Source organism: Caulobacter sp. DWR3-1-2 (assembly GCF_049896225.1).
GTDB lineage: Bacteria > Pseudomonadota > Alphaproteobacteria > Caulobacterales > Caulobacteraceae > Caulobacter.
The window spans coordinates 172,516-275,544 of sequence record NZ_JAFCTW010000006.1; the positions used below are offsets into that span (position 1 = coordinate 172,516).

At 67.7% G+C, this 103,029-nt stretch carries 99 protein-coding genes, 4 pseudogenes and 1 riboswitch (1 of these 104 only partly in view); of the genes and pseudogenes, 46 read left to right on the top strand and 57 right to left on the bottom strand.

Annotated features, from left to right (window positions below):
- The 3 genes from ACP696_RS11130 to ACP696_RS11140 all read right to left on the bottom strand — a co-directional run.
- On the bottom strand, window positions 1-429 hold the 5' portion of the coding sequence (locus ACP696_RS11130) for a TadE/TadG family type IV pilus assembly protein (protein WP_426009833.1). 150 nt of this gene lie to the left of the window's left edge; the window shows 429 of its 579 coding nt (coding positions 1-429); it begins with the start codon at window positions 427-429; its stop codon lies off the left edge, out of view.
- Window positions 420-995, bottom strand: coding sequence for a TadE/TadG family type IV pilus assembly protein (locus ACP696_RS11135; RefSeq protein ID WP_426009832.1), 576 nt, complete (start codon window positions 993-995; stop codon window positions 420-422). Before ACP696_RS11135 ends, ACP696_RS11130 begins: the two co-directional genes overlap by 10 nt.
- 116 nt (window positions 996-1,111) lie before the next feature.
- Complete coding sequence (locus ACP696_RS11140; RefSeq protein ID WP_426009830.1) at window positions 1,112-1,516, bottom strand: pilus assembly protein N-terminal domain-containing protein; 405 nt, start codon at window positions 1,514-1,516, stop codon at window positions 1,112-1,114.
- Between the two features lie 310 nt (window positions 1,517-1,826).
- Between ACP696_RS11140 and ACP696_RS11145 the strand changes: the two genes are divergently transcribed.
- The 10 genes from ACP696_RS11145 to ACP696_RS11190 all read left to right on the top strand — a co-directional run bounded on the left by ACP696_RS11145 (window position 1,827) and on the right by ACP696_RS11190 (window position 11,922).
- Window positions 1,827-2,009, top strand: coding sequence for a Flp family type IVb pilin (locus tag ACP696_RS11145; RefSeq protein ID WP_426009828.1), 183 nt, complete (start codon window positions 1,827-1,829; stop codon window positions 2,007-2,009).
- Between the two features lie 185 nt (window positions 2,010-2,194).
- On the top strand, window positions 2,195-2,710 hold the full coding sequence (locus tag ACP696_RS11150; protein WP_426011261.1) for an A24 family peptidase: 516 nt from the start codon (window positions 2,195-2,197) through the stop codon (window positions 2,708-2,710).
- 193 nt (window positions 2,711-2,903) lie between these two features.
- Window positions 2,904-3,791 carry a Flp pilus assembly protein CpaB gene (gene cpaB, locus ACP696_RS11155; RefSeq protein WP_426009827.1) on the top strand — a complete coding sequence of 296 codons (888 nt, stop codon included), beginning with the start codon at window positions 2,904-2,906 and terminating at the stop codon, window positions 3,789-3,791.
- Window positions 3,788-5,431, top strand: a complete 1,644-nt coding sequence (locus tag ACP696_RS11160; protein ID WP_426043785.1) for a type II and III secretion system protein family protein — start codon at window positions 3,788-3,790, stop codon at window positions 5,429-5,431. Before cpaB ends, ACP696_RS11160 begins: the two co-directional genes overlap by 4 nt.
- Before the next feature lie 10 nt (window positions 5,432-5,441).
- Window positions 5,442-6,161 (top strand): CpaD family pilus assembly protein, encoded by a 720-nt coding sequence (locus tag ACP696_RS11165; protein ID WP_426043786.1) that lies wholly within the window; start codon window positions 5,442-5,444, stop codon window positions 6,159-6,161.
- Window positions 6,161-7,732 (top strand): AAA family ATPase, encoded by a 1,572-nt coding sequence (locus ACP696_RS11170; protein WP_426009822.1) that lies wholly within the window; start codon window positions 6,161-6,163, stop codon window positions 7,730-7,732. Before ACP696_RS11165 ends, ACP696_RS11170 begins: the two co-directional genes overlap by 1 nt.
- Before the next feature lie 3 nt (window positions 7,733-7,735).
- Window positions 7,736-9,250 carry a CpaF family protein gene (locus ACP696_RS11175; RefSeq protein ID WP_426009821.1) on the top strand — a complete coding sequence of 505 codons (1,515 nt, stop codon included), beginning with the start codon at window positions 7,736-7,738 and terminating at the stop codon, window positions 9,248-9,250.
- Window positions 9,251-9,255: 5 nt separating this feature from the next.
- Complete coding sequence (locus ACP696_RS11180; protein ID WP_426009819.1) at window positions 9,256-10,233, top strand: type II secretion system F family protein; 978 nt, start codon at window positions 9,256-9,258, stop codon at window positions 10,231-10,233.
- An 11-nt stretch (window positions 10,234-10,244) separates the two neighbouring features.
- Window positions 10,245-11,228, top strand: a complete 984-nt coding sequence (locus tag ACP696_RS11185; RefSeq protein ID WP_426009818.1) for a type II secretion system F family protein — start codon at window positions 10,245-10,247, stop codon at window positions 11,226-11,228.
- A gap of 139 nt (window positions 11,229-11,367) precedes the next feature.
- Window positions 11,368-11,922, top strand: coding sequence for a hypothetical protein (locus ACP696_RS11190; protein WP_426009816.1), 555 nt, complete (start codon window positions 11,368-11,370; stop codon window positions 11,920-11,922).
- Between the two features lie 55 nt (window positions 11,923-11,977).
- On the opposite strand, the gene ACP696_RS11195 is transcribed toward ACP696_RS11190, so the two are convergent.
- The 6 genes from ACP696_RS11195 to ACP696_RS11220 all read right to left on the bottom strand — a co-directional run bounded on the left by ACP696_RS11195 (window position 11,978) and on the right by ACP696_RS11220 (window position 17,701).
- Window positions 11,978-12,739, bottom strand: coding sequence for an ABC transporter permease (locus ACP696_RS11195; protein WP_426009814.1), 762 nt, complete (start codon window positions 12,737-12,739; stop codon window positions 11,978-11,980).
- Window positions 12,736-13,659 (bottom strand): ABC transporter ATP-binding protein, encoded by a 924-nt coding sequence (locus tag ACP696_RS11200; protein WP_426009813.1) that lies wholly within the window; start codon window positions 13,657-13,659, stop codon window positions 12,736-12,738. Before ACP696_RS11200 ends, ACP696_RS11195 begins: the two co-directional genes overlap by 4 nt.
- 137 nt (window positions 13,660-13,796) lie before the next feature.
- Complete coding sequence (locus ACP696_RS11205) at window positions 13,797-14,228, bottom strand: hypothetical protein (protein WP_426009812.1); 432 nt, start codon at window positions 14,226-14,228, stop codon at window positions 13,797-13,799.
- Window positions 14,228-15,247 carry a phosphotransferase family protein gene (locus ACP696_RS11210; protein WP_426009811.1) on the bottom strand — a complete coding sequence of 340 codons (1,020 nt, stop codon included), beginning with the start codon at window positions 15,245-15,247 and terminating at the stop codon, window positions 14,228-14,230. Before ACP696_RS11210 ends, ACP696_RS11205 begins: the two co-directional genes overlap by 1 nt.
- Entirely contained in the window at window positions 15,244-16,359 is a 1,116-nt protein-coding gene (locus tag ACP696_RS11215) for a hypothetical protein (protein WP_426009809.1), read from the bottom strand. Before ACP696_RS11215 ends, ACP696_RS11210 begins: the two co-directional genes overlap by 4 nt.
- A gap of 4 nt (window positions 16,360-16,363) precedes the next feature.
- Window positions 16,364-17,701 carry a cytochrome P450 gene (locus ACP696_RS11220; RefSeq protein WP_426009808.1) on the bottom strand — a complete coding sequence of 446 codons (1,338 nt, stop codon included), beginning with the start codon at window positions 17,699-17,701 and terminating at the stop codon, window positions 16,364-16,366.
- A 145-nt stretch (window positions 17,702-17,846) separates the two neighbouring features.
- Between ACP696_RS11220 and ACP696_RS11225 the strand changes: the two genes are divergently transcribed.
- Window positions 17,847-18,464 carry a TetR/AcrR family transcriptional regulator gene (locus ACP696_RS11225; protein WP_426009806.1) on the top strand — a complete coding sequence of 206 codons (618 nt, stop codon included), beginning with the start codon at window positions 17,847-17,849 and terminating at the stop codon, window positions 18,462-18,464.
- Here the strand turns inward: ACP696_RS11225 and ACP696_RS11230 are convergent.
- The 3 genes from ACP696_RS11230 to ftrA all read right to left on the bottom strand — a co-directional run bounded on the left by ACP696_RS11230 (window position 18,461) and on the right by ftrA (window position 21,877).
- Window positions 18,461-19,639, bottom strand: a complete 1,179-nt coding sequence (locus tag ACP696_RS11230) for a Gfo/Idh/MocA family protein (protein WP_426009804.1) — start codon at window positions 19,637-19,639, stop codon at window positions 18,461-18,463. The two genes, ACP696_RS11225 and ACP696_RS11230, sit on opposite strands and share 4 nt — an antisense overlap.
- Before the next feature lie 32 nt (window positions 19,640-19,671).
- Entirely contained in the window at window positions 19,672-20,586 is a 915-nt protein-coding gene (locus tag ACP696_RS11235) for a VOC family protein (protein ID WP_426009802.1), read from the bottom strand.
- A 313-nt stretch (window positions 20,587-20,899) separates the two neighbouring features.
- On the bottom strand, window positions 20,900-21,877 hold the full coding sequence (ftrA, locus tag ACP696_RS11240) for a transcriptional regulator FtrA (protein WP_426043787.1): 978 nt from the start codon (window positions 21,875-21,877) through the stop codon (window positions 20,900-20,902).
- 86 nt (window positions 21,878-21,963) lie between these two features.
- On the opposite strand from ftrA, the gene ACP696_RS11245 reads away from it, so the two are divergent.
- Window positions 21,964-22,386 (top strand): rhodanese-like domain-containing protein, encoded by a 423-nt coding sequence (locus ACP696_RS11245; RefSeq protein ID WP_426043788.1) that lies wholly within the window; start codon window positions 21,964-21,966, stop codon window positions 22,384-22,386.
- Window positions 22,387-22,514: 128 nt separating this feature from the next.
- On the opposite strand, the gene rnhA is transcribed toward ACP696_RS11245, so the two are convergent.
- Together rnhA and thrB are read right to left on the bottom strand one after the other, a co-directional pair.
- Complete coding sequence (gene rnhA, locus ACP696_RS11250; RefSeq protein WP_426009797.1) at window positions 22,515-22,970, bottom strand: ribonuclease HI; 456 nt, start codon at window positions 22,968-22,970, stop codon at window positions 22,515-22,517.
- The gene (gene thrB, locus ACP696_RS11255) at window positions 22,967-23,929 is read right to left on the bottom strand and encodes a homoserine kinase (protein ID WP_426009796.1); all 963 of its coding nucleotides are present in this window, start codon (window positions 23,927-23,929) and stop codon (window positions 22,967-22,969) included. The genes rnhA and thrB overlap by 4 nt, the downstream gene beginning before the upstream one ends.
- A gap of 82 nt (window positions 23,930-24,011) precedes the next feature.
- Between thrB and ACP696_RS11260 the strand changes: the two genes are divergently transcribed.
- Entirely contained in the window at window positions 24,012-24,275 is a 264-nt protein-coding gene (locus tag ACP696_RS11260; protein ID WP_426009795.1) for a hypothetical protein, read from the top strand.
- Window positions 24,276-24,667: 392 nt separating this feature from the next.
- Here the strand turns inward: ACP696_RS11260 and ispH are convergent, their stop codons facing one another.
- Window positions 24,668-25,639, bottom strand: a complete 972-nt coding sequence (ispH, locus tag ACP696_RS11265; RefSeq protein WP_426009793.1) for a 4-hydroxy-3-methylbut-2-enyl diphosphate reductase — start codon at window positions 25,637-25,639, stop codon at window positions 24,668-24,670.
- Window positions 25,640-25,777: 138 nt separating this feature from the next.
- Here ispH and ACP696_RS11270 point away from each other — a divergent pair, with 138 nt between their 5' ends.
- Together ACP696_RS11270 and ACP696_RS11275 are read left to right on the top strand one after the other, a co-directional pair.
- Window positions 25,778-26,491 carry a Tat pathway signal sequence domain protein gene (locus ACP696_RS11270; RefSeq protein ID WP_426043789.1) on the top strand — a complete coding sequence of 238 codons (714 nt, stop codon included), beginning with the start codon at window positions 25,778-25,780 and terminating at the stop codon, window positions 26,489-26,491.
- Entirely contained in the window at window positions 26,488-28,320 is a 1,833-nt protein-coding gene (locus ACP696_RS11275; RefSeq protein WP_426043790.1) for an arginine--tRNA ligase, read from the top strand. The genes ACP696_RS11270 and ACP696_RS11275 overlap by 4 nt, the downstream gene beginning before the upstream one ends.
- A gap of 3 nt (window positions 28,321-28,323) precedes the next feature.
- Here ACP696_RS11275 and ACP696_RS11280 read toward each other — a convergent pair.
- A pseudogene (locus tag ACP696_RS11280) lies at window positions 28,324-28,473 on the bottom strand (ORF6N domain-containing protein); the annotation flags it as partial.
- 102 nt (window positions 28,474-28,575) lie between these two features.
- Window positions 28,576-28,667, top strand: a riboswitch (glycine riboswitch).
- Window positions 28,668-28,835: 168 nt separating this feature from the next.
- On the opposite strand from ACP696_RS11280, the gene gcvT reads away from it, so the two are divergent.
- The 6 genes from gcvT (at window position 28,836) to ACP696_RS11310 (ending at window position 34,339) form a co-directional block, all read left to right on the top strand.
- Window positions 28,836-29,948, top strand: coding sequence for a glycine cleavage system aminomethyltransferase GcvT (gcvT, locus tag ACP696_RS11285; protein WP_426043791.1), 1,113 nt, complete (start codon window positions 28,836-28,838; stop codon window positions 29,946-29,948).
- A 15-nt stretch (window positions 29,949-29,963) separates the two neighbouring features.
- Window positions 29,964-30,329, top strand: a complete 366-nt coding sequence (gene gcvH / locus ACP696_RS11290) for a glycine cleavage system protein GcvH (protein WP_426009788.1) — start codon at window positions 29,964-29,966, stop codon at window positions 30,327-30,329.
- An 84-nt stretch (window positions 30,330-30,413) separates the two neighbouring features.
- Window positions 30,414-31,760, top strand: a complete 1,347-nt coding sequence (gene gcvPA, locus ACP696_RS11295; RefSeq protein ID WP_426009786.1) for an aminomethyl-transferring glycine dehydrogenase subunit GcvPA — start codon at window positions 30,414-30,416, stop codon at window positions 31,758-31,760.
- Window positions 31,757-33,334 carry an aminomethyl-transferring glycine dehydrogenase subunit GcvPB gene (gcvPB, locus tag ACP696_RS11300; protein WP_426009784.1) on the top strand — a complete coding sequence of 526 codons (1,578 nt, stop codon included), beginning with the start codon at window positions 31,757-31,759 and terminating at the stop codon, window positions 33,332-33,334. The genes gcvPA and gcvPB overlap by 4 nt, the downstream gene beginning before the upstream one ends.
- A gap of 133 nt (window positions 33,335-33,467) precedes the next feature.
- Window positions 33,468-33,899, top strand: coding sequence for a hypothetical protein (locus tag ACP696_RS11305; protein WP_426030483.1), 432 nt, complete (start codon window positions 33,468-33,470; stop codon window positions 33,897-33,899).
- Window positions 33,896-34,339 (top strand): hypothetical protein, encoded by a 444-nt coding sequence (locus tag ACP696_RS11310; protein ID WP_426043792.1) that lies wholly within the window; start codon window positions 33,896-33,898, stop codon window positions 34,337-34,339. Before ACP696_RS11305 ends, ACP696_RS11310 begins: the two co-directional genes overlap by 4 nt.
- 213 nt (window positions 34,340-34,552) lie before the next feature.
- Here ACP696_RS11310 and ACP696_RS11315 read toward each other — a convergent pair whose 3' ends face one another.
- The 5 genes from ACP696_RS11315 to ACP696_RS11335 form a co-directional block, all read right to left on the bottom strand.
- Window positions 34,553-35,068, bottom strand: a complete 516-nt coding sequence (locus tag ACP696_RS11315) for a F0F1 ATP synthase subunit B (RefSeq protein ID WP_426043793.1) — start codon at window positions 35,066-35,068, stop codon at window positions 34,553-34,555.
- Complete coding sequence (locus ACP696_RS11320) at window positions 35,068-35,667, bottom strand: hypothetical protein (protein ID WP_426043794.1); 600 nt, start codon at window positions 35,665-35,667, stop codon at window positions 35,068-35,070. The genes ACP696_RS11315 and ACP696_RS11320 overlap by 1 nt, the downstream gene beginning before the upstream one ends.
- Window positions 35,668-35,736: 69 nt before the next feature.
- Window positions 35,737-35,967 carry a F0F1 ATP synthase subunit C gene (locus ACP696_RS11325; RefSeq protein WP_426043795.1) on the bottom strand — a complete coding sequence of 77 codons (231 nt, stop codon included), beginning with the start codon at window positions 35,965-35,967 and terminating at the stop codon, window positions 35,737-35,739.
- A 58-nt stretch (window positions 35,968-36,025) separates the two neighbouring features.
- The gene (locus ACP696_RS11330; protein ID WP_426043796.1) at window positions 36,026-36,802 is read right to left on the bottom strand and encodes a F0F1 ATP synthase subunit A; all 777 of its coding nucleotides are present in this window, start codon (window positions 36,800-36,802) and stop codon (window positions 36,026-36,028) included.
- Window positions 36,803-36,816: 14 nt separating this feature from the next.
- Complete coding sequence (locus ACP696_RS11335) at window positions 36,817-37,167, bottom strand: AtpZ/AtpI family protein (RefSeq protein ID WP_426009774.1); 351 nt, start codon at window positions 37,165-37,167, stop codon at window positions 36,817-36,819.
- Window positions 37,168-37,630: 463 nt separating this feature from the next.
- Between ACP696_RS11335 and ACP696_RS11340 the strand changes: the two genes are divergently transcribed.
- The 3 genes from ACP696_RS11340 (at window position 37,631) to ACP696_RS11350 (ending at window position 40,883) form a co-directional block, all read left to right on the top strand.
- Window positions 37,631-39,592, top strand: a complete 1,962-nt coding sequence (locus ACP696_RS11340) for a hypothetical protein (protein ID WP_426009772.1) — start codon at window positions 37,631-37,633, stop codon at window positions 39,590-39,592.
- A 102-nt stretch (window positions 39,593-39,694) separates the two neighbouring features.
- Entirely contained in the window at window positions 39,695-40,024 is a 330-nt protein-coding gene (locus tag ACP696_RS11345; protein WP_426009770.1) for a DUF6481 family protein, read from the top strand.
- Between the two features lie 67 nt (window positions 40,025-40,091).
- On the top strand, window positions 40,092-40,883 hold the full coding sequence (locus tag ACP696_RS11350; protein WP_426043797.1) for a TSUP family transporter: 792 nt from the start codon (window positions 40,092-40,094) through the stop codon (window positions 40,881-40,883).
- A gap of 105 nt (window positions 40,884-40,988) precedes the next feature.
- On the opposite strand, the gene smc is transcribed toward ACP696_RS11350, so the two are convergent.
- From smc to ACP696_RS11370, 4 genes are all read right to left on the bottom strand, one after another.
- Window positions 40,989-44,435 (bottom strand): chromosome segregation protein SMC, encoded by a 3,447-nt coding sequence (gene smc, locus ACP696_RS11355; protein WP_426043798.1) that lies wholly within the window; start codon window positions 44,433-44,435, stop codon window positions 40,989-40,991.
- Between the two features lie 16 nt (window positions 44,436-44,451).
- Window positions 44,452-45,105 (bottom strand): DsbA family protein, encoded by a 654-nt coding sequence (locus ACP696_RS11360; RefSeq protein ID WP_426030474.1) that lies wholly within the window; start codon window positions 45,103-45,105, stop codon window positions 44,452-44,454.
- A complete protein-coding gene (locus ACP696_RS11365) occupies window positions 45,102-45,734 on the bottom strand; it encodes a DsbA family protein (RefSeq protein ID WP_426009765.1) in 633 nt (210 codons plus the stop codon). Before ACP696_RS11365 ends, ACP696_RS11360 begins: the two co-directional genes overlap by 4 nt.
- 127 nt (window positions 45,735-45,861) lie before the next feature.
- On the bottom strand, window positions 45,862-46,404 hold the full coding sequence (locus tag ACP696_RS11370; RefSeq protein ID WP_426043799.1) for a DUF721 domain-containing protein: 543 nt from the start codon (window positions 46,402-46,404) through the stop codon (window positions 45,862-45,864).
- A 53-nt stretch (window positions 46,405-46,457) separates the two neighbouring features.
- On the opposite strand from ACP696_RS11370, the gene mutY reads away from it, so the two are divergent.
- On the top strand, window positions 46,458-47,510 hold the full coding sequence (gene mutY, locus ACP696_RS11375; RefSeq protein WP_426043800.1) for an A/G-specific adenine glycosylase: 1,053 nt from the start codon (window positions 46,458-46,460) through the stop codon (window positions 47,508-47,510).
- Window positions 47,511-47,542: 32 nt separating this feature from the next.
- On the opposite strand, the gene ACP696_RS11380 is transcribed toward mutY, so the two are convergent.
- Window positions 47,543-48,619 (bottom strand): site-specific DNA-methyltransferase, encoded by a 1,077-nt coding sequence (locus tag ACP696_RS11380; RefSeq protein WP_426009758.1) that lies wholly within the window; start codon window positions 48,617-48,619, stop codon window positions 47,543-47,545.
- A gap of 202 nt (window positions 48,620-48,821) precedes the next feature.
- On the opposite strand from ACP696_RS11380, the gene ACP696_RS11385 reads away from it, so the two are divergent.
- Window positions 48,822-49,427, top strand: a complete 606-nt coding sequence (locus ACP696_RS11385) for a dihydrofolate reductase family protein (RefSeq protein ID WP_426009756.1) — start codon at window positions 48,822-48,824, stop codon at window positions 49,425-49,427.
- On the opposite strand, the gene ACP696_RS11390 is transcribed toward ACP696_RS11385, so the two are convergent.
- From ACP696_RS11390 to ACP696_RS11405, 4 genes are all read right to left on the bottom strand, one after another.
- Entirely contained in the window at window positions 49,424-50,071 is a 648-nt protein-coding gene (locus ACP696_RS11390) for a ribonuclease HII (RefSeq protein ID WP_426011260.1), read from the bottom strand. The two genes, ACP696_RS11385 and ACP696_RS11390, sit on opposite strands and share 4 nt — an antisense overlap.
- Window positions 50,072-50,178: 107 nt before the next feature.
- Entirely contained in the window at window positions 50,179-50,688 is a 510-nt protein-coding gene (locus tag ACP696_RS11395; RefSeq protein WP_426009754.1) for a hypothetical protein, read from the bottom strand.
- Between the two features lie 34 nt (window positions 50,689-50,722).
- Window positions 50,723-51,310, bottom strand: coding sequence for a DNA-3-methyladenine glycosylase I (locus ACP696_RS11400; protein WP_426009752.1), 588 nt, complete (start codon window positions 51,308-51,310; stop codon window positions 50,723-50,725).
- Between the two features lie 134 nt (window positions 51,311-51,444).
- Window positions 51,445-52,332 (bottom strand): YgfZ/GcvT domain-containing protein, encoded by an 888-nt coding sequence (locus tag ACP696_RS11405; RefSeq protein WP_426009750.1) that lies wholly within the window; start codon window positions 52,330-52,332, stop codon window positions 51,445-51,447.
- Window positions 52,333-52,441: 109 nt separating this feature from the next.
- Between ACP696_RS11405 and ACP696_RS11410 the strand changes: the two genes are divergently transcribed.
- The 4 genes and pseudogenes from ACP696_RS11410 to ACP696_RS11425 all read left to right on the top strand — a co-directional run bounded on the left by ACP696_RS11410 (window position 52,442) and on the right by ACP696_RS11425 (window position 58,295).
- Window positions 52,442-53,614 (top strand): glycosyltransferase family 9 protein, encoded by a 1,173-nt coding sequence (locus ACP696_RS11410; RefSeq protein ID WP_426009749.1) that lies wholly within the window; start codon window positions 52,442-52,444, stop codon window positions 53,612-53,614.
- A 167-nt stretch (window positions 53,615-53,781) separates the two neighbouring features.
- Window positions 53,782-54,749: pseudogene (locus tag ACP696_RS11415) on the top strand (amidohydrolase family protein); the annotation flags it as partial.
- A 73-nt stretch (window positions 54,750-54,822) separates the two neighbouring features.
- Window positions 54,823-56,619: a feruloyl-CoA synthase gene (locus tag ACP696_RS11420; RefSeq protein ID WP_426009747.1), complete on the top strand. Its 1,797-nt coding sequence runs from the start codon at window positions 54,823-54,825 to the stop codon at window positions 56,617-56,619.
- A gap of 134 nt (window positions 56,620-56,753) precedes the next feature.
- A complete protein-coding gene (locus ACP696_RS11425; protein ID WP_426009745.1) occupies window positions 56,754-58,295 on the top strand; it encodes an acetolactate synthase large subunit in 1,542 nt (513 codons plus the stop codon).
- A gap of 123 nt (window positions 58,296-58,418) precedes the next feature.
- Here ACP696_RS11425 and ACP696_RS11430 read toward each other — a convergent pair whose 3' ends face one another.
- The 3 genes from ACP696_RS11430 to ACP696_RS11440 all read right to left on the bottom strand — a co-directional run bounded on the left by ACP696_RS11430 (window position 58,419) and on the right by ACP696_RS11440 (window position 61,151).
- A complete protein-coding gene (locus ACP696_RS11430; protein ID WP_426009744.1) occupies window positions 58,419-59,762 on the bottom strand; it encodes an ATP-binding protein in 1,344 nt (447 codons plus the stop codon).
- A gap of 160 nt (window positions 59,763-59,922) precedes the next feature.
- Window positions 59,923-60,624, bottom strand: coding sequence for a response regulator (locus tag ACP696_RS11435; protein WP_426009742.1), 702 nt, complete (start codon window positions 60,622-60,624; stop codon window positions 59,923-59,925).
- Window positions 60,621-61,151: a MarR family winged helix-turn-helix transcriptional regulator gene (locus tag ACP696_RS11440; RefSeq protein ID WP_426009740.1), complete on the bottom strand. Its 531-nt coding sequence runs from the start codon at window positions 61,149-61,151 to the stop codon at window positions 60,621-60,623. Before ACP696_RS11440 ends, ACP696_RS11435 begins: the two co-directional genes overlap by 4 nt.
- A gap of 80 nt (window positions 61,152-61,231) precedes the next feature.
- Between ACP696_RS11440 and ACP696_RS11445 the strand changes: the two genes are divergently transcribed.
- Window positions 61,232-62,119, top strand: coding sequence for a branched-chain amino acid aminotransferase (locus ACP696_RS11445; RefSeq protein WP_426009738.1), 888 nt, complete (start codon window positions 61,232-61,234; stop codon window positions 62,117-62,119).
- Between the two features lie 35 nt (window positions 62,120-62,154).
- Here the strand turns inward: ACP696_RS11445 and ACP696_RS11450 are convergent, their stop codons facing one another.
- The 6 genes from ACP696_RS11450 to ACP696_RS11475 all read right to left on the bottom strand — a co-directional run bounded on the left by ACP696_RS11450 (window position 62,155) and on the right by ACP696_RS11475 (window position 65,975).
- Window positions 62,155-63,222: a tetratricopeptide repeat protein gene (locus tag ACP696_RS11450; RefSeq protein WP_426009736.1), complete on the bottom strand. Its 1,068-nt coding sequence runs from the start codon at window positions 63,220-63,222 to the stop codon at window positions 62,155-62,157.
- 137 nt (window positions 63,223-63,359) lie between these two features.
- Window positions 63,360-63,761, bottom strand: a complete 402-nt coding sequence (locus ACP696_RS11455) for a DUF4870 family protein (protein ID WP_426009733.1) — start codon at window positions 63,759-63,761, stop codon at window positions 63,360-63,362.
- Window positions 63,762-63,763: 2 nt separating this feature from the next.
- Entirely contained in the window at window positions 63,764-64,129 is a 366-nt protein-coding gene (locus ACP696_RS11460) for a DUF4870 family protein (protein WP_426009731.1), read from the bottom strand.
- Between the two features lie 94 nt (window positions 64,130-64,223).
- A complete protein-coding gene (locus tag ACP696_RS11465) occupies window positions 64,224-64,787 on the bottom strand; it encodes a hypothetical protein (RefSeq protein ID WP_426009728.1) in 564 nt (187 codons plus the stop codon).
- Window positions 64,784-65,182: a dihydroneopterin aldolase gene (folB, locus tag ACP696_RS11470; protein ID WP_426011259.1), complete on the bottom strand. Its 399-nt coding sequence runs from the start codon at window positions 65,180-65,182 to the stop codon at window positions 64,784-64,786. Before folB ends, ACP696_RS11465 begins: the two co-directional genes overlap by 4 nt.
- A 25-nt stretch (window positions 65,183-65,207) precedes the next feature.
- Window positions 65,208-65,975 (bottom strand): SDR family oxidoreductase, encoded by a 768-nt coding sequence (locus ACP696_RS11475; protein ID WP_426009726.1) that lies wholly within the window; start codon window positions 65,973-65,975, stop codon window positions 65,208-65,210.
- A gap of 343 nt (window positions 65,976-66,318) precedes the next feature.
- On the opposite strand from ACP696_RS11475, the gene ACP696_RS11480 reads away from it, so the two are divergent.
- The 3 genes from ACP696_RS11480 (at window position 66,319) to ACP696_RS11490 (ending at window position 70,375) form a co-directional block, all read left to right on the top strand.
- The gene (locus ACP696_RS11480; protein ID WP_426009723.1) at window positions 66,319-66,789 is read left to right on the top strand and encodes an NUDIX domain-containing protein; all 471 of its coding nucleotides are present in this window, start codon (window positions 66,319-66,321) and stop codon (window positions 66,787-66,789) included.
- A gap of 109 nt (window positions 66,790-66,898) precedes the next feature.
- The gene (locus ACP696_RS11485) at window positions 66,899-68,338 is read left to right on the top strand and encodes an aldehyde dehydrogenase family protein (RefSeq protein WP_426009721.1); all 1,440 of its coding nucleotides are present in this window, start codon (window positions 66,899-66,901) and stop codon (window positions 68,336-68,338) included.
- Window positions 68,339-68,512: 174 nt separating this feature from the next.
- Complete coding sequence (locus tag ACP696_RS11490) at window positions 68,513-70,375, top strand: AMP-binding protein (RefSeq protein ID WP_426030452.1); 1,863 nt, start codon at window positions 68,513-68,515, stop codon at window positions 70,373-70,375.
- Between the two features lie 58 nt (window positions 70,376-70,433).
- Here the strand turns inward: ACP696_RS11490 and ACP696_RS11495 are convergent, their stop codons facing one another.
- Both ACP696_RS11495 and ACP696_RS11500 read right to left on the bottom strand, forming a co-directional pair.
- Window positions 70,434-72,881 carry a M20/M25/M40 family metallo-hydrolase gene (locus ACP696_RS11495; RefSeq protein WP_426043801.1) on the bottom strand — a complete coding sequence of 816 codons (2,448 nt, stop codon included), beginning with the start codon at window positions 72,879-72,881 and terminating at the stop codon, window positions 70,434-70,436.
- A gap of 162 nt (window positions 72,882-73,043) precedes the next feature.
- Window positions 73,044-75,560, bottom strand: coding sequence for a TonB-dependent receptor (locus ACP696_RS11500; protein ID WP_426009714.1), 2,517 nt, complete (start codon window positions 75,558-75,560; stop codon window positions 73,044-73,046).
- A gap of 266 nt (window positions 75,561-75,826) precedes the next feature.
- Here ACP696_RS11500 and ACP696_RS11505 point away from each other — a divergent pair, with 266 nt between their 5' ends.
- A complete protein-coding gene (locus ACP696_RS11505) occupies window positions 75,827-77,251 on the top strand; it encodes a protein adenylyltransferase SelO (RefSeq protein ID WP_426009712.1) in 1,425 nt (474 codons plus the stop codon).
- 125 nt (window positions 77,252-77,376) lie between these two features.
- Window positions 77,377-77,502 carry a hypothetical protein gene (locus ACP696_RS11510; protein ID WP_426009709.1) on the top strand — a complete coding sequence of 42 codons (126 nt, stop codon included), beginning with the start codon at window positions 77,377-77,379 and terminating at the stop codon, window positions 77,500-77,502.
- 159 nt (window positions 77,503-77,661) lie between these two features.
- On the opposite strand, the gene ACP696_RS11515 is transcribed toward ACP696_RS11510, so the two are convergent.
- The gene (locus ACP696_RS11515) at window positions 77,662-78,570 is read right to left on the bottom strand and encodes a LysR family transcriptional regulator (RefSeq protein ID WP_426009706.1); all 909 of its coding nucleotides are present in this window, start codon (window positions 78,568-78,570) and stop codon (window positions 77,662-77,664) included.
- Window positions 78,571-78,829: 259 nt separating this feature from the next.
- Here ACP696_RS11515 and ACP696_RS11520 point away from each other — a divergent pair, with 259 nt between their 5' ends.
- Window positions 78,830-79,528, top strand: a complete 699-nt coding sequence (locus ACP696_RS11520) for a pirin family protein (protein WP_426009703.1) — start codon at window positions 78,830-78,832, stop codon at window positions 79,526-79,528.
- Between the two features lie 63 nt (window positions 79,529-79,591).
- Window positions 79,592-80,191, top strand: coding sequence for an NAD(P)H:quinone oxidoreductase (wrbA, locus tag ACP696_RS11525; RefSeq protein WP_426043802.1), 600 nt, complete (start codon window positions 79,592-79,594; stop codon window positions 80,189-80,191).
- A gap of 378 nt (window positions 80,192-80,569) precedes the next feature.
- Here the strand turns inward: wrbA and ACP696_RS11530 are convergent.
- Window positions 80,570-80,728 (bottom strand): annotated as a pseudogene (locus ACP696_RS11530) (aldehyde dehydrogenase family protein); the annotation flags it as partial.
- Between the two features lie 453 nt (window positions 80,729-81,181).
- On the opposite strand from ACP696_RS11530, the gene ACP696_RS11535 reads away from it, so the two are divergent.
- Window positions 81,182-82,315 (top strand): cell wall hydrolase, encoded by a 1,134-nt coding sequence (locus tag ACP696_RS11535; protein WP_426009699.1) that lies wholly within the window; start codon window positions 81,182-81,184, stop codon window positions 82,313-82,315.
- Here ACP696_RS11535 and ACP696_RS11540 read toward each other — a convergent pair.
- Window positions 82,275-83,084, bottom strand: a complete 810-nt coding sequence (locus ACP696_RS11540; protein ID WP_426009696.1) for an SDR family oxidoreductase — start codon at window positions 83,082-83,084, stop codon at window positions 82,275-82,277. The two genes, ACP696_RS11535 and ACP696_RS11540, sit on opposite strands and share 41 nt — an antisense overlap.
- A 107-nt stretch (window positions 83,085-83,191) precedes the next feature.
- Window positions 83,192-83,380 carry a YegP family protein gene (locus tag ACP696_RS11545; protein WP_426009693.1) on the bottom strand — a complete coding sequence of 63 codons (189 nt, stop codon included), beginning with the start codon at window positions 83,378-83,380 and terminating at the stop codon, window positions 83,192-83,194.
- Window positions 83,381-83,521: 141 nt separating this feature from the next.
- Between ACP696_RS11545 and ACP696_RS11550 the strand changes: the two genes are divergently transcribed.
- Window positions 83,522-84,085, top strand: a complete 564-nt coding sequence (locus ACP696_RS11550; protein WP_426043803.1) for a DUF1003 domain-containing protein — start codon at window positions 83,522-83,524, stop codon at window positions 84,083-84,085.
- Window positions 84,086-84,201: 116 nt separating this feature from the next.
- Here ACP696_RS11550 and ACP696_RS11555 read toward each other — a convergent pair whose 3' ends face one another.
- Both ACP696_RS11555 and ACP696_RS11560 read right to left on the bottom strand, forming a co-directional pair.
- A complete protein-coding gene (locus ACP696_RS11555) occupies window positions 84,202-84,849 on the bottom strand; it encodes an outer membrane protein (protein WP_426030436.1) in 648 nt (215 codons plus the stop codon).
- A 113-nt stretch (window positions 84,850-84,962) separates the two neighbouring features.
- The gene (locus ACP696_RS11560) at window positions 84,963-85,928 is read right to left on the bottom strand and encodes a GlxA family transcriptional regulator (protein WP_426043804.1); all 966 of its coding nucleotides are present in this window, start codon (window positions 85,926-85,928) and stop codon (window positions 84,963-84,965) included.
- Between the two features lie 79 nt (window positions 85,929-86,007).
- On the opposite strand from ACP696_RS11560, the gene ACP696_RS11565 reads away from it, so the two are divergent.
- On the top strand, window positions 86,008-86,721 hold the full coding sequence (locus ACP696_RS11565) for a DJ-1/PfpI family protein (RefSeq protein ID WP_426043805.1): 714 nt from the start codon (window positions 86,008-86,010) through the stop codon (window positions 86,719-86,721).
- Window positions 86,722-86,762: 41 nt separating this feature from the next.
- Here ACP696_RS11565 and ACP696_RS11570 read toward each other — a convergent pair whose 3' ends face one another.
- Together ACP696_RS11570 and ygiD are read right to left on the bottom strand one after the other, a co-directional pair.
- Window positions 86,763-88,133, bottom strand: a complete 1,371-nt coding sequence (locus ACP696_RS11570) for a S41 family peptidase (protein ID WP_426030430.1) — start codon at window positions 88,131-88,133, stop codon at window positions 86,763-86,765.
- A 185-nt stretch (window positions 88,134-88,318) separates the two neighbouring features.
- Window positions 88,319-89,092, bottom strand: coding sequence for a 4,5-DOPA dioxygenase extradiol (gene ygiD, locus ACP696_RS11575; RefSeq protein ID WP_426043806.1), 774 nt, complete (start codon window positions 89,090-89,092; stop codon window positions 88,319-88,321).
- A gap of 176 nt (window positions 89,093-89,268) precedes the next feature.
- Here ygiD and ACP696_RS11580 point away from each other — a divergent pair, with 176 nt between their 5' ends.
- Window positions 89,269-90,444, top strand: a complete 1,176-nt coding sequence (locus tag ACP696_RS11580; protein WP_426030426.1) for an acyltransferase family protein — start codon at window positions 89,269-89,271, stop codon at window positions 90,442-90,444.
- Window positions 90,445-90,450: 6 nt separating this feature from the next.
- On the opposite strand, the gene ACP696_RS11585 is transcribed toward ACP696_RS11580, so the two are convergent.
- From ACP696_RS11585 to nadA, 6 genes are all read right to left on the bottom strand, one after another.
- Complete coding sequence (locus ACP696_RS11585) at window positions 90,451-90,843, bottom strand: hypothetical protein (protein WP_426043807.1); 393 nt, start codon at window positions 90,841-90,843, stop codon at window positions 90,451-90,453.
- Entirely contained in the window at window positions 90,840-91,433 is a 594-nt protein-coding gene (locus ACP696_RS11590; protein ID WP_426009667.1) for a response regulator, read from the bottom strand. The genes ACP696_RS11585 and ACP696_RS11590 overlap by 4 nt, the downstream gene beginning before the upstream one ends.
- A 184-nt stretch (window positions 91,434-91,617) precedes the next feature.
- Complete coding sequence (nadC, locus tag ACP696_RS11595) at window positions 91,618-92,469, bottom strand: carboxylating nicotinate-nucleotide diphosphorylase (protein WP_426043808.1); 852 nt, start codon at window positions 92,467-92,469, stop codon at window positions 91,618-91,620.
- Entirely contained in the window at window positions 92,466-93,062 is a 597-nt protein-coding gene (locus tag ACP696_RS11600) for a Uma2 family endonuclease (RefSeq protein ID WP_426009661.1), read from the bottom strand. The genes nadC and ACP696_RS11600 overlap by 4 nt, the downstream gene beginning before the upstream one ends.
- A gap of 29 nt (window positions 93,063-93,091) precedes the next feature.
- Window positions 93,092-94,612, bottom strand: a complete 1,521-nt coding sequence (locus tag ACP696_RS11605) for an L-aspartate oxidase (RefSeq protein ID WP_426043809.1) — start codon at window positions 94,610-94,612, stop codon at window positions 93,092-93,094.
- Window positions 94,613-94,757: 145 nt separating this feature from the next.
- A complete protein-coding gene (gene nadA, locus ACP696_RS11610; protein ID WP_426009655.1) occupies window positions 94,758-95,843 on the bottom strand; it encodes a quinolinate synthase NadA in 1,086 nt (361 codons plus the stop codon).
- Between the two features lie 453 nt (window positions 95,844-96,296).
- On the opposite strand from nadA, the gene ACP696_RS11615 reads away from it, so the two are divergent.
- On the top strand, window positions 96,297-96,626 hold the full coding sequence (locus ACP696_RS11615) for a hypothetical protein (protein WP_426043810.1): 330 nt from the start codon (window positions 96,297-96,299) through the stop codon (window positions 96,624-96,626).
- 43 nt (window positions 96,627-96,669) lie between these two features.
- On the opposite strand, the gene ACP696_RS11620 is transcribed toward ACP696_RS11615, so the two are convergent.
- A complete protein-coding gene (locus ACP696_RS11620) occupies window positions 96,670-99,000 on the bottom strand; it encodes a PAS domain-containing protein (RefSeq protein WP_426043811.1) in 2,331 nt (776 codons plus the stop codon).
- Window positions 99,001-99,150: 150 nt separating this feature from the next.
- Between ACP696_RS11620 and ACP696_RS11625 the strand changes: the two genes are divergently transcribed.
- From ACP696_RS11625 to ACP696_RS11635, 3 genes are all read left to right on the top strand, one after another.
- Window positions 99,151-99,630, top strand: a complete 480-nt coding sequence (locus tag ACP696_RS11625; protein ID WP_426009647.1) for a Dps family protein — start codon at window positions 99,151-99,153, stop codon at window positions 99,628-99,630.
- Between the two features lie 190 nt (window positions 99,631-99,820).
- The gene (locus ACP696_RS11630; protein WP_426009644.1) at window positions 99,821-100,882 is read left to right on the top strand and encodes a cell wall hydrolase; all 1,062 of its coding nucleotides are present in this window, start codon (window positions 99,821-99,823) and stop codon (window positions 100,880-100,882) included.
- Window positions 100,883-101,202: 320 nt separating this feature from the next.
- On the top strand, window positions 101,203-101,364 hold the full coding sequence (locus ACP696_RS11635; RefSeq protein ID WP_426043812.1) for a hypothetical protein: 162 nt from the start codon (window positions 101,203-101,205) through the stop codon (window positions 101,362-101,364).
- On the opposite strand, the pseudogene ACP696_RS11640 reads toward ACP696_RS11635, so the two are convergent.
- Window positions 101,361-102,941 (bottom strand): annotated as a pseudogene (locus ACP696_RS11640) (efflux transporter outer membrane subunit). The gene ACP696_RS11635 and the pseudogene ACP696_RS11640 sit on opposite strands and share 4 nt — an antisense overlap.
- Window positions 102,942-103,029: the final 88 nt, after the last annotated feature.

Here is a 103,029-nt window from a genome sequence, read left to right on the forward strand (position 1 = left end):
CACGCTGTCGGGAATATCGGTGAGCACCGTGCCCTTGGTCGGGCAGTTTACCGGGGCGTTGTAAGGCTCTGACCAGTCCACGGTGTCCTTGCCCTTGGTGTCGGACAGGACGCTGACCAGGCACATGCGCAGCGAGGTTGACGGAAACGGAGCTATCAGCACGCCGCCGACCTTGAAGACGTCGGTGCGCCGCGCGTCGGTCAGCTGGGTGTCGCGCGCCACGATGTCGCCGATCGACGATGCGACGAGGATGAGGCGACGCTGGGCCAGCATCGCCTCGGTCAGTTCGGCCATGCCGCAATAGAACAGCAGCAGCACGGGCGCGATGAAGGCGAACTCCACCGCCGAGGCGCCGCGACGGTCACGCCAGAAGGCGGTGAGGTTGGGGCGAGCGCGGGGCCGGGACGGGGGCTGGTTCACTACGGGCATTTGACGCTCGCGGCTGGGGTGTCCGAATAAGGCTCGTTGGTGAAGACCGCCGAATAGGTCACCATGCGATCGCCAGGATCGCCGGCTACGGCGTCTTGCAGCAGAGGGGTCATGATCGGCCATTTGTAATAGGCGCGCACCAGCACGATCGAGCCGGGGCCGCCCGGATCCCAGCAGGTCTTGGCCAGGTTGGGCGCCGTGGCGGCGCCCGTGGCGCCGAAGGACGGCAGGGCGCGAACATCCACGTGGAGCGCCGAGGCGCAGCCCGAGCCGAGCCACGACATCTGCTCGCACACCTGCGCCTTGAAGGTCGCGGCGGTGCCGCCGGTGGACTGAAGTTCCCCGGTCCGGATCGTGCGGTCCATGTTGCTGAGGCCGGCTTCCAGGGTCAGGGACACCATGAAGGTGACGCCCAGTTCCAGGATGGCGAACACCAGCACCAGGAAAGGAATGGACACAAAGGCGAACTCGACCGCTGTCGCGCCGTCATGAGCCCGCGCGAAGCGGCGCAGCAGGCCCTTGGGGGCGCGCGGGGCAGGGCGGCTTTTTCGGTCGTGATCGGCCATGATGGCGTCCGCGTCAGCGCCTTCTCATCAGGAGAGGCGCGACACTCTAGGCTCGGCGTCCCTAATCACTGGTTTAGGGACCTGAAAAGGACTCAAGCGCGCCCGCGCGTGTATCCTTACGGGTGAGCGGGGGCGGCGGCGTCGCCCAACTTGGAGCAGCGGTCGCCGCAGGCATAGATCGACGCCACCACGCCGCGCTGGACGATGACGGCCTCGCTGGAGGCTTCGGTGACCATCACCTGGCGGTCGGCAAGGGTGTGGCCGCCGGCGTCGAAAGCCAGGAGGGTGGTCGCGCCCGGCTTCTTGCCCATCACCACCAGGGTGCGGTCGTTGACCAAGCTGACATCGGCCACCTGGGGATCGCCGACCACGATGTCGCGCACCGGACCCGACAGGGTGATGCGGACGGCTTCGCCGTCGCCGATCGACAAGGTTCGGGATTGTCCGGCCAGGGGCTGGGCGCTGGCGACGCCCGCCAGCAGGCTGAGACAGACGCAAAAGGCGAGGGGTAGGCGGCGCATGGTCATTCTTTCCAGGATGGTGCGATCTCTAAAATGGTCCGGAATGGTCAATAAAGACCTAAGAACAGTACTTCCGTAATCTTCCCGATATTCCAGAAACCGTTGCCGGATAAGGAGTTTTCGCCCTCGCGGATATCGTATAGTTAAGAGTTGATAATGGTAAACCTAAATAAACCATCAGAAATATCTGGGAAACTATCTGATGTTTACTGACTATTAAGCGGGGTGCGGCAAATTGATCGTGTTTTCAGGGGTTAGCAAGTCGACACGGCTTGGAGAGCCCAGATCCTTACTGACCAGGAGAACCACCATGTCGAAGTTTGTCACCCGCTTTGTCGCCGATGAATCCGGCGCGACCGCCATCGAATACGGCCTGATCGTTGCTCTGATCGCCGTCGTCATCGCCAGCGTCGTCACCTCGCTCGGCGGCACCCTGAAGGCCACCTTCACCAAGATGAACACCACGGTGACCTCGGCCAACGCCGCGAAGTAAGACGCGTCTCTCGAAAAAAGAGGGCCTCGGCGGAAACGCCGGGGCCCTTTTTTCATGTCCGCGACCCAGGTCGGCGGCCACCTCGCCCGACGAAAGCGTGGGGCGGAAACCATTGCTTCACGGGATCGGGGCAGATTGTCGTTTGATCGAGCGTTCCAGAACACCGGATGACACAGGCCGCCGCCATGCAAACCTTCCAGTTCGCCCTGTTGCTGATCTTTCCCGCCCTGGTCGTCGTGGCCGCGCTGAAGGACGCCACCAGCTTCACCATTCCCAACTGGATTTCGCTGGCCCTGATCGTGGCCTTCGCGCCGGCGGCGTTCGCCAGCGGCGCGTCCCTGGCGACTATCGGCCTGTGCGCGGCGGCGGGAGTCGCGGCGCTGGCGGCCGGCATGGGAATGTTCGCGGCCGGCTGGATCGGCGGCGGCGACGCCAAGCTGTTCGCGGCCGCCACCCTGTGGCTGGGCTGGCCCGCAGCGCTGCCCTTCATGCTGATCACCGGCATGGCCGGCGGGGTGCTGACCCTGGGCCTGCTGAGCCTGCGCTCGGGCTGGTTCGAACCGGTGCTGGCCGGCAGCCCGCCCTGGGTGCGCAAGCTGGGCGCGCAGGGCGGCGACATTCCCTATGGCGTGGCCATAGCGGTGGGCGCCCTGGTGACCTTCCCGCAGGGCGCGCTTGCCCAGGCCGTGGGCGCAGGATGATCCGACGGCCAGATCCGCCCCGCGTCAGCCTGTCGCGCCGCCCGTCGGGCCTTTCGACCCTCCCCCTTTAGTCGCTGTTAACCATGGCCGCGCGAGCATGGAGCGTGGCCAGAAAGGCCGTTCGACGATTCGTGCGTGATCGCCTGAAGGCGGCTCGCCCCGACCTGTACCCCCGTCGCCAGAGCCGCCTCGCATGAATCCTCTTCGCGTCATGATCGTTCTGATCGCCGCCGTGTCGGCCATCGGCCTGGCCGTGGTCCTGCAGAAGGCGATGGGCGGCAAGAAGGACGTCGCGCCCGTGGCCCAGGCCGCGCCGACGCTGGACCGCGCCATGACCCAGGTGCTGGTGGCCAAGCGCGACCTGGCGATCGGTGACCGCCTGACCGCCGCCGACGTCACCTGGCAGGCCTGGCCGACCGGAGCCATCAACGCCGCCTTCATCACCAACGGCGCGGCCCCGCCGCCCGTGACCAAGGTTTCCGACAAGGCCGCCAAGGCCATGGACACCGTGGCCCAGGGCATGATCGGCGGCGTCACGCCCGAAAAGGCCATCGAGGGCGCGATCGTGCGCGACCCGATCCTGGCCGGCGAACCCATCACCCCCCGCAAGATCGTGCGCGGCGGCGAAGGCGGCTACCTCTCGGTGGTCCTGTCGCCCGGCAAGCGGGCCATGTCGGTGCCGATCACCTCCGAGACTGCGGTCGCCGGTTTTGTCCTGCCGGGCGACCGGGTGGACGTCCTGCAGATCCGCGACGCCCGCAGCACGGGCGAGGGCGGCGCCAGCGGCAAGCAGACGATCGCCGAAACTGTTCTCCAGAACGTCCGCGTGCTCGCCCTCGACCAGAGCACGACGGCCGAGAAGGACGCCAAGACCATCGTGGCCTCCACCGCCACCCTCGAGGTCGGCCCGTTCGACGCCGAGGCCCTGACCAAGGCCAAGGCCGCCGGTCCAGTCACCCTGGTCCTGCGCGCCTATACCGACCTGGGCGGTCCCTCCGGGATCGCCGCCCGCTCCGAAGAGTCGAACGTCGTCCGCATCAATCGCGGCGGCGAGACCTCCAACATCTCGGTCCGCCCATGATCCGCCGGTTCCTCTCCGCCTCCCTCGTCGCCGCCCTGGCCCTGGGGCCGGTAACCACGGCCCTTGCCGACGGCCCGGTGGGCGGCACCCACACCTACCGGACTCCCGTCCGCGCCGCGCCGTCGGCTCCGATCATGACGCCGCCCGCCGACCGGGTGCTGCGCATCGACCTCACCGCCGGACCAGGCAGCCAGAACCTGACCTTGCCCCGGGGCAAGTCGGCGATCGTCGAACTGCCGGTCGATGTGCGCGACATGCTGGTGACCAATCCGCTGGTGGCCGACGCCGTGCTGCGCAGCCCGCGCCGCATCTATGTGCTGGGCATGACCGAGGGCACGACCGACGCGGTATTCTTCGACGCCGCCGGCCGCCGGATCCTGGCGCTGAACATCACCATCAGCCAGGACGCCGGCGCGCTCGAAGCCACCCTGCGCCGCGTGCTGCCCGCCGCCGACATCCGCGTCGAGCCGATCCGCGACAGCGTGATCCTGACCGGCATGGTCGCCAACGCCAGCGAGGCGAGCATGGCCTCGCAGATCGCGACCCAGTTCGTGGCCAAGCCCGAAAACGTGCTGAACATGCTGACCATCGCCGGCAAGGACCAGGTGATGCTCAAGGTCCGCATCGTCGAGGTGCAGCGCAACATCATCAAGCAGCTGGGTTTCAACGCCAATGCGCTGCTCGGCCAGTTGGGCCAGACCCAGTACAGCATGGGCTTTTCGCCGACCTACGGCGTTAATGGCGGCCTGATGGGCGGTCTGACCGGCGGCTACAGCGCCGACACCACCAAGACGCCGGTGATCAGCCGCGACACCCTGGTGACCACGCCGGTCTTCGACGCGGCGACGGGCCTGTATCACAATGAATATTCCTACAAGCCCTACGACTTTGTGGACAAAAACGACCCACTGTCGTCGATCAAAAACTTGGTCGGCGACACCGGCCTGAATAAGGCCGCGGCCATGATCCAGGCGTTCGAGCGCGTGGGCCTGGTGCGCACCATGGCCGAGCCCAACCTGACCGTCGTGTCGGGCGAGGCCGGCAAGTTCCTGGTCGGCGGCGAGTTTCCCGTGCCAACCGGGCAGGACACCACCGGCAAGGTGACCATCGAGTTCAAACCCTATGGCGTGGGCCTGGGCTATACCCCGATCGTGCTGTCGGGCGGCCGCATCTCGCTGAAGCTGTCCACCGAGGTCTCGGAGCTCAGCAGCCTGGGCGCCTACACCCTGACCTCGACCAACGGCAACGCGGCGCTTGTGGTGCCGGGCCTGACCGTGCGCCGGGCCGAGACCACGGTCGAACTGCCCTCGGGCGGTTCGCTGATGATCGCCGGCCTGCTGCAACAGCAGACCAAGCAGAACATCGACGCCCTGCCGGGCATGACCAACCTGCCGATCCTCGGCTCGTTGTTCCGCTCGCGCGACTATCTGAACGGTGAGACCGAACTGGTGATCATCGTCACCCCCTACATCGTCGATCCAACCAAGCCCCAGAACCTGCAGACCCCGGCCGACGGCCTGCAGACGGCGAGTGACATGAGCACGGTCCTGCTGGGCCGGCTCAACAAGGTGGTCAAGGCGCCGGCCGGCGCCAATGCGGGGCGCGCCTATCAGGGCCCCGTCGGCTATGTGATCGAGTGAGAACGCGGACATGACGCGACCCCATCTTCATCGGCTAACGCCTCCGACGCTCGGCAATCTCGCCGCGACTGGCCTGGTCCTGGCGCTGCTAAGCGCCTGCGCCGCGCCGGGCGACAAGCCTGACCTGGCGCAGGCCCCGCGCACCGACACCGAGCAGTGGGCCAGCCGCGTGCAGGTCGAGTCCCGGCCCGACGAGGTGCTGTTGGTCCCTCACGCCGACGGCCTGTCGCCCAACCAGGCCCTGGCCGTCGATGGACTGTTGGCCCGCTGGCGCGAGGCCGAGGGCCGCGAAATCGTGGTCAGCGCCCCGGTGGGCGGTCCAGACTCTGGCGTCGCCGGTAACATGGCCTTCGCCGCTCGCCAGCGGCTGGTAGCGATGGGCGCCCCCGCGACTGCGGTGCGTATCGTCGGCTACGACGCCGGCGCGACGCCAGGCGCGCCGCTGAAGGTCGGGTTCCTGCGCTATCACGCCTCGGTTCCGCAATGCGGCGAATGGAACAACGTCACCGCCACCAAGGACAACAAGCCCTACGAGAACTTCGGCTGCGCCGTGACAGCCAACATGGCGGCCCAGTTGGCCAATCCCGAGGACCTGCTGCGGCCGCGCGACAGCACGCCGGCCAGCGCCCAGCGCCGGGACGACGTGTTCGGCAAGTATCGCAAGGGCGAGGTCACCTCGTCGGCCAAGGACGACCAGGCCACCGGCGTCGTTTCGAAAGCGGTCAACTGATGACCTCGCGCGACGATCCTTTCGACCTGGGCTTCGAGGCCGACGACGAGTTCGCCGCGCCGGGCGCCGACCCCTGGCGCGTCGCGCCGGCCCCGCGTTCGACCAGCGACGACCCGTTCGCCGACTTCCCGCCAGCCCGCCCTGGCACAAGCGCGAGCGCGAGCGAGCCCGCGGCCTCGCCGTTCCTCGACCTGCCGCCGCCCGCCGCGCCCAACACGCCCGCCGCCCCGGCGGCGTCGCCCGTCGCCCTCGCCGAGCCGATCGCGGAGTCCAGCCCACCGCCGATCGCCCCCCCGGCCATGCCCACGCCCGCGCCGTCCCTGACCGCCCGCGATCTGGCCCACGAGGTCGTCGCCGTGACCGAGGCCGACATGGGCGAGGCGGCCGTGCCGCGCATCACCATCCACGCCTTCTGCGCCCGCCCCGAGACCGCCGCCCTGGTGGAGGCCGCCTCGGCCGACCGCCGCATGGCTCGCGCCTCGACCATCGCCCATCCCGGCGGACTGGAAGCGGCCGTCGACTATTATCAGAACCAGTCCACGCCCTCGCTGGTGCTGGTCGAGAGCCTGGACGCCGCGCCACGCATGCTGGCCCTGCTCGATGGCCTGGCCCAGGTTTGCGACCCGGGCACCAAGGTCGTGGTGATCGGCCAGACCAACGACATCGCTCTGTATCGCGAGCTGATGCGCCGCGGGGTCAGCGAATATCTGACCCAGCCGCAGGGGCCGCTGCAGATCATCCGGGCGGTGTCCAACCTGTATGCCGACCCGTCCGCGCCCTTCGTCGGCCGGCAGATCGCCTTCGTCGGCGCCAAGGGCGGCGTCGGGTCCTCGACCCTGGCCCACAACTTCGCCTGGTCGATGGCCGAGCGCATGCAGGCCGCCACGGTGCTGGTCGATCTGGACCTGCCGTTCGGCACCGCCGGGCTGGACTTCAATCAGGACCCGTTGCAGGGCGTCATCGACGCCCTGGGCCAGCCCGACCGCCTGGACGCCGTGCTGATGGACCGGATGATGGTTCGCTGCGGCGACCGTCTGTCGCTGTTCGCCGCGCCGGCCACCCTGGACCAGGACTACGAGATCAGCGCCGACGTCTTCGAGGAGGTCACCCAGAAAATCCGCAGCGCCGCGCCCTTCGTGGCGCTGGACCTGCCGCACAGCTGGTCGGCCTGGACCCGCCGGGTGCTGATCGCCAGCGACGACCTGGTGGTGGTGGCCACGCCTGATCTCGCCAGCCTGCGCAACGCCAAGAACATCATCGACCTGGTCCGCCAGGCCCGCCCTAATGACGCCCCGCCGCGCCTGGTGCTCAACCAGGTCGGCGTGCCAGGCCGTCCCGAAATCCCGGTCAAGGATTTCGGCGAGGCCCTGGGCCTGACGCCGTCGCTGGTTCTGCCCTTCGACCCCAAGTCGTTCGGCCTGGCCGCCAACAATGGTCAGATGGTGGGCGAGGTGGCCCCGAAGTCCAAGGCCGCCGAGGGCATCGATCATCTGGCGCGCCTCATCAGCCGCCGCGAGCCGCCGGTGGCCCAGAAGGCCTCCGTGCTCTCCGGCCTGTTCAAGAAGAAGTAGGGCATGTTCGGCAAGCGCGACCAAGCCGCCGTTCGGGAAGATCACGCGCCGCCGCCGCCCGTCTCGGCGGACGGACCGGCCATCGCCACGCGCCCCCAGCGCGTCGAGCCGATCGTCATCGAGGAACGCGTCCACGCGCCGACGCCCGCGCCGGCCAAGGCCGCTGGCCCCAAGGCGACAAACGGCTTGGAACAGCTTCGCGCCGCCCAGGGCGCGCCGCCCACCACCCAGGTGGTCCGCGAGCAGAGCGACTATTACCACGCCACCAAGACCACGATCTTCAACGCCCTGCTCAACACCATCGACCTGAGCCAGCTGGCGCAGCTGGACCTGAAGGCGGCGGCCGAAGAGATCCGCGACATCGTCGCCGAGCTGGTGGCGATCAAGAATGTCTCGATGTCGGTCTCCGAGCAGGAGCACCTGGTCCAGGACATCATCAACGACGTCCTCGGCTATGGCCCGCTGGAGCCCCTGCTGGCCCGCGACGACATCGCCGACATCATGGTCAATGGCGCCCACCGGGTGTTCATCGAGGTCGGCGGCAAGGTCCAGCTGACCAATGTGCGCTTCCGCGACAACATGCAGCTGATGAACATCTGCCAGCGGATCGTCAGCCAGGTCGGCCGCCGGGTCGACGAGAGCAGCCCGATCTGCGACGCCCGCCTGCCCGACGGCAGCCGCGTCAACGTCATCGCGCCCCCGCTTGCGCTGGATGGTCCCACCCTGACCATCCGGAAGTTCAAGAAGGACAAGCTGACGATGAAGAACCTGGTCGACTACGCGTCGATCAGCCCGGAAGGGGCGCGGGTTCTGGGCGTCATCGGCGCCTGTCGCTGCAACATCGTCATCTCGGGCGGTACGGGCTCGGGCAAGACGACCCTGCTCAACACCCTGACCGCCTTCATCGACCCGACCGAGCGGGTGGTGACCTGCGAGGACGCCGCCGAGCTGCAGCTACAGCAGCCGCACGTGGTGCGCCTGGAAACCCGGCCGCCCAACCTGGAAGGCTCGGGCGCGGTGACCATGCGCGACCTGGTCAAGAACTGTCTGCGGATGCGTCCCGAGCGGATCATCGTCGGCGAAGTCCGCGGACCGGAAGCGTTCGACCTGCTGCAGGCCATGAACACCGGCCACGACGGCTCGATGGGCACGCTGCACGCCAACAGCCCGCGCGAGGCGATCAGCCGGATCGAGAGCATGATCACCATGGGCGGCTACGGCCTGCCGTCGAAGACCATCAAGGAGATGATCGTCGGCTCGATCGACGTCATCGTCCAGGCCGCCCGCCTGCGCGACGGCTCGCGCCGCATCACCCACATCACCGAGGTGGTTGGTCTTGAAGGCGACGTGATCGTCACCCAGGACCTGTTCGTCTACGAGATCAGCGGCGAGGACGCCGACGGCAACGTCATCGGCAAGCACCGCTCCACAGGTATCGGCAGGCCCCGCTTCTGGGACCGCGCCCGCTATTACGGCCTGGAGCGCGAGCTGGCCGAAGCCCTCGACGCGGCGGAGTAGGGCCGATGCTGTTCATCCTGGCCGGCGTTCTGGGCTTCATCACCATCGCGGGCCTTGGCTTCGTGTTCGCCGGCGGCGACAACAGCTCAGCCAAGGCCGTCAAGCGCGCCCAGATCATCGCCGGTGGCGAGCGGCAGACGGCCGCAGCCCGCGCCAAGGTCATGGCCAACACGCCCGAGGCGCGCCGCAGGGCGATCCTCAAGACGCTGAAGGAACAGGACCAGCAAAAGAAGAAGGCGTCGCTGAGCATAGCGGCCCGTCTGCGCGCTGCGGGTCTGGGCGACAATCCGCGCAATTTCTACATCATCAGCGGCGTGGTTGGCCTGTTCGCCGGCCTGACCTTGATCCTGCTTCGCCAGATGCCCCTGATCGCCCTGGGCGCCGCCTTCGCCGCCGGCTTTGGCCTGCCGCGCTGGGTGCTCGGCACGATGGGCAAGATGCGGACCAAGAAGTTCACCGGGGCTTTTCCCGACGCCATCGACATCATCGTGCGCGGCATCAAGTCCGGCTTGCCCGTCCATGACTGCCTGAAGGTCATCGGCAAGGAATGCACCGAGCCCCTGGCCGGCGAGTTCCGCGCCCTGACCGAGAATGTCGGCATGGGCATGAGCATGGATCAGGCGCTGGAGCGCATGCACGAGCGCATGCCGACCAACGAGCTGCGGTTCTTCACCATCGTGCTGGCGATCCAGTCCAAGACCGGCGGCAACCTGGCCGAGGCCCTGGGCAATCTGTCGACCGTGCTGCGGGCGCGAAAGCTGATGGGCGAAAAGATCAAGGCCCTGTCGGCCGAAGCCGTGGCCTCGGCCGTGATCATCGGCTGCCTGCCGCCCGGTGTGGTGGCCCTGATCTCGATTACGGCGCCCAGCTACATGGCCCCGATGTTCACTGACCCGCGCGGGCATCTGATGCTGCTGGTGGCGGGCGTGGTGATGGCCATCGGCATCTTGGTGATGCGCAAGATGATCAATTTCAAGTTCTAGGGGAGGCCACCATGATCGAGATGCTGACCAACCCCTCGAATATCCTGAGCGCGTTCATCGCGATCGTGGTGTTCGCCACCGTCGTCACCCTGACTGCGCCGATGCTCAGCAACAACGGCCTCGAGAGCCGACTGAAGTCGGTGGCCAATCGCCGCGAGGAGCTGCGCCGCCGTTCGCGCGAGGCCCTGTCCCAGAAGGGCGGCGGCTCCACCCTGCGTCACACCGACGAGGGCATGTACAAGAACGTCGTCGACCGCCTGCAGCTGTCGCGGCTGCTGGAAGACCCCAAGGTTGTCGACAAGCTGGCCCAGGCCGGCTTTCGCGGCCCAAAGCCGGTCTCGACCTTCTACTTCTTCCGCTTCGTGATGCCGTTCGCCTTCGCGGTGGTGACGGCCTTCTATCTCTATGTGATCAACGATTTCGACCTGCTGCCGGTCCAGAAGATCGCCGCCTGTTTCGCCGCCCTGACGGCGGGTTACTACGCCCCCAACCTCTACATCCAGAACATCGCCCAGAAGCGCCGCGAATCGATCGTGGGGGCCTTTCCGGACGCGCTCGACCTGATGCTGATCTGCGTCGAAAGCGGGATGTCCATCGAGGCGGCCATCGCCAAGGTCGGCTCGGAGGTCGGCGGCGCCTCGATCGAGCTGGCCGAGGAACTGGGCCTGCTGACTGCCGAGCTCAGCTATCTGCCCGAACGGCGCCTGGCCTATGAGGGCCTGGCGCGGCGGACCAATCACCCGGGCATCCGCTCGGTGGTCACGGCGATGATCCAGGCCGAGCGCTACGGCACCCCGCTGGGCACCGCCCTGCGCGTGATGGCCAAGGAAAACCGCGACCTGCGGCTTTCGGCGGCCGAGAAGAAGGCCTCGGCCTTGCCGGCCAAGCTGACCGTGCCGATGATCCTGTTCTTCCTGCCCGTGCTGTTCATCGTGATCATGGGCCCCGCAGCGATGAACATCATGGACGCCATGGCCAAGAGCAAGGTCAGCTAGAGCATTTTTCGAGCGAAGTGGTTCCGGTTCGCATGAAGAAAAATGTGTTAAAACAGAAGATTAGAGCTCGCGGCATGACGCAGTCAGGTCGGGAAATGCTCTAGCCGAGCGGGCGTCTCTTCTCCCCCTGCAGGAGAAGGTGGCGGCGAAGCCGTCGGATGAGCAACGGTGTTCAGCTGACGTCTTGCGGGTCCCAGGTCTAGCCTGTTCGCAGCAAGGCGATGAGGATGCCGAGCATGCGGCGGGCGACGGCGATGATGGCGACCTTGGGGCTTTTTCCGGCGGCGACGGGTCAGCGGGTGATGGTGGTCGGGATCGACGGGTCGGTGCTGACGGTGCGGTGACGATGCGTGGGTTGCGGACCTGGACACTCGGGGCGCTGATGATGACTGGCCTTTGTATGCCGATGCTGACAAGGGCGGATAACAGTCAGTTAGATCCTCGTCTTCGGATCATCTCCGTCCGCGAGATCGATCCTGAAATGGGGTCGTTTATCACCACGCCTGGCGTCGACTGCACCAAGTCGGCGAACGCCAATATTCTAAACTCGCAGACTTCGTTGAACCGGTCGCGAGCGATGGAGCAGATTGCTGCATACCGCAGGCTGAACCGTTCGATGGTGCTACATCATCCCAAGGAATTTCTAGGGATTTGCGTTGCCACCAATGCATTGCAAGACGGCGCCTTGAAGTAGTCGGGCGCGCCTGGGGACACGCACATGTGCGTGTCCCCATTCGGTTTCCGGCCCCTTACGTCTTCAGCCGGTACCCCGTCTTGAACACCCACCACACCGCCGCCAGGCAGACGCCCATGAAGCACAGGGTCGCGCCGAAGCTGACGCCCACGCCGATGTCCGACACGCCGTAGAAGCTCCAGCGGAAGCCGCTGACCAGATAGACCACCGGGTTGAACAGGGTGATCTTCTGCCAGATCGGGGGCAGCATGCTGATCGAATAGAAGCTGCCGCCCAGGAAGGTCAGGGGGGTGACGACCAGGGCCGGAACGATCTGCAGCTTCTGGAAGTCGTCGGCCCAGACCCCGATCACAAAGCCGAACAGGCTGAAGGTGATGGCGGTCAGGATCAGGAATCCCAGCATCCAGAACGGGTGAAGGATCTCGTAGGGCACGAAGATCCGCGCCGTGGCCAGGATCAGCAAACCGAGGCACACCGACTTGGTCGCCGCCGCCCCGACATAGCCGGTGACGGTCTCGATCCACGACACCGGGGCCGACAGCAGCTCATAGATCGTGCCCGCCCATTTTGGCATGTAGATGCCGAACGAGGCGTTGGAGATGCTTTCGCCCAGCAGCGACAGCATGATCAGGCCGGGCACGATGAAGGCCGCGTAGCTGACCCCGTCGATGGCCTGCATCCGCGAGCCGATCGCCGAGCCGAACACCACGAAATACAGCGAGGTCGAAAGCACCGGCGAGATCACGCTCTGGGCCAGGGTGCGGAACCAGCGGGCCATCTCGAAGCGGTAGATGGACTTGACGGCGTGAATGTTCATTGGCCGTCCCTCACCAGGCTGACGAAGATGTCTTCCAGCGAGCTCTGGCTGGTGTGCAGGTCCTTGAAGTCGACGCCCTCCTCGGAGAGGCGGCGCAGCAGGCCGGCGATGCCGGTCTCCTCGGCCTGGGCGTCGAAGGTGTAGATCAGCTCGTGGCCGTCGGCCGCCAGCTCCAGGGCGTAGTCCGACAGCTTGGCGGGGAGGGCCTCCAGCGGGCTTTGCAACTGAAGCGTCAGCTGCTTCTTGCCCAGCTTGCGCATCAGCACATTCTTGTCCTCGACCAGGATGATCTCGCCCTTGCTGATCACCCCGATCCGGTCGGCCATCTCCTCGGCCTCCTCGATATAATGAGTGGTCAGGATGATGGTGACGCCGCTCTCGCGCAGCTTTCTCACCATCACCCACATGTCGCGCCGCAGTTCGACGTCGACCCCGGCGGTGGGCTCGTCGAGGAACAGGATGGTCGGCTCGTGGCTCAGGGCTTTGGCGATCATCACCCGCCGCTTCATGCCGCCCGACAGCGTCATGATCTTGGCGTCCTTCTTGTCCCACAGAGACAGGTCGCGCAGCACCTTCTCGATATGGGCGTCGTTGGGCGCCTTGCCGAACAGGCCCCGGCTGAACCGGGTGGTGGCCCAGACGGTCTCGAAGGCGTCGGTGTTCAACTCCTGCGGCACCAGGCCGATCTTGGCGCGGGCCGCGCGATAGTCCTTCACCACGTCGTGGCCGTCGGCCAGCACCGTGCCGGTGCTGGGATTGACGATGCCGCAGATGATGCTGATCAGTGTGGTCTTGCCGGCCCCGTTGGGTCCGAGCAGGGCGAAGATCTCGCCCTGGCGAATCTCGAGATCGATGGTCTTCAGGGCCTGATGCCCCGACTTGTAGGTCTTGGTCAGACCGGAAACGGATATGATTGGCATGAGGCCCCTGGGCTGCGGCCGTCCCGCCCTGGAACCTGGACCGCCCGAGCCAGATGGGGCAGGGCGGGCAGCTTGGCTAGAGCTCATGGGGGATATGAGCGGAAGTTTCTTCTCCCCCGCATGGCAAGGCGGTGGCTCTATCGGGCCGGCAAGGGCGGCAGGTCCAGCCTCCGGCGCTCGGCCATCTCGCCGTACAGCGCCACGATCGTCCGATGCCGCGCCAGGTCGCCGGCGTTCTCCACCGCCTCGTGCAGGGCGATCAGGCCCCGGCGCAGCGCGGCGTTGGCGCGGTCGAGGGCTTCCAACGAAGGGTCGACGGGGCCGATCGCCGCGACTTCGGCATATTGGACGCCATAGACCTCACCGGCCTCGGCCAGCACCGCCGCGATGGCGTTATTTTCCCAGACCCTGGCCTGGGTTCCCCGCTCGACCTCCTGGGCGGCCAGCAGCGACAGCAAGGCGATCACCCCGACCCGGCCGGTCATGAACTCGCCCTGGGACTCGGGCGGGGCGGGGATCGCCAGGCACATGAAATTGCCGCGCAGGATGTCGGGCAGGGCGGGGGTCATCAGAAGCCCTCCAATGCGGCCAGCCGCTCGGCCAGGATCAGGTCATGGCGCCGGGCGGTGTACCAGCCGGAAATGGCCAGGATCGGATCGACGAAGCCGCCGTCGCTATACTCCTTGGCCGCCGAGGTCCAGATCGCCTGGCCCTTGACGGCGTTGAACAACGACCACCAGGCCAGGGCGGCGGGATCGACCGTCAGCCCGCTTGCCGCTTCCCACAGGGCGATCGCCTCGGCCTGCGAGATCAGCCCGCTGACCCGCGTCTCGTCGAAGTGGTTCCAAAGCGGGTCGAAGGCCCAGCCCAGATCCTCGATCGGGTCGCCTAGATGGGCCATCTCCCAGTCGAGGATCGCCAGGATCTGACCCGCCCCGTCGTGCATGAAGTTGCCGGTCCGGTAATCGCCATGGACGATGGTGATCCGCTGGGCCGGTGGCGGCGGATTGCGGCGCAGGTGGCGGATTGCGGCGCGGACGATTGGCTGCGGATGCTGCTCGTCGGCCTCGATGACGGTGGACCACTGGTCGAGCGCGATGCGCCAACAATCCTCGGACGCCGGCAGTTCGGCCGCCTCGCGGATCGGCGCGTTTTCGTGATCCAGCGCGGCCAGTTTGCCCAGGGTGGTGAAGAACTGCTCGCCCAGCCCCTTGGCGTGAGCGCCATAGGGATCTCCGGCGAAGGGCGAGGCGACGATGCCCCCGTCGATCCGCTCCATCAGGAAGAACGGCCGCTCCAACACGCCGCCATCCTCTTCCAGGACGATCGCCTCGGGAACGGGCACATGGCCGTGGACGGTGCGGTAGGCCAGGAACTCCAGCCGCCGGTCGGTGTCGATCAGGCTGCCGGTCGGATCGCGGCGCAGGATCAGGCCGCGCGTGGCGCCGCCCGTCTCCCCAGCAATTTGGGCGTCCAGCCGGTAGGTCTCGCGGCTGGCCCCGCCGGGGATGCGCGACAGGTTCGTCACCGTGGTCGGGGCGCCCCACAGGTCGGTGAGGTAGGTTTCCAACTGGTCAGCCAGGCTCATGGAGCCATGTCCAGGATGCTCTTGAACCCCGATGGCGCGTGCGGTCCCAGCGCCAACTGTTCGAACACGCCGCGCCCGACCCGGGTGGCGCCATCGGCGCTGGTGTAGGTCACTTTCGAAAGGGCCTGGACGTGCAGGTGATAGGGCAGGGCGCGGTCCAGATCGGCCAGCACGAAGTCCTCGCGCTCGATCTTCAGCTTGCCGTGGTTCAGGCCGTGGCCCCAGACGGGATGGCCATAGCCCAGGCCCAGCATGAAGAACTCGGCCAGCGGCTCGATCGTGACTTCGCCGCCGCCCTCGAGTTTCAGCGTGCCACGCGCTGCATGTCGCGAGCCGGATCGCCAGTCGACATCGTAACCCACCGCGTGGAAGTCGAGCGCCTCGCCGCGTCCCGACCTCAGGGGCGCCCAGACCGCCCGGCGGTTCCAGGGGCGGCCGAGCTCGTCGTCATTGGTGTGGAAGAACAGGTCGCCGTCGGGAAAGACGCATGGCGTCCACAGCCAGAAGAACTGCGGTGGGACGGCCGGGGCCAGCTCCTGCGGATCGCGGGCGCCGATCGGCCGCACGCCCCACGAGCGATCGCGAGTACCGACGAAGCCGTCCAGGTCATGCCGCTGGCCATCCACCTCGATCCAGCCGCTATAGCGGCCGTTCTGGGTCAGGCGGGTATAGTCCAGCAGGGTGCGCGGCCCGATCCGGCGCGTGAAGCGCGGTTCCTCGATCGGGAACGAGCGACCCTCGAAGGTGAGCTCGGCCCGCACGCCCTGGTCCGGCGCCTCGACGCTGATCCGCAGGCGGCGCAGCGGCTCCAGCACCTGGATGGTGATCGGACCGACGTTGAGGTCCATCCGCTCCATCTCCAGCCAGCGGCTGGCGTGCAGGTTCACCTGCCGGCCGTCCTTCATCCAGCAGAAGGCGGCGTCGGCGATGTTGAGGTGCGGATAGACCCCGAAGGCGGCGGCGAAGAAGCTGTCGCCGTCGCCCCCCTCCCCACTATTGGCCGCCTCATAGCCGTTGAAGAAATACCGGTCGTAGAAATTGCGGTCCGTCCCCGCAAAGGCCACCGGCTCGGCCGTCTGGTGGATCGGGTAGTCGTCGCCCCGGGTCAGCATGACCCTAGGCCCGCCCGCCCGGCGTGAAGGCGACCTCCAGCTTGCTGATGGCGTGGACGAAGTTGTTGGGGGCGATGGTCATCTCGCCGGTGGCGTGGATGTCGGGGAAGCGGGCCAGGATCTGGCGGTAGGCCTCTTCCAGCTGGATCTGCGCCACCCGCTTGCCGATGCAGGTGTGGGGGCCGTAGCCGAAGGCGATGTGCTTGTCGGCGTTGGGCCGGGTGATGTCGAGCCGGTCAGGATCGGGGAACACCGTCTCGTCGCGGTTGGCCGCGCCGTAGTACATCACCACCTTCTCGCCCTCGCGGATGGTTTGGCCGGCGATCTCGGCGTCCCGCGTCGCCGTGCGGCGCATGTAGATCACCGGGCTGACCATGCGGATAAATTCATTCACCGCCCCACCCATCAGCGACGGGTCGGCGATTAGCCGGGCCTTCTGATCCGGAAACTCGGTCAGCAGCTTCATCGCCCCCGACAGGGTGTTGCGGGTGGTGTCGTTGCCGGCGAAGACGATCAGCAGCCACGAGCCGTCCAGATACTCATCGCTCAGCAACTGGCCATCGACCTGAGCGCGGGCGATGGCGCTCATCAGGTCCTGCTGCGGATCCAGCCGGCGCTTGTGAAGCATGGTGCGGCCGTAGTCGAACATCTCCTCGACATTGATGTTGAAGTCCTGGACGAACTGCATCAGCTCCAAGGTCGGGGTGATCGGGGCGGTGGCCTGTTTCAGCGCCAGGTCTTGGGCCATCTCCAGATAGTGCATCCACTTGAGGAACTTGCCGCGGTCCTCAGCCGGCACACCGAGGATCTCGCACAGGGTGAACAGCGGCAGGTGCGACGAGAAGTTTTCAACCAGGTCGCAGCGACCCAAGGGCGCCATCTTGTCCAGCAGCCGGCCGACCTCGGCCCGCACCGCCTCGGTGACGCCTCGCAGATAGGAGGGGGTGAAATAGGGCATGTGCTCGCGGCGCAGCTGCAGGTGCTCTGGCGCGTCGAGATTGATCATGGTGTCCATCGAGGCGCGATAGAGCAGGGCGTGGCGCTTCTGCGGGTCGCCGTGCGCCATCAGTATGCCGCCCTTGCGCGACGAGAAGGTGGTCGGGTCGCCGTTGACCGCCATGACGTCGGCATGGCGGGTGATCGCCCAGAAACCGGGGCCGCCATAGGGCTCGGCGTGCCACATCACCGGGGCCTGGGCCCGCATCCGGGCGTAGTCGCCGTAAGGCTGGCCCTGGGTGAACTGGGCGATGTCCGACAGATCGACGCCGTCCAGAATGGGGAAGATCGTGGGCGCGCCGGGTCCGGCTATGCCGTCGGTCGCGGTCTCGCTGACAAGCTGCATGGCCTGCGTTCCTTCCCATCTGGACCCGCGAACTGCGCCGCGTGGCTAAGCGCGAAGTAGTTCAGACGACAGGTGTCGTGTCAATCGACTGGCGTTGTGAAGGAGGGCGTGGCACATCTGTTGGAGCAAACAGCGGAGAACCGATTTGGCGCGAACGGCGACGGAGCGGATGGGCGGCGGTCTGCGCGAAGCCCAACGCCTGCTGACTCGCGAGCGGCTAGTCGACGCCGCCGTCGCCCTGTTCGGGCAGCGTGGCTTCCGAGCCGTGACCATTGAGCAGATCGCCGTGGCGGCCGGCGCCAATCGCGCCACCTTCTATCTGCATTTCCGCAGCAAGGAGGACGTCGCCAACGCCATCGGCGAGCGTCTGGCGCCCAACATCCAGGTCACCTTCGCGGCCCTCGACGCCCTGGTCGATCCCAGTGTCTCGCAGGTCCGCGCTTGGCTGGCGGCCGGCATGACCGATCAGACCGAGGAGCGCCGCAACCTGCTGGCCGTCGCCACTGAGGCCAATGTCGCCGATCCCGACCTGGCCGATGACTATCTGCGTTTCATCAACCTGTTCATCGACAGCATGCCGAATTATCTGGCGCGGTTCTCCGACCTCGAACGCCCGGCGGCGCGGATGCGACTGCTGATGCAGATGGTCCAGCTGGAACGGTTGTCCTACGTGATGGTCGTGCAGCGCGCCTCGGCCCCGCTCGACCCGCTGCTCGACGTCATGGCCGAGAGCTGGTGGCGGTTGCTGCGCGGCATTTTTTAGGCGCTTCGCGGCAAGTCGACCACCACCGCCGGGTCATAGGCGCGCCGGTAGCCCCAGTCCGTCGCGATCGTCGCCCCGTCCCGGGCGACGGAGTCCAGGATCGCCTTCATCAGCTTCATGTCCTGCAGCCCTTCCTCGCCCGGCGAGACCATGGGCGCCTTGCCGCGCACGACATCGGCCATCCAGTCCATCTCGCGCGCGAACTGGTCGTTCGGCGGCAGGCTCAGCGGCGGCTGGGCCTGGCCGCCCTGGACGACGGTCAGGCGATTGCCGCCGTAGAAGGCGGCCGGATCGGCTACCAGGCGACCGCGTTCGCAGATCACTTCATAGCCCATGGTCGGGGCGTAGTTGAACGAGGTCGAGCCGTTGGCGATCACCCCTGAAGGGAAGCGGAACTGCCAGTCGATCAGGTCCTCGGTCGTCTTGAAGCGCGGATCGGTCCTGTCGGTCTGGGCCCAGGCGCGGACCGACACCGGCTCTTCGTTCAGTAGATAGCGCGCGGCGTTGACGCCATAGATCCCCATGTCGGCCAAGGCCCCGCCGCCGGACATCAGCCCGTCCAGCCGCCACGCGTCGGACGGCTCGGCCAGGTCGGCCTGCCGGCCCATGGTGGTGTTCACCAGCCGGGTCTTGCCCAGCGACCGGTCGCGCAGGCGGCGCATGATGTCCAGGTTCAGCGGCTCATAGTGGCATCGATAGGCGATCATCAGCTGGCGCTTGGCGGCCTTGGCGGCGGCGATCATCGCCTCGGCGTCGGCGACGCTGGTGGCCATCGGCTTTTCGCAGAGCACGTGCTTGCCGGCCTTGAAGGCGCGGATCGTGTGGTCGGCGTGCAGGGCATTGGGCAGAACGATGTAGACGACCTGGATGCGCGGATCCTTGGCCATGCGGTCGTAGTCGTCATAGCCATAGACGGCGTCGGCCGGCAGGCCGTTCTCGGCGGCGACGCGCCGGGCCTTGTCGGGATGACCGCTGACCACGGCCGCGAGCTTGGCGCCCTTCGCGACCTTGAGGCCCGGAATGATCTGGCCCAGGGACAGCTTGCCCAGGCCGACAACGGCGAAGCCGACCTTATCGGCGTCAGGCGTCGCGATCGCGGGGGCTTTCGCGGCCGCCAGCGCCGTCGAGGCGCCGACCACGCCGATCAGGCCGCGCCTGGAAATACGGTTCGACATCGGGGTCTCCTCGGGCTTCAAAACGGGGTCGGCTAATATTGCGGATCGGTCGCCGTGAACGGCGAGCAGCAAGGCTTGCCCACAGCGTGGAATTCCATCAACTCGGCGCGCGTGCCGTCCGGGTCGAGCAGGTTCAGCTGCCACTTGGCGTCGCGGCCAATCTTGGGCAGACCGTCCTGGCCCGCCAGCCGATCGCCGTTCCACAACAGGGTGTAGGCCAGGCGCGTGTCCTCCACGCCCAACGAGAAGTGGTCGAGCACGCCCTGGGTGGCCTGGCTCATGCCGGGCGGAGCGCCCCGGCCCTCGGGCGGGCTGACGATCATGTATTCCAGCCAGTCCGTACCATCCGGGACCTGCAGCGAGACCCAGCTCTGCGCATCGTCCGTCATACCGCCGAACCAGTAGGGCCGGAATCCCATGATCTGGCGGTAGAAGGCGTCCTGGCGCGCGCGGTCGTGGATGATGAAGCCCACATGGATGATCCGGCTGGACAGCGGATTGACCGGTATGGCGGGCGGCGTAGCCGGAGGCTGGGTGAACTGAAGCTTCACGCCTTCGGGGTCGACGATGTCGAACCACCGACCGCCGTCATTGCCTGTTTCGACGCGCGCGGGAACGGCCACGCCGCGTGACGCCAGATAGGTTCGCAAGGCCTCGGCGTCGGGCGTGTTGAAGGCGGCGTGGTCCAACCGGTTGGTCGAGGGCGCGCCCGGTGGCAGGGGCAGCACCTCGATGAATTGCATCGGGCTGAAATAGTAGCGCGCGCCGTTCGGGTTCTCCGGGTTGGGCCCTTTCACGCCGCCAAGGTCGTGGACGTAGAACGCCTCGCTCTTGGCCGGGTCGGCCGCGTAGACCGCCAGGTGCGACACCGAGACGATCGGCGGGCGCGCGGGGGCCGCGGCGTGGGCGTGGCCGCAGCCGGCCAGCATCATCAAGGCGAAAGCCATTGCCCGTTTCATCGCGTCGCTCCCCACTCCGCTCTCGATCGGCGAGTTGTCGGGTCGCAGGATAGCGAGGACTGTTAGCGTTACCAGAACAATGTTCGTCGCGCGGGCAGAGTCCCGGAACGCGAACAGCGTCCGCGCCTGGGGGAGAGGCGCGGACGCTGCTTTACTGGACGCTGGGGCCGGCGGGGGGGGCCGGGTTGTCCGCGTCGGAATATAAATTGGGGGGCGAACGGGGCTTTGCAACGGCGTGACCAAGGTCATTTCGCGGCAAGATCGTTACAGGCGTGCGACCGTGTTTCCCGCGACGGTGGTGTTATCCGGCGAACCGCGCACGATAGGCCTGGGGCGTGGTCGCCAAGGACTTGCGAAAGTGGTGGCGCAAGGCCGCCGCGCCGAAGCCCACGGACTGGGCGATCTGTTCGACGCCTGCCGGGCTGGTCTCAAGCAGGTCGCGGGCCCGAGCCAGGCGCTCGGCCAGCAACCAGCGGGCTGGGGTCGTGCCGGTGGCGGCCTCGAAGCGACGCAGAAAGGTGCGAGGGCTCATGCCGGCCGCGTCGGCCAGGGCCTTGACCGTGTGCTCGCCAGCCAGGTCGGCGCGCATCCGCTCCAGGGCGGGACCCAGGCGCGCGCCCTCGTGGACGATCGGCACCGGTCGCTGGATGAACTGTGCCTGGCCGCCATCACGGTGGGGCGGCACGACCAGCCGCCGCGCCACGGTGTTGGCCGCCTCGGGACCATGGTCTCGGCGGATCAGGTGCAGGCCGAGATCCAGGCCGGCGGCGCTGCCGGCTGAGGTCAACACGTCGCCAGCGTCGACATAGAGCACGTCGGGCTGCACATCGATGTCGGGATAGAGGGTCCGCAGCCGATCCACATAGCGCCAGTGGGTAGTGGCCCGCTTCCCGGCCAGCAATCCCGCCGCCGCCAGCACGAAGACACCCGAGCAGATCGACATCACCCGCGCGCCTCGCCGATGGGCGACCTGCAGCGCATCGATAAGATCCTGAGGGACCGGTGCGTCAGCCCCGCGCCAGCCAGGGGCGATGATCGTGCCGGCCTGCTCGACCAACTCCAGTCCGCCATCGGCGACCACCTGCACCCCACCCAGACCTCGCAGGGGACCGCCCTCGATGGCGGCGGTCGCGAACTGGTACCAGTCCGGCCCCATCTCCGGCCGGGGCAGGCCAAACAGCTCGACCGTCACCCCGAACTCGAAGGTGCACAGGCCGTCATAGGCCAAGGCGACGACCCGACGATTGGCGGGTCCGAGTCTCTGCAACGATTTTGGCATGATTTTTACGGACTATGGCAATCATGACATCTAACGCCCCGCGCCCTGGAGAGGCAAGTCTCCTGTCGCCAACAGAGGAGGCCGCCATGAGCTTTGTGTCCGACATCCCCGCCGCGCCGTCGCAAGAGGCCGTGACCCACTTTGCCCGCCGCCTGGCCCTGGAAACCGACTGCGCCGATGTCGACGCTTCGATGAAGGCTAGAGAGGTGGACTTCGTCCTGCTGCACGTGGTCGGAACGCCGCAGGCCTATGCCCTTCGTCATGTGCCCGGCGCCCTGCATCTGCGCCACGGCGAGATCAGCGCCGAGCGAATGGCGGCCTGGCCAGCCGACACCCTGTTCGTGGTCTATTGCGCCGGCCCCCATTGCAACGGCGCTGACCGCGCGGCGCTGAAGCTGGCCGCCCTGGGCCGTCCGGTGAAGCTGATGATCGGCGGGGTGGCCGGTTGGGAGGATGAAGGCTTGCCTTTCGCGACAGGCCCTGAGCCGGGCGCGTTCGTCCCGGCCTGATGGCTTTGGGCCGTCCGGTCAGGCGCCGGTCTGGGAGTCGGGAGGCTGGTCAGCGCCACGGCGACCATCAAGGTCGGCTGGGCCAGCAGCTTAGCGATGATGGAAGTTGGGTCGTGAAGCGTTATGGCCTAACGGACGCTTTGCTCGCCCAGGGTCTTCAGCATTCCGAGACGCGCCAGCACGTCAGCGCGCTCGTTGTGAACGTGGCCGGCATGGCCCTTGACCCAACGCCAGTCAACGTCGTGACGGGCCCGGGCGGCGTCGAGGCGTTGCCACAGATCGACGTTCTTGACCGGGCTCTTGTCGGCGGTCTTCCAGCCCTTGGCCTTCCAGCCGTGGATCCACTGGGTGACGCCCTTCATCACATACTGGCTATCAGTATGCAGCTCGGCCTTGGTGGGCTTGTTGAGCGCCTCCAGGGCCTGGATCGCGCCCATCAGCTCCATGCGGTTGTTGGTGGTCGCCAGGTCGCCGCCGCACAGCTCCTTTTTCTTGTCGCCGTACATGAGCAAGGCGCCCCAGCCGCCCGGGCCGGGATTCCCGCGACAGGCGCCGTCGGTATAGATGATCAGCTTGGGCGTCATGCGCCGGCTCCGAACAGGCTGAGTCCCTCGCGGTGAACCGCCAGCTTGCGCTCGTATTCCAGCGGGTCCTTCGGCTTGACCAGCGCCCCGGCCGGGGTCGCGCCCCAGTCGGCCAGGCGGGTCAGGAAGAAACGCATGGCCGCGCCGCGCGCCAGGATCGGGATCGCCTCGCGCTCGGCCGGGCTCAGCGGACGCCGGCGCTCATAGCCGGCGATCAGGGCGCGGGCGGCGGTGATGTTGAAGCTGCCGTCGGCCTCGAAACACCAGGCGTTGAGCGTCACCGCCACGTCATAGGCGAAAGCGTCGTCGCAGGCGAAATAGAAGTCGATGGCGGCGGCGAACTTGCCGTCGGGTTTGAAGAACACGTTGTCGGGGAAATAGTCGGCATGGATCACCCCTGACGGCAGGCCGCGAGGCCAGGCCAAGGCCAGCTGCGCCAAATCCTGGTCGATGGTCTTGGCCAGGCCCGGCTTCAGGCCCTCGGCGTCCTGGCGGTGTTTGGCGAACAATGGCCCCCAGTGGGGCTGGCCCAGGTCATTGGCGCGGCGGGCTGGATAGCCCTCGCCGGCCAGATGCAGCCAGGCCAGGCCCTCGCCGGCCTCGCGGCAGTGGGCGATGGTCGGGCGGCGGGCCGACAGGCCCGGCAGGAACTCGACCAGGGCGGCGGGCTTGCCGCGGATGGCCTTCAGGGTCGCGCCCGCGCGGTCGGCGATCGGCTTGGCGCTGGGATAGCCATGCTCGGCCAGCCAGGTCAGCAGGTCGAGGAAGTAGGGCAGGTCCTCAGGCTTGGCCCGCCGCTCATAGACCGTGAGAATGAACCGGCCGGTCGTGGTCTCAAGCAGGAAGTTGGAATTTTCCACCCCCTCGGCGATGCCCTTGAACGCCACGGCCTGCCCCAGGTCGTAGTCGCCCAGGAAGACGGCGAGTTCGTCGTCGGTAATGTCGGTGTAGACGGCCATGGCGCGGGGATGGGGGAGCGGGCGCTGGCGGTCAAGAGGGGCATGGGAATTGTGCTAGGATGGCGGTGGAAGGAGACGATCGATGACTGGTGAACCAGACGGCGATGAGCCGGTGGTCTCGAAGGATCAAGATCAGTTCGGGCGGACGCCCGGGGCGCTTGCCGATGAACGGTTCGCGCGCGGAGAAGCCTCTATAAGCCGCTACCAGACGACTTTCGAAGCGCCTGCGAAGCAGGACGGCGCAGCCGATTTGGAAATCACCCGCCAGATCGAGTTGGGCGGCGAGATCATGGATGAGTACGATGAAACGTTCAGCGCTCTGGCTAAGCCATCTTGGCCAGCCTGATGTTGGGCGGCTAACCATGGAACACGTGGATCAGGCCTTAGCTTTACCAGTCCCAGGGTCCTCCTGCGGGCGATGGCGGCCAGAAGATGTTGATCACTACCCAACCCGCTGCAAACAGCCCGGAGGTCATAGCCAATAGATAGAGCTTTCTAGAACCCCGACGTAAAGCCAGCAGGGCAAGAAGCCAGACTGGGAATGAAATAGTCGCCACCCACATAGCGATGGCAAAGGGTCGCTCGGCCCGAAACAGGAGCGAGGCGAACGTCAGGCCTCCTACCACCCGCCACAGGCGATCAAAACCGCTGGCGCCAACAAGACCATCAGGGATTTGCGAGTGAGGGACTCATGGTTCATGGGTCATTCTTTCGCGCAGATCGAACGTCGCCAGCGGCCTAGCTCGTCAGCAGCCTCGGCAGCTTGAAGATCACCGTCTCGCGGGCCTCGATCAGTTCCTCGATCGTCACGTCATAGCGCGTGGCGATGGCGTCGAGAACGCCTTGCACCAGGTCTTCCGGAGCCGAGGCGCCAGCGGTGACGCCGACCCGCTCCACGCCCTCGAACCAGCTCCAGTCGATGCCGCGCGCGTCATCGAGCAGCCGGGCGTCGCGGGCGCCGGCCCGCTTGCCGACCTCCATCAGCCGCACCGAGTTGGAAGAGTTCTTTGAGCCGACGACCAGGATCAGCTCGGAGACCTCGGCCAGCATCTTCACCGCCTCCTGGCGGTTGGTGGTGGCGTAGCAGATGTCTTCCTTGTGCGGCGCGGCGATGCCGGGGAAGCGTTCTTTCAGCAGATTGACCATCTCGGCGGTGTCATCGACCGACAGGGTGGTCTGGGTCAGGAAGGCCACGTTGCCGGCGTTCTTTGGGATCCAACTGCGGGCGCCGTCGATATCCTCGATCAGGGTGACCGTACCCTCCGGAAGTTGGCCCATGGTGCCAACGACCTCGGGGTGACCTGCGTGGCCAATCAGCACGATCTCGCGCCCAGCGTCGAAATGCTTCTGGGCCTCGACATGGACCTTGGAGACCAGCGGGCAGGTGGCGTCCAGATAGACCATCTCGCGCGCCTTGGCCGCGGCCGGCACGGTCTTGGGCACGCCGTGGGCCGAGAACACCACCGGGCGGTCCTCGGGAACCTCGTCCAGCTCCTCGACGAACACCGCGCCCAGGGCTTTCAGCCGGTCGACGACGTGACGGTTGTGGACGATCTCGTGGCGCACATAGACCGGCGCGCCGAACTTCTCGATCGTCCGCTCGACGATCTGGATCGCCCGATCAACCCCCGCGCAGAAGCCGCGCGGACTGGCCAGAACAACGCTGAGCGAGCGGCGGCCGAGGGGCGGAATGGGCGAATGGGCGTTCATGGCCGCGAACCTAAGGGTTCCACGTCGCGCGCGCTAGCGTCGCCGGCGCATTGCGACGTCACGCATATGCCTTTATCAGGCTCCATGACGCCGACGGGGAATTCCCGAACAGGCTCTTCATCTCGAACCGGACGTTTCATGCGCCCCACGCTCTCCGTCGCCCTCAGCGCCTTGATGGCCCTCTCGATCGCCGCCACCGCGACGAGCGTCCACGCGCAGCAACGTGGCGGCGGTCGCAACGCCGACGGCGGGTCCGGTGACGAAGAACAGGCCGGCAAGAAGAAGAAGCGTGACGACGAGTGGAACCAGCCCAAGGCGCCGCTCGCCCAGCTGCGTAACGCCGGCCCGTGCCCCTATGCGAAGGTGCTGTACGACGCCAGCCGCTATGTCGAGTTCAAGGACGCCAAGGAATCGGCGGCCCAAAGCTCCTATACGGGCGAGATCCAGGGCCTGTCCTCGGGCTGCGCCTACAAGAGCAATGACCCCATCAAGATGCAGGTCGAAATCCTGTTCGAGCTGGGGCGCGGCCCGCAGGCGACGGACACCCACAAGACCTATCGCTATTGGGTGGCGGTGACCGAGCGCAACAAGGACGTCCTGGCCAAGGAATATTTCGACCTGCCGGTGACCTTCCCGCAGGGCCAGGATCGCGTCTATGCCAGCGAGACCCTGAAGACCATCACCATTCCGCGCGCCGACGAAAAGGTCAGCGGCGGCAATTTTGAAGTGCTGATCGGCTTCGACGTGACCCCCGAAATGGCCGCCTTCAACCGTGACGGCAAGCGCTTCCGCGTCAATGCCGGCCAGACCCAGCAAGCCCTGACCCAGCCCGGAAACGTCACCAAGCCATGAGTGATTTGAAGCGGTCCCTGAGCGAGGCGGCCGCGGCCGCCTTCCAGGCCGCCGGACTGTCCCCCGACTTCGGTCGCGTCACCGCGTCCGATCGCCCCGACCTGGCCGATTTCCAGTGCAATGGCGCTCTCGCGGCGGCGAAAAGCGCTAAGCGCAATCCCCGCGAGATCGCCGTCCAGGTGGTCGATATCCTCAAGGCCGACCCGCGGCTGGCCTCCGTCGAGATCGCGGGCGTCGGCTTCATCAACATGCGGGTCAGCGCCGCCGCCCTGGCGACCCGCGCCAACGAGATCGCCGCCGATCCGCGCGCCGGGGCCGAGCCCGTGGCCAGCCCGCGCCGCGTGCTGATCGACTATGCCGGCCCCAATGTCGCCAAGCCGATGCATGTGGGCCACCTGCGCGCCTCGATCATCGGCGAGTCGGTCAAGCGCCTGTACCGCTTCCGCGGCGACGACGTGGTGGGCGACGCCCACTTCGGCGACTGGGGCTTCCAGATGGGCCTGCTGATCAGCGCCCTGAGGGAAGAGGACGCCTTCATCGGCGCCCTGCTCGAACGTCTGGTCGAGGCGCCGCGCGGCTTCTCGCCGGCCGACGAAGCCAAGCTGATAGCCGAGTTCGCCTCGCGCGTTTCGCTGGCCGATCTGGACCGAATTTATCCGGTAGCCGCCAACCGCGCCAAGGCCGAGAAGGACGGCAAGCCAAATCCCGCCTTCGACGCAGACTTCCTCGCCCGGGCCCGCAAGGCCACCGCCGAGCTGCAGGTTGGCCGTTTCGGCTATCGTCTGCTGTGGCAGCATTTCGTCCGCGTCAGCCGCGTGGCCTTGGAGCGCGAGTTCCATGCCCTGGGCGTCGACTTCGACCTTTGGAAGGGCGAGAGCGACGTTCAGGACCTGATCGCCCCGATGGTCAGCCAGCTGGAGGCCAAGGGCCTGCTGGTCGATGACCAGGGCGCCCGCATCATCCGAGTGGCCCAAGAGGGCGACAAACGCGAGCTGCCGCCGCTGCTGGTGGTGTCGTCCGAAGGCTCGGCCATGTACGGCACGACCGACCTGGCCACCATCCTGGACCGCCGCAAATCGTTCGACCCACACCTGATCCTCTACTGCGTCGACCAGCGCCAGGCCGACCACTTCGAGCAGGTGTTTCGCGCCTCGTACCTGGCCGGCTACGCCGAGCCGGGCGGGCTGGAGCACATCGGCTTTGGCACTATGAACGGGGCCGATGGCAAGCCGTTCAAGACCCGGGCAGGTGGCGTTTTGAAGCTGCACGACCTGATCGAGATGGCCCGCGAGAAGGCCCGCGAGCGCCTGCGGGAGGCCGGCCTCGGCGCCGAGCTGTCGGAAGAGGCCTTCGAGGAAACCGCCCACAAGGTGGGAATCGCGGCCCTGAAGTTCGCCGACCTGCAGAACTTCCGCGGCACCTCCTACGTCTTCGACCTCGACCGCTTCACCAGCTTCGAGGGCAAGACGGGGCCGTACCTGCTGTACCAGTCGGTGCGGATCAAGAGCATTTTGCGCAAGGCGGCCGAGCAGAACGTCGCGTCTGGTCCGATCACCGTGGCCGAGCCGGCCGAGCGTGACCTGACCCTGCTGCTGGACGGCTTCGAGGGCGCGCTGGGCGAAGCCTACGACAAGAAGGCTCCCAACTTCGTGGCCGAGCACGCCTACAAGCTGGCCCAGACCTTCTCGAAGTTCTACGCCGCCTGCCCGATCCTCGGCGCCGACGAGCCGGCGATCCGAGCCTCGCGCCTGGCCTTGGCCGAGACCACGCTGAAGCAACTGGAGCTGGCGCTGGACCTGCTGGGCATCGAAGCGCCGGAGCGGATGTAGGCGCTAGGGACGCTCAAGATCCTTGAGCGTCGCCAGCAGGCCTTCTACCCCGCCGGTCTCTAGGTATTGCTGGGCGACCAGCACCAACCGAAGCTGCTTGGCCAGCAGGGCCAGCTGACGATGCTGGTTCTCGGTGCGCTTCTGGGCGGTCTCCAAGTTTGAAGACAAGATGGCAAAAATGCAATCTATGAGAGCTTTCTTGCCGGCTCTTTTCTTCGCCCGTTGACTCCGCTCGCCCCCTCGCTCAAACACGGTGCGACCCTCGCGGGAGACGTCGGGATTCTGGTCCCGAGGCCGAAGGCGCAACCGCCCCGGAAACGCTCAGGCAAACGGACCGCGCGGGTTTAGGAACGCTGGAAAGAGGCGGCGCGAAAGCGTTGCCCGCCGAAGGAGCAAGGGTCCCCCTTCCCAACTTGAGGGCTGGATCCGGAATCTCTCAGGTCAAAGGGACAGCGGGGGCGCTATCGTCTGGTGAAAGCCGGGCTTGTAGCGCTGTCCCCGTTTGGAGCCCCCGCGTGTCCGACCCAGATCTCAAGAAGACCCCGCTCTACGATGCGCACGTCGCTGCCGGCGCCCGCATGGTTCCGTTCGCCGGCTACCACATGCCTGTGCAGTACAAGGACGGGGTGCTGAAGGAGCATCTTTGGACCCGCGAGCACGCAGGATTGTTCGACGTCTCGCACATGGGCCAGGCCCGGCTGCGCGGCGACAACCCGGCCAAGAGCTTCGAAAAGCTGGTTTCGGCCGACTACCAGGGCCTCAAGCCCGGCAAGCAGCGCTATGCCGTACTGCTCAATGCCGAGGGCGGGGTGATCGACGATCTGATGACGGCGCGGCCCGACGACGACGGCCTGTTCATCGTCGTCAACGGCGCCTGCAAGGACAATGACTACGCCATCATCGCCAAGGCGCTGGAAGGCGAGGCGACCGTCGAGCGCCTGGAAGACCGCGCCCTGTTGGCCTTGCAAGGCCCAAAGGCCGCCGCGGTGCTGGCCGCCCACGTGCCGCAAGCCGCCGGCATGGTGTTCATGGACACCGCCGCCCTGACCGCCTTCGGGACCGACGCGATCATCTCCCGCTCGGGTTATACCGGCGAAGACGGCTACGAAATCTCGGTCCCCGCGACCGAAGCCGCGCGCATCTGGAACACGCTGTTGGAAGACGAACGCGTCAAGGCCATCGGCCTGGGCGCCCGCGACAGCCTGCGCCTGGAGGCCGGCTTGCCGCTCTATGGCCATGACATGGACGAGACGATCTCGCCGATCGAGGCGGGCATGCCGTTTGCCGTGGGCAAGAGCCGCCGCGAGGCCGGCGACTATCTGGGCGCAGAGCGCATCGCCAAGGAACTGGCGGGTGACCTCAAGCGCGTCCGGGTCAATCTGAAAGTGCTGGAAGGCGCGCCGGCCCGTGAAGGCGCGCAGATCGCCGACGAGACCGGCGCCGTGGTCGGCGTGGTCACCAGCGGCGGCTTTGGTCCCAGCTACGGCGGCGCCATCGCCATTGGCTTCGCGCCCCCCGCCCTGTCAGCGATCGGGACCAAGCTGAAAGTCATCGTTCGCGGCAAGCCGCAGGCGGTCGAGGTTGTGGCCTCGCCGTTCGTCCCGACCCGCTACGTGCGCAAGATTTAGAAAAGGTCCCAGACCATGAAGTTCACCAAGGATCACGAGTGGGTTGAAGTCGAGGGCGACGTCGCCACCGTCGGCATCTCCGGCTACGCCGCTGAGCAACTGGGCGACGTGGTGTTCGTCGAGACGCCCGAAGTCGGCAAAGTCGTCAAACAGGGCGAAGGCCTGGCGGTGGTCGAAAGCGTCAAGGCCGCCTCCGACGTCTACGCCCCGGTGTCGGGCGAGGTGGTCGAGGCCAACGGCCAGCTGTCGGACGCCCCCGAGACCGTCAACGCCGTGCCCGAAGCCGGCGGCTGGTTCGCCAAGATCAAGCTGAGCAATCCGTCTGAGGTCGACGCCCTGATGGACCGCGTGGCCTACGAAGCGTTCCTCTCGACCCTCTAAGATCGGTGGGGGTGACCCCGCCGCCGCAAACACCCCCATCCCCGACCCTTCCTCCTTCAAGGGGGAAGGGAGAAGGAACTCTCAATGCGCTACCTCCCCCTGACCCCTCAAGATCGCGCCGACATGCTCGGCGTCATCGGCGCGGAGACCATCGACGAGCTGTTCGTCGATGTGCCCGCCGTCGCCTATCGCAAGACGCCGGTGGACCTGCCATTCCACGCCGGCGAGCTGGAGGTCGAGCGCGAGATGCTGGCCCTGTCGCGCCGCAATCGCTCGGCCTCCGAGGGGCCGTTCTTCGTGGGGGCGGGGGCTTATCGCCACCATGTGCCGGCCACGGTGGACCACATCATCCAACGGTCGGAGTTCCTCACCAGCTACACGCCCTACCAGCCCGAGATCGCTCAGGGCACGCTGCAGGTGCTGTTCGAGTTCCAGACCCAGGTCGCCGCCCTGACGGGCATGGAAGTGGCCAACGCCTCGCTCTATGACGGCTCCACCGCCGCCGCCGAGGCGGTGATGATGGCCACCCGTGTCACCCGCCGGGGCAAGGCCGTGCTGTCGGGCGGCCTGCACCCGCACTATGTCGGCACGGTCGAGACCCTGGCCCACGCCGCCGGCGTCGCCACCGACCGCCTGGCCGCCGCGATCGACGCCGAGGACGCGGTGGTGGCGGCTATCGACGCCGACACCGCCTGCGTCGTCGTCCAGACCCCCAATGTGTTCGGCACCGCCACCGACGTGACCAAGATCGCCGCCGCCGCCCAGGCGGCCGGGGCCCTGCTGATCGTGGTGACCACGGAGGCCGTGTCCTTTGGCCTGCTGAAGTCGCCCGGCGAGATGGGCGCCGACATCGTGGTCGCCGAGGGCCAGTCGATCGGCAACGGCCTGAACTTCGGCGGCCCCTATGTCGGCCTGTTCGCCTGCAAGGAAAAATACGTCCGCCAGGCCCCCGGCCGGCTGTGCGGCGAGACCGTCGACGCCGACGGCCGTCGCGGCTTCGTCCTCACCCTGTCGACCCGCGAGCAGCACATCCGCCGCGACAAGGCCACCTCCAACATCTGCACCAACAGCGGCCTCTGCGCCCTGGCCTTCAGCATCCATATGAGCTTGCTGGGCGAGACGGGCCTGCGCCGGCTGGCCCTGATCAACCACCAGAAGGCCGTGGCTCTGCGCGACGCCCTGGCGGCCGTGCCGGGCGTCGAGATCCTGACCCCCCGGTTCTTCAACGAGTTCGCGGTGAAGCTGTCCCGCAACGCCGCCGAAGTGGTCGAGACCCTGGCCGCCAACGGCGTCATCGCCGGCGTGCCCTTCTCGCGCCTCGACCCGGCCGCCGGCCTCGACGACGTCCTGCTGGTCGCCATCACCGAGACAACGCCCGATAGCGATATCCTTCTCTTCTCCAAGGCCCTGACCAAGGTGCTGGCCCAATGAGCATGAACAACGTTGGACGGCCGACCCGTCCCGAAGCCTCGCCTGACGCCGTGAACGATTATCTTCACCCCACCCTGACCGGCGCTCGCGGGCTCCTTCAGGACGAGGCCCTGATCTTCGAACTGAACGCTTGGGACAAGACCGGCGTCGATCTGCCGGATGCTCCCCCGGCCGACGACCTTGGCGACCTGCTCCGCACCGCGCCGATCGGCCTGCCGGGCCTGTCCGAGCCCGAGGCCGTCCGCCACTATGTGCGCCTGAGCCAGAAGAACCACGCCATCGACCTGGCGCTGTATCCGCTGGGCTCGTGCACGATGAAGCACAATCCTCGCCTCAACGAGAAGATGGCCCGCCTGCCGGGCTTCTCCGACATCCATCCGTTGCAGCCGCAGTCGACGGTGCAGGGCGCGCTGGAACTGATGGACCGCCTGGCCCACTGGCTGAAGACGCTGACGGGGATGCCGGCGGTGGCGCTGAGCCCCAAGGCCGGCGCCCATGGCGAGATGTGCGGCATGCTGGCCATCCGCGCGGCCCACGAGGCCAATGGCCAGGGCCACCGCAAGACCGTGCTAGCCCCGACCAGCGCCCACGGCACCAACCCGGCCACGGCGGCCTTTGTCGGCTACACCGTGGTCGAGATCGCCCAGACCGACGACGGAAGAGTCGACTTGGCCGACCTGGAGTCCAAGCTAGGCGATCATGTGGCCGCCATCATGGTCACCAACCCCAACACCTGCGGCCTGTTCGAGCGCGACGTGGTCGAGATCGCTCGGCTGACCCATGCGGCCGGGGCCTATTTCTACTGTGACGGGGCCAATTTCAACGCCATCGTCGGCCGGGTCCGCCCGGGCGACCTGGGCGTCGACGCCATGCACATCAACCTGCACAAGACCTTCTCCACTCCGCACGGTGGCGGCGGTCCGGGCGCGGGTCCGGTGGTGCTGAGCGCCGCCCTGGCGCCGTTCGCCCCCACCCCGTGGATCGTCAATCACGAACACCGCTTCACGCTTGTCGAGGAGGCGAGGGGCCCCGCCGCCCAGGCCTTTGGGCGGATGAGCGCCTTCCATGGCCAGATGGGCATGTTCGTGCGGGCCTATGCCTACATGCTCAGCCACGGGGCCGACGGCCTACGGCAGGTGGCCGAGGACGCGGTGCTGAACGCCAACTACATCAAGGCCCGCCTCAGCGACCTGATGAGCCCGGCCTTCCCGAATGGCCCCTGCATGCATGAGGCCCTGTTCGACGACACCTGGCTGGACGGCACCGGCGTCACCACCCTCGACTTCGCCAAGGCGATGATCGACGAGGGCTTCCACCCGATGACCATGTACTTCCCGCTGGTAGTTCACGGCGCCATGCTGATCGAGCCGACCGAGACCGAGAGCAAACAGGAGCTCGACCGCTTCATCTACGCCCTCCGCGCGCTCGCGGGGGCTGCGAAGGGGGGCGACGTGGAGCGCTTCAAGGGCGCGCCCTATCACGCGCCGCTCAAGCGCCTGGACGAGACTCTAGCGGCCCGAAAGCCACGCTTGAGGTGGAAACCTGTGGCCGCCGCGCCACTGGCTGCGGAATAGAGGCCACAGTCGGGTTAAGCGACAACGGGACGCCTTTACGGAGAGGCGCCCCAATCTCATATCGGGTCATGTGAGCCGAGAGGCCGGCCTGTCGCCGGGATCAAGCGGACCACGGAACCCGTTTCTTCCCGTCATGAACCTCGTCCTCGCCATGCCTTCCGTGCGTTTCTCCGCCGCCGACGAACTCGCCCGCGAGCTTCTCGGGCGGATTTCGCGCGTGGTCTTGGTGACGCTGGGCTTGATCCTGGTGGTGGCGGGCTTTCTGATCGCGCCTCTGCCCGGTCCGCTGGGCGTGCCGTTGACGGTCGGCGGGCTGATGCTGGTGCTGCGCAACTCGTTCCGGGCGCGCAAGCAGTTCGTGCGCTTCCAGCATGCCCATCCCAAGCTGCTGTTCCCGCTGCGCCGTCTGCTGCGCCGCGAGCCCGAGGTGCTGCCGGTGGCGTGGCAGCAGGTGCTGCGCATGGAGCGTTTGATTGTGCCGCATCGCTGGCGCGTGGCCAAGCGCTGGCGCCGGTCGCTCAAGCGCCGGTCTTCCGCGCACCTCGCGCACAAGCGGCGGCCGTGAGCGGCGCCGCCGAAACGCTCGCCAGGTTGCCTTCGAGGCTCTATCGCCGCCGTCGCCGTCTGGCCCTTGTCCTGCGTGAAACCGCGGGGCGCGTCGCCCGCTGGGCGGCGCTGGCCTTTGGCGTGCTCGTGCTGTTGGCCGGGGTGATCCTGACGCCACTACCGGGCCACCTGGGCCTGCCGCTGCTGGTCGTCGGCCTGATGATCGTGCTGCGTAACTCGTTCCAGGCCAAGCGCCGGTTCCTGCGTTGGCAGAGGCGTCACCCCAAGCTGATCTTCCCGATCCGCCGCCTAATGCGCCGCGAGCCGGAGATTATGCTGGTCGCCTGGCAGCAATTGTTGCGGTCCGAGAAGCTGTTCCTGCGCAAGGCGTCCTGGCGGGTGCTGAAGCGCGGGCGGAAGTATTTGCGCCGGCGGTGGCTGAAGAAGCAGCCGGCTTAGCGGCGGGACCCGAACTCCTCCCCCTGTGGGGGAGGTGTCGGCGACGCCGACGGAGGGGGGAGTGATCGGGCAGCCAATCACAGCCCTGATCGACGACCCTAAAACTCCCCCCACCGATCGCTGCGCGATCGCCTCCCCATAGGGGGAGGGCAATACAAAAAGGGCGCGCCCCTTGCGGAGCGCGCCCTCGATGATTTCGCGAACCTGAAACCGCTATTGCAGCTTCGTGCCGATCTGGCCGATGGCCGCGTCGACCAGGTTGTCCGAGGTTCCCGCCGCCAGGCGGGCGACCAGGACCTGTTCGGCGATCTGGGCGGCGAGGTCGACGGCGGCGGCCTTGACCTCGGACTGGGCCTGGGTCTCGGCCTGGGCGATCTTGCGTTCGGCCATTTCGGCCCGGCGCTTTATCTGTTCCTCGAGCTTGGCCTTGGCTTCGATCGCCATCTGCTCGACGTCGGCCTTGGCGGCCGCCAGCATGGCGACGGCCTGGCGCTCGGACTCTTCGCGTTCGGCGCGGATGGTCGCCAGCATCGCTTCGGCTTCGGTGCGGATGCGAGCGGCCTCGTCGAGGTCGGATTGGATCTTGTTGGCGGTTTCGTCCAGCTTGCCGGCGATCAGCGCCGGAGCCTTGGCCCAGATGACGATCGCGAAGAACAGGACCAAGCCGACGCCGACCCAGAACTCAGGGTTGGCGAGATTCCAGAATTCGCCTTCGAAAAACGCGGGCATCAGGCGGCTCCTCTGCGGACGGCCGAGGCGGCCTTCAGGTCGGCGGCCGAGGCGGACTTGCCGGTCAGCTTCTGGATGATGGCCATCGCCGTGTCGTTGGCCACGGCGCCGATCTGGGCCATGGCCGAGTCGCGCATGCCGGCGATCCGGGTTTCGGCTTCAGCCAGTTGCGCGGCCAGCTTGGCTTCTTCGATAGCGGAGCGTTCGGCGGCCTCGGCGGCAGCCTTGGCCCGGGCGTCGAAGGCCAGGGCTTGCGAGCGGGCGCGAGCTTCGGCCAGATCGGCGGCTGTGGCTCTGGATTGCTCCAGGGCCTCGGCCTGAACCTGACGCGCGGCCTCGAGCGCTCCGGCGATCGTGCTGGCCCGCTCGTCGATCACGCGCCGCATGCGGGGCGTGAAGACGCGGGCGATCAGCACATAGAGAATGGCGAACAGCACCAGCAGGTAGGCGATCTGCCCGCCCCAGTGCTGGAACTCGAATTGCGGCAGGCCGCCCGAGTCGTGCTCGGCGCCTGTCGCTTCATGGGTTGCGCCAGACGCGGGGTGGACCCCGGCGCCGTGGGTCGAGACCGCCGGAGCGGACTGTGTGGGATCAGCCATTACCTAAATCGTCCGGTAGAGGGGTCGCGGCGGCGCCAGTAGCAGCGCCGCCGTCAATCGTATCCGGCGTTAGCCCTTGTACGAGAAGATGATGATGCCCAGAACGAAGGACAGGATGCCCAAAGCTTCGGCCAGGGCGGCACCGACGAACAGGTTGCCGATCTGGCTGGCGGCGGCCGACGGATTGCGCAGGGCGCCCGTCAGGAAGCTGCCGAAGATGGTGCCCACGCCGATGCCGGCGCCGATCATTCCGAGGGTGGCGAGGCCGGCACCGATGAGCTTAGCGGCTTCTGCGTCCATAGTGGTCTAGTCCTAGTTGGTAAGAGGTTGAGTGGTGATGGCGGGTTGGATCCGAGCCTTAATGGCCATGACCCAGATTGACCACATCATTGAGATAGATGCAGGTCAGAACAGCGAAAACGAAGGCCTGGAGGAAGGCGACCAGGAATTCCAGGGCCGTGAGAGCGGTCAGCATGCCCATCGACGCGATGCCGATCGGAGCGCCCAGCAGCAGGCCAAGCTGGCCGGCGGCGGCGGCCGCCACGAAGCCGGCGAACACCTTGAGCGCCACGTGGCCGCCCATCATGTTGCCGAACAGACGCAGGGTGAGGGTGACGGGGCGCAGCAGGAACGAGGCGAACTCGATCGGGATGATCACCGGCAGCAGCAACCATGGCACGCCCGACGGCACGAACAGCTTAAAGAAGCCCAGGCCGTGCTTGGCGAAACCGATGATCAGCACCAGGCCGATGGTCAGCACGCCAAAGGTCGCGGTGACCGCGATCTGCGAGGTGGCGGTGAAGGCCAGCATCAGACCCAGGAAGTTCATGCCCAGGATCAGTGTGAAGACCGTGAACACGAACGGGAACAGCTTGCGGCCCTCGTGGCCGATGATCGAGTCCGTCAGGTTGTCGATCAGGCCGAACACGCCCTCGCCGACCGTCTGAAGACGGCCCGGCACGACTTGCGCGTTGGAGGTCACGGCGGTCAGGAACAGGACGATCGCCGCGAAGGCGACGGTCATGGCGACGTGCGAGTTGGTGATCGCGAGATCGACCTGGCCCACCACCGGCAAGGTGATGTCCGGAAGATCGACGATCTTCTCGATCTTGAACTGATGCAACGGATCGGCCATTGGGCCTTTCGCTCCTAGTCTACTCTGGGCTTGGAGGCTTGCGATCGCGCAGCCTCTTCCGCCCTAGCCAGCGCCATCAGCCGATTGGCCGTGCGACGCGCCATGAACAACGACAAGGCAAAGCCCAGAAGGACTCCGCCGATCAAACCCCAGGGTCCGGTCTTGGCGAACCGATCGACGATCGCTCCCAGGGCCAGCCCGATGAGCACACCGCCCAGCAATTCAGCCAGGATCTTATAGGCCTGACTCGAGGCGGCCATCTCGCCGCTGTGCGATTCAGGTCGGACCGCGCTGGCCTTAAGCGCTTCTGCCCGCTCGTCGAGGCGGCGTAGCGCCTCTGCGCGCGGATCGTCAACCTTGGACATTGGGGTTGTAGGGTCCTGCGATGGCCGAGAGAGCCGTCCCCCAGACCCAGCTTGATCGCGGCGGAACCTATAGATCGCACCGCAGTGCGTCAAGTTGGAGAGAATATCCTTCAAGTGGCAGTTTTATAACGGCTTTTGGCGATATCCGCACCGACTGAGGCAAGTCGGTCCTCGAAGTCCGGATCGGCGCCGCAACGTCAACCGCGATTTCCCCGGATTTCAATGCTGGCGCTGGAATTGGCCCGGCCCTAGCGCGGCGGAGCGGTCGATTGCAAGGCTTAGGGCGTGTTTTGGGGCTTGAATTCATTTCCCTTAAGGGCGCGAAACTTGGGAGGCCGGAAGGCGGAAAATGACGGCGCTTCGAAAGTTTCGCTCGCAACGTTCGTCATACCATTCCAATGTTACCGCAACCATGATCGGCATGCGAAGCGCCGGCGCGAGTCCATCGAGGGAAGAACACGCCATGATCCGCCTTACCCGCACTCTGCTCGGCGCCGTGGCGCTGTGCGCGCTTGGCGCGCCCGTCCAGGCCCAGACGGTCAAGCCGCAGCCGCTGCCCGCCTACAAGAACTTCCACGCCGCGATCTACATCGCCGTCAACGACGCCAAGTCGCTGTCAGACCGAGCAACCTTCGACCGCGAGTTCGAGCGGGCCAGTCGCCAGTTGCACTTCGACAAGGTCTATCTGGAGGTCTACCGCAGCAACAACTTCTCCACAGACGAACAGATCGAGCGGGTCAAGGGCTGGTTCGAGGAACGTGGGATCAAGGTCGCCGGCGGGATCACCCTGGCGGCCGGCGGCGAGGGCGGCCAGTTTGGCACCTTCGACTACGAGAAGCCCGCCGACCGCGCCGAGTGCGAAAAGGCCGTGCGCCTGGCGGCCAAGCATTTCGACGAGGTGATCCTCGACGACTTCTTCTTCTACACTTCGAAAAGCCCCGCCGACATCGCCGCCAAGGGCGACCGGTCCTGGACCCAGTACCGGCTGGAGACCATGCGCAAGGTCAGCCAGGACCTGGTGCTCGGCCCCGCCAAGGCGGTCAATCCCAAGGTGCGGATGATCATCAAATACCCCAACTGGTACGAACACTTCCAGGGCACGGGCTACGACCTGGAAAAGCAGTCGCAGATGTTCGACGGCATCTATACCGGCACCGAGACCCGCGATCCGGTGGTCACTGATCAGTTGCTGCAACAGTACGAGAGCTATTCGATCATCCGCTATTTCGACAACATCCGCCCCGCCGGCTCTAACGGTGGCAAGGGCAATGGCGGCGGCTGGGTCGATACGTTCTCCACCCTCTATGTCGACCGCTACGCCGAGCAGCTGTGGGACACCCTGCTGGCCAAGGCCCCTGAGATCACCCTGTTCAACTGGCGGCCGATGAACGAGGCCGAGGCCGTCGCGCCCGGCGCGCGTCCGTGGAAGGACAAGGCCACCAGCTTCGACTGGAAGGCCATGACGGCCAGCTACAAGAGCTCGGGCCAGGCCAATGATCCAGGTCCTGGCTGGGGCCGCGCGGCCGGCTATTCGCTGGAGAAGATCGACAAGGACCTGGGCCTGCTGGGCAAGCCGATTGGCATAGCAAGCTACAAGCCCTACCAATCGTCGGGCGAGGATTTCCTCCACAACTATCTGGGCAATGTCGGCATCCCGATCGAGCTGTCGCCCAACTTCCCGACCAATGCCGATGTCGCCCTGCTGACTCAGGCGGCGGCCAAGGACCCGAAGATCGTCGACAAGATCAAGGGTAACCTGCTGGCCGGCAAGACGGTGTTCATCACCTCGGGCCTGCTGGGCGCCCTGCAGGGCAAGGGGATCGAGGACATTCTCGAGGTGCGCGACACCGGCCGGAAGGTGGCCCTGCACGACTTCCTCAACGGCTATGGCGCGGGCAATGGCGAGAGCCTGAACGATCCCAAGCGCGAGACGCCGCCGGTGCTGTTTCCAGAGCTGGCCTTCTACACCAATGACAGCTGGGGGATCATTCGCGGGGTCGCCAACGCCAAGGGATTCCCGATCCTGCTGATGAACCGCTACGGCGGCGGGGTGCTCTATGTGCTGACCATGCCGGAGAACCCGGGCGACTTCTACAACCTGCCCCAGGGGGTGACGACCGAGATCAAGCGCTACCTTCAGCGTGACTTCCCGGTGCGGCTGGACGCCGCCGACCGTGTCAGCCTGTTCGCCTACGACAACGGGGCCTTCGTGGTGCAGTCGTTCCGTGACGACGATACGGCCGTGAACCTGTCGCTGCTGGGCGAGGGCGTAAAGCTGCGCGACATGACGACCGGCAAGCTGATCGAGGCCAAGCCCGCTGACGGCAGGGCCGACGCTTGGCGTCGTCAGGGCGTTCCGGTTCGCACCGAATTCGCTGCGGCCGTGGCCCCGCACAGCTACAGGGTCTACAAAATCGAGAAGTAGAGCTTCGAATGATCCCGGCGCGTCCATTTGCGCCGGGATCGTCATTGCTTTTCGCGGCGTTTTGGGGTCTTAGAAGCGCACTTTCCACCAACCAGAAGATTCATGTCGCAACTGAAAAACACCGGCTTCGCCGATCGCATCACCGCCGCCGCTGACGCCAAGAAGGCGATGCTGGCTAAGATGAAGCCGAAGCCCACCGTCACCGACCCCAACTTCGAGCAGCGTCACGTCGAGCGTGAAGCCGAGCTGGAAGCGGTCCGCGCCGCCCGCGCCGCCGTCAAGGAAGCCGCCCGCCAGGACGTTCTGGCGCGCGAGGAAGCCGCCTTGGCCGAGAAGCGCGCCGACCGCAAGGAGCGCAAGGCGCTGTCGGCCTCCGAGCAGAAGATCGCTCGCGACGCCAAGTACGCCGCCCGCAAGGCACGCCAGAAATAATTGACTGAACGGGCCTGGTCGCGTGGTCCTGGCCCCGTCGCGGGCGGACCTCGCGAGGGCCTTAGCCATGCATGTCGATCTGGGTCTGCTGGCGACGATGTTCGCCGTGGCGGCGATCGCCGGCGCTTTCGACGCTATCGCCGGCGGCGGCGGCCTTCTGACCGTCCCGGCCTTGCTGCTGACCGGCATGAGCCCAGTCATGGCGCTGGGCACCAACAAGCTGCAGGGCGCCGTCAGCGCCATTTCCTCGACCAGCGCCTTCGCCCGGCGGGGCCTGATCGACTGGAAGACAGCCCTGCCGGTCGCCGCCTGCGCCGCTGTCGCCGGCCTGGCCGGGGCCCTGTGCGTCAGCCTGCTGTCGCCGCGCGCGTTGGCGGCTTTGGTCCCGATCCTGCTGATCGTTATCGCCCTCTATTTCGGCCTGTCGCGTGGCCTGAAGGGCGAGGACGCCCATCCGCGCCTCACCGTGCCGGTCTTCGCCTTCTGCGTGGCGCCGCTGATCGGCTTCTATGACGGGATTTTCGGACCTGGAGCGGGGGCCTTCTACATGGTGGCTATCGTCACCCTGCTGGGCTACGGCGCGCTGAAGGCCACGGCCCACACCAAGCTGGCCAATGCAGCCTCGAACCTGGGCAGCCTGAGCCTGTTCATCTGGAAGGGCGCGGTGGTGTGGCCCATCGGCCTGACCATGGCGGTCGGGGCGTTCATCGGGGCGCAGATCGGCTCGCGGCTCGCCATGCGGTTCGGCGCCAAGCTTATCCGGCCGCTGCTGGTGGTGATGTCGTGCGCCATGGCGGTGAAGCTGCTGAGCGATCCGCAGAACCCGTTGCGGCATGCGGTGCTGGGGCTGCTTCACTGATAAAAGGTTCTCCCCTTGTGGGGGAGGCAGATCAAGTAGCGATCGGTGGGGGGAGTTTTAGGGTCCATCGATCCGACACTTCCCCCACAGGGGGAGGAATTGCCCCTACTGCGCCGCCACCAACTGCTCGGCCGTGCTCAAGTCCACGCTCACCAGCTGACTCACCCCCCGCTCGGCCATGGTCACCCCGAACAGCCGGTCCATGCGGCTCATCGTCACCGGATTGTGCGTAATCGCGATGAACCGGGTCTTCGTCCGCCGCCGCATCTCGTCGAGCATGTTGCAATAGCGGTCGACATTGGCGTCATCCAGCGGCGCGTCGACCTCGTCGAGCACGCAGATCGGCGCCGGGTTGGCCAGGAAGACGCCGAAGATCAGGGCGCTGGCGGTCAGGGCCTGCTCGCCGCCGCTCATCAGGCTCATGCTGGCCATGCGCTTGCCGGGCGGGCAGGCGAAGATTTCCAGGCCGGCCTCCAGCGGATCGTCGTTCTCGACCAGCCGCAGCTCGGCCTGACCACCGCCGAACAGGGCCTGGAAGAGGGTCTGGAAGTGGCCGTTGATCACCTCGAAGGCGGCCAGCAGCCGCTCGCGGCCCTCGGCGTTCAGCTCTTCGATGCCGGCCCGCAGCTTGCTCACCGCGCCTGACAGGTCGGCGCGCTCGGTGCGCATGGTCTCTAGGCGGGCGGCATATTCGTTGGCTTCCTCCTCAGCCCGCAGATTGACGGGCCCAATGGCGTCGCGCTCGCGTTCAAGGGCGAAGAGATGGGCCTCGACCCCGGCGGCGTCCTTGGGCACCGCGATGGCCTCGCCCGACAGTTGACGGCCTAGCTCCTCGGGCTCCATGCGGGCCTGGTCGCGGATGTGGCCAGCGACCTCGGCGAAGCGCTCGCGGGCCCCGTCCAGGCGGGCGACCAGGGCGGCGCGCTTCTCGCGCGCGTCGCTGGCGGCCTGCTCAGCGGCGCGGGCCGCGCGGTCGGCGGTCAGTCGGTCGGTCTCGGCGGTCTCCAAGGCGTCGGAAGCCCTTGCCCGGCGATCCTCGGCGGCGGCGAACTGCTCGACGATCACCACCAGCTTCTCGGCCAGCACGGTCGGCGCCTCGCGGGCGGCCTCCAGCGCGACGACGGCCTTCAGGCGGTCGGCGTCCAGGCTTTGCTCGCGCCGGCTCGAGGCCTCGCGGCGCTTGGTCCAGTCGCCGTGGTCGCGTTCCAGGGTCTCCAGGCGGCGCTGGCGGCCGGCGGTCTCGCGGGTCTCCTGGTCGCGGGCCGAGCGAGCGGCGGCGGCGGCCTCGCGGGCGGCGCTCGCGGCGTGGCGGGCGGCGGCCAACTGCGGGGCCAGGTCGGCGACGGCCTCGGCGGCGGCGCTCTCGGCGCGGACGGCGGCCAGCGCCGTGTCGGCCTCGACGCGCTCGGCCTCGAAGCGGACGATGGTGTCGTCCAGCGACTGGGCCCGGGCTTCGCGCTGGGCGGCCTCGCGTTCGTATCGGGTCACGATCTCGCGAGCGCCCGTCAACAGGCGCTCGGCGTCGGGCGGACCGCGGCGTTTATCGCGTAAAGCCTTTTCCACCGTGCGCAGGGCGTCGGCTGCGGTCTTCAAGACAGCGGTCGTGGCCTCGGCGCGCGGGGCGACCTGGTCGATCTCGGCCTCGACCTCGGCCAGGCGGGTGCGCTGCTCCAGGCGGACGGCGGCGGGCTTGGGCGCGTTGGCGCGGGCCACGAAACCGTCCCAGCGCCACAGGTCGCCGTCCTTGGACACCAGCCGCGCCCCGACCGGCAGGCCCTTGGCCAAGCGGTCGCCATCGGTCCGCGCCACCACCGCCACATATGACAGACGGGCGGCCAGTTCGGGCGGGGCCTTGATCAGTGGGGCCAGGGGCGTGGCGCCTTCGGGCCAGGCGACGGCGGAAGCTTCGCCGCCAGCCCAGAATGACGGCGCGCGGGAGTCGAGGGCGGCTTCCAGATCGTCGCCAAGCGCGGCCGCTAGGGCGGCGCCATAGCCCTTGTCGGGCGTCACGGCGTCCAAGGCTGGCGAGAAGCCGCTCTTGGCGCGGGGCGCGGTCAGTTGGGCCAGGCCTCGGGCCTCGGTGCGCAAGCGGCCCAGTTGGTCCTCGACCTTGCGCGCCAGATCGCGGGCCTGGGCCTCGGCGGCGGCGGTCTTTTCGCGGGCAGTCTCTGCCTCCTCCAGCGCAGCGCGGGCGGCGGCGAGACCCGCCTCTGCGTTGGCGAAGCGCTGACGGGCCTCGGCGGCGGCGGGATCGACCTCGGGACCGATATCGGCGCGCTCGGCCTTGGCCTGGTCGAGGGCGCGAACCGTGCGGGCCAGCCGGCTCTCGGCCTCGGCCAGGCGCTGGGCGGCGGCGCGCGCGCGGGCGTCTTCGGCGGCGGCGCGGGCCGCTAGCTGCTCGACCTCGGCGTCAGCCTTGGCGCGAGCCTCTTCGGCGGCCTGGGCGGCGGCGGCCAGTTCGGGGCCTCGGGCGGGCGCGGCGGCGATCTCCTCCCGTAGTTGGGTCAGGTCAGCGTCGAGGCGCGCCAACGCCTGGACGGCGTCCTGCAGGCCCTGCGCCTCACGGGTCCGGTCGTCGTCGATGCGCGCCAGGTCGGCCGACAACCGCTCGAATTCGGCGGCGGCGGCTTGCGCCTCGCGCTCGGCCCGGTCCTTCTGGATCGCCAATTGGCCGAGGATCGCCTGGGCGATCGAGGCTTCCTCGCGCAGCGGCGGCATGGCCTTCTCGGCGTGCAGGATCGCGGTCTGGGCCGTGGCGGCCGCGCGGGCGGTGTCTTCGACGCTGCGCGCGGCGTCGGTGGCGTCGCTCTGGGTGCGGTTGAGGTTGTCGCGCGCCTCGGTCCAGCGGGCATAGAGCACGGCGCCCTGCACGGCGCGAATCTCTGACGACAGGCGCTTGTACTTCTCGGCCTGCCTCGTTTCCCGACGAAGCCGGTTCAGGGCGACCTCCAACTCTCGCGCCACGTCATCAAGGCGCGTCAGATTGGTCTCGGCGGCGCGCAGCCGCAACTCCGCCTCATGCCGGCGGGTGTGCAGGCCCGAAACCCCGGCCGCCTCTTCCAGAATGCGGCGACGGTTCTGCGGCTTGGCGCCGATCAGTTCGCTGATCTGGCCCTGGCGGACCAAGGCCGGCGAATTGGCCCCGGTCGAGGCGTCGGCGAACAGCAGCTGGACGTCCCGCGCCCGCACCTCGCGGCCATTGATGCGGTAGGTCGAGCCCTCGCCGCGGTCGATGCGGCGCACCACTTCCAGGGTCGGATCATCATCGAACTGGGCCGGCGCGGTGCGGTCGCTGTTGTCGATGGTCAGGGTGACGTCGGCGTGGCTGCGGGCCGGGCGACCGCCGCTGCCGGCGAAAATCACGTCGTCCATGCCGCCCGCGCGCATGGCCTTGGCCGAATTGGCCCCCATCACCCAGCGCAGGGCTTCCAACAGGTTGGACTTGCCGCAGCCATTGGGTCCGACAACGCCCGTCAGACCCGGTTCGATCCGGAATTCGGTCGGTTCGACGAAGGACTTGAATCCCGAAAGGCGCAGGCGCTGGAACTGCACGGCCCGCGCCCTCCCCTCAGGCCTTGGCTGTCTTGCCGGCCGCCTTGTCGATGGCGGTCGCCAGGTCCTCGATCGATTGGCCGCCTTCGAAGCGCTGTCCATTGACGAAGAAGGTCGGGGTTACCTGCACCTGGTCGCGCTCGGCGGCTTTCTCGACCCGACCATTGATGGCGGCCAGCGCGGCCTTGTCTTGCAAGGCGGCGGTGAACTGGGCCTCGGTGAGGCCAAAGCTCTTGCCGATCTTCAGCAGTCCGCCCCACAGGTCTTCGCTCTTGTAGATCGCGTCCTGCTGGTGGAACACCGCGTCGAGAACCTGGAAATACCGGGCCGGACCCACGCGCCGGGCCAGCAGATAGCCGGCGGCGGCGAACTGGAAGGGCTCGGTCAAGAACTCGCGGAACACATAGCGCACCTTGCCCGTGTCGATGAACCGCGCCTTGAGGACCGGGAACACTTCGTTGTTCCAATGGGCGCAGTGGGTGCAGGACAGCGAGGCATATTCCACCACCTGCACCTTGGCCTTGGCGTCCCCGAGGGCCATGTCGCCGTCGGCCGGCGGCAAGGGCGCGGCGCGCGCGATCGTCGGGATGGCGATCACCGCCACGCCCGAGGCCGACCAGCCCAAGGCAGGCAGGCCCGTACCGATCAGCGCGCGCCGGTCGAGGATCATTTCGCGGCGGCCTCGGCGATGGCCGCGTCCAGTTCGACCAGCGAAGCCTCGCCGCCGTCGTCGCCATGGATCTTCTTGCCATTGACCACGAAGGTCGGGGTGCCGGTGATGTTGGCGTCCTTGCCGTATTTCTCGACGCGGGCGTTCAGGGCCTTCAGCGCCTTCTCGTCGTTGACGCAGGCGTTGAACTGCGCCTCGTTCATGCCCGACGACTGGGCGATGCGCAGCAGGCTGCCGCGATAGTCGCCCGTGGTGAACATCTCTTCCTGCGAGCGGTAGATCGAGTCCAGCACCTGGAAATACTTGTCCTTGCCGGCGCAGCGGGCCAGCAGGAAGCCGGCGGCGGCCAGTTGCGGCGGGTTGGTCAGGAACTCGCGATAGACATAGTTGATCTTGCCGGTGTCGATATATTTCGACTTGAAGGCCGGGAACACCTCGTTGTTCCAGCGACCGCAGTGGATGCACGAGGCCGAGGCATATTCCACGACCGTCACCTTGGCCTTCGGATTGCCCAGGGTCATGTCGTCGGCGTTGCTCGTCTCGGCCTTGTTGCCACAGCCCGAAAGCGCGACGGCCACGGAGGCGGAGAGGGCGACGACGGTCAGGAGCCGGCGGGTCAGCGGACGCATGGTCGATCTTCCTTGAACAGGCTGCAACAGCAGAGTTAAGCGCGATTCTTTAGGCGCGTGAAAAGGGCGCGGATAAGGCGTTGGGATGAGCCTATCGGACGCCCCGTTGTCAATCCAGCGCGAGGCTTTAGCGCGGATCGCGCAGCACGCCACGCCCCAGCTTCAGCAGGGCGTCCTTCAGCCCGCCTTCGGGCTGGCCGGCCAGGCTGTCGGCCAGGTCGCGCTCCTGGGCGGCGTCGAGCGGCGGCTTGCGGCGCGGACGTTGCGGGGCGGCGCTGGCCTGGACCTTCACCGGCCCCTGGACGATGCGCAGCCTGGTCACCGCGCCCTTGCCCAGCAGCAGGTCCAGCCTCTGGGTGATCTGCGGGGCCTGGTGCTGGATCAACGAGGCCACGGGGCCGTCGACCCGCAACTCCAGCGTGCCGCCTTCTCCCGGCGTGCGGCTCTTGATCACCCGCACGGGCTCGGTGCGCCGGGCCAGGGTCTCGCCGACGATCTCGCGCCAGCGGGTTTGCAGCAGGGCCGGCCCCTGGCCGAACTTGGCGTCGAGTTCCTTGATCAGTGGGGCCAGCGACTTGCCGGCCGGCGGGGGGCTGCGAAACTGCGGCCGCGTGCGGCGGCGCTTGAGGATCGCCAGGGCTTCTTCCGCAGTGGGCAGGGGACGGCGCATGGGGGAAGATAGCAGGCCCTCCCATTCCACCCAAGGATTTGCCATAGGAAACCATGCTCGACATCCCCGCCCTCCGCGCCGCCCTGCTGGCCTGGTACGACGCCCAGGCGCGGGACCTGCCTTGGCGCACCGGGCCGGCCGCCGGCAAGGCTGGACAGCGGTCCGACCCCTATCGCGTCTGGCTGTCGGAGGTGATGCTGCAGCAGACCACCGTGCCGCACGCCACGCCCTATTTCCTCGGCTTCATCCAGCGTTGGCCCACCGTGTCGGACTTGGCGGCGGTGGATGACGGCGACCTGATGGCCGCCTGGGCCGGGCTGGGTTACTACGCCCGGGCCCGCAACCTGCTGGCTTGCGCCCGCGCGGTCGCCAACGACCACGGCGGGGTGTTTCCTGATACCGAGGAGGCCCTGCGGGCCCTGCCAGGCGTCGGCGCCTATACCGCCGCAGCGGTGGCGGCGATCGCCTTCGATCGCGAGGCCAATGTGGTCGACGGCAATGTCGAGCGGGTGATGGCGCGGCTGTTGGCGGTCGAGACGCCCGTGCCCGACGCCAAGCCCGAACTCAAGCGCCTGGCCGGCGATCTGGTCACGGGCGAGCGCCCCGGCGACTGGGCCCAGGCCCTGATGGACCTGGGCGCGACGGTCTGCCGGCCCAAGAGCCCGCTCTGCGCGCTTTGCCCGGTATCGGCTTGGTGCGAGGGCTTGAAGACCGGCTTGCCGGAGACCTTCCCCCGCAAGCTGAAAAAGCCCGCGCGGCCGCATCGGCACGGCGTGGCCTATGTGCTGACGCGCGGCGACCAGACGGCCTTGGTCCGCCGGCCGCCCAACGGCCTGCTCGGCGGTATGCTCGGCCTGCCGACCAGCGACTGGCGCTCGGAGCCCTGGCGGGACGAAGAAGCCGCCGCCGCCGCACCGGCCGCCGGCGCCTGGCGCGAGTTCGGCACGGTGGAACACGTCTTCACCCACTTCTCCCTGACCCTGCGGGTGCTGCGCGCCGAGACCAACGCCGACGGTGATTTCGTCTGGACCGAGCCGGCGGGGCTGAGCGGCTTGCCGAGCGTGTTCCTCAAAGCGGTGAAAGCGGGGCGCGAGCGGCTGGTCTGATTTCCTTCTCCCGCAGGGGGAGAAGGAAAAGCTCAGTTCATGCCCGCCCGCACCTGCGAGCGCAGCACGTCGATCGGCGCCAGGCCCGCGTCGGTCTTGAAGTGCCAGTAGGTCCAGCCGTTGCAGGCCGGGGCCGATTGCACCAGGGCGCCGACCTTGTGGATCGAGCCCGACAGGTCGCCCACGGTGATCGAGCCGTCGGCGCGGACCTTGGCGGCGTGCGAGCCCTTGGCGCAGTAGAGGGTGTCGCCCGGATTGAGCAGGCCAGCCTCGACGATATTGCCGAACGGCACGCGGGGCTCGGAGCGCTTGCTGCCCATGACGTCCAGGTCGCCGGGGGCGATCGGCACGACCTTGGCGATGCGGGTCCTGGCGTGTTCGATATAGTCGGTCTCGCGCTCGATGCCGATGAAGCGACGACCCAGGCGCTTGGCGGCCGCGCCGGTGGTCCCCATGCCGAAGAACGGATCCAGGATCACGTCGCCCGGCTTGGTGGTCGACAGGATCACCCGGTAGAGCAGGGCCTCGGGCTTCTGGGTCGGATGCGCTTTATGACCATCAGCCCCCTTGATCCGCTCCTCGCCGGTGCACAGCGGAAGGGTCCAGTCCGAGCGCATCTGCACCTCGTCATTGGCCATCTTCAGGGCGTCGTAATTGAAGGTGTAGCGCTTGGCGCCCTGGCTCTTGGAGGCCCAGATCAGGGTCTCGTGGGCGTTGGCGAAGCGGGTGCCCTTGAAGTTGGGCATCGGGTTGGACTTGCGCCAGATCACGTCGTTGAGAATCCAGAAGCCCAGGTCCTGCACGGCCACGCCGACCCGGAAGATGTTGTGATAACTGCCGATCACCCAGATCGCGCCGTCGTCCTTCAGCACCCGGCGGGCGGCCGTCAGCCAGTCGCGGGTGAACTTGTCATAGGCGGCGAAGCTTTCGAACTGGTCCCAGTGGTCGTCGACCGCGTCGACCTTGGAATTGTCGGGCCGCAGCAGGTCGCCTCCCAGCTGCAGATTATAGGGTGGATCGGCGAAGATCAGGTCCACGGACTTCTCGGGCAGGGCGTTCATCGCCTCGATGCAGTCGCCTTGGATGATGGTTTCGGGTCCGAAGGACATGGCCGCTTTCCGTCAAAAACACTGAGCGGAATCATGAGTCTTGATGGTTACGCGTCGGTGAACGGGCATGGTTACCCGCCTGTTAACCCCGACCGAAACCTGTGAACGAGTCCAATTAGACTCAAAATCCATCGGTTCGACGGGCGAGCGCTTGATGTTCTTGTATTGTTCTGAAATGATTTCGGGGCACAGCGAGGATGCGATGGCGCTCATTCGAGGATATGTCGCCGCCAGCCTGGACGGCTTCGTGGCGGACGCGGCGGGCGATGTCGACTGGCTGGCGCCCTACGCGGCGGCGGACGGCGGTCATCGTGATTTCCTGGGACAGGTCGGCACGGTGGTGATGGGTCGGCGCACCCATGACCAGCTTTCGAGCCTCGGCGTCGGCTGGCCCTATCCCGACAAGCGCGGTCTTGTGGTGACGTCCGGGCGCGGGGCCAGCGTCCATCATGGCGTGCGGTTCTGGACCGCAGGGCTGCCAGCCTTGATCGCCTATCTACGGGTCCTCGACGACGGCGACGCCTGGGTGGTGGGCGGCGCCACGCTGTTGGCGGCGATGATCGAGGCGCGGGCTTTGGACCGGTTGGAACTGCTGGTCGCGCCGCTGTTGCTGGGTGAGGGTCTGCGGCTGTTTCCGGCGAAGGCGCCTGGGCTGAAGAACATGACACTGAACCGCGTCGAGGCCTTGGGCCGCGGCATGGTGCGACTGGACTATGGGTTGAACTACAAGCCGGTCCGGAAGCCCTTCGCCCGACCCCAACGTCCGCCCATCCCGGCTTTCGCGGAGAGCAGCGGAGTTCTGGGCTAAGTTTCCAGCCCGTCGTCGAAAGCCTCGTTGAACGGGACACCGCCGAAATCCAGTTCTCGCGCCAGGGCCAACTTGACCGGCGCCCAGGCCATGCGGTGGATCGGCGAGGGGCCCAGCCTGCGCAGGCCCTCGACATGGCAGGCGGCGTGATAGCCCTTGTGGCCGGCGAAGCCGTAGCCGGGGTGCAAGGCGTCCATCTCGATCATGATCTTGTCTCGAGCTTGTTTGGCCAGGATCGAGGCGGCGGCGATCGAGCAGGACAGGCTGTCGCCCTTGACCACGGTCTTGATCGGGCAGGGCAGCTTGAAACGGTAATTGCCGTCGACCAGGGCGATGTCGGGCTTGACCGCCATGCCCTCGATGGCCCGGCACATGGCCAGGCCGGCGGCGTGCAGGATGTTGAGCTCGGCGATCTCCTCGATGCTGGCCAGGCCCACGCACCAGGCGATGGCGACCTGCTTGATCTCGATCTCCAGCGTGGCGCGTTGCTTGGCGCTCAGCTTCTTGGAATCGTTGAGGCCCTTGGGCACCCGCTTGGGATCGAGGATCACCGCCGCCGCGCTGACCGGACCGGCCCACGGACCACGCCCGGCCTCGTCCACACCGCACACCAGGCCGGGGCCGCAGGCGGCCTCCAGCATCATGTCGGGGCCTGTCAGGGCCTTGGCGGCGGACTTGGGCGGCTTGATCACGACGGCGGTCTTAGGGGGTTTCGCCGCGCGAGGGAATCCCGGAGCGACGAGTCTGAGCCCTATTGAACGGCCAGCAGCAAGATTGGCAAGACCGTGCCCAGCACCGCGAGCACCGCAGAAACCTTGCGCAGTCGGCCCTGGGTCAGGCCGATCCACAGTCCCAGCAGCGCCGCGAGCGTCAGCCCCAGCGCCGTGCCCAGGAAGAAGATCTGGACGGCCAGGGTCGAGGGCTCTTTCGCCTCCGCCTTCGGGGCGGCGCTGCTGGCCGCCGCCGCCGGGCCCGCCCCCTCGGGCGGCTTGGCCGCCGGCTCCGCGTTGGGACGGCCCGGCTTGAGCGCGTAGTGCTGATGGATGTGGACCTCGGAGAGTTTCGCGATCACCGACGGCGGCCGGTAGTCGGCGCCGTGCGCCTCGTGCAGGCCAAACAGCTGCAGCGCGCCGGTCAGGGCGAAGAACAGGATCGACGGCGCGAAGAACACCGCCAGATAGAGGTGCAGGTCGCGCAGGGTCCGGGGCGTGGGCCAAGGGCGCGCGGGCGCGCGGTCCGCTGGGGTCTTTGAGTCGCTCAAGGGAGTCTCCACCGCATGGAAGGTCGCGCCATGGCTAACGCGCCAGCTTGCGACATGCCTCATGCCGAAAGCAGGTCGTGAAGTGGTCGTTGACCAGCCCCGTGGCCTGCAGGAAGGCGTAGACGATCACCGGGCCGCAATATTTGTAGCCCTTGGCTTTGAGCATCTTGGCCATGTCGACCGCCAGGGGCGTCTGTGTGGGAAGGCCGGTGGCGGCGGTCCACTGGCCTTGGATCGGGGCGCCGCCGACCATGTCCCAGAGCAGGGTCCCCAGGTCCTCGCCGCGATCGCGCATGTCGCAATAGATCTTGGCGCCGGAGATCGCCGCGTCGATCTTGCCGTTCGAGCGGATGATGCCGGCGTCGCTCATCAGCCGAGCGCGGTCGGAGTCGCCGAACCGGGCCACCGTATCGGGGTCGAAGTTGGCGAAGGCGGCGCGGAAGGCCTCGCGCTTGCGCAGGATGGTGATCCACGACAGCCCAGCCTGGAAGCCGTCCAGCACCAGCTTCTCCCACAGGGCGCGGGAATCGTACTCCGGCACGCCCCATTCCTCGTCGTGATAGGCCTCGTAGAACGGGTCGCCGTTCATGCCGCGCCAAGTGCAGCGTTGGATCTCGCTCATGGGCCGTAGCTTGGCCGAACTCACAGGCGATTTCCAGAACTTTTCAGGAACAGCCCCGCGAGCCGCGCGATCCAAACTGGACCTCATCCTGAACCTGTTGAAGAACGGGGCTTCGCGTTCCGTGCTGAAGTCTTTTAGAGGGCCGGCGTCGATCCCGGAACCCAATCTGGCCGATCCACCGCCACCGCTCGTCCCTCAACCGTCAGCGCGGCGCCCTCGATGCGGTCCAGGCGCAGCAGGGCCATGGCGCGGCCGTCGCGGCCCGACAGCACCTCGCCGGCCCGCAGGGTCCCGGACAGAACCTCAGTCCCGAAGGCGGGCGGCGGGCCGTCGAAGGTTATCGGCAGCATCCGGGTCTTGATCACCCCCCGCCGCTTCATGCGGCTGGTCGTCTCCTGGCCGACGAAACAGCCCTTCTTGAAGTCGATGCCGTTCAGCAGGTCGAAATCGGCCTCGATCGGGTAGGTCTTGTCGGTCGCCCAGTCGGCCGGGCCAGGGACGCCGAGGGCCAGGCGGTGGGCGTCGTAATCGTCCTCGGCGGCGGTGTGTGGAAGGTTGTTCGCATAAGACCTGGCGCCAAGCGACGGCAGGCGCGGGTCCTGGAACCAGCCCCCTGCCGCTCCTCCCGGCGAATGCCGGGACCCAGATTCATCCTGGGTCTCTTGCACCTCATGATCTGGACCCCGGCGTTCACCGGGCTGAGCGGAGAACTGTGCAAAGACCGAAAGCTCGCTCGCCGCCAGATCCACCTTGGCCCGCAGCCTGTACATCGTCAGCCGCGTCAAGATGGCGTCGCGATGCTCGGCGGCGACGTCCAGCAGCACCCCGTCCGCCGTCCCGGCCACGAACAGGTCGTACAGCAGGCGGCCCTGCGGCGTCAGCAGGCCAGTGAAGCGCAGTTCGCCCACGCCCAGGGTCTCGATCTCCTGGCTCAGCAGGCCGTTCAGGAAGCTTTTGGCGTCGATGCCCGAAACGGCGATCACGGCGCGGCTGGGGAGGGGGGCGATGACGGTCTGGCTCATGGCCCACATGTGGCCCGCCGGACGCGGTCGCGCCAGTCCCTGTCGGCGCGGAAAGCTGAGCCGTTATCGAGGGATGCGCCGACTCGCCTGTGGCCCTATACATGCACCGATGACACAGCGGGCCTTCCCGATTCTCTTCATCACCGCCACGCGGATCGGCGACGCCGTGCTTTCGTCTGGCCTGATCCGGATGCTGGCCGACCAGGTTCCCAACGCCCGCTTCACTATCGTCGCCGGACCGCTCGCCGCCCCCCTGTTCGCCCATGTTCCCGGTCTGGACCGGGTGATCGTCATGGAAAAGAGCAAGGGCAAGGGCCACTGGTTCAAGCTGTGGAACCAGGTGCGCCACAAGAAGTGGGGCCTGATCGTCGACCTGCGCGGGTCCGGCACGGCGCTCTTCCTGCGCCGCGACAAGCGGGCGATCTGGAAGAAGTCGCCCGGCGAGCCGGTGCACAAGGTGATCGACGCCGCCCGGGTGCTGAAGCTGGAAGGCGATCCGCCGCCGCCGCACCTCTACATCACCCCCGAGGTCCAGGCCCTGGCCGATCAGATGCTCAGCCCGCGCGCCGGCGACCCGACGGGCCCGCTCCTGGCGGTCGGCCCGGCCGCCAATTGGGTGGGCAAGATCTGGCCGATCGAACGCTTCGCCCAGACCGCCCAGCAACTTCTGGGTCCGCAGGGGCCGCTGGCCGGCGGCCGGCTGCTGATCATGGGCGGCCCCGGCGACAGCCGCATGGTCGAGGAACTGCGCATGGCCTCGGCGCGCGGTCGCTATGTGGACCTGACGGGCAAGGTTGATTTGCTGACCGCCTATGCCGCCCTCAAGCGCGCCGACCTGTTCATCGGCAATGACAGCGGCCTGATGCACATCGCCGCCGCCGCCGGCATCCCCACCATCGGCCTGTTCGGCCCCTCCGACGAGCGCCGCTACGCCCCCTGGGGCGTCAACACCCGGGCGGTGCGCGGACCGCGCTCGCTGGACCAGTTCCTGGCGGTCGACCCAGACCTGTCCCAAGCCATCCGCCACATGAGCGACCTGCCGGTGGCCACGGTGGTGCGGGCCGCCAAGGCGCTGATGGCCCAGGTGAAGGCCGGGGCGCTGGCCGAGGCCCAGGCGGCTTTGAGCGTTGAAGGCGACGCCGAGGAGTTGGCCGTAGAGGACGCGGCGGTGACGCCAGAGCTTTACCCGGTGGTCGAGGATGTCGCGCCGGAACTCGACACGGTTCTCGACGAGGCTTCCGCTCTCTCCGCTCATTCCGACGAAAGTCGGGACCCAAGCTGAGTTTCACGGTGGGCACCGCGCCCGCAACCGCCGACGCCGCTTGGGTCCCGGCTTTCGTCGGAATCAGCGGAATGAATATTGGTCTTGCGAGCCTGGGCCCCCGGACCTAGACCGCCCCAAACCCCCGCAGTAGCGCGCGCCATGACCCAGACCTTCGACCTGATCGCCAGGCCTCGGCGGGAGAGATCTTCGACGCGACCGGCCTGACGCTGCTGCCGGGCGTCATCGACAGCCAGGTCGACTTCCGCGAACCGGACCTGGAGTGGAAGGAAGACCTCGAGAGCGGTTCGCGCGGCGCGGCCCTAGGCGGCGTGGTCGCGGTGTTCGAAATGCCCAACACCGAGCCGACCACCACCGACCACGACGCCCTGGCCGACAAGCTGGCCCGCGCCAAGGGCCGCATGCAAACCGATCACGCCTTCTATGTGGGGGCGACCACGAGAACGCGACCTTCCTAGGCGAGTTGGAGCGCCTGCCCGGCTGCTGCGGGATCAAGGTATTTATGGGCGCCTCGACCGGCTCGCTGCTGGTCCAGGACGACGAGGGCGTCGAGAACGTCGCGGTCACGCCCCAGCACCTGACCCTGGTCGCCCCCGAGGCCTATGGGTGGCTGAAGGGTTTCGCCCAGATGAACCCGCCGATCCGCTCGGCCGAGCACGTGGCCGGCGTTTGGCGCGGCATCGAGACCGGTATGGCCGACGTCCTGGGCAGCGACCACGCGCTCCACACCCGCGAGGAGAAGGCCCGGCCCTATCCGGCCTCGCCCTCCGGCATGCCGGGCGTGCAGACGCTCGTTCCCATCGTGCTGACCCATGTTGTCAATGGCCGGTTGAGCCTGGAGCGCTTCGTCGATCTGACCAGCCATGGCGTCAACCGCATCTTCGGCCTGGCCGACAAGGGCCGCATCGCCGAGGGCTTCGATGCTGACTTCACCATCGTCGACATGAAGGCCCGGCGCACGATCACCTACGACTGGATGGCCACCCGCTCGGGCTGGACGCCGTTCGACGGTTTCGAAGCCAAGGCCTGGCCGGTGGCGACCATCGCGCGCGGCACGGTAGTGATGCGGGACGACGAGATCGTCGCCGAGGGGACTGGGGCGCCGGTTCGGTTCCTGGAGACCCTGGCGGGGTAAAGGTCCTCCCCCTGTGGGCCCCCTGTGGCGGAGGAACGGTTGCGCCGGCCTAGACTTGCGCTAACCTCCCTCCATGGATGGGACATCAGAAACCCAGGCGCGGTTCCGCGACGCCCGCTATGCGCCTCGGGCGCTGGAGGTGGAGCAGCGCGGCGACGTGCTGATCCTGCGCAATCCGACGCCCTATTCCTCGACAATCCAGACCGTGATCGCGCCGCTCGCCCGCTGGGCGGGGCAGGCGCCGCATCGCGTCTGGCTGGCCGAGCGAGACGGCGAAGGCTGGCGGACCGTGACCTATGGCGAGGCGGCGCGGCAAGTCGCCGCCCTGGCCGGCGGACTTTCGACCCTGGGCCTTAAGCGCGGCGACTGCCTGCTGATCCTGGCCCGTAATGGCGTCGACCACGCCCTGATCGGCTACGCAGCCATGAGCCTGGGCGCGGCGATCGCGCCGGTCTCTCCGCAATACGGCCTGAAGGGCGCGGACCTGACCCGTCTGGCCTTCGCCGTTGAACGCCTGAGGCCGGCCATGGTCTATGCCGACGACGCCGAGGCCTTCTCCAACGCCCTGGCGGCGCCGTTCCTGGCGGACCTGCCGGTGATCGCCAGCCGCAACGCCCGGCCTGGCGATGTCGGGTTCGAGAGCCTCTTGAACGCCCAACCCGCCGCGCCGGCTTGCCGCCCCGACGGCGCCGCCAAGCTACTGCTGACCTCCGGCTCGACCGGCCAGCCCAAGGCGGTGATCTGCACCCACGCCAACATCGCCCTGAACGCCGCCCAGATCGCCGCCTGCTACGACGATCCCGAGCCGCCGGTGCTGGTCAATTCCGCGCCCTGGAGCCACAGCCTGGGCGCCAACGCCATCCTGCACATGGTGCTGCACCGGGGTGGGACTCTCTATATCGACGCGGGCCAGCCGGTGGCGGGCAGGTTCGACGAGACCGTCCGCAACCTGCGCGAGGTCGCCACCACCTATCACAACATGGTGCCGGCCGGCTGGGGCCTGCTGGTCGGCGAACTGGAGCGCGATGCGGCCTTGGCGGCCAGGTTCTTCGAGAAGGTCCGGGTGCTGCAATATGGCGGCGCGTCGATGGCCCAGAGCATTCTGGACCGCGTCCAGGCCGTGGCGGTGCGCACCATCGGCGAGCGGGTGACCTTCGCGGCCGGCTATGGCGCCACCGAGACGGGCCCGACGGCCTGCAACATCCATTGGCTCAACGCCCGCTCCGGCATGGTCGGCCTGCCCACGCCGGGCACGGCGGTGAAGCTGGTCCCAGCTCCCGGCGGGCCGGCCGACAAGTTCGAGATCCGGGTCAAGGGCCCGCAGGTCTCGCCCGGCTATCTGGACCAGCCGGAGGCCTCGCGCGACGCCTTTGACGAAGAGGGCTTCTACCGGCTGGGTGACGCCGCGCGGCTGGCTGATCCCTATGACCCTTCGGCCGGCCTGGTGTTCGATGGCCGGCTGGTCGAGAACTTCAAGCTGGCTAGTGGGACCTTCGTGGCGGCCGGAGCGCTGCGAGTGGCGGCGGTGTCAGCGATCGGCGGGGTGGTCTCTGACGCGGTGGTCTGCGGCGAGGGACAGGACGGCGTCGGACTGATGCTGTTCCTGGATCCCAGGGCCTGCGAGCGGCTGGGCGATGCGGCGGCGATGCGCGACGCGGTCCGCATCGGCCTGGAGGGCCTCAACGCCACGGCCAAGGGCGGCGGCAGGGTCGCCCGCGCCCTGATCCTCGACGGCGGGCCGGACGCGGGCTCGGGAGAGCTGACCGACAAGGGCTATATCAACCAGGCCCTGGCGCGCGACCGACGGCCGGCGGAGCTGGCCCGGCTGTTCGCGAGCGAACCGGACGACGGGGTTTTCGTATTCTCTTGAATTGTCATCCCGGACAAGGCCCGAAAGGGCCGCCGATCCGGACCGCCGGAAGCGCGGCGCTCACGCGTCGGTCTCGGAGCTGCGCGCTGGGCGCTTGTCCGGGATCACAGAACTCATGAAGTGAGAACCAAGGCATGAACGGCGCGGACGCCCTGATCACCACCCTGGCCGACAACGGCGTCACCGCCTGTTTCGCCAATCCCGGCACCAGCGAGATGCAGTTCGTCGCGGCCCTGGACCGCGAGCCCCGCATGCGCTCTATCCTGTGCCTGTTCGAGGGGGTGGCGACCGGGGCGGCCGACGGCTATGGGCGGATGACCGGGACGCCGGCCTGCACCCTGCTGCACCTGGGACCGGGCTATGCCAATGGCGCGGCCAATCTGCATAATGCGCGACGGGCGTTCACCCCAATCGTCAATATCATCGGCGACCACGCGACCGGCCATCGCCAGTACGACGCGCCGCTCAATTCCGACATCGCCGCCCTGGCCGCGCCCAACTCGCTGTGGGTCAAGTCGGCCGACAGCGCCGACGCCGTGGGGCCGCTGGCCGCCGAGGCGGTGGCCGCCAGCTTCGGCGCCCCAGGCGGGAACGCCTGCCTGATCCTGCCCGCCGACAGCGCCTGGAACGAGACCAAGGTGGCCGGCCCGGTGACGAAACATCCGAGGCCCAAGACGCCAGACCTGGCGCAGGTAGAACGGGTCGCCGAGGCGCTGAAGGCCGCCGCCAAGCCCGTGCTGCTACTGGGGAGCGTGGCCTGCGGCGAGGGGGGCGTGGCCGCCGCCGGACGGATCGCCGCCACCGGCGTGCGCGTGCTGACCGACACCTTCACCGCCCGCCAGGCGCGCGGCGAAGGACGCTTCCGCCCCGACAAGCTGCCCTATTTCGGCGAGGCGGCGCTGAAGGACCTCGACGGCGTCGATCTGATGATCCTGGTCGGGACCCTCGAGCCGGTAGCCTTTTTCGCCTATCCCGACCGGCCCAGCGTGCTGGTTCCGCAGGGCTGCGCCACCCTGACCCTAAGCGACCGGGGAACCGACGCGGCGGCCGCGCTCGAGGCCCTGGCCGACGCCTTGAACGCCCCGGCCAGGGGGGCGGTCGAGCCCTACGCGCCGCCGACCCCAACGGCCGGAAAGTTCGACGCCTGGGCCATGGGCGCCTCGATCGCCCGCCACATGCCGACCGGCGCGATCATCTCCGACGACGCGGTGACCGCTGGCCTGCCGATCTTCACCCAGACCCGGAACGCGCGCGCTCACGACTGGCTGTCCCTGACCGGCGGCGCGATCGGCCAGGGCGTTCCGCTGGCGATCGGCGCGGCCGTGGCCTGTCCCGACCGCAAGGTCCTGGCGTTGAGCGGCGACGGGGCGGGGATGTACACGGTGCAGGGCTTGTGGACGATCGCCCGCGAGAAGCTGGATGTGACCGTGGTGGTGTTCGCCAATCACGCCTATCGCATCCTCGGCATCGAGATGGGCCGCACGGGCGGCGGGGAGCCTGGTCCGGCCGCGTCACGATTGTTGGACCTTTCCGACCCGCGCATCGACTGGGTGGCCTTGGCCAGCGGTCTGGGCCTGCCGGCTGAGCGGGTGGAGACGGCCGAGGCTTTTGACGAGGCCATGGCCAGGGCCATGCGCGAGCCGGGGCCGCGATTCATCGAGGCGGCGATGCGGTAGGCAAGCGCCGCAGGACGCCCCCTCCGTCGGCTTCGCCGCCACCTCGCCCGTTTCACGGGTGAGGAGAAAGAACCCGCCTCCTCCTCACCCGCATCGCGACGGAGGGGGCGTCTTGGCGCCGCCCTAAGGCAACCGCAACACCGCCCGCAGTCCCCCCATCGGGGAGCGCTCGAGCGTCAGATCCCCGCCCAGTCCCCGCGCCATGTCGCGGGCGATGGCCAGGCCCAGGCCGACGCCCTTTTCGTTCTGGTTGCGCGACTCGTCGAGGCGGTTGAACGGTCGGAAAGCCTCCTCGTGCAGATCGTCGGGAATACCAGGGCCGTCGTCATCGACGAAGACCCACACTCCGCCGCTGGGCCGGGCGGTGGATGACACCCGCACGGTGTCGCCATGGGCGGCGGCGTTGTCGATCAGGTTGGCCAGGGCGCGCTTGAAGGCGTTGGGCCGAAGGATGGCCGACAGGTCGTCGCCCATCTGGGTCTCGATACGGGTTCCGGCCCGGGCCGCGCCGTCGCAGACGCCCTCGATCAGCGGCTTGAGCAGCACCTCCCGCGTCGCCTCGCCGCCCTCGCCGCGGGCGAACGACAGGTACTCGTCGATCATGTGCTCCATCTCGGACAGATCGCCCTGCATGGCCTGGATCTGGCCGCTGGGCTCGGCCAAGGCCAGTTCCAGCTTCAGCCGGGTCAGGGGCGTGCGCAGGTCGTGGCTGACCGAGGCCAGCAGGGCCGTGCGCTGCTCGATATGGCGTTGGATGCGGGCCTTCATGGCCAGGAAGGCCTGGGCCGCCATCCTCACCTCGCGCGCCCCATGCGGCTTGAAGGCCTCCTGGTCGATGCCGCGCCCGAAGGCGTCGGCGGCGTGGGCCAGGCGCTCGATGGCGCGCACCTGGTTGCGGATGAACAGGATCGCCACCGCAGTCAGCAACAGGGTCGCCACCACCATCCACAGGATGAAGATATGGCCCTGGGTGGCGAAGGCGCGATCGCGCGGAGCGATGATCCGCAGCACCCCCTCATGCACCTGCACCCGGATGTCGACATGGCCAGGATAGCGCGTGGTGTCGAACCAGAACGGGTCGTCCAGCCGGTCGTCGAGGGCGGTGCGCAGCGAGCGGTCCAGCGAGGCGAAGATCGACGGGCGCTGGCTGGTCGGCAGCTTGCGGCCCTTTTGCAGGGCGATCGACAGCGACATCGAGTCCTCGGCCCGCGCGGCCATCCTGTCGAGGGCGGCGGGCGAGGGGTCGTCCTTGTAGGTCTCCACCGCCCACGCTACGTCGCCGGCCAGGCCCTCGGACAGGCGGCTGGTCACGGTCTCCCAGTGAGCGTCGAAGAACGCCCAGGTGACGGCGATCTGCATCACCGCCACGGGCAGAACGATGATCAGCAACGACCGCCCGAACAGCGAGGTCGGCAGCCAGCGTTTGATCTGGCGCGGGATGAAGAGCTTGGTGCGCAGACGGGTCATTAAATCCTCCCCCTGTGGGGGAGGTGGCGCGAAGCGCCGGTGGGGGGAGGGTTGGGGTCGTCGATCCTGGATGAGGTGATCCTCCGATCACTCCCCCCTCCGTCGCCTTCGGCGACACCTCCCCCACAGGGGTAGGATTTCTGAATTGCGGTCGCCATCATCAATCCGGCGTCAACCGATACCCAATGCCCCGCACCGTCTGCAGGTACCGCGGGTTCTTTGGATCCGGTTCGATCTTGCGGCGCAGGCGGGTGACCTGGACGTCCACCGCGCGGCCGGTGGCGTCGACGGTGTCGGCGGCCAGTTCTAGGCGATCGACGGGCTCGTGCGCCACCCGGGCCAGGCGGCGCAGCAGGGTGACCTCGGCCTCGGTCAGGCGGATCGGCTCGCCGTCGCGCGTCAGCTCGCCGCGCTCGGGCTCGAAGGCGCAGCGGCCCAGGGAAAGCTCGCGCGGGCCCGACGGCTTGGGGGTGGAGCGGCGCAGTATGGCCTCGATGCGCAGCAGCAGCTCACGCGGCTCGAAGGGCTTGGCCAGGTAGTCGTCGGCGCCGTGGGTAAGGCCCTCGATGCGGTCGCCGGTCTGGTCGCGGGCGGTCAGCATCAGGATCGGCGTCTTGCCGACCTCACCGCCCTTGGCCCGCAGGCGCTTGGTGAAGGAAAAGCCGTCCTCGCCGGGCATCATCACGTCCAGCACCAGCAGGTCGAAGTCCATCGATCCGGTCAGCCGGTCGGCATGGGCGGCGTCGGCGGCGGCGCTGACCCGGAAGCCGGCGCGGGTCAGGAATTCCTTCAGCAGGACGCGGATGCGGTCGTCGTCATCGACCACCAGCAGGTGGCGCTCGGCGCGCTCTTCGGGGCTCAAAGGACGTCCCTCCGGTTCAACCCGACACCTTGGCGCGGACCAGCCAAGGCCGCCAGGATGCGGCGGGTTCCGGCCACCCCGTCCAGGCCGCCGGTGCGGTAGGCCCGCCCCAGCAAGCCGCGTAACCGCTCCGACACCCGTGTTTCGAAGGCCGCGCCCTCGGGGGTCAGCAGGGTAGGCCTGCGCCGGGCGTCCAGGTCCCCGGCCGCCTTCTGGACCAGGCCCAGGCGCTGCAGGTCGGTCAGGGTCTTGCTGGCCGCCTGCTTGGACAGGCTGGTCAGTTTCGACAGGTCCTGTACCCCGATGCCAGGCCGCCGGCGCAGCAGGAAGGCGGCGCGCCAGTGCGAACGGCCCAGGCCGGGACCCTCGGCTTCCAACGCCGCGTCGACTGCCGCCCACAGGGCCGCCTCGGCCAGCAGCAGCAGTTCCAGCCCGCTGTCCAGCTGCTCTTCGCCCAGGATCAGGCGCGGGTCGGTGGACCCCGCCGAGAGGCCCGAGGAGAGGCCCGAGGAGAGGGGCGTGACCACTAGCTTGCGTCCATTTTATTTGACCTGCCGCCCCCCGGGGCGTCTAAGAACCGGATTCCAAATAAGGAGGTCTTGGACCGATGTCTCTCGTTCCCTTCGACGATCGCGATGGTTGGATCTGGCTGGATGGCCAGTTCGTTGCCTGGCGCGAGGCGAAGGTGCACGTATTGACCCATGGCCTCCACTACGCCTCCTCGGTGTTCGAGGGCGAGCGGATGTATGGCGGCGAGATCTTCAAGCTGACCGAGCATACCGAGCGCCTGTTCAAATCGGCCGAAATCCTCGATTTCAAGATCCCCTACACGGTGGAGCAGATCGATGAAGCGTGCAAGGCGACCGCCGCCAAGAACGGCCTGACCGACTGCTATGTCCGCCCGATCGCCTGGCGCGGCAGCGAGATGATCGGTGTTTCGGCCCAGCAGACCAAGATCCACGTGGCCATCGCCGTTTGGGAATGGCCCAGCTATTTCGACCCGGCGACCAAGGCCAAGGGCATCCGCCTGACCTGGGCCAAGTACGACCGTCCCGCGCCCAACACCGCGCCGACCGCCGCCAAGGCCGCCGGCCTCTACATGATCTGCACCGTCTCCAAGCACGCCGCCGAGAAGGAAGGCTATGCCGACGCGATGATGCTCGACTACCGCGGCTATGTGGCCGAAGCGACGGGCGCCAACGTGTTCTTCATCAAGGATGGCGTGATCCACACCCCCACGCCCGACTGTTTCCTCGACGGCATCACCCGCCGCACGGTGATCGACATCGCCAAGCAGCGCGGGATTGAGGTGGTCGAGCGCCATATCGAGAAGCAGGAACTGGCCAGCTTCACCGAGTGCTTCATCGTCGGCACCGCCGCTGAGGTGACGCCCGTGTCGCAGATCGGCGAGTTCACTTTCAAGCCGGCCGCGATCTCGCTGTCGCTGATGGACGAGTACGCCCGGCTGGTGCGGCGCGAGCTGGTGGACGCCTAGGCCTGTAATTCCTCCACCACAGTGGGAGGACTATCTTAACCCGCCACCTTCGCTTCCAGCTCCGCCAACCGCGCCCGCGTCGACGCCAGGTCAGCCCCAAACCGCGCCGGATCGGCCGCCGCCAGCCGCGCGGCGACATCGTAGCTTTCGCGGTAGAGATCCAAGGCCCGCATCCGGTGACCGCGGTCCTCGCGCAGGTCGGCCAGGCGTTCCAGCGACACCGACAAGGCCCGCCGCGCGCCCGGATCGGCCGCCTCGCGGCCGCCGTGCGAGCGGCGCAGGGCCAGGGCTTCCTCGAAGGCCGACAGGGCCTCGTTGAGGCGGCCTTCCATCTCGGCCACGTCGCCGACCCCCGACAGGGCGCCGGCCAGCAGGTCGTCGGCGGTGAAGTCGTCTGGCCGAGCGGCGCGGGCTGAGCGGGCGAAGCTGACGGCTTCCTCATAGGCCTCGGCGGCCTCGTCCAGGCGGCCCTGACCGCGAGCGAAGTCGCCGAGATCGCAGTTGGCCTGGGCCTTTTCACGGTCGTTGCTCGCCACCCGGAGCATGCGGCTGAGCACCCTTGCCGCCTCCGGCCAGGTCTCGGTGCGGCTCAGGGCGATCAGCTTGGCGCGCAGTTCGGCGAAGGTCTCGACGGGGGCGACCTTGGTCGGTGCGTCGGCGGCCGTCATGACCACGGCCGTGACCGTGGGCGCGGGGGCAGTCTCGGATTTTGACAGGGTCAGCTTGGGCTGGCCGGGCGGATCGATCGCGATGATGGACGGCGGTTCGACCCGTTCAACCGGCTCCGGGGTGACCTCGGCCGGGGCATCGACGGCGGCAATCGGCTCGACGGCCAAGATCGGCGCGAGAACAGGCTCTCGGCCGCCCAGATCGACCGGCGCGACCCTGGGCCGCGATTTCGGTTTCGGTCGCGGGGTCAGGGCGGCGACGAGCAGCAAAGCCCCCGTGATCGCCGCCGCCCAGCCCACGAACGGCCGGTGTGGCTCGAACGGCCCGAGATCGAGGTGTTGCGCCCAGTCCCCCAGGACGCCCCAACCGCCGATAACATACCCCGATGTCGCCAGGATCACCCCGAGGATGATCCCTACGAGCCGAGCCATCATGTCGCCCCCTCAATGACCGCGTTCGTAAGGAGCGGCACGTCACAGCAGCCGAGGGGCGCCGTCGAGCGGTCACAACCGCCAGGGGAAGCCCCCGGCGCAAGCGCTGCCTTATCGGGCGCCATGCGGGCGAGGCGCCTTCAAATCAGCCAGGTGCGGGGGCGGGGATAGGCTTCGCCCTTCAGGAGATAGACCAGGCCCATGATGGTCCTGACCACGAACCAGACGCTGATGGCCCCCATGATCGTGCCGCCGACGATCATGATCGGGATGCCGATCAGCAGCACCAGCAGCGCCAACCCCACGAAGATCAAGGCCAGGCCGATCAGGAACCACCAGATCGACAGCCAGAAGGTGCGGATGGCGAAGATGTAGTGGCTGGCGTTGATCGGCCCGGCTGTGTCGCGATTGAGATAGGCGACGATCAGCCCGACCAGGAAGGTCAGGCCGTTGGTGAAACCCAGCAGATACAAGGCGTAGACGACGATCGGCAGGACCTTGTCCTCCTCGACGCGGTCGGGAGCGGGGGCGATGTCGGTCATGGTCAGATCATCCAGTTGCGAGGCGTGGGATAGGCCTGGCCCTTCAACAGCCAGGACAGACCAAGGATGCACCGCACGGCGGCCCAGATGCCGACGGCCGCCAGGATGACCAGGCCGATCCCGGCGATCACCAGCACGCCGCCGATGCACGAGAACAGCAGCCACAGCCAAAAGGTGCGGATCTGGAAGACGTAATGGCTCTGCATCCATTCGGGCGCGGCGGCCTTGCTGACATAGGCCAGGATCGCGCCAATCACCGCCGTGAAGCCGTTGAACGGTCCCAGCGCCAGCAGAATATAGATGATCACCGGCAAGGTCTTGTCGTCCTGCAGGGCGGGCGGCACGGCGGGGTCTTTGATCGGGCTCATGGGACGATGCTCGTCGAAGACGCGGCGGAAGGCAAATGAAGGTCGTGTAAGGCGGCGTCTAGCTTCCTTCTCCCGCAAGTGGAGAGGGATTCCGTCAGACGCTCGGCAGCAGGTCTTCCGGCAGCGCCTGCGGATCGAGCCCCTCGCCGCGGCCCAGCCAGGGTAGCGCCGCCGCCAACAGGATCAGCACGAAGGCCATGCGGGCGGCGATCTCCAGCGCCAGGCCGGTCATGCCGGGGCTGAAGGCCATCAGCAGCATGGCGACCGTGCCGACCGCCAGCAGGCCCATCACCCAGGTCAGCCCCTCGCGCGGGGCCAGCACGCTGGCCATTTCAAAGCGGGCGCGCGGCGCCAGATCGGCGGCCACCCCGGCGACGGCGCGGACCAGCAGCGCGAAGCTGGCCAACCGATCCTCGAACCGGCCGGGGCCGACATAGCTGTGAGCCGCCAGCACAGTCTTGCGACGGCCAAACACCAAGGTCAGCACCCGCCGGCGGCCGCCCTCGCGCGGCCGGGCCAGGCGAAAGATGGTCAGGGTCGATAGGGGAAAGCGCTGCTCGCGCGGGCCGCGACGCTCGACCAGCTCCGCGCCTTCCAGTGTCCAGACCGTTTCCGGCTGGAAGGGGGCGAGGCGGACGCTGTGCGAAAGCGGGCTCACCCCCGGACGGCGGTGATTTCCACCCCGGCCGCGGCGGCGTGGGGGGCCAGGGCCAGGGGCTTTTCGACCCGCACGCGGGCGCGGGTCACGCGGCTGTCGGCGAAACAGGCCTGGGCCAGGCGCTCGGCGAAGGTCTCGACCAGATCGATATGGCCCTCGGCGGCGATGGACAGGGCGGCCTGCAGGATGGTCTCGTAATTGACGGTGTCGCCCAGCTGCTCGCAGTGGCTGGCGGCGACGTCGAGCTCGACATCGATGACCAGGGGCTGTTGGCGGTCGTGCTCATGGTCATAGACGCCGATCCAGGCCTCGACCTTCAGCCCGCGCACGAACACCTTGGTGACGATGATCCGCGCCGGGCTGGGCTGGGTCGCGTCGTTCGGGGCGGTGGGCAGGGGTTGGGCGGCCACGGCGAGACTCTCAGGAACCGATGATGTCCGGCGTGCGCCAGCCCAGATGCTGACCCGCGTCGACCGCGATCATCTGGCCCGTGACCGCCCTTGCGTCAATGAGGTAGCGCAGGGCGGCGGCGATCTCGCCTGGGTTGGCGTGGCGTTGCAACAGGGTTCCGGCCGCCTCGGCCTCGAACTCGCCGGGGGCCTGATGCACCGACCGCAGCACGGGACCGGGGCCTATGGCGTTGACCCGGATGCGCGGCGCCAGGTCCTGGGCCAGGGTCTGGGTCACCCACCACAGTCCGGCCTTCGAGAGGGAATAGCTGAAAAACTGCGGATTGGGACGCAGCACGCGTTGATCGACGATGTTGACGATCTGGCCCTCCAACCCATTGGCGGCGTCGGCGGGCAAGGCGGCCGCGAAGGCCTGGGCCAGCACGACGGGGGCGCGCAGGTTGGCGTCCAGATGGGCGTCCCAGCTGGCGCGGGTGGCGCTGACCAGGCGGTCGTCCTCAAAGGTCGAGGCGCTGTTGATCAGCAGGGTGACGGGGCCGAGCGCGGCCTGGGCGCGGGCGATCAGGCCGGCGGTCTGGTCCTCGTCGGCCAGTTCGGCGTCGAGAATGACGGCGCGCTGGCCCAGGGCCGCGATCTCGTCGGCGACGGCCTGGGCTTCGTCGCGGGCCGTGCGGTAGTGGACGGCGACGTCGAAGCCGGCCCGCGCGGCCTCCAGGGCCAGGGCGCGACCGATCCGGCGGCCGGCGCCGGTGACCAGGGCCGCGCCGCGCGAGGTCATCGGTTTAGTCGAAACGACCGAATTCATACATGTTGAGGCCGAGGAGGACGGCCAGGAAGATGACGATGACGCCGATGGCGAGCATGGTGCGGGTCCGTTGTTCAGACTGAAGATGATGCGGCTTTAGCGGTGCGCGTGGCCGGCCGCAAGCATGGGGCGGGCTTCAAGTCGATGTTTCCCTTCGGAGCTCCAAATCTCCGTCTACCCGGCGAAGGCCGGGGCCCAGGTGAAACCCACGAGCGGCCCGGGATGAATCTGGGTCCCGGCCTTCGCCGGGAAGCCGGAGGTGGGAGGAGATCGGTGTGGACTGACCTGTGCGAGAAGAAAGGCTAAGCTGCCCCCCATGCTCTGGCGCCGCCACGTCGAACCCTTCACCCGCCCAATGGTCTTCGCGTGGTTTCGCCTCAGGCGCGGCCTGACGCTCGGCGTGCGCGGGGTGGTCACCGATGACGAGGGCCGGGTGCTGATGGTGCAGCACACCTATGTCCATGGCTGGCACCTGCCCGGCGGCGGGGTGGAGCGCGGCGAGACGGCCGAGACGGCGGTGATCCGGGAACTGCAGGAGGAGGCCGGCGTCCGGGTGATCGGGCCGGTGACCCTGGTCTCGGTGCATAGCAATGAGCGCCACCATCCCGGCGACCACGTGCTGGTCTATCGCGTCCAGGCCTGGGAGCCCTGCCCTTCCAGCGCCCAGGGCGAGATCAGCGAGGTCGGCTGGTTCGCGCCCGACGCCCTGCCAGGCGACGTCACGCCGGGCAATCGCAAGCGCATCGCCGAGGGCTTCCACGGGGCGGAACCCGACCCAATGTGGTGAGATCGAAAGATCAGCCCTTCCCCAGTGATCAACGATCATTAAAATGAGTGTTTGAACGAGGTCCGCCGTCTCCCCAGATGAGAGCGGCCCCAGCCCGGAGGAGCACAGCATGCGCGACTATCTGAAGTTCTATATCGATGGCCAGTGGGTGCAGCCCAAGGGCTCCCAGACGGTGGACGTGATCAATCCCGCCACCGAGGCCGTCGCTGGCCGGGTGACCCTGGGCACGGCCGAGGACGTCGACTTGGCGGTCCGCGCCGCCCGCAAGGCCTTCGCCACCTTCTCGGTCACTAGCCGCGAAGAGCGCGTCGACCTGCTTGAGCGGATCATCGCCGAATACCAGAAGCGCTTCGAGGACATGGCGAAAGCCATCACCGAGGAGATGGGCGCCCCGTCGTGGTTGGCCCAGCGCGCCCAGGCCGCCATGGGCATCGCCCACGTCCAGACGGCGCTGCAGGTGCTGAAGGACTACAAGTTCGAGGAAGACCGCGGCACGACCCATCTGGTCAAGGAGCCGATCGGCGTCTGCGCCTTCATCACCCCGTGGAATTGGCCGGTCAACCAGATCGCCTGCAAGGTGGCGCCCGCCCTGGCCGTCGGCTGCACCATGGTGCTCAAGCCCTCGGAAGTGGCGCCGTTCTCGGCCCAGATCTGGACCGAGATCCTGGCCGCCGCCGGCGTGCCGGCCGGGGTGTTCAACCTGGTCAATGGCGACGGCCCGGTGGTCGGCGCGGCGCTCAGCTCGCACCCGGAAGTCGACATGGTGTCGTTCACCGGCTCGACCCGCGCGGGCATCGAGGTGGCCAAGAACGCCGCCCCGACCGTCAAGCGCGTGCACCAGGAGCTGGGCGGCAAAAGCCCCAACATCATCCTCGACAACGCCGACTATGAGCGCGCGGTCGGCGGCGGCGTGGCCTCGGTGATGATGAACTCGGGCCAGTCGTGCAACGCGCCGACCCGGATGCTGGTCCCGCAAAAGCGTATGGACGAGGTGATCGCCATCGCCAAGGCCGCCGCCGACGCTCACACGGTGGGTGACCCGAACGGCAATTCCAAGCTGGGCCCGGTGGTCTCTGAGGTGCAGTGGAACAAGATCCAGGGCCTGATCCAGAAGGGCGTCGACGAGGGCGCCACCCTGGTCTCGGGCGGCCCTGGCAAGCCGGAAGGGCTGGAGGTCGGCTACTATGTCAAGCCAACCGTCTTCGCCAATGTCACCCCCGACATGACCATCGCCAAGGAAGAGATCTTCGGCCCGGTGCTGGCCATCCTCGGCTATGATGGGGTCGACCAGGCCGTGGCGATCGGCAACGACACCGAATACGGCCTGGCCGCCTACATCTCCGGCAACGACCCGGCCGAGGTGCGGGCCGTGGCCTCCAAGCTGCGGGCCGGCCAGGTGATCCTCAACGGCGCGGGGACCGACCTGATGGCCCCGTTCGGCGGCTACAAGATGAGCGGCAACGGCCGCGAATGGGGTGACCACGCCTTCGGCGAGTTCCTCGAAACCAAGGCCGTGCTGGGTTACTCGCCGAACGTGGCGGCAGAGTAACGAGATTGGGGACAGGCGCATGCGCCTGTCCCCTTTCAAACTCCGCTCATCCCGGCCTTCGCCGGGATGAGCGGATTGATACAGCAGGTCTTGTTGACGCTTGGGCAGCCTTTACCCTCACGTCAGGCGGCGTTACCTCCCGCCCAACAACGATAATCGACCGGGAGAGAAACGATGGACGGCGGCGATAGCCTCGCGAGCGCGCGCGACCCCAGCACCGCGCCGTTCAAGCCGCTGGCGATGAAGGGCCCGGAGATCACTGTCGATCGGCGGGCTGACGGCAGCATCGTCATCACCTCCAACCATCCGCCCGGCGACAGCCCACGCACCATCAGCCACCTGCTGGCTGAAAAGGCCGCGCTGCATCCCGACCGGCCCTATCTGAGACAGCGCGAGCCTGGCCACGGCCCGTGGCGGCAAATGACCTACGGCCAGGCCCAGCGGGCGGCGGAGGGGGTCGCCCAGTGGCTGCTGGACCAGGGCGTCACCGCCGACGACAGCGTGATGATCCTGTCGGGCAATTCCATCGAGCATGCCCTGATGACGCTCGGGGCCTATGGGGCCGGGGTCCCTGCCGCCCCGATCAGCCCGGCCTACAGCCTGATGTCGGCCGACCACGGCAAGCTCAAGCACTGCTTCGACAAGGTCGCCCCGCGCGTGGTCTTCGCCCAGTCCGGCACGATGTTCGACAAGGCCATCGCCGCCTTGCGAGCGATCAATCCCGACCTGCTGCTGGTCACCGCCGACGGGACCGGAGAAGGCGCCGTCGCCTTCGACACGGTCGCCGCCACGCAGCCCCGGGATGTGGCCGCCCAACGCGAGACGCTCACCCCCGCCACCGTCGCCAAGTACCTGTTCACCTCTGGCTCGACCGGCATGCCCAAGGGCGTGCCCCAGACCCACGCCATGATGGCGGGCGTCATCGCCGGCCAGGAAGGCCTGCGCACCGACGAGCGCACCGACGAGCTCGCTGACAGCCTGGAATGGATGCCCTGGAGCCATATCTCGGCCGGCAATATCGGCTTCAACGCCGTGATCTGGAACGGCGGCACCTTGTGGATCGACGAGGGCAAGCCGCTGCCGGGGATGTTCGAGACCACGATCAAGAACCTCTACGAGGTCTCGCCCATCGTCTTCGGCTCGGCCCCGATCGCCTTCTCGATGCTGGCCGGGGCCATGGAAGCCGATCCGGTGCTACGCGCCGCGTTCTTCAAGAACCTGCGCTACATGGCCTATGGCGGGGCGACGCTGTCGGACGACGTCTACACGCGGATGCAGGCCCTGGCCGTGGCCGAGACCGGTCATCGCGTGCCGCTGGCCACGATGTATGGGGCGACGGAGACGCAAGGCATCACCCTGACCCACTGGATCACCGAGCGGGTCGGGCTGGTCGGCCTGCCGCTGCCGGGCATAGCCCTGAAGCTAGCGCCATCGGGTTCGAAATACGAGGTGCGGGTCAAGGGGCCGACGGTGGCCAGCGGCTATCACAAGGACCCGGAGAAGACGGCGGCGGCCTTCGACGAGGAAGGCTTCTACAAACTTGGGGATGCGGCGCGGTTCGTCGATCCGGACGACCCGTCCAAGGGCCTGGTGTTTGACGGCCGAGTGACCGAGGACTTCAAGCTCGACAGCGGCACCTGGGTCAGCGTCGGCGTGCTGCGCCCCGACCTGGTGGCCGCCTGCAGCCCCTATGTTCATGACGCGGTGATCGTCGGCCAGGACAGGCCGTTCGTCGGGGCCATGGTCTGGCCGTCACCCGCCGGCCTGGCGGCGCTGGTCGCCGATCCGGGGCCGGGCACGCCACTGGACAAGCTGACGGTGATCCTGCGCGCGCGGATCGGGGCGTTCAACGCGGCGGCCGGCGGCTCGTCGCGGCGGGTGAGCCGGGTGGTGATCCTCACCGAACCGCCGTCCATCGACGCCGGTGAGATCACCGACAAGGGCTATGTGAACCAGCGCGCGACCCTGGAGCGCAGGGCGGGGCTGGCGGCCGCGTTGTATGCGAGCGCGCCGGTGGAAGGGGTGATCGTCGTCTGAGGTTCAGGGACGTGCTGGGGGCACGCACTTGTGAATGTCCCCAGCCCGTTCACAGCCTCTATCGTTCGCCATCTCCCTCCACGGACGCCTCCCAACTCAGCGCCCCGCGATCCAGCACGATCGTCTTGTCGGAATAGCCCGTCGCCATCAGACCCGCCGGCTTGGCGGGGATGGCCGAGGCGCCACGCGGCCAGCCGTCGTGGATCTCGACGACCGCCACCTCGACCTTGCCGGCAGCCTTGGCGGTGAAGCTGAGGGTGACGCCGTTGGGGTCAGGAGCGTGGTAGGACAGGCTGCTCCATTCACCCGCCGTGGTGGGCAGGATCAAGGGGCGGCCGTTCAGGCGCGGCTCGCTCAAGGCCAGGCTGGGGCGCAGACGCAGGGTCAGCACCTCGGCGCCCGGGCTGGGCAACGCGCGGATCAGCAACCGGTCGCCGGAGCGGTTGATGGTCAACACCGGTCGCTCGACCGAGAGCACGGCGGTCGGCGCCATCCACACCGGCTCGCGATAGAGCGGCGGATAGGCCTTGAGCGCCGCCGCCGCGCCGCCGTCGGACAGCACCACTTTCGACCACGGGTCCAGGCGCGGCTGAGGCGAGACGCGCCAGGCCGTGCCCATCGACAGGTCGGCCAGGTGGCTGGCCTCGGCCAGGCGCGGGCGGGTGGGTCCGCTGTCGCCGATTCCGGCATGGATCAGCAAGCCGGCGCCCGCCACGGCCGCGACGCCGGCGAAGATCGGCGACCAGCGATAGGCGGCGAAATCGAAGGCCAGCGGGATCAGGGCTGGGGCGGCCAGGATCGCGAATACCGCCAGCACAGCGGGCTCCATCAGGCCCACACCGGCGAAGGTCCAAGCCCCCCACGAGCCCAGCTGGGCCACGACAGCGGTGGCCACCAGGCAGACGACCAGGGTCATCAGCCAGGCCACCCGTCGATCGCGCGTGCCGCCGACGGCGGTGACCAAGGCCGCCACCAGGCTGGCGGCCAGCAACGGCCAGGCCAGCATCACCGAGCCACCGGGCAGCAGGGCCTGGGTCGTGATCGTCAGGGCCAACAGCACCAGCAGCGCGCCCAGCCAGGCGCCCCAGACCCCGACCGCCCGGCCCAGGCTCAGCCATGCCAGGACGATCACCGCGCCGGCCATGCCCAGGCCGACGGGATCGAACCCGCCGACCAGGCTGCAGGCCCCGCCGAGAAGGGCGGCGATGACGGTGATCCACATCCGGCCCGTGCCGCGCGCCTGCAGGATCAGCACGCTCAGGCACACCCCGATCAGCAGGATCCCCGCTCCAGGGAGCAGGACGTTGAACTGGCCGAGCACGGCGTAATAGCGCTGCTGGTCGGCGATGCCGATCAGGCGTCCAGCCAGGTGGAGGGCCAGGACGGCGCTGGTGGCCAGCAGTAGAAAGCCGGCGATGCCGCGCAGGATCTCCAGCGGCTTGACCCCGAAGGTGGTCAGGGCGCGAAAGCCGGTGAAGACGATCAGCGCCCCCGCCAGGCCCAGGATCACCCAGCCGCCCCAGACGGGATAGGCCACGAGCCCCAGGGCCAGGACGTCGGAATAGATCAGGTCCGGCGCCTTGGCCGGCAAGGCGGCGCCATTGGCTAGGGCGCGGACCACCGGCAGGGCCTGGTCGCCCAGGTTCTGCAGGCTGCCCTGGTTGAGGTGGTCGGGGGTGGCCAGCGGCGTGTGATAGGCCAGCTGGTCGTCGATGAAGGCGAAGTTCAGGCCCGGCAGACCGGCGCGAAGGGCGTGGGTGAAGTCGGTGTCGTTGGGCATGCGCTGATAGACGGCGGCGGCCAGGGAGTTGGCGGTCGGCTGGTGTGCGGTCCCGGCATAGAGACGCAGCAGGTCGCCGCTGTCGGTTCCGGTCTGGAACATGGCCGCGCGGCCGGCGTCGCCCCGGGCCTCCATATTGATCACCACGCCCACATGCTCGCGCAGCGGATCGCGGGCGAAGAAGGCCTCGGCGCCCAGCAGGCCGGGCTCCTCGCCGTCGGTGAACAGGAAGATCACGTCGCGGGCCGGCGGCGGGCCGGCCTTCAGGGCGCGAGCGATCTCCAGGGCGGCGGCGACCCCGGCCGAGTCGTCGGCCGCGCCGGGCGAGTTATGGACGGTGTCATAGTGGCTCATCACCAGCACGGCGGGCGCTTGCGGGTCTGTTCCGGCCAGGGTGGCGACGATGTTCTGCACCGCGCCGACGGCGGTGGCGCGGGGCGACCACTTGGCGGCGTCGCGCACGCCTTCGCCGGCCCGCACGAAAACGTCCAGCCCGAGGCCGCTGGCTCGGCCCATCAGGTGGTCGCGCACCCGGACGATCTCGGCCGAGCCGATGGGGTGAGGTTTGGCGCCAATGGCGCGGACATCGACCATGGCGCGGCCGGCCGAGAACTGGTTGGCGGGGGCGTTGGCGGGGAGGGGAGCGGGCGTGCGCAGCGCCAGGTTGGCGATCGCCAGGCCCAGCAGCAGGCAGATCCAGACGCCAAGCAGCCTGATGGTCTTCATGCGAGCGCCTCCGCAGCGAATACCCCAGGGGCAAGGTGGGACTGTTCGGGATTCGATAAAAGCCGCGCGCAACGAAAAGGGCGACCCGGTTTCCCGGATCGCCCTTCGTTTGTCATGCTGGAAGCGGACGACGGTGAGCCGTCGACCCTTTTCCGGGTCGTCCTAGAACTTCGACCGCAGAGTCACGCCGTAGGTGCGGGGCGCGCCGAGGAAGGCGTCATAGGTGATGGTGTCAACGGCCGGACGGTAGGTGGGATTGGCCGCGTTGACGCCCGACGAGCCTTGCAGGAAGCCGTTGAAGGCCACTTGCTTGTACTCTTCGTCGAACAGATTCTGACCCCACAGCTCGACGGTCCAATGATCGTCAGCTGCGCCTAGGGCGACGCGAGCGTTCACCAGGGTGTAGGCCTCCTGCATCTTCGGTGGGAACAGGTCGGAGCCGGTGTTGTAGTCTGACGAGTACTTGGCGCCGACGTTGAAGCGGGCCTTCATGTTGTCGCCGACCGGATGCTCATAGCTGAGCGAGCCCGACAGCGAATATTTGGGGGCCAGCGACAGCCGGCTGCCCGGCAGTAGGGACAGCGCGCCGCCCGGATCGTTGGGGACCTTCTGGTCGCCATATTCGGTCTTGGCGTAGGTGAAGCCGCTCTGAACAGAGAGGCCGCGCACCGGTGTGAACCACAGGAAGTCGGCGTCGACGCCCCTTGAAGTCACTTCGGGAACCGGCCGCACCACGAACGAGGTGCCCAGGAAGGTGTTCAGCTGGAAGTCGCTGAACTTTTGATAGAAGCCGGTGACGTTCAGCAAGACCGTACGGTTGAAGAGGGTGTTCTTCATGCCGATTTCGTAGCTATCGACGAATTCGGCCGGGAACGAGGTGTTGCTGATCGGCTTGATCGGCAGGCCGGGCGTCAGGCCAGCGACGGTGCCGTCGCTCGACTGCGAGCGGTCGAGATTGAAGCCGCCACCCTTGTAGCCGCGGGCGTACGAGGCATAGGTGAACACTTCCGGCGAGATGCGGTACGCGGCCTTCAGCGTGCCGCTCCACTCCTTGTCCGAACGCTTCTGGGTATAGCCGCGGTTGTTGAACGCGGGGTTGGCCCAAGGCAGGCAGAGATTGGCCAGCACGGGGCCGACATTGGCCGCGCCGACGATCCCGGCGATGGCTCCGGCGCGGCTGAGGGCCGTTCCGCAACCCACACCGCCGTCACTCAAGGTCTGGTAGGTGTCGACGGTCTTTTCGTCGATGCTGTAGCGCAGGCCGGCCGTGAGTTCGAAGGCGTCGGTGACATGCCAGGTGTCGTTGGTGAACAGCGCGATGGTCGTGGCGCGTTGCTTGTAGCTGTCATAGAGGCCTTGGCCCGGCGTGAAGCTGGTATTGGGCGCTCGTCCCGTCAGCAGCGCCACGAAGTTGGGCACGCCGCCCGGCGTCACGGCCGCCGACAGCAGGCGACCCAGATACTGTTCGTAGTTGCGGCCGTAGAGGAAGTTGGCCTTGTTTTCCAACCGCTCGTCGGCCAGGAATGCGCCAACCAGCCAGTCGAACTTGGCGGTCTTGCCGGCCAGTCGCAGTTCCTGGGTGTAGGTCGTGAACTCGGCGTAGTTGGTGCCGTCCTTGTTGCGATAGGCCAGGTCGGCGTCGGTGAAGTCGGAATCCTGACCGTTGTCGGTGCGCCAGTTGCGGATCGCCGAGATCGAGGTCAGATCGCCGAACGGGGTCTCGATATTGCCTTCCAGCGAGACGCCCTTGTCTTCGACCGACGAGGGCGCGCCGCGGTTCTGGTATTCGACGCGGGCATAGGGGTCGGCTGGGTTGGCCAAGGCTGGCCCGCCGTTGACGATAGCCAGGACGCCCGCGGTCGGGCCGGTGCGGATCTGCACGGCGCCGCAGCAGTTCTCGTCGCGCTTGGTATAGTCACCGATCAGCTTGAAGGTGGCGTTGTCGTCCGGCACGAACAGCAGTTGGCCGCGGACGGTGTAGAAGCCTTGGTCGCCGTCCTGCTTGCGGTCGCTCGGGCCCTTGCCGTTGACGACTTCGTTGTAGCCATTGCGCTCGCGGGCCGCGACATAGAGCCGGCCGGCCAGGGTCTCTGTGCCAAACAGCGGACCGGTGACCGAGGCCGAGACGCCATGGGCGTTATAATTGCCGGCGGTCAGTTCGGCGCTGGCGCCAAAGCCGAACTCGGGCTCCTTGGTGATGATGTTGATGACGCCGGCCGAGGTGCTCTTGCCAAACAGCGTGCCTTGCGGGCCCTTCAGGACCTCGATGCGTTCCATCTCGCCCAGGTCGCCGAACGACACGCCGTTACGCGGGCGATAGACGCCGTCGATCACGACGCCGACCGAGCTTTCCAGGCCGGGATTGTCGCCGACGGTGCCGACGCCGCGGATGCGGGCGGTGGTCGAGGCTTCCGAGGTGGTCGAGGTGACGGTCAGGCCGGGGGTCAGGATCGTCAGATCCTTGATGTCCTTGATGCCGGTGTCTTGCAGAAGCTTGGCGCCAATGGCGGTGACCACGACCGGCACGTCCTGCAGGTTCTGTTCACGCTTCTGGGCGGTGACGACAATGCTGTCGACGGTGGGAGTGTCTGTCGTGGACTGGGCCTGAGCCGCCAGCGGGGTCAGACCGGCGAGCACGACGGCTGACGCCGTGCCGCAAAGCACCTTCGTAAAGCGCATTTCCTACCTCGGTTTTGTTTTATGACGTGAGCGCTTGCATCGCCCCCGCCTTTTGATTTGGTCCAGCCCGAACGATTGTTCGAATTGACACGAAACGGTTACGGCCGCGCTGGACGCCGGGCAAGGAGAAACCCTGTGGATTAAAGGTTTCCGGCCCGCTGTTGCGCGGATGCGACAGCGCATGGCGACCATCCTAGACTTTCCGTTGGCCGGAAACGGCGGCTTGCCAGCTTGCGTCGGCGGGCGGGGCGGCTCATCTCCTGGGCATGCCGATCTCCCCCGCCTATCGCCCTGATCCAGTGTTCATGCGTTTGGGACCAGACTTCGCCGATCCAGTCGGACCCGCCGACTTCCCCCAAACCATGCTACGCTTCCGCAACGACCGCGCGGCTGCGAGCGTGGGCCTCGACGTCCTGACCGATTCCGAGTGGCTGGACCATTTCGCGCGGTTCAGTCCCTTGCCTGACAACCAGCCGGGGCCGCTGGCCATGCGCTATCACGGCCACCAATTTCGCAGTTACAACCCCGACCTGGGCGACGGGCGCGGCTTCCTGTTCGCCCAACAGCGCGAGATCGGCGGCGACCGGTTGCTCGACCTGGCCACCAAGGGCTCGGGCCAGACGCCGTGGTCGCGTTCGGGCGATGGGCGGCTGACCCTGAAGGGCGGGCTGCGCGAGATCTTGGCCGCGACGATGCTGGAGGCCTTGGGCGCGCCGACCTCGCGGGCCTTCTCACTGGTCGAGACCGGCGAGGACCTGGTGCGCGGCGACGAGCCCAGCCCGACCCGCTCGGCGGTGCTGACGCGGCTGTCGCACAGCCATGTCCGGTTCGGCAGCTTTCAGCGCCACGCCTTCGCCGAGCGGCCGGACCTGGTCACCGTGCTGGTCGATCACGCGGTCGAGACCTACTACCCGCAGGTCGCCGACCAGCCCGACCGGCCCAAGGTGTTGCTGGAACAGGTGGTCGTGGCCAGCGCCAAACTGCTGGCCCGGTGGATGGCGGCCGGTTTTGTGCACGGGGTGCTCAACACCGATAACATGGTGGTCACGGGCGAAAGCTTCGACTACGGCCCCTGGCGGTTCCTGCCGAAGAACGATCCGAATTTTACGGCGGCCTATTTCGACCATCAGGGCCTGTACAGTTTCGGCCGCCAGCCCGAGGCGGTGTTCTGGAACCTGCAACAGCTGGCCGGCTGCCTGGCCCAGGTCACCGACCAGGCGGGGCTCGTCGCCGCGCTCAACAGGTTTTCCGATCTCTATCGCGACGCGCTCCGCGCGGCGATGCTCGACCGCATGGGCGTAAAGAGCCGCTCGACCCAGGACGATATCGATCTGGTGCAGGCGGCGTTTGGAGCCTTGGCCGCAGGCGGCGACGCGCTGCGCTGGGAGCCGTTCTTCTTCGACTGGTTCGGGGGAGAGGCGTCGCAAGCCCGCGCCTTGGCCGGGCCGCGCGGCGACCTCTACGGCCAGGAGGCGTTCGTGGATTTGCGTCGCCGGCTGTCGAGCTTCGAGGCCGACCGCCCCGAGCGGCTGGACAGCCCCGTCTTCGCGCGCGCCGAGCCGGAGGAAATGCTGATCGACGAGGTCGAGGCCCTCTGGGCGCCGATCGCCGAGGCCGACGACTGGTCGCCTCTGTACGCCAAGCTGGCCAGGCTGGAGGAGAGCCGTGTCGCCTACGCGTTAGGAGACTGACATACGGGTGAGACAAATCTGCCGCATGCTGACTTTTCCGGCATAAGGCGGGAACAAACGTCAAGCTTCAGCCTTACACTGACTGGAGCACGCCCGGCGGGTGATTGGCTGGTGGAGAATTTCGCATGCGTTTCTTCCAACCCGTAATGCTGGTCTGCGCGGTGGCCATGTCGTTCATCGGCGCCCTGGGCCTTCCCGGCTGCGCCCGCGCCATCGGCGAGTGTCTGCAAGACAAGCACAAGCTGGCTTAGCAGCCTTCCTGCTCCCCTTGCGGGAGAAGATGGCGGCCGAAGGCCGACGGCTGAGCGGTCTAGCTGGCCCATCGCCGTTCGCGGTTGATCTCGCCATCGACCCCTCATCCGACCGGCTTCGCAGGCCACCTTCTCCCGCAAGGGCAGAAGGAATTCCAATCACCCCAACCACGGCGCCGATCCCATGGCCTTGGCCAGGAACGCGATCAGCACCTCCACCCGCGCCGGGCGGATCGTGCTGGGCGGGGTGACCAGGTGCAGGGCGATGGGCGGCGGCGCCCAGTCGGCCAGGACTTCTTCCAGCAAGCCGTCCCGCACATCGCGCCACACCAGGAAGTCCGGCTGCATGGCCAGGCCCAGGCCCGCCAACAGCGACGGCCGCAGGATATCGGCGTTGTTGACCCGCAAGGGGCTGTGCAGGCTGACGGCATATTGTCCGTGTTCCGCATGCTCGAACCGCCAGACGTCCTTGGACTTGCTGTTGGTGTAGAACATGCCGCTCATCGCGCTCAGGTCCTTGGGATGGCCGGGCCGGCCGTGCTGGTTGAAATAGGCCGGCGCGCCGACCAGCATCACCCGAACCGGGCACAGACGACGCGCCAGCAGGCTGGAATCCTCCAGGGCCGAGATGCGCAGCGCCAGATCAAAGCCGTCCTCGACGATGTCGACCAGTTGGTCCGATAGGGACAGTTCGATCGACACCTCGGGATACAGGGCGAAGAACGCCGGCAAGGCCGGTCCCAGATGGGCGATGCCGAACGACATCGGCGCGGCCACCCGTACCAGGCCGCGTGGCGTGGCCGACTGGGCCGAGGCCTCGGCCTCCAGCGCCTCGCCCTCATGCAGCATGTGGGTCGCCCGATGCAGCGAAGCCCGCCCGGCCTCGGTCAGCGACAGCCGGCGCGAAGTGCGGTGAAACAGGGTGGCGCCCAGCCGCTGCTCCAGCCGGCCGACGGCCTTTGAGACCGTGGCCTTCGACAGGTTCAATTGCTCGGAAGCGCCGACGAAGGAGCCGGTCTCGGCCACCTTGGCGAACACGGCCCAGGCCTCGAAGTCAGGAAGTTTCATCTCGATCTCCGTTTTCCCGGCGAGGCCGGGACCCAGATGGCAAGGCTAAGATGGGCTCCAGCAGACTCAGAGTTTTTCCAATCATCCCCACCGCTTGGATCGGGGTCCCGGCCTTCGCCGAGAAGCTGCATGGAAGCAAAAATAGAAACGGTTTGTTTCGATCATTTCCATTTCGGATCGCGGTGCAAGAGATCATCTTCTCCGCACCGGAGAGGGCCACACGGTCTTTTCCCCAACAACCTTCTGAGGAGATTTCGAAATGATCGATGTCAGAACATTCGATAGCCTCGGCGGCGCCAACCACGGCTGGCTCGACGCCAAGCATCACTTCTCGTTCGCCGACTATCACGACCCCTCGCGCGCCCATCATGGCGCCCTGCGGGTTTGGAACGACGACACCATCGCTGCGGGCACGGGGTTCCCGCCCCATCCGCACGCCGACATGGAAATCATCACCTATGTTCGGGAGGGCGCGATCACCCACCAGGACAACATGGGCAATTCGGGCCGCACCGAGGCCGGCGACGTTCAGGTGATGAGCGCCGGCACCGGTATCCGGCACTCGGAATATAATCTGGAAGGCGACACGACCAAGATCTTCCAGATCTGGATCATCCCGAACAAGCGCGGCGAAGGTCCCGCCTGGGGCGCCAAGCCTTTCCCCAAGGGCGACCGCTCCGGCAAGTTCGTGGCCCTGGCCAGCGGGTTCGAAGCCGATAATGACGCGCTGCCGATCCGGGCCGACGCCCGGGTGCTCGGCGCGACGCTGAAGGCCGGCGAGACCACCGAGTACGCGCTCGGCGCGGACCGCAAGGGGTATCTGGTGCCTTCGACCGGCAAGGTCGAGGTCAATGGCGTAACCCTCAACACCCGCGACGGCGCGGCCATCCAAGACGTGGCGGTTCTGATCATCAAGGCTGTCGAGGACGCTGAACTCGTGCTCGTCGACGCCGCCTAGATGTCCGGCCGCTTCTTCTAACCGAAATCCAAACGCCAACCCGACGTTTCCAAGGAGGCTTTCATGCCCAAGGTTCTCGTTCTCTACTATTCCGCCTACGGCCACATCGAGACCATGGCCAACGCCGTCGCCGAGGGCGCCCGCGCCGCCGGCGCCACCGTCGACATCAAGCGCGTGCCGGAACTGGTGCCCGAAGAGGTCGCGATCAAGTCCCATTACAAGATGGATCAGGCCGCCCCGATCGCCACGATCGCCGACCTGGAAAACTACGACGCGATCATCGTCGGCACGGGCACCCGCTTTGGCCGCATGGCCTCGCAGATGGCCAGCTTCCTCGATCAGGCCGGCGGCCTCTGGGCGCGCGGCGCGCTGAACGGCAAGGTCGGCGCGGCCTTCACCTCGTCGGCCACCCAGCACGGCGGTAACGAGACTACGCTGTTCTCGATCATCACCAACCTGCTGCACTTCGGGATGACCATCGTCGGCTTGCCCTATAGCCACCAAGGCCAGATGACCCTGGAGGAAATCGCCGGCGGCGCGCCCTACGGCGCCACCACCATCGCCGGCGCCGACGGCTCGCGTCAGCCCAGCCAGATCGAGCTGGACGGCGCCCGCCACCAGGGCGAGCTGGTCGCCAAGACCGCAGCGAAACTGTTCGGCTAAGCCAAGCCAAGCGCGGATCGTTCAAGAAAGGCGATCCGCGCCAGGGTCTGGAGCATTTTTCGAGCGAAGTGGTTGCGGTTCGCGTGAAGAAAAATGCGTTAAAACAGAAGATTAGAGCTCACGGCCTGGCGCAGTCAGGTCGGGAAATGCTCTAGCCCTCCCCCGCAACCGATCGCCAAGGCCGGCTGGCTCTCCCCCAGGAGCCAGCCGGTTTTTCCTTCACCGCCCATCTCCATCCCTCAACCCAAAGGAGTAGGCCCATGCGTCGTCGCCAAGACAGCCTGCTGGAAAACCTCTGGAAGCTGGCGATATTGCTGTTCACCGTTCGTCTGCTGGCCCGCCGCTACCGCCGCGCCTGAGGCGCGCCCCGAACCCGCCCTAGACTTCGAAGGTGACGCCCTGCGCCAGTGGCAGGGTGGTCCCATAGCTCACGGTGTTGGTGGCGCGGCGCATGTAGGCCTTCCAACTGTCGGAGCCAGCCTCGCGGTCGCCGCCGGTCTCCTTTTCGCCGCCGAACGCCCCGCCGACCCGTCCACCCAGGTCCGAAAACCGCCAGAAAAAAAGCGGCCGCCAGAGCGACAGAAAACGGCCAATGAGCAGACCTCATGTCCTCCGGGACATTTTCAGCCTCGCGCTAGAGTAACGACGGTGTACGGCTCGGGTCGCATCGAGAGCGACGCAACGGAAGTCTATCTCGGGCGGTGAATATTCGTCCATTTGCGGAAGCTCGGGACTGTCGCGTTTTTTCGTTAGAATCAAAGAATTAACCACTCCATCTGTCGCATAGGGTCCCTGAATTCAGGGTGCGGCGCCGGCCGCGCTTGCGACTCCGTGACAGATGCGTCATAAGGCGGCTCACAAGTAGGATTTCGGCCACCATCGTGAACCGGCCGAGCCTCCGCTTTTAGAGCCGCCCGACAGTAATTTTCCGGGTTTCTAGGGGCGTTTTTGTCGGGGGGCGGTTCGCCCTCGCCGCGCAGGACACGAGTTTTGTTTACCAAGTCGCAGACGTGCGCGGATACGCGCGCGCTGGTCGGCGCCGTATTGGTCGGATCCGCCACGGGTCTGGCGCTCGGCGGCGTTTACCTCGCGGGGGGCATGGCCCAAGCCGCGAGCCAGCACGCTCAAGTCTCTCGCCTGGCCGACGGCGCCGAGGGGAATTTCTCCGACGCGGCGCTGTACCAGGCTGCGTCTCGGATGGATGCCGGCGCGCTCGCCATCGCCCGCCGTCACGATCCCTACACCGTTTCCGGCGGCGCCCAGCGCGACCGCCAGTCGGCCCTGCTGGTCGAGCGCCTGGAGCAGCGCCGAGCCAGTGACGACGATCGTCAGCCCCTGTTGCTGCGCGCCAGCTTCGGCGGCCCGTTCAACCCGGCCGTCACGCCGTTTCGCCTGACCAACGCCTTGGAAAGCTCGCGTGAACTCGAGTGCCTTTCCGAGGCGGTCTATTACGAGGCCCGCGGCGAGACTCCCAGCGGCCAGGCGGCCGTGGCCCAGGTGGTGCTCAACCGCGTGCGCCACCCCTCGTTCCCCAAGTCGATCTGCGGCGTGGTGTTCCAGGGCGCCTACACCCACACCGGCTGCCAGTTCAGCTTCGCCTGCGACGGCTCGATGCGCCGGGGCCGCGAAGTCGGCGCCTGGAACCGCGCCCAGAAGATCGCCGCGCGGGCCTTGTCGGGCGCCGTGATGAGCGAAGTCGGCGCGGCCACCCACTTCCACACCACCGGCGTCGCGCCGGGCTGGGGTCCGCGCCTGCTGCGCGTCGCCCAGGTGGGCATGCACGTGTTCTACCGCTTCGGCGGTCGGGCCGGCGCGCCGGACGCCTTCAGCCGCACGCCGCGTCCGTCGACGGCCGACGATCTGCCGAGCGTCACCCTGGCCAGTCTGGCCACCACCACGACCGCTGACGGCAAGTCGTCGGCGCCGGCCATCCAGATGGCCAGCGCCCTCGTGCTGCCCTCCGTCCAAGCTCCGGCCACCGCGCCGGGCGGCATGGGCGGACCCCTGGGTCCGGTGTCCGAGCCCGCCTCGGCCCCCGCCATGCACCCGACCAAGACCTCGTCGGCGACGGCGGGCGACGCAGTCAAGGTGTCATCGGCGGCCGCGACCGGAGCTGCTTCCTAAGCGCGCCGGGCATGTGGCTGCTGGCGAAGCGCATCTGCTTGGCCCGCTTGCCGACGAAATAATGCAGGTCCCTGCCGTGAACGGCGCGCCAGATCACCTCGGCGGCGTCCTCCACGGGATAGACCGGCAGGCCGCCGGCCTTCAGCACGTCCGACATGTTGGCGTTGCTGCCAGGCTGGCTGGCGTTGAGGATCGGTGTCTCGACGAACCACGGCATGACGCAGGCCACGCCAACGCCGTGGGCCTTCCATTCGATGTCCAACGCCTCCGACAGGCCTCGAACCGCGAACTTGGTGGCCGAATAGACCGCCAGGCTGGGCGAGCCGTACAGGCCCGCGCAGGACGAGATGTTGATCAGACGCGAGCCCGGCGTGGCTTTCAGGAACGGCAGGGCGGCGCGGGCGCCGTTGACCACGCCCTTGATGTTGATGTCCAACTGCAGGTCGATATCGGCGTCGTCGTGACTCTCGAATGGGCCAAAGCGCGCGACGCCGGCATTGTTGAGCAGAACATCTACCCGGTTTTCGGTCAGGGCGGCGAAGTTCGTGAGGGCGGTGGTCCAGGCGGCGCGGTCGCGGACGTCCAGCTTGAAAATCGCGCCATGGGCCGGGCCGATTGCGACCAGGGCGGCTTTCAACCCGACCGCGTCGATATCCGACAGCCCGACGAACCAGCCCTCGGCGACGAAGCGCTTGGCGCAGGCCAGGCCGATGCCGCTGGCGGCGCCGGTGATAAAGACGGCCTTGCGGCCTTCCGCTATGGCGCTCACGTGTTCCCCTCCCTTTTCTTTGTTATCACTGATCAGACGCCCGGGAGGGCAGTTTGGTCAAGTCGGGGATGGCAGTGGGGACATGCACTTGTGCGTGTCCCCAAACGTCAGCCCGCCAAGGTCTCGTCCACCACCTCGGCTGTAGGGCCGTTCTTGAGAATGGACTCGATCGCGTTCTTGGCCGAGGCCTTAGAGGCGTAGCCCTCGGTCGAGAACATCGTCTCGCCGTTGGAAGCGACGAAATTCACGCGGAACTCGTCCTTCTTGTCCTTCTTGATCACGAACTTGTAAGCCATGGGGGGCGCTCCACTGGTACCGTGCCTTGTCGATGAACCGACGCGGCAACCTCGCCTTGGTGGCGAGAGGCGTCAATCTCCGGCGCTTGCGTCCGGCGGCGCGAGGCGCAACTTTTACAAATCCTCACCCCGCGAGCGCCCATGACCCCCAACGACCGCCTCGACCAGCTGTCCCGCGACCTGCTGGCCACGCCCTATGTCGATCTGAAGGACGTCCAGAAAAGCGTTATCGACCTGATCGCGGCTGAGGCGCCGACGGGGCTGAACCAGGCCTTGCTGGCCGACGACCGCAGCTTCTGGGACCGTCTGGCCGACAAGGTCGCGGCGATCGGCGGCTCCTGGGCCTTCATCGGCGGCTTCTGCGCCGCCTTGCTGCTGTGGATCGGGCTGAACGTGGGGCTGAGGCCCTTCCACCTGTCATTCGACCCCTATCCCTTCATCTTCCTCAACCTGATCCTGTCGACCGTGGCGGCGATCCAGGCGCCGGTGATCATGATGAGCCAGAACCGCCAGGCCACGAAGGACAGGCTGAACGCCGAGCACGACTATGTGGTCAATCTGCGCGCCGAGCTGGAGATCATGCGTCTGCACGGCAAGCTGGACGCCCTGCGCGAACAGGAGATGGTCGAGATCCTGCGCGGCAACACCGAGGCGCTGGATATCCTAAAGGCCCAGGTGGCCAAGATGACGGAAGACCGTGGCTGATCGGATTGGGGACATGCACATGTGCATGTCCCCACCTTCATCAGGCGCTCTTCGCCGTCCGCCGCAACGCCTGAGGCGGCTGGCGGAAGGCGCGCACGAAGGCGCGCCTTCCCGCCCTAGAAGCCGAAGCGGACGCCGACCAGGGCGCTGGGACCCGACATGTCGATCGACGACTTGGTCTTGGTCGCGCCGGCGGTGACCTCGACCTTCATCGAGCCGACGCGTTCGTAACGGCCTTCGGCGAACAGCGACATGGCCGGCGTGATCGCGACGCTGGCGCCGGCCATGGCGCGCAGGGCCAGGCCGGAGCCCCTGTCATCCAGCAGGCCGTCGTCGAACTTGACCGACGCCGCGCCGAACCCGACGCCCACATAGGGCTTCACCGGACCTTTGACCGGCAAGTCGTAATAGGCGTTCATGTCTAGGGTCACGGTCTTGACCGAGCCGGTCGATTTCACGTTGATGTTCGGCACGACCACGGCCTCGACGTCCTGGCTGTGATAGCCGAGCGCCAATTCAACGCGCCAGTTGCCCTCAAGCTGGGTTCCCCAGGCCAAGACGCCCTGGGCGGCAGTGTCGGCATCGGCCTTGAGCTTGTAGCCCGGCAGCAGGGTGTAGTCGTAGTCGCTCTTGCCGACAAAGCCGCCGGCCACCGAGATGTACTGACCCTTCGCGGCCGAAGCCTTGGCGGGCTTGGCGTCCTGCGCCGAGGCTGCGCCGGCGATCGCCAGGGCAGCGACGGTGGTGGTGATGAACAAACGCATGGAAAAAATTATCCCCCGATATTGACGCGTCCGATAGCGGACGGGACGTCCGGTAGGCGGTCGCGGCAAGCGAGTAAATCTTCGGTTGCTCAAGCTTGACCTTTTGTTGCGAACTATGGCGTCGATGCAACATTCGGTTGCGTCGCGCGCGTCAGCCGCCTCATCGCCTGAGGCGGGTGGCCGAACGCCCTGACGAAAGCTCGGCGCATGCGTTCGGAGTCGCCAAAGCCGGTTTCGAGGGCCACGTCCTCGATCTGTAGCGGCTGGCTGTCGAGCAGGGCGCGGGCGGCCTCGACGCGCAGGCGTTCGACCGCCTTGGCAGGTGTGGCGCCGGTCTCGCTGGTGAACAGCCGCGCGAAGTTGCGGGGGCTCATGGAGGCTTGGGCGGCCAGCTGATCGACGGTAAGCGGCTGGGCCAGGTTCTCGCTGGCCCAGGCCAACAAGCCGTCGAACCGGCCGCCCTGCATCTCCAGCAGGGCCGAGAACTGCGACTGGCCGCCGGGGCGCCGGTGATAGACCACCAACTGCTGGGCGGTCTTTCGCGCGATGTCCTCGCCGAGATCGGCGCCGATCATCGCCAGGGCCATGTCGATGCCGGCGGTGATGCCGGCCGAGCTCCACAGCGAACCGTCCTGGACGAAGATCCGGTCCGGCTCCAACCGCACGGCGGGATAGCGGCGCTGGAAGTCCTGCGATCTTTGCCAGTGGGTGGTGGCGCGTCGACCGTCCAGCAGGCCGGCGGCGGCCAGGACGTAGGTTCCCGAGCAGACGCTGGCGGTGCGGCGGGCCTTGGCGGCCACGTCGCGCACGAAGGCCAGGGTGGTCTCGCAGATGGCCGACGTGCGCGTGCCCTCACCGCCGGAGACGATCAGGGTGTCCAGGGCGGGCGCGTCCGCGAAGGCGGATGCGGTCATCGCCAACCCCGAAGAGCTGGCCACCGGGCCAGCGTCTCGGGCCAACAGCGCCAGACGGTAGGCGCCCGGCGCGAGACGTCCGGCGATCTCGAACGCCGCGATCGGCCCAGCAGCGTCCAGCAGTTGGAAGTCTTTGAAGATCAGGAAGCCAATCGTGCGGAGCATGGCTGTTTCCGAGGGAATTATGTCATTTAAGCCAGACGCTAGGCCTGCGATGTTGCGGCGTCAATCGGAGGTCTCACCCATGCCCCAGAACGCGCCAAAGAAGCCCGCGCCGTTTCACATCGTATTCGCCCTGTTTCCGGCCGTCACCCACCTGGACTTCACCGGGCCGCACCAGATCCTCAGCCGCCTGCCCGGCGCACAGGTCGTGATCGCCAGCGAGGCGGGCGGCGACGTCGAGGCGGAGGGTCTGGTGTTCGCCCGCGTGGCCAGGCTGGCCGACATCGAGCACTGCGACCTGCTTTGCGTGCCCGGCGGGTTCGGCACGACCCAGGCCATGGCCGACGAGGCTTTCCTGACCCAGCTGCGCCGGCTGGCGGCCGGGGCGCGCTACGTGACCTCGGTCTGCACCGGGTCGCTGTTGCTGGGCGCGGCTGGTCTTCTAGTGGGCAGGCGCGCGGCCTGCCACTGGGCCTGGCGCGACCAGCTGACCCTGTTCGGCGCGATCCCCGACCCGGCTCGGGTGGTGCGCGACGGCAATGTGTTCACCGGCGGCGGGGTGACGGCCGGCATCGACTTCGCCCTGACTATCGCCGCCGAGATCGCCGGCGACGACGTGGCTCAGGCGATCCAGCTGGCCGTCGAATACGCCCCCGCCCCACCGTTCAACGCCGGCCGCCCCGAGACCGCCCCTCCGGCGGTTCTGGAGCGCATCCAGGCGGTCTACGGCAAGGGCATGGACGAGCGGTGGGCGGCGGCGCGGCTGGCGGGCGCGAAGCTGGCGCGGATGGCTTAGGGCGGCAAGAGGCGGCGGAGGTTAGGCGGCGTTGGCCTGCCCTAGCTCCGAGCCACCGGCTGCGGCGCATCGCCCCGCTCGATCTCCTGCATCAGGGCACGGATCATTCGGGCGTGGCCCTCGGCCAGGTCGTCGGCGAACACCGCGCGGGGGGCGTCCGGCGAGATGCCCACGGCCTCATACCGCGCGCCTTGCGGGTCGCGGTAGATTTCGGCTGGCAGGGTCAGCATCCAGCCGTTCGGCAGGGGCTTGTTGAGCTGGTCCGACAGGCCGCCACGGGTGCGCTCGCCCACTTGGACCACGTTGGCCAGGGCGCGCATGGCCAGGGTGAAGGTTTCGCCGGCGCTGACCGTGACATCGCTGGTCACCAGATAGACCGGCCCCAGATAGCGACGCGCCCGCGACGGCTGGACGTGAAAAGCCTGGGGCGTCACATCGCGCGCGCCGACGGCAAACTTGCTCCAGGCCAGGCGCGAGTGGTCGGCGAAGCGTCCGGCGATCCGCAGGCCGATGGCGTCATAGCCGCCGCGATTGTTGCTGACATCGACGATCACCGCCTTGGCGCCGTCAAAGGCTTGCAGCGCGTCGTCCAGCGCGGCGTCGAGCGCGGCGGGGTCGCCCGGCGCGGCCTCCTTGTCGAAGCCGCCCATGGTGACGATGTTGAGATAGCCGACCTCGCCAACCCGGCCCCAGATCACCCGGTTATTGGCGGCCTGGTGGCCACGCCCTTTCAGAACGTCGTCCAGGACGCCGCGCTTGTAGGTCTGGAGCCAAGCCTTCTCGGAGGCGGCGGGATCGGCCTGCCGGGAGTTCGAGCGCACGCGGATCAGGGTGGCGGCCTCGCCGCTCTCGAAGTCGCGGGCCTCGTCGCCCAGGGTGGCCTGCAAGCCGACATGCGGATCGTCAAGACCGACCATCAAGCCGTTCAGCGCGTCGAATAGCGCAGCGCCATTGGTGGCCTTGGCGGCGGCCTTGTCGGCGATGCGGGCCCTCGCGGTCCAATCGACATGGCGCTGGCTGGTCGAGGGATAGAAGGCCGCGAAGGTGTCGGCCGCCAGGGCGGTGATCTTGCGCGGCGTCCAGGCTGTCTTGGCCAGGCAGGCCGCGGGCAGGGCCGGCAAGCGGTCGAACAGATAGCTGGTGTCGGCAGGGCCGGATGACGTCGCCAGGACGTTTGGGCCGGCCAGGTGGCGCACCGCCAGCACACCATCGGGATCGGCCTCAGGGCGCGGATCGGCGTAGCAGGCCGCGCCGACGGCGTGGAACAGCTTGGTCTCGCTGGCGTCGATCCGCACGATGTAGCCATAGCCGCGCGAACGCCAGACGCCCTGGGTCGGGTCAACGGCCTGGGCGTTGGCGGCCGCGCCGGTGAGGGCGACCAGGATGGCGAGGACGGCGCTGCGGCGCTTCATGGACAATCCCCTGCGTTGCACGGGCGGACCTTCGACGGTGTCGGGCGGCCATGGCAAGCGGGAGTATGGGTTTTGACGGTGGCCGACGCCCCCGCCGTCACGATGCGTATTCGCATCGCGCCTCCTCCCGCGCTTCGCGGGTGAAGAGGAGACGGCGAAGCCGACGGAGGGGGCGGTCGGCGCCTTCACCCCACACGAACACTCGTCATCGAGATCGCCGCGAACAGGTCATCGGTGAAGAACGACACCTCATCCCCGGCCTGCTGGGCGCCCAGCACATAAAGCAGGGGCAGGTAGTGCTCGGCGCTGTTGATCGAGGCCTCGGCGTCGGGGCCCAGGGCGCGCCAGTCGATCAGCGGGTCGTGATCGCCGGCCGCGATCAACGCCTTGGCGGTGTCGTTGAAGCGCGGCGCCCAGTCGGGGATCTCGCCGGTGCGAAAGTTCACGGCGCGCAGGTTGTGGACGATGTCGCCGCTGCCGATGATCAGCACACCCTCGTCGCGCAGGGCGGCCAAGCGTCGGCCGGCCTCATAGTGCCAGCGGTCGGAGCGGCCGCGATCCAGGCTCAGCTGCACCACCGGCACATCGGCGTGCGGATACATCGGACGCAGCACGCCCCAGACGCCGTGGTCCAGGCCTCGGGTCGGGTGCTGCACGACGGGATAGGGCGAAAGTAGCTCCGCTACCCGCGACGCCAGGGCCGGATCGCCCGGCGCGTCGTAGCGCACGTCGAACAGCGCCTGGGGGAAGCCGCCAAAGTCGTGGATGGTCTCGGGGCGCTCGGACGCACCGACCGCGCTGGCCCCCATCGTCTCCCAGTGCGCGCTGATCATCAGCACCGCCTTGGGGCGGGGCAGGGCGGCGCCCAGGGCGGCCCAGGTCTGGCTCCAGGCGTTGTCGGCGATCGCGTTCATCGGCGAGCCGTGGCCGAGGAACAGGACGGGCAGGCGGGCGGTCATGGGCGCGAGGTCCGATCAGCTACTCGATTAGTTACAGATAGGTCGCCGCCGGCGTCTTTCAATACGCACCCGGGAAGGCGCGAGGGCGACCATTTGGCCACATCGTGGCCGTCGCGGGGCCGCTTTTGCGACGCGTGCTTTCCCGGCGCGCCCGGCTTTGTTAAGGCGGAGGCGTTGTGAACGTACCCGTCCTTCCCCCCACGGCTTCCGGCGATGCGACGCCGCCTTCGGACCCGCCGGCCACCCCGGTCGCCGCGCGCCCACTGCGGGCCTCAACCCGGGGCGGCGCGCTGGACCTGCTGCGGCTCGTGGCCTCGTTGCTGATCGTGCTCTATCACTACGGGGCCGAGGGGCCGATGCGCATCGAGCGCTTCTCCCAAATGTTCTCGCGCGGCTTCCTGGCCACCGATTTCTTCCTGATGCTGTCGGGCTATGTTCTGGGCCGGGCCTATGGGGCCTCGACCCTGACGGGGCGCATCAGCCATGGCCGGTTCTGGGTGCGCCGGGTGGGCCGGGTCTGGCCGGGGCACCTGATCGTGCTGGCGACGATGGCGGTCTTGGTGCTGGTGCTCAACAGCCTGGGCACCGACGCCCACAAGCCCTCGCGCTTTGCCTGGGACCAACTGCCGGTCCAGGCCCTGCTGGTCCATGCCTGGGGGTTCAACAGCGACGGCTGGAACCTGCCCAGTTGGTCGCTGTCGGCGCTGGTGGTCTGCTATGCGGTGTTTCCCTGGCTGTGGCGGGCCGCCGACAAGGTGCGCCATCCGTGGCTGCTGCCTTTGGCCGGGGCCCTGGCCTTCGCGCTGTGCGAGGTCGTCGCCCGTCAGGCCTTTCACCACGCCCTGTCGGACCTGCAGTTCCGCTATGGCGTACTACGGGCCTTGCCGTTGTTCATCCTGGGCGTCTGCCTGGCGCGGGCGGTCGAGATGGACTGGCCGTCGGAAAAGGCCGCCAAGGCCCTGCTGGTCGGCGGTTGCGGGCTGCTGGCGGCGATGCAGCCGCTGGACCGCTACGCCCTCCCCGACGAGCTGATTTTCGACATCCCCTGCCTGATCGCCATCGCCGCGATCGTGCTGGGGGCGGGTCGCCTGCCGGTGCGCCATCCCAAGGCCTGGATTGAGGAAGGCGCCAAGCTGTCCTTCGCCCTGTTCATCACCCACATTCTCGTGGGGGTGATCTATTGGAGCGCGGTGCACGAGTTGATTGAGACCGTGCCGATCGGCATCGCCTGGCAGTGGCTGATGTGGCTGGCCTCGTTCCCGATCGCCCTTGGCGCGGCCTTCCTGTTCCACACCTATCTCGATCAGCCGCTGCAAGATCGCATGGCGCCATGGCTACGGGGGCGGCGGTAAGCCCCCTTAAGCCGCGGAGTTCTTCTCGGCGGTTTCGCCGCGCTGCTTTTCCAGCACGCTGGCCAGGCCCTGCAGGATGATGTCTTGCATGGCGGAATTGGCGTCGGCGCGGTGCAGCAGCTTGATCGAGGCGACGTGCACCTTGACGCCGGCCTGCACCGTGGGCGTCAGCGCGCCGGCCTCGTCCAGCAGGTCGCACAGCGAGCGGGCGGCGATCTCGACAGCCTCGTTGCGCTCAGCTCCGCACAAGCTGACGATGTCGGCGGCGCGGGCATAGAGCCCCTCGATCCGCGCGGGCCCGTCGGCGCGTTTCAGCGCTTCGCCAACGTATATGCCGCCCTTTTGCGCCATCAGCTGGCCGAGACGCGGCCGCATGCGGCTCTTTTTGACTTCGCTCATGCCAAGGATCTTTGTGGTTTGATGAGCAGGTCCAACTCGTCCTGGCTCATGTTCTGGCCTGAGCCGTCGCTCAATTCAGTGGACTGATCGTCGCGGCGCCGGCCGTCGGGGAATTCGACCGGCGGGCCAGCGTTGCGCCAGCGGCGGTCGGGGCCGATGTAGGTGTCGCACTCTATGAACATGCGATCGCCTTTGGCGACCCAGAGGATTCGCTCCAGCATCACGGTCGGTGAAATCGGCTTGGTGACGATGAAGTTGGCGCCGCAGTCGCGGGCCTTCTCGACGTGGGCGCGACGGGTGTGGGCGGTGACGATGATGGCGGGGGTCATGCGGTTGGCTTCGTCGGACTCGCGGCGCAGCCAGCGGATCAGGTCGTAGCCGTCCATCTCCGGCAGCAGGGCGTTGGTCAGGATCAGATCGACCTGATGATATTTCAGCTCGTTCTGGGCTTCCTGGGCGGTGGTTTTGCGCACGACATTGCGCAGGCCAAAGCTCATCAGCACCCCGACCAGGATGTCGAGCGACTGCGGATTGTCATCAACAATCAGCGCCCGAGCCTTGTCCAGATTGATGTGCTGACTTGGTTGCAACCCAGAGCGCCCCGGTCATCCCGACTAACTGCTGGGACCGTTACTCAATGCGCCCATACGGTTAAGAAACCGCTGTCGCCACGCGGATGGGGCGGATTGTCGCGGAGCAGCTTCACCAGGCTCGCCATGCCCTCGTTCCGCTCCTCCAGGCATTCGCCGGGATGAGCGGATAGAGGAGTGGGTCTCACACGGCGTCCAGGCCAATATCCATCACCAGGGCCGAGTGGGTCAGGGCGCCGACGCTGATCACGTCCACGCCGGCCTCGGCGATGGCCCGGACGGTGGTCAGGTTGACGCCGCCGGAGGCTTCCAGCACTGCACGGCCCTTGGCCAGGGCGACGGCGGTCTTCAGGTCTTCGGGGCTGAAATTGTCGAGCATGACCACGTCAGGGCGGTGCTTCAGCGCGTCTTCCAACTGGTCAAGTCCATCCACCTCGACCTCGACCTTGACCAGGTGGCCGGCGAAGGCGCGGGCCCGGCGGACGGCCTCGCCCACGCCGCCGCAGGCCGCGACGTGGTTGTCCTTGATCAGGATCGCGTCATCCAGGCCGAAGCGGTGGTTGACGCCGCCGCCGCAGCGCACGGCGTATTTCTCCAGCGCCCGCAGGCCGGGCGTGGTCTTGCGGGTGTCGACGATGACGGCGCCCGTGCCCTCGACCAGGCGCACATAGGCCCGCGTCAGGGTGGCGATGCCCGACAGCTTGCCCAGCAGGTTTAGCCCTGTGCGCTCGGCGGCCAGCACGGCGCGGGCGTTACCCTCGGCCCGGGCCAGGATCGCGCCGGGCGCGGCGTCGGCGCCGTCCTGCGTCAAGACCTCGAACGACGCGGTCGGATCCAGGGCGGACAAGGCGAGGCGGGCGCAGGACAGGCCGGCGATCCGGCCCTCCTGCCGCGCGGCCCACACCACCGACAGCCGAGCGTCGGCGTCGATACAGGCCTGGGCGGTGATGTCGCCGGCCCGGCCAAGGTCCTCGGCAAGGGCCAGGTCGATGATGGGGCGGATCAGCAGGTCGGGGAGGGGGGACGGAACGCTCAAAACAACTCCGACAGCGCGATGCTGATCTGCGGGGCGAACAGGGGCGAGACGGTTGCGGCGTTGCCTTCAAAAACGGCAGTCGAAGCCCAGGTCCCGTCGGCTTGCGGTTCGCGGCAGACGCTGACCTTGCGAGCGTTGGGCTCGACCACCCAGTATTCCGGCACGCCGGCCCGCGCGTAGAGGCGGCTCTTGACCGTCAGGTCGTTGCCGCGTGTCGAGATCGAAATCTCCACCACTAAGACGGCTTGCTCGGCCTGGGCGTATTTTTCGCCCTCGGCCCTTCGCATGACAAAGACGTCTGGCAGCGGTGCGCTGCGTTGGCCAATCTGCAAGGTCGCGTTGACGATGACCTTCAAGGCTGGTCGGGGCGAGAGCGCGCGCAAGGCGCTTTCGATCGCGAATACGACGTCGGCGTTGGCGCCGCCATGATCGGTCGAAGCGGGCGCCATCTGGATGATCTTCCCTTCGATCAGTTCGACGCGCCCCTGGACGCCGGAGAACACGCCCGCCTGGTCCATCAGTTCAAACTGATCGAAGTCGAACAGGAACTCGCTGTCGCCGCGCTCTTCGAAACCCGCATCCGTCGCCGTCATGGCAGAGCCTCCGTTCCTGAAACGTACTCCTATTCCGCCGCGTATCGCAAGCCGGCGGCGGCGCTGTCCAGGGTGATGAAAGTGCGCTCGGCCAAGGTTGCGGCGGGGAAATCGCGGCGGAAATGGCCGCCTCGGCTTTCCTCGCGGGCCAGGGCGGCGCGAGCGATCAGGCCGGCGGCGACCAGGGTTGGGGCCAGGCCGTGCGCCGTTTGCAAGGCGTCGATCACGGTCACGAGGCGGGAAAGGCCCTCGGCGTCGCGGATCACGCCGGCGTCGCGGCTCATCGCCCGGCGCAGGATCTGGAGAGCGGCGTCGGGCAGGTCGGGCGTGGGCTCGGCCGGCAGAGGTTCGCCGCCCATCGCCAGGTCGCGCGCCACGCGCCCGGCCCGGGCGCCGAACACGGCCGCCTCCAGCAGGCTGTTTGAGGCCAGGCGGTTGGCGCCGTGCACGCCCGTGCTGGCGCACTCGCCGGCCGCCAGCAGGCCCGGCAGGCTGGCGCGGCCGTCGAGGTCCGTCGCCACGCCGCCCATGTGATAGTGCACCGCCGGGGTCACCGGGATCGGCTGGATGCGCGGGTCGATCCCCGCGCTCATGCAGGCGGCGAACACGGCCGGGAACTCCTGCGGGAAGTGGGCGCCGACCGCCGTGGTGGCGTCAAGGAACGCGCCGCGTCCGGCCGAGCGCTCGGCGTGGATGGCGCGGGCCACCACGTCGCGCGGCGCCAGCTCGCGAGCCGTGTGATAGTCGGCCATGAAGGCGCGGCCATCCGTATTGCGCAGGATGGCCCCTTCGCCGCGCAGGGCCTCGGTGGCCAGGGGCGCGGGGTCGCGGCCGATGTCGATGGCCGTGGGATGGAACTGCACGAACTCCGGATCGGCGATTTCTGCCCCGGCCAGGGCGGCCAGACCCAGGCCCTCGCCGCGCACTTCGGCCGGGGTGGTTGTGACCGCGTAGAGGCCGCCGACCCCGCCGGTCGCCAGGATGACGCTGGCGGCGTGGATCTCGACAAGCTCGCCGCCGACTTCGGCCAACACGCCGACCACGCGACCGGTCGCGTCCTGGAGCAACCGGCGGGCGCGAGCGTTCTCACGGACCTCGATGGAGGGCGCGGCGCGGACAGCGGCGATGACGGCCGCCATGATCGCCGCGCCGGCCCCGTCGCCGCCGACCCGGGCAACCCGGGCCTTGGCGTGAGCGGCTTCCAGGCTGAGCACGAAGTCGCCATTGGCTTGCCGGTCGAACGGGGCTCCGAGGGCGGCGAGGGCGCGAACCGCGTCCGGGCCTTCGGTGGTCAATAGCGCGACGGCCGCCGGATCGCATAGACCCGCGCCGGCCGCCATGGTGTCTGCGGCATGCAGGGCGGGAGCGTCCTCGTTCGACAGGGCCGCAGCCATGCCGCCCTGCGCCCAGGCGCTGGAGCAGCCGGTCGCCAGCGGCGTCGGCGACAGCACGAGCGCCCGGCGCGGCGCGGCCGCAAGGGCGGCTGTGAGACCCGCCAGGCCCGCCCCGAGGATCACGGGGCCATCGAAGGTAATGCGGTGCTCAATCATCTCAAGCTCACTCCGAAGCCCCTCCCCCTTTGCGGGGAGGGATTGGGGTGGGGGTGTCGGCGCTGATTTGGACGTCTGCGCCGACACCCCCCATCCGACCGCTTCGCGGCCACCTTCCCCCGCAAGGGGCGAAGGGAAGGGTTTTCTAGATCATCTCCACATCCACATGATGCTTGGCCTTCACCAGGTCATACCGCGCCGGAACCAGCGGCGGCGGCAGGTCGATCATCCGCTGCACGGCCAGGCGGGCGCGGACGGCGATGGCCGGATCGACGGTCACTTCGTAGCGGTCGTGGACCAGCGCGTCGTGGATGTTCTGGAGGCTAATCCGCTTCATGTGCGGACACAGGTTGCAGGGGCCGATGAACTGGGTGCCGGGCGACTCCGCCTGGACGTTGGAGGCCATCGAGCACTCGGTGATCAGCACCACCTGCCTGGGCTTGCGCACAGCGACATAGTCGTTCATCGCCGCCGTCGAGCCGGCGAAATCGACGGCTTCCAGGATCTCGGTCGGGCATTCGGGGTGAGCCAGGATCTCGGCCCCGGGATAGGCTGCGCGCATGTCGGCGATGTCCTGGGCGTTGAAGCGCTCGTGCACCTCGCAGCGGCCGGCCCAGGCGATGATCTTCACCGAGGTCTGGCGCGCCACGTTGCGGGCCAGGAACTCGTCGGGGATCAGGATCACCTTGTCGACGCCCCATTCGCGGGCCGCCCACTCCACCACCTGCACGGCGTTGGCGCTGGTGCAGCAGATGTCGGTCTCGGCCTTCACGTCGGCGGTGGTGTTGACATAGGTGACGACTGGGACGCCCGGATGACGCGCCTTGATCAGCCGAACATCGGCGCCCGTGATCGAGGAGGCCAAAGAGCAGCCGGCCCGCAGGTCGGGGATCAGCACGCGCTTGTCGGGCGCCAGCACCTTGCTGGTCTCGGCCATGAAGTGGACGCCGGCCTGGACGATGACGGCCGCGTCGCACTGGGCGGCCTCGCGGGCCAGGGCCAGGCTGTCGCCGACGAAGTCGCCCACGCCGTGGAAGATCTCCGGCGTCATGTAGTTGTGGGCCAGGATGACGGCGTTTTTCTCGCGCTTCAACCGGTTGATCTCGCTGATCAAGGGCGCGTGAATCTGCCATTCCAGCGGCGTGACATGGTGCTTGACCTTGTTCCATGCGGCGGCGGTTTCCGCTTCGACATCGGCATTGAAAGCGAGGGGCGCAAAACCGTCGGCCATCTGATCCTCTCTTATGCTCAAACTGAGCATTTCCAGGGTCTCAAAAAACGCCGGAGGACGGAGAGCCCATCGGCGTCACGGCTTTTGCTGAAATTGAGCAAAACCCACGGATCAGATATAGACCTTCCGTCGCCGATTGCAAATCGTCCTGTAAGATTCGCCCGACAGCCCTGCCGGTGATGCGTTGTGACCGTCTCTGACTTTCAGGCGGTTTCGAGCCGAGCAACACCAGGCGGCAGTCGTTCGGCCGAGGATCCTAGGGCGGCGTCTACAGCGGCCCTATGGGCGGTTCACGGGTGGGCGCGGCGCGCGGCGGTGGCCGACGCCAGCGCAGAGCTGCGGCGAACCCGTTGGAGCCGTGTCGAGGGCATCGCGGGCGCTCGACCGCCCTTTCGAACCCCCAAGGCCCGCGACGGGGTGGCCTGGACGGGCTGGCCAGGATAACACCCGTACATGGCACGAACCAAGCAAAGCCCTGACCTTGAGATCGAAGTTGGCGGACAGCCTTTTGTCTGGCGACTTCACCGCCTGCCCGGATGGTCCAGCGACACCGCGTCACGGCATGGCATGGCGATCGCCGCGCGTCACAAGGAAGGGCAGCGCGAAGCCGTGATGGAGTTTCCGCCAAGCCCTGAGCCTCGGTACGGGGCGCCCGTTCTCAAGGCCTCGCAAATCGCTCCGGAGCTCGTTGCGAAGGCCATCGCATCCGCCATCGAGGCGGGGTGGGACCCGCTTTCTCGAGGCAAGACGGTGGCTATCGTCGTGGACGCCACCGGCGCCTGACGCGCGCCGGGTAAGCCGGCGAACGGCTGACCTGGGCTGACCCTCACCCCACCGCCTGGTTCGGTGGGCGCCTGTCCCAGGCGTCGGCCATGGCCCTGGCGAGGGCGTCGAGGGCATAGGGCTTGCGTAGCAGGGGGCAGGAAGTCTCGTGGGCGCGGACCAATTCCTGGCCGGCATAGCCCGAACTGAGCAGGATCGGCAGATCCGGACGCTCGTGCGACAGGGTGATGGCCAGATCGACCCCGCTCTTGCCCCCAGGCATCATCACGTCGGTGATCACCAGGGCCAGGGTGGGATCGGCGCGCGTGATGGCCAGGGCCTGATCGGCGCTGGCCGCCCGGCTGACCATGTGGCCCAGCTCGTCGAGCATGGCCTCGATCAGGTCGCCGACCTCGACGTCGTCCTCGACCAGCAGCACATGGGCGGTGGCGCGGGTGGCCGGCGGCGCCACGCTCAGGACCTCAACGCTCGAGAAGGCCTCGCGCACCGGCAGCGTCATGGCCACGGTCGTACCTTCGCCGACAGTGGAGTCGATCGTCACCTCGCCACCGCTCTGCCGGGCGAAGCCATAGACCTGTGACAGGCCCAGCCCCGTGCCCTTGCCGACCGGCTTGGTAGTGTAGAACGGCTCGAAGGCCCGCTCCATGGTTTTGGCGTCCATGCCGGCTCCGGTGTCGCGCACGGCGACGCGCAGATAGCGGCCGGCCGGCAGCTCACCCCGGGGCTCGGCCAGGTCCACCGCTGCGGAAAGGATGGCGATGGCGCCGCCAGGCGGCGTCGCGTCGCGGGCGTTGACCACCATGTTCAGCAGGGCGGCCTCGAACTGGCCGGAATCGGTCAGGGTCGTGCGCTCGCCCGCCTGAAGGTCGAGGCTGAGCGTCAGGCCCTCGCCGATGGCGCGGCGCAGCAGGCTCTCGCTATCGACGATCATCGCGTCGATGCGGCAGATTTCGGGATGTAACGGCTGGCGGCGAGCGAAGGCGAGCAGATGCTGGGTCAGCTTTTCGCCGCGCCGCGCTGCGGCCTGGGCGGCGCTCACCATCCGCTCACGCCGCGTTTCATCTTGCGGATTGCGCTGCAGCACGTCCAGCGCGCCGATGATCACCGTCAGCAGGTTGTTGAAGTCATGAGCCACCCCGCCGGTCAGCTGGCCGATGGCCTCCAGCTTCTGGGATTGGGTCAGGGCGGCCTGGGCGACATCGCGCTCGGACAGGGCTTCCTGCACGCGGTCGGCCAGCAGCTCATTGAGGTTGGTCAGCTTGGCCTCGGCCTCCTTGGTGTCCGTGAAGTCGAAGGCGATGCCGATGAAGCCGTTGAACACCTGGCCTGGCCCGTGGCGCGGCTGGGAGAACGATTTCAGCCAGCGCATCTCGCCGTCGAACCGCCGGTAGCGACCCTCCAGGCTGAAGGGCTTGCGCGACGCCTCGCCGGAAATCTGGGCCTTGAGAATGACCTGCAGGTCGTCGGCGTGCAGCCGCGAGCGCCAGTCCAGGATCAAGGCGTCTTCAAAGGTCACTCCGGCGAAGTCCACATAGGCGGCGTTGACAAAGATCCGCACGCCATCCTCGCCGCTGATCCACATCAAGGCCGGGGCGCTGTCGGCCAGGGAGCGGAAACGCGCTTCGCTCTCGCGCAGGCTCTCCTCGGCCTGGCGGCGCGTGGTGACGTCGAAATTGACGCCGAGAACCTTAGTGGCGCGGCCTTCCGCGTCGCGATACACCTCGCCGCGTCCGTGGATCCAGCGCTCGCCGCCGGGCGCGCCGATCAGCCGATATTCGACCTCATAGAGCGGCCCGGTCTTCACGGCTTCGCGGATACGGGCCGCCATCATGACGCGATCGTCGGGATGGACCAAATCCAGCAGGCCGGCCAGGTCGAGCGGACTCGCCGTGGTGACGCCCAGGTTCTTGCGCGCGGCGGGCGACAGCTGCAGCTCGTTGTTCAGCAAGTCCCATTCCCAGGGACCGACGCCGGCTGCGGTCTGTGTCATCTCTAGGCGAAGCTCGGCCTTGATCTGGAGGCGGCGGGCCAGGGCGAGGCTGACGAGGGCGATGCGCAGCCCCTCGGCCACGACGATGGTGATCGCCCCCGAAACCACGAACAGCATCAGGGTGGCGATCTCGCTCTCGTCAAGGCCCTCGCCTTGCCCTCCGCCCCACAGCCACCAGGCAAAAACCGCCCCGGCGACCAGTGGCGCGACGCCCCAACGCCAGCCGGTATAGAGCGTGACCAGAATCATCGCCGGGAAAAAGGCCTGGGTGACGCCGATACTGCCGCTCAGGCCCAGCAAGGCGATGCGCAGCCCCATCGCGACGGCGATGGCGGCCACCGTGGCCAGGGTCGCCCGCCAAAGGGGCGGCGGCGCCTTGGGCACCAACCACGCGCTCAGCACATCAGGCGAAAAGCGCCCTTGCTGCGTTGCGAGTGGTTCTTGTGACTTCATGGGGCCCTGGCGCACGTACGTCTTGCCAAGAGCATGGACACGCTTACCTAAGACACGCAACACGCAACACGGGAGATGACGATGGCTGCGAACCTGAACACCGGCTTCACGACGAAACAACGCAGCGACATTGTCGCCGGCCTGAACAAGGTCCTGGCTGACAGCTATGCTTTGTATCTCAAGACCCACGGCTATCACTGGAACGTGCGCGGCCCCAATTTCCAGGCGCTGCACGTGCTGCTCGAAGGCCAATACACCGAGGAATGGACGGCGCTTGACGCGATCGCCGAGCGCATTCGCGCGCTGGGCGAACTGGCCCCCATGGGCTACGGCGCGTTCGGAAACCTCTCGAGCATCAAGGATGGCGACGCCGAGAAGGAGTGGGAAGGCATGTTCAAGGAACTCCAGGCCGACAACGAGACCGTGATCGCCACCCTGCGCGACGCTTTCGGAGCGGCCGAGGAAGCTGGCGACGAGGCCACCGCCGATCTCTATACCCAGCGCCTGGCCGCCCACGAAAAGCATGCCTGGATGATCCGCTCCACGCTGGGCGGGAAATAGTCTGCCAAGCTCTAGTCAAACCCATGCCGTCAAGGCCGCCGCGGCGCTCGTCGCCTCCGGCGGCCTTTCCGCGTGCGCGACAACCTATTATCTCCCGGCCGGATCCGGCCGGCCCAAGGCCATCGTCACCATCGCCGGCTCTCTGTCCGACGCCGGCCTGGCCCGCTACACCGCCAATATGGATCTGGCGATGCTGGCCTTGGCCCGGCGGCACGACCCGCAGCCGCACAAGAACTATTGGGGCCGCGTCGCGGGCTGGGAGAAGCTGGATATCCACCTGATCCCCCGCCTGGGCGACCGCGATGCGGATTTCGAGGAAGCCCGGCTGATCAACAGCTTCAAGCAGGCGTCGCCCCTGACGATGGAGGCGGCCAGGCCCTTCAAGATCAGCGGGCCGCCGCTGGAGCGGGACAAGGCCCTGCGTTGCCTGACCCAGGCGGTCTATTTCGAGGCCGGGTTCGAGCCGGTGGACGGTCAGCAGGCCGTGGCCCAGACCGTGCTCAACCGGATGCGCCATCCGGGCTATCCCAAGTCGGTCTGCGGCGTGGTCTACGAGGGCGCGGCGCGGGGCACGGGCTGCCAGTTCAGCTTCACCTGCGACGGCTCGCTGGAGCGGGCGATCAGCCCGACCGTGTGGGACAACGCCCAGATCATCGCCAAGCGGGCCCTGGCGGGCTTCGTGATGAAGGGCGTCGGCACCGCCACCCACTACCACGCCAACTACGTCTATCCGTATTGGGCGCCGACCCTGGTCAAGCTGCGCACCGTGGGCGCTCATATCTTCTACCGCTGGACCGGACCGTCGGGCCAGGTGACGGCGTTCCGCAGCAAGTATTCGGCTCATGAGGACGTTTCGGCCGAGATCATGATGGGCGCCGATCCGCGCACCCTGGAGGCCGCGCCGCCTGAGATTCTGGCGCAGGAACAGGCCGAAACCCGGGCGGCGACGTTCGCCGCCGCCCAGGCCTCCGGCGCCGCGCCAATGCCGTCCGGCGACCCGGCCACGATCGTTGGTCATGATGGCGTGGTCGAAACCCTCGCGCCCCTGGCGGGCGATCCGGCCATGGCCATGCGCGGCGGTCGCCGCGTGCCGACCGCCGAAGAGGTGGCCAAGATCAACAAGTCACTCGAAGGCCTGTCGGAGTCCGCCGCCGAACCCGCCAAGCCGGCCGAACCTCCGCCGCCTCCGCCGCCCAAGAAGAAGCCCAGCTATTTTGGCTCGGACAAACCCAGGCCGGACCTGCCGATGTAGTCCCTGTTCCCGTCGTCGCCCGCAGGGGGTGTCAGCGAGAGCCAAGGAAAGAATATGACCTCGACCCTAAGCAAGGATCAATCCCAGCTGCCCTGACCTACCCGTCACGCCTGGCCGGCGGATGGTGAAACAAGTTGGCGGGCAGTTCGCTCAGCGACTTGAGGCCGGCGATCGGCATGAATCGGCGTAAAGGGCGGCGACGGGACGCAGGGTCCAGGCGTCTTGCAGGGGGAGCGAGGCGGGCATGGCGGGCCAGCCTAGGCGCGAGGTGTGGACGGGCCATCGGGCAAAACCCACCGCGCGCGCGGGGTTGTCACCGGGTGAGGCGAAGGTTCAAGCTCGACAAGCTCGACAAGCTCGACAAGCTCGACAAGCTCGACAAGCTCGACAAGCTCGACAAGCTCGACAAGCTCGCAGCCGTTCAGCAAGGTTCAACCTCAGGGCGTGCAGTGGAGAGCGGCTGGGTCCCGCCTCGCCCTTAAGTCGCCGCCTTCCACCCTCCGCCCAAGGCCTGGATCAGGGTCACCGCCGTGGTCTGGCGCTGGACGGCCGCGGTCAGCAGCGCGCGGCGGGCCGAGAGGGCCGAGGCCTGGGCCTGGACGACGTCGGTATAAGCGACCTGGCCAGCCTTGTACTGGTTGAGGATCATCTGCTCGGTCTGGTCGGCGGCGCTGGAGCTGGTCTGCAGCAGAGCGTAGCGGCGCGCGAGTACGCGGGTGGCGGTGAGCTGGTTCTCGACATCCTCGAAGGCGGTCAGCACGGTCTGGCGATAGTCGGCGACCGAGGCGTCGTAAGCGACGCGAGCCTGCTCAACCCGAGCCTTGCGGGCCCCGGCGTCGAACAGGGTCTGGGCGGCGGAGAGGCCCAGCGACTAGGTGTTGGCCGAGGCGCTGAACAGGTTCCCCAGGCTTGAACTGCTGGAATTGCCCGAGCCCGAAAGGTTCAGGGTTGGGAAGAAGGCGGCGCGGGCCACGCCGATGTCTGCGTTGGCGGCGGCCACCCTGCGCTCGGCGCCGGCGATGTCGGGGCGACGTTCCAGTAGCTCGGAGGGCACGCCGGTCGGGACGTCGGTCAGATGCGTGGTCCAGGCCGGATCGGCGGCCAGCTTGAAGGCGCTGGCCGGTTTGCCGACCAGGGTGGCGATGGCGTTTTCGTCGGTGGCGCGGTTCTGAGTCAGGCTTTCCAGATCAGCCTGGGCGTTGGCCAGCTGGGTCTGGGCCTGTAGCACGTCGGACTTGGGCGCGATGCCGGCGGCGTAGCGGTTCTGGGTGATGGTCAGGCCGCGCTGGGAGCCCTCGACCGTGCGATGCACCAAGGCGATCTCGGCGTCGGCCTGGCGCAGGCCCAGATAGTTCACCGCCAGCTCGCCCTGCATCGACAGCCGCGCGCCGGCCAGGTCGGCGGCGCTGGCCTGCTCGCTGGCACGGGCGCCGGTGACGCCGTTGCGGATGCGACCCCAGAGGTCGGGCTCCCAGCCCGCGCCGAGGCCGACTTGGTAGCGCGTACCGCTGGACGAACCATTCGTCGCCGAGCCCAAGCCGCCCCCGCCGCTCCGCCCGACAGGTCGATGGTCGGGAACAGGCTGGCGCGCTGCTCGCGGACGATGGCGCGGGCCTGGCGGTAGCTGGGCTCGGCGGCGGCGACCGTCTGGTTCGAGACATTGACCCGGGCGATCAGCATGCCGAGTTGCGGATCGCCCAGCAGGGTCCACCAGTCGCCGCGATCGGCCAGGTCGCCCGGCGTGGCGACCTTCCAGCCATCCAGCGCCTTGAAACCCCCGGGCAGAGGCGTGGCGGTGGCCAGGCCCGGCGTTTGATAGGCCGGGCCGACCGTGCAGGCCGACAGCAGCGCCAGGGCGGAAACGGCCAGGAGGGTGCGGGGAAACATCAGGCGGGCTCCGGATCGGACGGCCTGTGGGCCAGATGGCGCTCGTCGCGCTTCCGGGACCTACGTCGATCGGGGACATGACCAAGGGCATGTCCCCGCGCCTAAGCCGCCTCGATGTCCGGCAGGGCCGGCCGAACCGCTCTAGGCCGTAGTGACGATTTAGGATTCCCATCGAGAGGCGGTTCTGATTCAACGCTGCTTTTTGGAGGCGGTGTTGGAAGGCGAAGTTCTTCGGGACGATCAGTGGGCTCGGATCGAGC

Bases quoted from the DNA above. Each gene is read 5' to 3' on its own strand.
- ACP696_RS11410 (WP_426009749.1), top strand. From the start codon at position 52,442: ATGACACAGCGGGCCTTCCCGATTCTCTTCATCACCGCCACGCGGATC.
- ACP696_RS11515 (WP_426009706.1), bottom strand. From the start codon at position 78,570: ATGAAACTTCCTGACTTCGAGGCCTGGGCCGTGTTCGCCAAGGTGGCC.
- ACP696_RS11365 (WP_426009765.1), bottom strand. From the start codon at position 45,734: ATGCGTCCGCTGACCCGCCGGCTCCTGACCGTCGTCGCCCTCTCCGCC.
- ACP696_RS11510 (WP_426009709.1), top strand. From the start codon at position 77,377: ATGCGTTTCTTCCAACCCGTAATGCTGGTCTGCGCGGTGGCCATGTCG.
- gcvPA (WP_426009786.1), top strand. From the start codon at position 30,414: ATGCGCTACCTCCCCCTGACCCCTCAAGATCGCGCCGACATGCTCGGC.
- ACP696_RS11630 (WP_426009644.1), top strand. From the start codon at position 99,821: ATGCTGGCCTTGGCCCGGCGGCACGACCCGCAGCCGCACAAGAACTAT.
- ACP696_RS11505 (WP_426009712.1), top strand. From the start codon at position 75,827: ATGCCGATCTCCCCCGCCTATCGCCCTGATCCAGTGTTCATGCGTTTG.
- ACP696_RS11475 (WP_426009726.1), bottom strand. From the start codon at position 65,975: ATGACCTCGCGCGGCGCGGCCCTGGTCACCGGCGCCGGCCGCCGGATC.
- ACP696_RS11555 (WP_426030436.1), bottom strand. From the start codon at position 84,849: ATGCGTTTGTTCATCACCACCACCGTCGCTGCCCTGGCGATCGCCGGC.
- ACP696_RS11400 (WP_426009752.1), bottom strand. From the start codon at position 51,310: ATGAGCGAGATCCAACGCTGCACTTGGCGCGGCATGAACGGCGACCCG.
- ACP696_RS11215 (WP_426009809.1), bottom strand. From the start codon at position 16,359: ATGCTGACCCGGGGCGACGACTACCCGATCCACCAGACGGCCGAGCCG.
- ACP696_RS11320 (WP_426043794.1), bottom strand. From the start codon at position 35,667: ATGGCTGATCCCACACAGTCCGCTCCGGCGGTCTCGACCCACGGCGCC.
- ACP696_RS11600 (WP_426009661.1), bottom strand. From the start codon at position 93,062: ATGACGGCGACGGATGCGGGTTTCGAAGAGCGCGGCGACAGCGAGTTC.
- ACP696_RS11385 (WP_426009756.1), top strand. From the start codon at position 48,822: ATGGCGCTCATTCGAGGATATGTCGCCGCCAGCCTGGACGGCTTCGTG.
- ACP696_RS11350 (WP_426043797.1), top strand. From the start codon at position 40,092: ATGCATGTCGATCTGGGTCTGCTGGCGACGATGTTCGCCGTGGCGGCG.
- ACP696_RS11565 (WP_426043805.1), top strand. From the start codon at position 86,008: ATGCCCCAGAACGCGCCAAAGAAGCCCGCGCCGTTTCACATCGTATTC.
- ACP696_RS11220 (WP_426009808.1), bottom strand. From the start codon at position 17,701: ATGCAGCTTGTCAGCGAGACCGCGACCGACGGCATAGCCGGACCCGGC.
- ACP696_RS11270 (WP_426043789.1), top strand. From the start codon at position 25,778: ATGCGCCCCACGCTCTCCGTCGCCCTCAGCGCCTTGATGGCCCTCTCG.
- ACP696_RS11405 (WP_426009750.1), bottom strand. From the start codon at position 52,332: ATGAGCCAGACCGTCATCGCCCCCCTCCCCAGCCGCGCCGTGATCGCC.
- gcvH (WP_426009788.1), top strand. From the start codon at position 29,964: ATGAAGTTCACCAAGGATCACGAGTGGGTTGAAGTCGAGGGCGACGTC.
- ACP696_RS11500 (WP_426009714.1), bottom strand. From the start codon at position 75,560: ATGCGCTTTACGAAGGTGCTTTGCGGCACGGCGTCAGCCGTCGTGCTC.
- ACP696_RS11370 (WP_426043799.1), bottom strand. From the start codon at position 46,404: ATGCGCCGTCCCCTGCCCACTGCGGAAGAAGCCCTGGCGATCCTCAAG.
- ACP696_RS11325 (WP_426043795.1), bottom strand. From the start codon at position 35,967: ATGGACGCAGAAGCCGCTAAGCTCATCGGTGCCGGCCTCGCCACCCTC.
- rnhA (WP_426009797.1), bottom strand. From the start codon at position 22,970: ATGACGCCCAAGCTGATCATCTATACCGACGGCGCCTGTCGCGGGAAT.
- cpaB (WP_426009827.1), top strand. From the start codon at position 2,904: ATGAATCCTCTTCGCGTCATGATCGTTCTGATCGCCGCCGTGTCGGCC.
- gcvPB (WP_426009784.1), top strand. From the start codon at position 31,757: ATGAGCATGAACAACGTTGGACGGCCGACCCGTCCCGAAGCCTCGCCT.
- ACP696_RS11545 (WP_426009693.1), bottom strand. From the start codon at position 83,380: ATGGCTTACAAGTTCGTGATCAAGAAGGACAAGAAGGACGAGTTCCGC.
- mutY (WP_426043800.1), top strand. From the start codon at position 46,458: ATGCTCGACATCCCCGCCCTCCGCGCCGCCCTGCTGGCCTGGTACGAC.
- ACP696_RS11205 (WP_426009812.1), bottom strand. From the start codon at position 14,228: ATGACCCCCGCCCTGCCCGACATCCTGCGCGGCAATTTCATGTGCCTG.
- ACP696_RS11570 (WP_426030430.1), bottom strand. From the start codon at position 88,133: ATGAAGCGCCGCAGCGCCGTCCTCGCCATCCTGGTCGCCCTCACCGGC.
- ACP696_RS11495 (WP_426043801.1), bottom strand. From the start codon at position 72,881: ATGAAGACCATCAGGCTGCTTGGCGTCTGGATCTGCCTGCTGCTGGGC.
- ACP696_RS11445 (WP_426009738.1), top strand. From the start codon at position 61,232: ATGTCTCTCGTTCCCTTCGACGATCGCGATGGTTGGATCTGGCTGGAT.
- ACP696_RS11195 (WP_426009814.1), bottom strand. From the start codon at position 12,739: ATGAACATTCACGCCGTCAAGTCCATCTACCGCTTCGAGATGGCCCGC.
- ACP696_RS11260 (WP_426009795.1), top strand. From the start codon at position 24,012: ATGACTGGTGAACCAGACGGCGATGAGCCGGTGGTCTCGAAGGATCAA.
- ACP696_RS11420 (WP_426009747.1), top strand. From the start codon at position 54,823: ATGGATGGGACATCAGAAACCCAGGCGCGGTTCCGCGACGCCCGCTAT.
- ACP696_RS11450 (WP_426009736.1), bottom strand. From the start codon at position 63,222: ATGATGGCTCGGCTCGTAGGGATCATCCTCGGGGTGATCCTGGCGACA.
- ACP696_RS11145 (WP_426009828.1), top strand. From the start codon at position 1,827: ATGTCGAAGTTTGTCACCCGCTTTGTCGCCGATGAATCCGGCGCGACC.
- ACP696_RS11185 (WP_426009818.1), top strand. From the start codon at position 10,245: ATGATCGAGATGCTGACCAACCCCTCGAATATCCTGAGCGCGTTCATC.
- ACP696_RS11605 (WP_426043809.1), bottom strand. From the start codon at position 94,612: ATGATTGAGCACCGCATTACCTTCGATGGCCCCGTGATCCTCGGGGCG.
- ACP696_RS11235 (WP_426009802.1), bottom strand. From the start codon at position 20,586: ATGGCTTTCGCCTTGATGATGCTGGCCGGCTGCGGCCACGCCCACGCC.
- ACP696_RS11615 (WP_426043810.1), top strand. From the start codon at position 96,297: ATGGCACGAACCAAGCAAAGCCCTGACCTTGAGATCGAAGTTGGCGGA.
- ACP696_RS11490 (WP_426030452.1), top strand. From the start codon at position 68,513: ATGGACGGCGGCGATAGCCTCGCGAGCGCGCGCGACCCCAGCACCGCG.
- ACP696_RS11345 (WP_426009770.1), top strand. From the start codon at position 39,695: ATGTCGCAACTGAAAAACACCGGCTTCGCCGATCGCATCACCGCCGCC.
- ACP696_RS11315 (WP_426043793.1), bottom strand. From the start codon at position 35,068: ATGCCCGCGTTTTTCGAAGGCGAATTCTGGAATCTCGCCAACCCTGAG.
- ACP696_RS11175 (WP_426009821.1), top strand. From the start codon at position 7,736: ATGTTCGGCAAGCGCGACCAAGCCGCCGTTCGGGAAGATCACGCGCCG.
- ACP696_RS11335 (WP_426009774.1), bottom strand. From the start codon at position 37,167: ATGTCCAAGGTTGACGATCCGCGCGCAGAGGCGCTACGCCGCCTCGAC.
- ACP696_RS11340 (WP_426009772.1), top strand. From the start codon at position 37,631: ATGATCCGCCTTACCCGCACTCTGCTCGGCGCCGTGGCGCTGTGCGCG.
- thrB (WP_426009796.1), bottom strand. From the start codon at position 23,929: ATGGCCGTCTACACCGACATTACCGACGACGAACTCGCCGTCTTCCTG.
- ACP696_RS11485 (WP_426009721.1), top strand. From the start codon at position 66,899: ATGCGCGACTATCTGAAGTTCTATATCGATGGCCAGTGGGTGCAGCCC.
- ACP696_RS11480 (WP_426009723.1), top strand. From the start codon at position 66,319: ATGCTCTGGCGCCGCCACGTCGAACCCTTCACCCGCCCAATGGTCTTC.
- ACP696_RS11180 (WP_426009819.1), top strand. From the start codon at position 9,256: ATGCTGTTCATCCTGGCCGGCGTTCTGGGCTTCATCACCATCGCGGGC.
- ACP696_RS11275 (WP_426043790.1), top strand. From the start codon at position 26,488: ATGAGTGATTTGAAGCGGTCCCTGAGCGAGGCGGCCGCGGCCGCCTTC.
- ACP696_RS11160 (WP_426043785.1), top strand. From the start codon at position 3,788: ATGATCCGCCGGTTCCTCTCCGCCTCCCTCGTCGCCGCCCTGGCCCTG.
- ACP696_RS11560 (WP_426043804.1), bottom strand. From the start codon at position 85,928: ATGCTCCGCACGATTGGCTTCCTGATCTTCAAAGACTTCCAACTGCTG.
- ACP696_RS11245 (WP_426043788.1), top strand. From the start codon at position 21,964: ATGAGCTTTGTGTCCGACATCCCCGCCGCGCCGTCGCAAGAGGCCGTG.
- ftrA (WP_426043787.1), bottom strand. From the start codon at position 21,877: ATGCCAAAATCGTTGCAGAGACTCGGACCCGCCAATCGTCGGGTCGTC.
- ygiD (WP_426043806.1), bottom strand. From the start codon at position 89,092: ATGACCGCCCGCCTGCCCGTCCTGTTCCTCGGCCACGGCTCGCCGATG.
- ACP696_RS11360 (WP_426030474.1), bottom strand. From the start codon at position 45,105: ATGATCCTCGACCGGCGCGCGCTGATCGGTACGGGCCTGCCTGCCTTG.
- wrbA (WP_426043802.1), top strand. From the start codon at position 79,592: ATGCCCAAGGTTCTCGTTCTCTACTATTCCGCCTACGGCCACATCGAG.
- ACP696_RS11460 (WP_426009731.1), bottom strand. From the start codon at position 64,129: ATGAGCCCGATCAAAGACCCCGCCGTGCCGCCCGCCCTGCAGGACGAC.
- ACP696_RS11330 (WP_426043796.1), bottom strand. From the start codon at position 36,802: ATGGCCGATCCGTTGCATCAGTTCAAGATCGAGAAGATCGTCGATCTT.
- ACP696_RS11200 (WP_426009813.1), bottom strand. From the start codon at position 13,659: ATGCCAATCATATCCGTTTCCGGTCTGACCAAGACCTACAAGTCGGGG.
- ispH (WP_426009793.1), bottom strand. From the start codon at position 25,639: ATGAACGCCCATTCGCCCATTCCGCCCCTCGGCCGCCGCTCGCTCAGC.
- ACP696_RS11210 (WP_426009811.1), bottom strand. From the start codon at position 15,247: ATGAGCCTGGCTGACCAGTTGGAAACCTACCTCACCGACCTGTGGGGC.
- ACP696_RS11150 (WP_426011261.1), top strand. From the start codon at position 2,195: ATGCAAACCTTCCAGTTCGCCCTGTTGCTGATCTTTCCCGCCCTGGTC.
- ACP696_RS11305 (WP_426030483.1), top strand. From the start codon at position 33,468: ATGAACCTCGTCCTCGCCATGCCTTCCGTGCGTTTCTCCGCCGCCGAC.
- ACP696_RS11520 (WP_426009703.1), top strand. From the start codon at position 78,830: ATGATCGATGTCAGAACATTCGATAGCCTCGGCGGCGCCAACCACGGC.
- ACP696_RS11390 (WP_426011260.1), bottom strand. From the start codon at position 50,071: ATGATGCTGGAGGCCGCCTGCGGCCCCGGCCTGGTGTGCGGTGTGGAC.
- ACP696_RS11455 (WP_426009733.1), bottom strand. From the start codon at position 63,761: ATGACCGACATCGCCCCCGCTCCCGACCGCGTCGAGGAGGACAAGGTC.
- ACP696_RS11140 (WP_426009830.1), bottom strand. From the start codon at position 1,516: ATGCGCCGCCTACCCCTCGCCTTTTGCGTCTGTCTCAGCCTGCTGGCG.
- nadA (WP_426009655.1), bottom strand. From the start codon at position 95,843: ATGGCCGACGGTTTTGCGCCCCTCGCTTTCAATGCCGATGTCGAAGCG.
- ACP696_RS11230 (WP_426009804.1), bottom strand. From the start codon at position 19,639: ATGTCGAACCGTATTTCCAGGCGCGGCCTGATCGGCGTGGTCGGCGCC.
- ACP696_RS11625 (WP_426009647.1), top strand. From the start codon at position 99,151: ATGGCTGCGAACCTGAACACCGGCTTCACGACGAAACAACGCAGCGAC.
- ACP696_RS11585 (WP_426043807.1), bottom strand. From the start codon at position 90,843: ATGAGCGAAGTCAAAAAGAGCCGCATGCGGCCGCGTCTCGGCCAGCTG.
- ACP696_RS11425 (WP_426009745.1), top strand. From the start codon at position 56,754: ATGAACGGCGCGGACGCCCTGATCACCACCCTGGCCGACAACGGCGTC.
- ACP696_RS11430 (WP_426009744.1), bottom strand. From the start codon at position 59,762: ATGACCCGTCTGCGCACCAAGCTCTTCATCCCGCGCCAGATCAAACGC.
- ACP696_RS11170 (WP_426009822.1), top strand. From the start codon at position 6,161: ATGACCTCGCGCGACGATCCTTTCGACCTGGGCTTCGAGGCCGACGAC.
- ACP696_RS11380 (WP_426009758.1), bottom strand. From the start codon at position 48,619: ATGTCCTTCGGACCCGAAACCATCATCCAAGGCGACTGCATCGAGGCG.
- ACP696_RS11550 (WP_426043803.1), top strand. From the start codon at position 83,522: ATGACCCCCAACGACCGCCTCGACCAGCTGTCCCGCGACCTGCTGGCC.
- ACP696_RS11165 (WP_426043786.1), top strand. From the start codon at position 5,442: ATGACGCGACCCCATCTTCATCGGCTAACGCCTCCGACGCTCGGCAAT.
- ACP696_RS11135 (WP_426009832.1), bottom strand. From the start codon at position 995: ATGGCCGATCACGACCGAAAAAGCCGCCCTGCCCCGCGCGCCCCCAAG.